Raw genomic sequence first — 115,343 nt, 5'->3', positions numbered from 1 at the left:
GCGAGCGCCAGCTCACGAACTACTGCCTGACCGCCCAGCCCGAGCCGAACATGGCCGGCGCCGCATACGGCTTCGCCGACATGGGCCCGTACGCCGGCGGACAGGCCGAGCTGCTGCGCGTGCCCTGGGGTGACTTCAACTGCCTGCGGCTGGGGGAGGACGCCGAGCAGCGCCAGGCCGACTACGTGATGCTCGCAGACATCTTCCCGACCGGCTACCACGCCACCGAGATGGCCGGCGTGCAACCTGGCGACCAGACAGTCATCTACGGCGCCGGACCGGTCGGGCTGATGGCCGCCCTCTCGGCGACCATCCGAGGGGCCGGCAAGGTGATGGTCGTCGACCGGCACCCCGACCGGCTGCGGCTGGCCGAGTCGATCGGCGCGATCGCCATCGACGACTCGAAGGTCGATCCAGTGCAGGCCGTTCTCGACGAGACGATGGGGCTGGGCGCGGACAACGGCTGCGAATGCGTCGGCTACCAGGCGCACGAGCCCGACGGGCAGGAGCAGGCCAACCTGACGATGAACCGGCTGGTCGCCTCGGTGCGCTTCACCGGGAAGATCGGCAACGTCGGCGTCTTCGTGCCCCAGGATCCCGGGGCCAGCGACGAACTGGCGAAGCAGGGCAAGCTCGCCTTCGACTACGGCATGTTCTGGTTCAAGGGCCAGCACATCGGCAGCGGCCAGGCGCCGGTCAAACGGTACAACCGGCAGCTGCGCGACCTGATCGCCGCGGGCAAGGCCGAGCCGTCGTTCATCGTGAGCCACGAGCTGCCCCTCGACCGCGCGCCGGAGGCCTACGAGCACTTCGACAAGCGGGACGACGGCTGGACGAAGGTCGTCCTGCACCCGGGGATGGCGGGGACGGGTGCCTGACATGGCAGGAGTGCTGGACGGACGCCGGATCGCCATCCTCGCGGCCGACGGGGTGGAGCGGGTCGAGCTGGAGCGGCCGCGGCAGGCGTTGGAGGAGGCCGGCGCTCGCACCGTCGTCGTCTCCATCTCCGATGGGGAGATCCAGGCGCGCGATCACGACCTCGAGGACGCCGGCACCTTCGCGGTCGACCAGTTGGTCGGCGAGGTGTCGGTCGACGACTACGAGGCGCTGCTCCTGCCGGGTGGGACGGTGAACCCGGACAAGCTGCGGATGGAACCCGCCGCGGTGCGATTCGTCCGGGACTTCGTCCGGTCGGGCAAGCCCGTCGCCTCGATCTGCCACGGCCCGTGGAACTTCGTCGAGGCCGACGTCGCGCGCGGCCGCCGGTTGACCTCGTGGCCGAGCGTGCGCACCGACCTGCGCAACGCCGGGGCGGAGGTGGTCGACGAGCAGGTCGTCACCGACGGCAACATCACGACGAGCCGATCGCCCGACGATCTGCCGGCCTTCTGCGAGCGCATCGTGCAGGAATTCGCCGGCGCCCCGCAGTCCGCAGGTGCGGGAGGTCGTACATGATCTCCTCCCTCGGAAACGTGGCGTCCTTCGCCGCCCGCGCCGGTGGAAGCGTCGTCCGCCAGGTGCGGTCGGTCATCGACCCGTCCGCTGCCCGGCCGGCCGGCGCGACTCAGCCGGCGTCCGGGTGGCTCGTGGTGACCGTGTTCCGGGAGCCGTCCGAGATCGACACCGCCAAGCCGCCCGCACCCCTGGCGGAGTTCGGCGAACAGCTCGAGGTCCGTGTCCACCCGGCCGCCAACGGCAAGGGCACCGAGCTCGGCGCCCGGCTGCGCACCCAGCCCTCCGGCAGCACTCCCGGTCGGCTGAGCGGCAGCGACCCGCAGGCCGACCTGCGCTCCGCGCTCCGTCGGGCCAAGCAGCTCATCGAGGTGGGTGAGGTGCTGGCGGTGGACCCCGCACCGCACGGCAAGCGGACGCCGACCCCCGGCGGAGCGCTCCTCGAGGTGTGGACCAAGGTGGCGCCCAAGGCAGGTGTGCGGTGAAGGCGGTGACCTGGCGGGGGGTCAACGAGATCGGCGTCGAGGACGTCCCCGAGCCCACGATCCTCAACCACCACGACATCATCGTCGAGGTGGGGCTGAGCGCGACCTGCGGCTCGGACCTGCACCTGGTAGGGGGCTACATCCCTGCCATGCGGGCGGGGGACGTGCTCGGGCACGAGTTCATGGGCACGGTCGCCGAGGTCGGGCCCGGGGTCACGAAGCATCGGGTGGGCGGCCGCGTGGTGGTGGTCTCCTTCATCGGCTGCGGGCAGTGCTGGTACTGCCGGCGGGGGCTGTGGTCGCTGTGCGACAACGGCAACCCCAACCCGGGGATCACCGAGGCGCTGTGGGGCCAGTCGATCGGGGGCTGCTACGGGTACTCCCACGCGATGGGTGGCTGGGCGGGCAGCCACGCGCGCTACATCCGGGTGCCCTATGCCGACCAGGGGGCCTTCGCCATCCCTGACGGCGTGTCCGACGAGCGGGCGCTGTTCGCCTCCGATGCGGCGCCGACAGGCTGGACGGGGGCGCACCAGGCCGAGGTGCGGCCCGGTGACGTCGTCGCGGTGTGGGGGGCCGGCGGCGTGGGCCAGATGGCCGCTCGCGCGGCCATGATCATGGGCGCCGAGCGGGTCGTCGTCGTCGACCGGTACGACAACCGGCTCGAGCAGGTCCGCACCCACATCGGGGCGGAGACCCTCGACTACGAGGAGGTGAACGTCCCTGCCGAACTCCGCGAGATGACCGGTGGCCGGGGACCGGACGTCTGCATCGAAGCGGTGGGCATGGAGGCGCACACCCCGGGCCCGCAGTACCTCTACGACCAGGTCAAGCAGCAGATGCGGCTGCAGACCGACCGGCCCACGGCGGTGCGCGAGGCCATCTACGCCTGCCGCAAGGGCGGGACGGTGTTCACCCTGGGCGTCTTCGCGGGTCTCGTGGACAAGTTCCCCCTCGGTGCGGTCATGAACAAGGCGCTGACCCTGCGCGGCGCGCAGCAGCACGGGCACCGCTACATCCCGGAGATCCTCGACCTCATGAGCAGGGACGAGGTGAGGACAGAGCACCTCGCCACCCACATGATGCCGCTCGACGACGGGCCCAAGGGCTACCGGATGTTCAAGGACAAGGAGGACGGGTGCGTCCGTGCCGTGTTCCGTCCGGGCGGGTGAGGCTTCTGAGCCGGCGGACGCCGTCTCGCCTCGAATGCGACCGGCGGCAGCGCGCTGCGCGGGTATGCGGCGGGTCGGTCCGAGTTGCCTCGCCGGTACAGGTGTGCAAGGGCGTGTGGGTGGTACTTGCTGCGTTTGTTGCAGGGCTTTTCGTGCGCAACGGCCGTGTCGACCGGACTCGGACGTCCAAGGAGGCTCGATGGATCTGACAGCGACGACGACGGTGCGCAGACCTGTATCGGAGGTGTACACGTTCTGGCGTCGTCTGGAGAACCTGCCGACGTTCATGGAGCACCTCGACGAGGTGCGGACGACGGGCGAGAAGACCAGCACATGGGTGGCGAGCGCCCCGTTCGACCGCAAGGTCGAGTGGGAAGCCGTGCTGACCGAGGACGTGGCGAACGAGCGGATCGGATGGCGCTCGGCCGAGGAGGCCGACGTTCCGAACCAGGGCACGGTGTCCTTCGTCCTCGCGCCCGACGGGGTGAGCACCGAGGTACACGTGCACCTGGTCTACGACATCGGGGCGGGGAAGCTGGGCAAGGCGGTCGCGAAGTACTTCGGGGAGGAGCCTCACCAGCAGCTCGACGACGACCTGCGCCGGCTCAAGCAGGTCCTGGAGGCCGGTGAGGTCGTGCGCTCGGACGGCGCGCCGTGGGGCAAGCGGGCGCGCAAGGAGTTCCCGCAGCGCCCGGCCCAGCCGCTGACGGCCGAGGAACGGCGGGAGGTGCTGGGGGTATGAGGGCGAACTGCTGGGCCGGCCGCAACGAGGTCGAGGTCCGGGACGTGCCGGATCCGGCCATCCTGAACAACCGCGACGCGATCGTGCGGATCACCTCGACGGCGATCTGCGGTTCGGATCTGCACCTGCTCGACGGGTACGTGCCGACGATGCAGGACGGCGACATCATGGGCCACGAGTTCATGGGCGAGGTCGTCGAGGTCGGCACCGGTGTCGATCCGGCGCGAGTGCGGGTCGGTGACCGCGTGGTGGTGCCCTTCCCGATCGCCTGCGGTGCGTGCGGGGCCTGCGCGGCGCAGCTGTACTCCTGCTGCGAGAACAGCAACCCGAACGCCGGGATCGCGGAGAAGATGTTCGGCCACCCCCTGGCAGGGATGTTCGGCTACGCGCATCTGACCGGCGGGTTCGCCGGCGGACAGGCGCAGTACGCCCGCGTCCCGTTCGCGGACGTGGGACCGCTGAAGATCGAGTCCGAGCTCACCGACGAGCAGGTGCTCTTCCTGTCCGACATCCTGCCCACCGGCTACATGGGGGCCGAGATGTGCGACATCCAGCCCGGCGACGTGGTCGCCGTGTGGGGCGCGGGTCCGGTCGGCCAGTTCGCCATGGACAGCGCCCGGGTGCTCGGCGCCGCTTCGGTGATCGCGATCGACAAGGAGCCGTACCGGTTGCGGATGGCCGAGGAGGCCGGGCACATCCCGGTGAACTTCGAGGAGGTCGACGTCCGGTCCCGGTTGCTGGAGCTCTCCGGCGGCCGTGGCCCGGACAAGTGCATCGACGCCGTCGGGTTGGAGGCCACCCACGGCAGCGCACACATTCACGCCTTCGACCGCGTCAAGCAGGCCGTCCGGTCGGAGACCGACCGCCCCCACGCGTTGCGTCAGGCGATCGTGTCCTGTCGTAGCGGCGGGATCGTGTCGGTCATCGGGGTGTACGGCGGGATGGTGGACAAGTTCCCGGCCGGGGCCTGGATGAACCGGTCGCTGACCCTACGGACCGGACAGTGCCATGTGCAGCGGTACATGACCCCGCTGCTGCGGCGGATCGAGCGCGGCGAGCTCGACCCGACGCGAATCATCACCCACCGGCTGTCCCTGGAGGAGGCACCGCGCGGCTACGACATCTTCAAGAACAAGCAGGAGGACTGCGAGAAGGTCGTGCTCACACCGTGACGGGCCTGCTGCCCGGTGAGGGCGCCGGCACGTCGACGACCGAGGAGCGCCATGGACGACCGAACACGTGAGCATTCGCCCGGCCGGGCGGAAGGGGGGTCCGCCCGGCCGGGGAGGCACCGCGGTCGCCGGATCCGGGTCGGGCTGTTGGCCGATCCCGGTGCTCCCACCGATCTCGCGGCCGCGCTGCAGCCCGATCTGTCCGAGGTGCTCGCCGGAGAGGTCGACGACGCGACCGAGTGGGTCGTGAGCACCGAGACCCGCGAGATTCCGCTCGACGACGAGGGCTTGGTCCCGCTGGAGTCGCTCGCGCGGGAGCACCGCGAGCGCCAGGAGTGGGACGTCATGATCGTGGTGACCGACCTGCCCCGCCGGGTCGGGACTCGCCCCATCGCCACTGTCCTGAGCGGACGCGCGTGCAGCGGGATGGTCTCGCTGCCCGGGCTCGGGGCCCTGGGCGTGCGCCGACGGGCGCGCCGGGCGGTCGTGCACCTCGTGCGGGCCCTCACCGGGCACGAACACCGCTCCGACGGAGAACGCCCCCCGGACATCCCGCGGTGGAGCCCGCTGCGCCACGTCAGCGCCGAGGAGGACACCGACGCACATCTCGCCCTGGTCGGGCTGCGCGGCAGGCTGCGGCTGCTCGCCGGGATGGTGCGCGACAACCGCCCGTGGCGGCTGGTCCCCCACCTGTCCAGCGCCACCGCAGCGGCCGCCGCGACCGGCGCCTACGCCATCGTGACCACGAGCTTCTGGACGATGGCGACCTCGCTGTCGTCGCTGCGGCTGCTGCTCATCTCCGTGGTCGCGATCCTGGCCATGGCGACCTGGCTGATCGCCTACAACCACCTCTGGGACCGCCCGGACGACCGGGACGCCCGGGCCAAGGCGGTGCTCTACAACGCCGCCACCGCGATCACGATGATCTTCGGGGTCACCTGCATGTACGTGCTCCTCTACCTCGCCGGGCTGCTCGCGGCGCTCGCGTTGATCGATCCCGGCTACTTCTCCTCCCAGCTGCACCAACCACCCTCGTCCGGCGCCTACCTCAAGCTGGTGTGGCTGGCGAGCTCGGTCGGTATCGTGGCCGGGGCGCTCGGCTCCAGCCTCGAGAGCGAAGAGGCCGTCCGGAAGGCGACCTACGGCAGACGGGAGCTCGAGCGGCAGCGTGGCCGCACTGCGAGTTCGAAGTAGCTGCAGCGATCGCGCCGATTGCCGGTCGGAGCGGCGACGGCGATGTGTCGTTCCGGGCGGGACCTACAGGGGTGCACCACGTCAGCGGAGGGTGCTCACGCTGCCAACCCGGACGCGCCGCTACGAGATCTGCCGATCGGCGCGGGCCGGAGTTGGTCAGCTCCCTGGTTCTCGGACATGAGCAAGAAGTCCACATCGTGCCGCTGGTCGGGGGCGGCTGACCACAGCTCACGCGGACGAGCGCGACCGCGCGGCCTCCTTCGTGGCCTCCGACTGGGTCCCGCCATGCTCCTGAGGCCTCATCGCGGGCGGCCGAGCTGCGCTGATGCGGCTGGTGCCTATCATGGCCCCCGCAGAGGAGAATTCTCGTACTCCAGACACGTCGTGGCGGCAACCTCATGCTATCGCGACGAATCTCGGTGGGCACTTCGCCATGGCATGACGCCTCGGCCCGAGGCCAGACGGATGCGCGTCCACATGCCCTTCTGTGCGGACGTAGGACGTTCCGCAAGCCCTGTCGCTCCAGGCCGGGACGCCATTCGTGCACCACGCACCCTCATCGAATCATTCGGATGGTGCACCGAGGCTGAACGAAGGTTGATGGCGCAGAAGCGTCTCCACCAACTCGTCGCATCTGGCTGATATGTCTTGCCGAGTTCCGACGATCCCGATCGCCGCCCTGGTCCGGCCGTTTTCCTTGACGGCCATCGACACTCCTTCGCCGACGTCAGAGACGCGCGGGGAGGCGCAGATCCCGGTTTCCTGCAGCTCTTGAAGATGGTCGAGGAAGAGGTCGACGTACTGCTCCTCGTCCCGAGGAAGATTCCGGAGGTAGGTCCAGAGAGTGCGCTGTTCCATGCCTGCAAGCAGGACCCAGCCGGACGAGGCCCGTATGAGAGACCGCCGCACTCGGTTCTCCGCCAGGTATGCGTACTTCGGATCGTTCGACACGTGGTCCACGTAGAACAGGTCGTTGGCGACCGCAATTGAGAGAACCGTCGTCAGGCCGGTCTCGCCGTGTATCGCTTCCAGGTGCTCGTGGGTCACCTTCCCGGGCATGTACCGGCCGGCCATCAAGTTCAGCAGGTAGGGCGCGGCTCCCAGCGTGTAGCGCCGCGCTCGCTCATCGAGATATCCGGCGACGACGAGCCCGTTCACCAGGGTCTGCACCGTGCTCAGCGGTGCCTCGGACCTCGCGGCCATCTCGGTGAGGGTCAGACCGTCCGGAGACCGTGCCGCCTCCTGGAGCAGGGCCGCCATCAGATCGATCATGCGATGCCGAGGTCGTCCGCGTCCCCGCATCGCGCCGTGTCTCGTCATGCCCGCCTCCCCGCTCATCCTAACCGCAACGTATATACGTAGTATTTCACGTACTTGCGGTCTCAGCAGCTGGGTGGCACAGTACGGCCTGTGCAAGACATCACAGATGATCCAGGCCGCCCGGATGGCGCGACGTGGCCCAGCGCGGTCGGGCCGTTGCAAGGCGTTCGCGTCATCGATCTCACGACCGTCGTGATGGGTCCGTACGCCACGGCCGTGCTCGGCGACCTCGGTGCCGACGTGGTGAAGGTCGAGCCGTTGGACGGAGACATGACCCGCGGCATCGGCGCCCGCCGCCACGCCGGGATGACCGCGATGACGCTGAACCTGCAGCGCAACAAGCGCAGCATCGCGCTGAACCTGCGTGAGCCGGACGGGCTTGCGGCGCTGCGGCGGTTGGTCGAGGACGCCGACGTGATCGTCACGAACCTGCGGCCGCGGTCCCGGGAGCGCCTGGGCATCACCTACGAGGCGTTGTCCGAGTGCAACCCGCGGCTGGTGATGTGCACCGCGCAGGCCTACAGCTCCCGGACAGAGCTGGCGGACAGCCCGGCCTATGACGACATCGTGCAGGCGGCGTCGGGTGCGGCCTTGCTCACCGACCGGGTCTACGGGCAGCCGAGCTACGCCCCATACGTCATCGCGGACAAGGTGGTCGCGCTGCACATCGCGGTCGCGGCCCTGGCGGCGGTGCTGCGGGCCCGCACGACGGGCCGGGGACAGAGCGTGGATGTGCCGATGGTCGATGCGATGATTGCGTTCAACCTGGTCGAGCACCTGGGTGGTCACACCTTTGATCCGCCCGAGGGGGACTTCGGCTGGTCCAGGATCCTCGTGGCGGAGCGCCGGCCGCATCGGACGGCCGACGGGTGGATCTGCATCATGCCGTACTCCGACCAGAACTGGCGTGACTTCTTCGCTCTCGCCGGCCAGCCCGAACTCGCCGACGACCCGCGGTTCCGGGAGGTCAACGTCCGCCACCGAAACATGAACGAGCTGCTCGCCACCGTCGGTCAGATGGCCCGGCACCGGACGACCGACGAGTGGCTGGAGCTCTGTGCGAAGCACGAAATCCCGGCAAGCGAACTGCTCGACCTCGCGGCGGTGGGGGAAGACGACTACGTCCGCGAGCGGAACCTTCTGCGCAGTGTCGAGCACCCTTCCGAGGGCCGGTACTTCGTGACCCCGACCCCGATGGACTTCTCGGAGACCCCGGTCGGGCTCACTCGCCACGCCCCGCGTCTTGGGGAGAACTCCGCCGAGATCCTCGCCCAGGCCGGCTACTCGCCGGGCGAGGTCGCGGACCTGTTCGCCCGCAACGTCGTGGCGGGCGACCACCCGGCCCCCGTGAACGAGGAGTGCGCGTGATGACCTCGACGATCACGGACCGGCCGAGACCGGAACTGCGTGAGCTGCGAGCCGAGGTGCGCCGCTTCCTGGCGGGAGCCGTCGAGGCGGGCGTGTTCACTCCCCGGGTCAACAGCTGGCTCACCGGCTGGGACGAGTCGTTCAGCCGCACGCTCGCCGAGCGGGGCTGGGTCGGGATGACCATTCCGGCCGAGTTCGGCGGCCACGACCGGGGGTATCTTGAGCGGTTCGCCGTGACCGAGGAGCTGCTCGCCGCCGGCGCCCCGATCGCCGCCCACTGGATCGCCGACCGGCAGATCGCGCCCTCGATCCTCAAGTACGGGACCGAGGAGCAGAAGCGGCGTTACCTGCCTCGGATCGCCTCCGGCGCGTACTACTTCGGGTTGGGCATGAGCGAGCCCGACTCCGGCTCGGACCTGGCGAGCGTCCGCACGCGTGCCACCGAGGTCGACGGCGGGTGGGAGCTCACCGGCACGAAGGTGTGGACTTCCGGGGCGCACCGGGCACACGCGTTGGTCGTGCTGGCCCGCACCGCGACCGACCCCGACGACCGGCACGCCGGGCTCAGCCAGTTCGTGGTCGAGCTCGACAACCCCCGGGTACAGGTCAGGCCGATCACTTCGATGAACGGGGAACACCACTTCAACGAAGTGGTGCTCGACGAGGCATTCGTCCCGGACGGCGGCGTGCTCGGCACCATCGGGGACGGGTGGAAGCAGGTCACCTCGGAGCTCGCCTTCGAGCGCAGCGGCCCGGAGCGGCTGCTGTCGACCTATCCCCTGCTGCAGGAGCTGGTAGCCGCCACCGGGCGCGGCTCGGTGCCCGCGGACGCTCGTGTCGGCCGGCTCGTCGCCCGCACCGCGGCCCTGCACCGCATGTCGGCGGACGTGGCGGAGACCCTCGCGCAGGGCGACTCGGCGTCCAGTGAAGCCGCGGTCGTCAAGCTGCTGGGGACCCGGCACGAGGGCGACATCGCCGACGTCGCGGACGCGCTCGCGGGCGGCCTCCCGCCGGACCGTGAACCCTGGCTGCAAGAGCACGTGCGGGCGAGCCTGCTCGAGATGCCCGGCTTCACCCTGCGCGGCGGCTCGAACGAGGTCCTGCGGGGGATCGTCGCGCGCCAGATCGGAGTCCGCCGATGAGCGCCCGACACGTCGACCCCCTGCTGGCCGAGACGATCGACTCCGTGCTGGGCGACCGGCGCGGCCGGCCCGCGAACGACCGCGGCGCCACCTCCTTCGACCGGGACCTGTGGGCCTCGCTGACCGACCTGGGGTTCGCCCGGCTGACCTCGCCGGAGGCCTCGGGAGGCAGCGGGGCGGAGTGGCCGGACGGGGCGTACCTCATTCGGAGGCTGGCCTTCCACGCGCTCGACGTCCCGCAGGTCGAGCACGACCTGCTGGCCGGGTGGCTGCTGGACCGGACCGGACTACCGGCCGCCGAGGACGGGGGTGTGGACACCGTCTGCGTCCTCGGCGTCGACGGGCGCGGGGCCGCGCCGTACGCCGCCGTCGCCGACCGGGTCATCCTGGTCCGGCCCGACGGCGACGGGTGGCGCGTCGCCGTGGTCGCACCCGCCGACCTCGTCCTGGAGCACGGGACAAACCTGGCGGGCGAGCCTCGGAGCACCGTCGTGGATGCAGGCCCCATGCGTGGCGTGTCAGTGGAGCGGCGCCTGGTCGAGGACCTGCTGCTGCGCGGCGCGCTGGCCCGCGCCGCGCAGATCTGCGGGGCCCTCGAGCGGGCCGTCGAGCTGAGCATCGAGCACGCCGGGACCCGCGTGCAGTTCGGCCGCCGACTGGCGGACTTCCAGGCCGTCCAAGCGCTGATCACCGACGCCGCCGCGGAGGCCACCCTCGCTCGGGCGGCCGTCGACGGGGCCGTCGACCTGGCCGCGGCCGGGGACCCTGGCCTGCCGTTCGCGGTCGCGGCCGCGCGGTCCTGCGCCGGCCACGCGGCCTCCGTCGTGACCCGCAACGCCCACCAGGTCCACGGGGCGATCGGCACGACGGCAGAGCACGACCTGCACAAATCGACCACCCGGGCGCTCGCGTGGCGCAACGAGTACGGACATCTCCACGGATGGGACGACGCCGTGACGACAATGGCTGTGACGGCAGGCGGCCAGGCCCTATGGCCACTGCTGCTGTTTCACCTTCGCAGCCCTGTGCGGGGCTGGGCGCCGGGCCTCGTTCCCGGCCCGAAGGCCGGACCCTTCGCCAGCCCCGACGACCCTCGCGAACCCGCGGGTACCGCGTCCCGCCCGTCATCCGAGGCGGGGGACCGATGACCACCGTTGCACCCGCGCCGGCGGGGGAATCGCTGTTCATCGACGGCCGGTGGCGGTCCGCGGCGGCGGCGTTCCGCGCCACCGACCCCGCGGATCCGCGGCGGGAGACCGGCGCCTACTCGGCCGCGACCGCCGCGGACGTGGCCGACGCGTACGCCGCGGCCGCGAAGGCGCAACCCGAATGTCGGACGCGTCGCCGTCGTCGCGGCGCAGGTTTCACCACCGTCAAGACCGCCTACATCCGATCCGCATAGACCGCCGCCAGGGCTTTCGCATCGTCATTCCGTTCGAGACTCAACGAGGAGAGGGAGTTCCACCATGACTACTACCAGCGTCGAGGAGCTCGACGTCCTGATCGTCGGGGCCGGCTTCGCCGGTCTCTACCAGCTCGAGAACCTCCGCAAGCGCGGATTCAAGGCGAAGGTGCTCGAGGCCGGCGGCGGCATGGGTGGCATCTGGTACTGGAACTGCTACCCGGGCGCCCGCGTGGACAGCGAAGGCCCGATCTACCAGTTCACCCGCGAGGACCTGTGGAAGGACTTCGGGTTCTCCGAGCTGTACCCGGGCTGGCAGGAGCTGCGCCGCTACTTCGCGCACGTCGACGAGAAGCTCGACCTGAGCAAGGACATCCGCTTCAACGCCAGGGTCGAATCGGCGACCTTCGATGAGGAGACCAACCGCTGGACGGTCGAGGCGGGCGACGGCTCGACGACCATCTGCCGGTACCTCGTGCTCTGCACAGGGTTCGGGTCAAAGCCGATCTTCCCGGACATCCCCGGCCTCGACGACTTCGAGGGCGTCAGCCACCACACGGGGCTGTGGCCGCAGGAGGGTGTCGACCTGCGCGACAAGCGGATCGCCATCATCGGCACCGGTGCGAGCGGGGTGCAGGTCGCCCAGGAGGCCGCGAAGTCCGCCTCGCAGCTGACGATCTTCCAGCGCACCCCGGTCCAGGCGCTCCCGATGCGCCAGTTCGACCTCAGCGACGAGGACAACGAGCGAATCAAGCTCGACCTCGAGGAGCGTTTCAGCCGTCGCGGGACCACCTTCGCCGGCTTCGAGTGGGACTTCATCCCCAAGTCCGCACTCGAGGTGAGCGAGGAGGAGCGCACTGCCACCTACGAGGAGCTGTGGGAGGGCGGATTCAAGTTCTGGCTCGGCACCTACCAGGACGTCCTGTTCGAGGAGGAGGCGAATGACACTGCCTACCGCTTCTGGCGGGACCGCACGCGCGCCCGCATCAAGGACCCGATCCTGCGGGAGAAGCTCGCGCCGCTGAAGAAGGCCTACCCCTTCGGCGTCAAGCGCCCCTCCCTGGAGCGCACCTACTACGACATCTTCAACCAGGACAACGTCGAACTGGTCGACCTGCACGAGGACCCGATCGAGCGAATCCTTCCGCACGGGATCCGAACCGCCTCCGGCGATCGCGAGTTCGACATCATCGTGCTCGCCACCGGGTTCGACGCTGTGACCGGCGGGCTGACCGCGATCGATATCGTGGGCACCGACGGCCACTCGCTCAAGGACAAGTGGTCCAACGGTGTCGAGGCCTACCTCGGAGTCGCTACGGCCAAGTTCCCGAACATGTTCTTCCTCTACGGCCCGCAGAGCCCATCCGGCTTCTGCAACGGCCCGACCTGCGCAGAGCTGCAGGGCGACCTGATCCTCGACACTCTCGACTACCTGCGCGACAACGGCTACAGCCGGATCGAGTCCGAGCCGGACTCGGACCGGAACTGGACCTCGCACGTCGCCGAGCTGACCGAAGCCGGCCTCTACGAGAAGGCCAACTCCTGGTACATGGGCGCCAACGTCCCCGGCAAGCCGCGCCAGCTGCTCAACTACCCCGGCGGCCTGCCGACCTACTTCCAGAAGTGGTCCGAAATGGCGGACGCCGGCTACAAGGGCTTCGCCGTGACCTGATCGTACGATCTCGAGGAGATCCGATCTGATGAGCACGGACAGCGTGGCCTGCTCCACCGGTCGGGCGATGCCCAGCACGGCCGGGGTCAGCACGCTGGGCCGCACCGACCCGGGCGGCGGCGAGCCCAACGCGGGTGTCCTCCGAGCTCCGGGTCCCTGACGAACGGCGATCATCGCCAGCACGTTGAACAGCAGCGGCACCGGGTGGAAGCACTTCTGGGGGCCACCACGTCCTCCACGAGGTGTTCCGCGAGGCCGGTGGGACCGGCGAGGTGCCGCGCACGATCAAGCGGATGGCGCAGGGGCGCGTCGTGACGACCGGCCCGCCGCCTTCACCGCGATGCTCGCGTACGCGGGCGACAAGGGCCGGCTGACCGACGACGGGGCCGGCATCCAGGCGCACTGTGAATGGCAGTGAGCCCGACATCCGAAGGAGACATCGCATGGCGTTCTTCACCGTGGTCTGGAAGTACACCGAGGACAAGGAGCTGATCGACAAGGTGCGCGGCCCGCACGGTGCGTACCTCAAGGAGCAGGTCGCGGCGGGCACGATCCGCATCGCAGGCCCGTTCGAGGACGGCACCGGCGGCATCCTCGTCGCCGAGGTCGCTGACGCGGCCGAGCTGAAGTCGGTGCTCGACGGCGACCCGTATGTTGCCGACGGCGTCGTCGTCGACACCCAGATCTTCCCCTTCAAGCCGGTGTTGGGAGCGCTGGCATGACCGCTCCCGCCCGTCCCGCTCCGGTGGAGTCCGTCGACGTCGGCGACATCCGGATCACATATCTGCCCGATGGCGACGCCGTGGTGTCGGCGGAGGCGGTGTTCCCGACCGGCAGCGCCGAGCTGTGGGAGGCCCACCGCGAGCTGTTCGACGCCGACGGCCTGCTGCTGCTGACCCTCGGCGGCTTCCTCATCGAGACCGGCGACGAGAAGATCGTTGTCGACCTCGGCTTCGGGGACATGACCGTACCCTTCGAGTCCGTCGGCGGGGAGTTCCGCGGCGGGCGGCTGCTGTCCAGCCTCCGCCAGGCCGGCGTGCAGCCCGCCGACGTCGATACGGTGTTCTACACACACCTGCACCTCGACCACGTCGGGTGGACCGCACGGGACGGCAAGCTGACCTTCCCCAACGCCCGCCACCTGGTCGGCGACGGCGAGTTCGAGTTCTGGCAGGACGTCACCGACGAGGGGCTGGCGGCGGTCGGGCCGCACCCCGAGGCGGTGCAGGCGCCCCTGCAGGGCCGCGTGGAGTCGGTCGTCGACGGTCAGGTTCTGGCGCGCGGGGTGAACGTGCTCGCCAGTCCGGGTCACACCCCCGGCCACTGCTCGCTGGTGGTCTCTTCCGGCACTGAGCGCGCGATCATCCTCGGCGACGTCGTGCACTGCCCCATCCAGCTCGGCGACGGCGACCTCCGGATCATCTTCGACGTCGACCCGGACACCGCGGCCCGGACCCGCGACAAGATCGCTGCCGAGCTCGAGGGCACACCGTCAGCGATCGGAGCCGAGGGGCACTTCAGCGGGTCGGCGTTCGGCCGCGTCGTCCAGGCCAACGGGCGACGCTGGGTGGGGCTGTCGTCCTGATCCGGCCACGGGGAGGAGCCATGACGATCGATGTCAGCGGGGTCGTCATCGACGGCGCTGCGGACGGCCGTTCGATGTTCGTCCAGGAGTACTGACCCCGGCCGTTGTCGACAGCCTGGTCGATGCGTCGCCTTGATCAAGGCGAGGACCTCCAGGCGGAGTGGGTGTGCCTGACGCACCTCCTCCGACTGGAGGTCCTCTGCCAGAATCAAAGATCGAAGACCTCGCCGTCGACGGCGAAGCCCTCGGCCGGTCCCGAGGCGGGCTGACCAGCAAGATCCACCTCGCCGTCGACCGCCGGGGCCTGCCGATGTCGGTCCTGCTCACCCCGGGCCAGGCCGGGGACAACCCACAACTGCTACCGCTGCTCGACGAGATTTCCGTGCGCCGCGACGCTCCCGGCGGCCCGCGCAAGCGCCCGGACCGGGTCGTGGCGGACAAGGCCTACTCCCACCCCTCAATCAGGGCGGCGATGCGCCGCCGCGGTATCGCATTCACCAGCCCCGAGCGCGACGACCAGATCGCCCGCCGCCACGCCAAAGGCTCCCGCGGCGGACGCCCACCCGCGTTCGACCCGGTCGTCTACGCCGGCCGCAACGTCCTCGAGCGCTGCTTCAACCGACTCGAACAGTTCCGCGACCTGGCCACCCGCTACGCCAAACGCGCCGCCTACTTCCGCGCCGAGATCACCATCGCCGCCACGATCCTCTGGCTCCGCCAGGACTTGCAGGACACGCCCTAGCCTAGTCGCGACGGTCCTGACGGCGGTTGACTCGGCGAGCGGTGCGGCGGGCCGTGCGGCGAGCAACCCTGCGCGATCCGAACATCTCTACCTCCGTGTGTGATGAGCCTGCCATTCACGAGGCGCCGGTCGACGCCTTCTCGAGTTCGTGCATCTCCCTAGCCTCCGCCTCGGAGACCAGTCCGATCTTGATCAGGTCCAGCGGGCTGATGAACCCATCCGCGACGCGGAACCCGCCTGCCTTCGCGATGGCATCGCGGAGTGGCACCGCCCAGTGGTGTTCGATCAGAAGCAGCGCGGCCGCCGAGTTGTCGGGGATCTCCGCCAGCACGTCCCAGGCGTCCTCGTCGGAGAACATGTGAATCCCGTCGGCCATGGCCTCGGCGCCGGCTATCGCGCCCTCGTCGAACCCCTCCTCACCCTCGATGCCCAGTCCGATCAACGCGCCCACCTTGCTGCCGAGCTCGACGGCCTCCTGTTCGGTCAGGTTGCTGAGATGCTCGACCTCGACCTCTCCCTGGGCGTCCTTGTACACCGCTAGCGAGTCAATGACACGCACGGTGTCGCTTTCTCGCAGTCGCTCCAGCTCGCCGATGATCTCGCCGTGGAAGTCGGGGTTCTGAAAACCCAGCACGATCAACTGGACCGGTCCGATCGCCATCTCTGTCTCCCTCTCGGATGTCGGTGACCGGGCCGTGGCGGCCCGGGGGACTGGGCTGAGCGCTTACCGTCGTCGCCGGTCTCCCGCACCGCCTCCTCCGCTCGGGGTGACACGGGACACCGGCTGCGGTCAACTCGTCGGGGTGTGGCGCGTCCCATGCTTCGAATCGGCTCATGCTCTTGTTCCTCCTCTTGCAGGGTTGTGCACCATCGCGAGGACCCGCCCATCTCCTCGTACGTGTCGGTGTCCTTCTGGCGATGTCAGTGCTCGTCACTGGACTCGACGCGGAAGAGATGTCAGGCCCCCGGCCCCAGGCCGACGTAGAGCCCGTCGGTGAGGTCGTCTCCGGAGCGGTCGAACACGGCGTTCGTGGTGGGGTCAGTGAGGATGAAGGTGTCGCCCCGCAGGTCGGTCCACGGTGCTCGGACGTGGCCGGTGGCCTCGCGGTCGCTGAGGTCGACCACGACGAGCCATCGGCTCTCACCGCTCCAGCACCAGGCGAGGAGATCAGCCGCGGTGTCGGCAGTGTCGGGGCCGGGCCATCCCGTGCAGTCGCAGAGCTCCCAGGTCCCGGTGCGGAAGGTGGGATCCGACAGGGCGCTGACCAGGGCGTCGTAGAAACCGGCCAGATCGGGGTCGCCCACCTCGTCCGGGTACCGGCCGAGGAACACCGGCAGCCGCACCCTCCGGCCGTCGAACTGGCCGTCGTGGACCAGGCGGGCGCCGGTCTGGGTCAGCGTCGCGACCGCGGCGGCGCGCTGCCGCCGCTCGTCGAAGACCGCCGCAGCCCGCGGCTCGTCGTGGTTCTCGATGAACCGCACCAGCCGCTGCTGGTACTGCCGGTCCGCGGACAGGTGGGCCCGGATCCCCCGCGCATCGCCCGCCACGAGCCGGTCGTAGAGACGCTTGTCGTAGCAGAAGTCGAAGCCCTGTTGCTGCAGCGCCCATTCGAGGTCCCAGTGGGCCTCCGCGAGGAAACGGAAACCGGGGTGCGCCTTGCGGACCGCGGGGATGACCGCGACCAGTAGTCCTGCTCAGGTGGGGCCCCGACCCGAGCCCCCCAGGTCCTTTCGAAGACGCTGTTCATCATCAGCATCGCCATATCGCAGCGCACCCCGTCGCACTGCTCGGCGATGTCGCAAAGCGTGTCGACAACGGCGGTCCGGAGGGCGGGGGCAAACGCGTTGAGCTGGACGACATCCGGCCACGCCGGGAAGTACGGATCCTTGCCCCGGGCCAGGACGGCGCCCTCGACCGCGACGACGGCTCCCGGATCGTCCTCAAGCTCCTGGCTGCCGCCCCGGACGAAGAGCTCCGGAGCGGTGCGCGTCCACGCCGTATCAGGCCATGCGGGAGCTCCGTGGCTCAACGAACGAAGCCGGCCGCCCGCATGGTCTGCGTGTCCTCGTGGCCGTTCGCTCGGCTGACCAGTTCGAGCACCGCGGCGCGAGAAACCGTCGTCCACTCGGTCGGGAAGCCACTGCCGAGGTCGTCGCGGCGGACGGTCAGCTTCTCGTCGTCGAACTCCGTCAGGGTGCCGCCGGTGGTGTCCGTGACGGGGTCTGATCCGACGCGCGGAGCTGGGTGTAGACCAGCACGACCTCCCGGCCGAGGAGATCGGCCAAGACGTCGGCGAGGGAGCGCGTTGGCATGTTCGTCAGCGTTCATGAGAACGGGGACGGTGTCGATCGGCTTACCTACTCACTCCGTCACCCCGGCGCGAGACCTCGCCGATGACCTGGCCACGCAGGCTTGCGTCATCAGCCACTAAGGTCGACGAACCCGGGAATCATCGCCTCGTCGACAAGCCGGTGCAGCGCGCGCCGCCCGGCGATCCGGCTCGGCGTGGAGCTAGAAGTCCATCGCGGGAAGACACACCACGAGCAGTAGCGCAAGCACCATGCTGATCATGACTGCCGCCGCCAGCCAGGCTCGGGAGCGGCGCTCGCACGGTGCGGCGGTCGGGTGCGCAACGAGCGGAGACCAACCCGGCTGCGTATGAAGCGCCTGGCCTCGGGACCGATGACGGGGAGCCACCGAGACGCATCGGCGATCCGTCGGCGCGCGTTACGGTTCCGGCACATCCGTCACGCCGCCCGCAGCGGGTCCGAGCGCGGTTGTCCGGGGGGAGCCGTCCAGCCTGCAGGGTCCGCCTTCCCCGCCGTCACCACCAGGCAAGCGACGCCGTCCAGCCCACCGGTGGAGCCCCTGGTCTGCCTCGAAGGATCGACGCCAGACGGTCGGCGAACTCCGGGGCGTGCGCGGGCCGCGGAACTGGTCCTCGGCCAGAACGCGGTTGGTACGCGCCTGGAAGCCGCGTCGCCGCGTCGATCCAATGGCGCTTTCATGCATCTACCGGGCGAGCGCGTTCCGCGCGGGCTGCGATTTCGTCCCTCCGAGCTTTCTCTCCACGGACCATGGCCGCAAGGAGGGCGTACAATCCCCGCTCCTCGTCCGGAATGTCGAGCACCTTGTGCACTCGATAGTCCAGGCTCAGGTGAAGGCGGTCGAGGGCCGGCCTGTCTAAGGTTGCGAGGTAGTCGCCAACCAGATTTGCGTCGGCCTTTGCGAAGCGCGCAGCAGATTGCGTCACGTTATCGAGTCGTTGACGGGCGAGGCGCTGTTACCGACTACAGTTCATCGACGTCGGCTGCCTCGGGTTCCAGCCTGGCCCATGACGTCGCCGGACAGCTGCCCGTCAATGGAGACGGTGCCGGACCGCCTCTGCAACCCGAACGAGCGGTTCCACCTGCAGCGGAGTCTGGAGCGGGCCGTCAGCGGCGCGGCGGCAGGCTGAGCGACGGGTTCGACGCCCGGCCCCGTGCCACGAGCCGCAGCGGTTCACACGGGGACGGTCGGTTGGAACAGGTGGACCTGCTGCTCGCCGCGCCGGATGAGCGCCCATGAGGCCTCGGGGACCTCGGTCCATGCTCCGGGCAGGTCACGCAGTGGTTCCGAGACGATGAACCGGGTGTCGGTGCCCAGCCGCTCGAGGGACTGGAGATCCGGGTAGAGGCGGCGGACCTGCACCACGTCGTTGGAGAAGTAGAGCGAGCTCGTCGCCTTCTCGCTGGAGTAGCGGAATACCCAGACCGACTCGCCGTCGGTGGCGGCTGCGGTCATGTGCACCGGGTAGTCGATTCCGTGGCGCGACCCGACCTGTTCGACGAAGCCGACCGCACGGGCGACGGCAGCGGGCGGATCGTCCGTCAGACCAAAGGTGAGCGCCAGGAAGAAGAGGGTCTCGGTGTCCGTGTTGCCCTCGATCAGCGGGTACAGCGACGGGTCCACCGCCATCTGCAGGTCGTGTCTGACCCGCGGAAACTCGGCGAGCGAGCCGTTGTGCATCCACAACCACCGGCCGAACCGGAAGGGATGGCAGTTGCTGCGCTGGACCGGGGTCCCGCTCGACGCACGGACGTGTGCGAACAGCAGGGGCGTGCGGATCCGGGGAGCGACCTCGCGCAGGTTCTCGTCGTTCCAGGCCGGGTGGGTGCTCTTGAACACCGCAGGGGAGGTGTCGTCGGGGGAGTACCAGCCGATGCCGAAGCCGTCGCCGTTGGTCGTGATCCCTCCGCCGAGCCGGGCGTTCAGGCTCTGGTCGATGATCGAGTGCTCCGGCCGGAAAAGCAGGTCGTCGGCGAGGATCGGGTCGCCGAGATACGCCATCCAACGGCACATCGTGGTCACGTCCTTTCAGTGGAACGACAGGAATCACCGAACCGCCCGCGAGCGGCCGCGGTGTCCCCCGAGGAGGGCGATTCCGGGTGGCGGTAGCGCAGGCGGAGGTCGGCGAGGACCTCGAGGTCGAGCAGCTCGCCGCCGTTGATTCGGTTGTCGTAGTTCTCGCTCCCGAGGAAGAGTTCGAACCGTCGCCGAGCGGCGGCCTCCCAGCTGTCGTCGAGTACGCCGGTGTAGAAGCCCCGTCCCGCCATCAGGGTCTTCAGCTCGACAGCGAGCTCGGGACCGATCGGGACGAGCTTGTCCGGGTCGCTCGGGAAGTACGAGAGCCTGTGCAGCGCGTAGCACCGGACCAACTCGTCGATCGGCCGGGCGTGGTCGTAGATCGAGATGATGACGTGTCGGTCATCCAGTGATCCGTAGCCGCCGTCGCGCCTGACGACCAGAAGCGCGGCGGACTGTTGCCCGCGGATGTCGCCGCCCGCCCGCTCGCCCGACTCCAGGGCCGCGATGAGTCGTTCGGCCAGACAGCCGTGCGAGGCGTCGAACGTCGCAACCATCCGGTCGACGACGTCACCGCCGGCGAGGCCGTTGCCGAGGGCGACGCAGTGGCGACCGCTGGTGCTGCCTGCCCAGCCGTCCCAGGTGTGCAGCTCGGCGCCGGTGTGGCAGGCGACGGTGCCGTGCCTGTCGATCAGCGCGAACTGTCTCCTGCGTTCGTCGGGGTCGCCGCCGAGCAGGACGTCGAGGGCCTGGGCGGGAGTGGCGCCGCATCTGAGGAGGGTCAGTCCCACGGTGCCGTGCCGGGGATTCCCGAAAGCCTGGGTCGCGACCGCGCCGACGTCTGCTTCGCCGTACGGGACGAGGCCCCCGACGCCGGGGAACTTGGACTGGACGGCGACACCCAGATCGCCGTTGGCGGGGTCGAGACCGAGGATCGAGTAGGTCATCGTCGTTGCTTCGCGTCCGGGTAGTCCAGCAGGAACGACGCCTCCGCGAGTGCCATGTTGGCGATCTCCTCAGGGGCGACGCTCTCGTTGGGAGCGTGGATCCGGCAGGACGGCTCCTCGACCCCGATGAGCAGGATCTCCGCCTCGGGGTAGGTGGTCGCCAGGACGGCGCAGAGCGGGATCGAGCCGCCCTGGCCCAGCTGCGAGACGGGTACGCCGTAGACGGTGTGCAGGGCCTCGGCCATGGCTCGGTGGGCGGGCCCGTTCGTGGCCGCGCGGAAGGGGCGGCCGGTCGCCTCGATCTCCACCCTGACCTTGACCTGCCACGGTGCCACCTCGAGCAGGTGGCCGACGATGGCATGGCCGGCCTCCTCGGGTGCCACGCCGGGTGGCACGCGCAGGCTCAGGCGGGCCCGCGCCCGCGGCACGAGCGCGGCGGCGGAGCCGACGACCGGCGGGCAGTCGATCCCGAGTAGGGAGAGCGAGGGGCGGGCCCACAGCATGTCGGCGATGCTGCCGTCGCCGAGGACCGGCGTCCGTCTGCGCAGGCCGCCGTCGGCGCGGAACTGCGTCTCCGGGTAGGGCGCCCCCGACCAGACCTGGGTGTTGGGCAGGCCCCGCACGGTCGTGTTCCCCTGCTGGTCGTGCAGGGTCGCCAGCATCGCGACGAGGGCGGTGAGGGCGTCGGGGACCGCCCCGCCGAACACGCCGGCGTGCAACTCCGAGTCCAGCGCGTCCACGGTCACGACGAGGTCGACCACACCCCGCAGGCTCACCGTGACTGCGGGCGAGCCCACCGCCGCGTTCCCGGTGTCGGCCAGAATGATCGCGTCGGCGCGCAGCTGGTCCGCATGCTCGCGGACGAACGCCTCGAGCCCGCCGGTGCCCTGCTCCTCGGAGCCCTCGACGACCAGCTTCAGGTCGACGGGAACCTCGTCGCCGAGGGCCCGCAGCGCGGTGAGGTGCATGAGGATGTTTCCCTTGCAGTCGGCTGCTCCCCTCCCGTACCAGCGGCCGTCGACGTTCGTGAGCCGGAACGGCGGGGTGTGCCAGGATCCTTCGTCCAGTGGGGGCTGGACGTCGTAGTGCGCGTACAACAGCACCGTCGGTGCGCCCGTGACACCGCACGGCCGCGAGCCGACGACCGCGGCGCTGCCGTCCGATGTGTCCGCGAGTCGTAGATCGTCGAAGCCCACGCCCCGGAACGCGTCGGCCACCCAGTTCGCCGCCCGGGCGCACTCCTCCGGCGGGAACTGGCGCGGATCGGCGACCGACGGGATCGCCACGAGCTCGGCCAGCTCCGTAAGCGCCCGAGGCATCAGACCGGAGACACGGGCCCGCAGGGCCGTCTCCTCACGGTCTTGAGCAGCGCGGCCACCAGCTGCGCCATCACGGTCCGACCGGTCGGTCGAGGCGCGCGGTTGGCCCGCGGCGATGCCTCCGGTCATGTCGGTCCTCCTCCGGAAGCCGCCGGTGCGCCGAGCGGCGGCTCGAGGACACAGCGCCGCGTTCCGCCGGATCCCTCACCAGGTGCCTCGGCCGCCTCGGCCCAGGGTGGTCGCACCGCGAATGGGCCACCTCACCTGGCATGGGTGATCACCGTCCCGGCCGCAGGTGCCATCACCGGTCGTTCTCACACGGGCCCTCACGTCCACGTGTGCTGACCGGACCCGGTCGCGAGGGCCGCCTGGTCCCACGCCGGTGATCGCACAGGGCACGACTGCGAGTGCCGAGGCCACGCGAACGCAGGAGGACGGTGGTCACCGTCATCGGGCCGAGCGAGCAGCGCGATGAGCACCGCGCCGGCAATCAGGTCCGTCGGCAGCCACCCCGCCTGGAACGTCCGCAGCGTCGTGCGCTCGGGCATCAGCGACCTGACGCGGCCAGGACGCTCTGGCGGTCTGTTCCCGCGCCGACGGCTCGAAAGGCACGCCACTGCTCGGACCCCGGCCTGGGAGCCCGGTCCGAGCGATCACCGCACAGGCAGTCGCCGCCCGAGCAGCTACGGCCCGAGCAGGACGATCCCTGCCAGGGAGATGCCCGTAACGACCAACGTGGAGAGCGTCGCCACGACGAGGACGGGCCCGCTGCGGCGGAACAGCGCGGAGATCCGCACCCCGGCACCCATGCCGAAGAGCGCCGCACCCAGCGCCACTACCTGAACTTGTGAGATCACTTCGAGCGCGCCGGCGGGCACGACGCCGGTGCTGCGGAAGGCGACGCATGCGAGGAACCCGAGGACGAACAGCGGGACGAGCGGTGGCCGCTTGCCTGCGACCGACTGGTCGGGGTCGGCCATCCGGCGTCGGACGTTCACCGCTGCGACGACCGGTGCCAGGAGCAGCACCCGCGTCAGCTTGACGACGACGGCGACGGCGACGACGGCGGCACCCCCGGCACCGGCTGCGGCGACCACTTGGCCGACCTCCTGGATGCTGGCACCGGCCCAGATGCCGAACTGGGCATCGCTCAGCCCGAGCGGGTGCGCCAGCAGCGGCAGGAGCACCATGGCGACGGTGCCGAAGAGGGTCACCATCGCGACGCCGACGGCGACGTCCTCCTCGTCGGCTCCCGCGGCGTCCTGCATGGCCGCGATCGCCGAGGCGCCACAGATCGCGAAGCCCGTACCGAGCAGCAGGCTGCGCGCGGTACTGAGCCGCGCCCGCTGGCCCAGCCACAGTGTGACCAGCAGTGTGACCAGCAGCGTGACCAGGACGAGACCGATGGTCCCGAGCCCGAGACCCGCGATCGCTCCGAAGGAGACCGAGAACCCGAGGAGCACGACCCCATCCGCAGCAGGCGTTTCGTCAGCGGGCCGAGCGCTTCCCGGGCCGGTGCGGGCAGCAGCCCCGTGTTGCCGGCGACCATCCCCAGCCCGACGGCCCAGGTGAGGACGCCGACCGCGGGGACGACGTGGTGCGCGAGCACCGCTGCGGCGAGGCCCAGGGCGGCGGCAATCAGCCCGGCCCACAGCGTCGGGCGAGCCTTCTCGGCCATGAGCTCGGGATCGGCGCCGCCCGCCTCGCTGTGGTGGACGGGCTCGACGGCGGTCATGCGGGCCTCACCTGCGGCGCCTCCGCTCGCACGGTCCCGTTCGCCACCTCGACACGGCTGCGGTGGCCCGGGACCAGGACGACACCCGGTGCGGTCATCGGGTCTGCACCGAAGCCCTCGCCCGGGCGAGGCTGGCAGGGTAGGCCCTGCGCCCGATCAGCAGGGCGACCAGCGAGGCGAGCGCCACCAGCGGCATGATCCTCATGGCGTCGACCAGCCCGACGCGGTCGGCGAGGATGCCGACCACCAGCGGTCCGGCGGCGAGGCCGAGCAGGTTGTTCGCGAGGGTGAGGGTGCCGAGCGCGGTCGCCCGGATCGACTCGGCGGTCAGGTTGGAGACCATCGCGCCGGCCGGGCCGCTCGCGCCGGCCGCGAAGAAGACACCGACCGCCAGTAGCAGGAGCTGGACGCCGCCGGCGGGCAGGGAGAACCCGATGCCGAGCGAGACGAGCGACACGAGCGAGTACACGATCGCCGTCGTCCACTTGCGGACGGCGACCTGCCGGCTCAGCCGATCGGTGATCGTCCCGCAGACGATCATGCCGACGCCCATGAACAAGATGGCGATCGCCGCGACACCGGCCGCCTTGTCCGCGGGCAGGTCGTAGGCGCGGTTGAGGTAGCTCGGCAGCCAGGCGAACAGCGAGCCGGCGATGAACAGCTGGAATCCGCTGCCGAGGTAGGCGCAGATGACCGAGGGCGTGGCGAACAGGGTGCTCAGCCGGGCTCGCTGCGCCGTCGCCGGCCGGGGCTCGTCGGTGTCGGCATCATCGATCCGGTGCCGGTCCAGCTTCGCGTCGGTGACGAGCAGTCGGAAGAGCACCACCAGGGCGAGGCCGAGGATGGCCATCGCGGCGAACGCCCAGCGCCATCCGAGGTGGACGGCGAGGACGCCGCCGAGGGCCACCCCGATCACGGAGCCGAACGAGCCCCCGGCCATGAAGGCGCCGGTGAACGAGGCCCGCCGGTAGGCGGGGAACACGGCGAGGACGACGGCCAGACCGACGCTGCCGTAGGCGGCTTCACCGACTCCGATGAAGATGCGGGACAGCATGAGCTCGCCGTAGTTGGCCGACAGCGCCGACCCGAGGGTGGCCAGGCTCCAGATCCCCGCCATCAGGACGATGGACCGGGCCCGGCCCCACCGGTCGCCGAGCAGGGACAGCGGAACGGCCAGCACACCCACGGTCAGGGCCACCACGCTGGTGAGCGCCCCGAGCTGCGTGTCGGTGAGCGCCCACGCAGCCTTGAGGACGGGGAAGACGGCCGAGAGGACCTGCCGGGACATGTAGTCCGACAGGAGAAGTGCGAAGGTGAGGGCGAAGACCACCCAGGGGAAGACCCGGGCCCGGGTGGTGCGGTCCCGATCGTGGATCGGTCCCTCGGCGACCAGTGATGCCATGGCGACGCTCCTGTGCGACGGTGCGGCTGTCGATGTCCGGTGCCGTCCTGCACAGGAGGACCGGGAGGGGTCGACCTCGAACCGTCGTTCGCGGGTCGACACGGTAGCGCGGGAGGGCGGGAGGGCGGGCCGGGAGCCGGCCCGCATTCTGGGCGTACGGTCGTCGCTTCAGGCGTGATGGACGAAGCCGACCTGGCCCGGCCGGCGGTTCGGCGGGTAGCCGAGCTTCGCCAGGGCCTCGTCGGCGCTGTCGTAGTACTCGTCGAGCTTGTAGATCTCGCGCGCTTCCTTGCCGGTCGCCACGCCGCGGCCGAGCTCGGTCGCGATCCGGACCAGCTGCTCCACGCCGGCGGCCGAGGTGATCTTCTCGCCGAGCCGGCCCCAGAGGGTGTCCTCATTGCCGCAGCGGGTGTGCAGGCCGAGGGCGATCGCCATTGTGTTGATCGGCAGGACGTTGCGCATGATGCTCTCGAGGGTCAGCGAGGCGCCGTCCGGTACCCGGCGGATGAAGTCCATCATCGTGTACGGGTTCGGGCCGTCGAAGCCGCCGCCGATGGCCACCCAGGTGATGTTGAGCGGACCGGTGTACACGCCCCGCCGGACCAGCCGCTCGACCGTCTCCAGCTGCGCCGAGTGGGCCAGCTGGAAGTGCGGCTGGATCCCCCGGGCAACCAGGCGATCGAGGTGCTCCTCGACCCACGCAGGGTTCGCAGGTACATCCATGTTGCGGTAGGCCTCCCACAGCTCCGGGCGCTCGAACGAGGTGCCTCGGATGTCGTCGGCGGTCATCAGCTCCACGATGTTCATCTGCGACGTGTTGATCGCGATGGTCACCTGGTCGGGCTTCGGGTCCAGCTCGGCGAGCATGTGGCGGGTGTCGTCGGAGAGCCACTTGGCGTCGTCGCCGTCGCCCTCCGGGGCGAAGGAGATCGAGCCGCCGACCTGCAGGATCATCTCGGGTACGGCCTCACGCAGCCGGCGGAGCAGCTCGTTGAACTGCGACATCCGCTTGGAGCCCTTGCCGTCGAGCTCGCGCACGTGCACGTGCAGCACCGTGGCGCCGGCGTTCCAGCAGTCCACCGCCTGCTGGACGTGCTGGTCCATGGTCAGCGGGATGTCCTCGGGGAAGTCGGCGGGCTCCCACTCCGGCCCGTACGGGGCCGCGGTGATGACCAGCTTCTCCTGGTTCTCCGGGAACAGCGAGTCGTCGAGGAAGTACACGGCATTCTCCTATCGGTCGAGAGGGATCAGAAGGTGGGGGTTCCGACGATTCCCGCGCGCTCCATCTTGCGGACGGCGGGCCAGTAGTCCTGAACGGCGTAGTGCTGTGTGGAGCGGTTGTCCCAGAGCGCGAAACTGTTCTTCGTCCACCGCCAGCGGACCTGGTACTCGGGAACGGAGGCCTGTCGGACCAGATAGTTCAGCAGCTCGCTCGCACCCGGCGCGTAATCGTGTCCGAACCGTACGTTCTCGGGCGTGTGGAAATTGACGAAGTGCGTGGTGAAGGCGTTGACGAAGAGCACCTGCTCCCCGGTCTCGGGGTGCGTCCGCACCACGGGGTGCTCGGCGTCGGGGAAGCGCTCGTGCAAGGCGCGCCGCTGCTCGGCGGGCATCGCCGCACCGAAGCTCGCCTCGATGCTGTGCCGCGCCCGAAGGCCGGCGATCCGCTGCTTCACGTGCTCGGGCAACCGCCGGTATGCCTCGGCCATGTTCACCCAGATCGTGTCGCCGCCGACCGGGGGCGTCTCGACGCAGCGGAGCAGCGAGCCCATCGGCGGGGCCGTGCGCCACGTCGCGTCGCAGTGGAACGCGTTCTCGTAGTGCTCGGGCTTGCTGGCGAGGTCCTTGTAGATCCGGACCAGACCGGGGTGTTCCGGGTCGCTGCCGGCGACCGGGTGGTCTTCGAGGGGCCCGAACCGCTCGGCGAGCGCGACATGCTCGGCCCGAGAGATGTCCTGATCCCGGAAGAAGAGGACCTTGTACTGCAACAGCAGGTCCTTGATCTGGCTGAAGAGCGCGCGGTCCCGGGACACCCGGGCCAGGCTGACGCGGCGCAGTTCCGCGCCGATGGTCGCCGTCAGCGGGACGACCTCGATGGAGTCGGGGCCGACTCGGAACGACGGGACGCCTTCTCGCTCGGACGTGGAGGGCGCGACTGTGGGCATGGGTTTCTCCGGTTGGGGGTGGTGGTCACGGACGAGCAGTAGAGGTGGCGGCCGCTCAGGCGGCGGCCGAGTCCAGGCAGAAGACCGAGGAACCGACGCTGCAACCGGACTCGAGGTCCCGGTGCGCGGTCACCGCGTCCTCGAGGGCGTAGCGCTGATTGATCTCGACGGTGATGCGTCCGGACCCGACGTGGTCGAAGAGCTCACCCGCGAGCGCCGCGCGCTCCGCCGGATCGGCGATGTAGTCGGCCAGCGCCGGGCGGGTGACGAAGAGGGAGCCCTTGACCGCCAGCTGCATCGCGTCGATCGGCGGGATCGGGCCGGACGACGTGCCGAAGCAGACGAGCAGCCCGCGCCGGCTCAGCGAGTCCAGGGACGAGGGCACCGTGGTGCGGCCGATGCTGTCGAACACGACCGGTACACCCGCCCCGTCGGTGAGCTCGCGGACGCGCGCGGCGACGTCCTCGCGGCGGTAGACGATGGTGTGGGTGCATCCGTGCGCACGGGCGATCTCCGCCTTCTCGTCGGTGGAAACGGTGCCGATGACGGTGATCCCGAGCAGCGCGGCCCACTGGATGAAGAGCAGGCCGACCCCGCCAGCGGCGGCGTGCAGCAGGACGGTATCGCCCGTCCTCAGGTCCGCGACGCGGCGGAGCAGGTAGGCCGTCGTCAGTCCGCGCATGGTCATGGCAGCGGCGGTCTCGAACGGGATGGCGTCGGGCAGCCTGATCAGCGGCGCCGCGTCCATGACCCGCTCGGTGCTGTAGGCGCCCAGCGGGCTGCCGGTGTACGTGACGCGGTCACCCTCGGCGAAGCCGGTCACGCCGGGCCCGAGCGCCTCGATCACCCCGGCCGCCTCGACCCCCATGCCGGCGGGGAGGGCCGCGGGATACAGGCCGGTCCGGAAATAGGTGTCGGCGAAATTGAGACCGACGGCCACGTGCCGGATCCGGACCTCACCGGGACCGGGCTCTCCCACGTCGACGGATTCCCACCGCAGCACCTCGGGGGCGCCGACCTCGTGGAAGCGGACACCTTTCGCCATCGGGTCGTTCTCCATTCCTGATCGAGAGCTGTAATCGACTGCAACGCTGCATGGAAGAAGATGTGGAGGATGCTCTTGCAGCGGAATTCCTAGCGGCGCGTCGGGGTCTTTTCCGGCGTGGCGGCCCCGGGACTCCTCCTGGTTTCGCGCCCTGCGTGATGTGATAAATCGTGGCAGCGGCCGGCCCGGAACGCTGTACCGTCTCGGACACGTCCCTTGACTTGTTCGGACACGTCCAGGGGGTGATGCCATGCGTCCCTGCGTTCGCTCTGCCACGCTCGACGGATATCTGCAGCTCGCCCGCTCGCTCGGGCTCGACCCGGTCCGGCTCGCCGAGAGTGTGGGGCTGAACATCGCGGACCTGGCCGCCCCGGAGAAGTGGATCCCGGCGGCGGATGTCGCGCAGTTGCTGGAGCTCTCGGCCGCCCAGTCCGCCCACGAGGACTTCGGCGTCCTGCTCGCCGGCCTGCGTCGCCTGTCCACCCTGGGGCCGCTGAGCGTGGTGCTCCGCCAGGAACCCGACCTGCGCAGCGCGCTCCAGCTGTTGATCGGATACGAACGCAGCTACAACGAGGCTCTGCACCTACGCCTCGACGAGGCGAACAGCCTCGCCACCATGCGGCTGTGGCTCGAGTTCGCCGAGCCCGCGCCCACCCGGCAGTCCCTGGAACTGGCCACCGCGGCGCTGCTCGGCATCATCCGGGACCTGCTGGGCACGGAGTGGGCGCCGTTGTCCGTCTGCTTCTCGCACCCGAAGCCGGCCGCGCTCGACACCTATCGGAGCACGTTCGGAGCACGCCTTCAGTTCGACCACGCCTTCACCGGCCTGGTCTTCTTCGCCGAGCAGCTCGACGCCCCGAACGCGACGTCCGATCCTCTCCTGCAGCCGTACGCGCACCGGTTCCTGGAGTCGCTGCCCTCACCGCGGGGCGCGGTGGCGTCGGGGGTGTCGGACCAGGTCAGGCAGCTGGTGGAGATGCTGCTGCCGCTGGGCCGCTGCTCGACCCTCCAGGTGGCCCGCAGCCTCGGCGTGACCCAGCGGACCCTGCACCGGCACCTGGCGGCGGAGCAGGAGACCTTCTCCTCAATCGTCAACGCCACCCGCGCCGCGCTGGCCGAGCGTCATCTGGCGAACGACCGCAACTCGCTGACCGCCGTCTCCGAGCTGCTCGGGTTCACCGCACCGAGCGCCTTCTCCCGCTGGTTCCGTTCCCGATTCGGGGCAAGTCCCTCACAGTGGCGAGACGCTGCGCGTCGTCCGTCCGCGGTCACCACTGCGTCGGAGGGCAAGCGAGAGCTGCCCCGGTAACGGTTTGACGGCCAGGTTGACGGACCGCTCTACAGCAACCTACGGACCCGGGTCCCGGACTCACAGTCAGACGAGGCGACGGGTGCGAACGATCATAAGGCCGGGAGAACCCGCGACGAGCGCGATACTGGGCCGCTACGCCGTGGACCGGGAGCAGCAGTCGGCGTTTGCTGCGGGTGTGGCGGCCTGTCTGGGTTGGGTCCGTGGTGGCAGGGTTGCTCCTGTCAGGGAGCGGGATGAGTCGCCGGTGACGCGTGAGCTGGCGACGGCGGAGATGTGGGCGTGCGCGGCGGCGGCGACTCCCGGGATCCCTCCGCCTCCATTGGAGGAGATCTGTGCCGAGCTCGGTGTGCGGAACTGGCCGGTGTTGCCGGCCGGGGTGGGCTGGGCCGAGGGCGGTGAGGTGTGCTTGCGGTGGCTGCTCGGGCGCAGGACCGGCCGCCGTTGCCGATCCCGGAGCGCTTTGCTGACGGGTCCCTGCCGTCGCTGGGGGAGCTGATGGAGCGGGAGATCGAGCCAGGCCGTGGGCGTTCGAGGAGCCCGAGCGCCGACTGGAGCTGCGCCGGCGGGTTGAGGGCGAGGCTCGGCGCGGCCGGCAACCCGTGGACCTGATCGCCCGAACGAAGGCCTCGCTCGCCTCTGCTCAGCGCTCGTAAGCGGCTGCCTGCTCCGCGGCCATCTCCTGGGCCCGGTCCTGCTCGGCCCAGAGGGCGAGCTGTTGGGCGCGTGCCTGTTCGGAGGACTCGTCGGTTCCGTGGGCGAGGTCGAGCTGTTCGCGCCTGTGAATCTCGGCGAGGGCGTTCTGCGCGCGCCGGATCGCCTCGACGGTGCTGTCGCCGGTCCTGCTGCGCGAGGCCCGTGCGATCTGGGTGTCGACTGCAGGCTGTCACCAGTCGGGGAGGACGTCGAGTTCGGTGATCTCTCGGTGGCGGTCCTCGAGGAGTTGTTCGGCATGGTGGGCGTCGAGCCACTCCTGGGCGGTGACCTGGTCGGCCGGGCTGTCGAGGTCGACGCCGCGGGCGGCGAGTTCGCAGCGGGCACGGTCGGCGTTGACCCGGGTGACGGCGGTGGGGGCTTACCAGCTGGCGCGCGCGTCGTCGACGATCTCCAGCTCGGCGGCGCGCTCGGCCGCGTCACGGGCTTCGGCGGCCGCGGCCAGGAGCTGCTCGCGTTCGGTGGGGTCGCCAAGGGTTGCTGCCCGTGCGCTCCACAGTTCGGCGTCGGTGTGGTGGCGTTGGGCCTGTTCGTGGGCGGCGGCGAGGTCGTCGGCGACCCAGTCGGGGGCCCAGGTCTTCTCGCGGTCGTAGGCGGCCACGCGGACGCGGAGTTGGCCGTCGGTCATCTGTTGTTCGTCGGCGCCGCGGTCGGGGAGGTCGAGGGCGGTGTGCGGGGCGTGCCAGGCGGCGTGGTGTTCGGCGACGCCGGCCTGGGGCGACGGGCCGAGCGGGTCCTGGTCGTCGGTGTGGTCGGCGAGTTCGCAGCTGCAAGCAGCCGGCCCGCCCGTCCGCGAGGGCGCGCTTCGCGCGTACCGCCTCGAGCTGAGGCCGGCGGGGATGTGGTCGAGCCGGTTACGACGGTCGTCCGACGCCATGGGGTGCCATCGGGCTAACGAATCCGTCGTGGATCTCGACCCTGTCGTCGAGCCGGCATGTGGCCGCCTCGCCGAGGAGCTCGAAGATGATGATCGATGAGGCGAACCGCAGAGGCCCGTACCCCGGCACGCCCGGCAGACGGCGTGCCGCCCGAGTTCCGGCGCTGGTCGTCGGGGCCGTCCTGGCGGTCGTGGGGTGTTCGAGCCCGAGCCAGGGCGCGTCCACCGCCACGTCCGTGGCTCCGGTGCCGACTGCCGCGGCGAGCGACGGCGGGTCGGCTGCGGCCGGCGGCTCGGGGGCGTTGCGTCCGCTCGACCCGCGCGCGTTGGACGAGGTGGTGGCCAGGGTGGCGACGGAGCTGCGCCAGCCCGGAATGGTCGTGCTGATCAGGACACCGCAGGGCGAGTACGTCAACGCGCACGGAGTCACGGAGCGCAACGGCACCACACCGGTCGCCCTGGACACGCGGCTGCGGATCGGCTCCAACACCAAGACCTGGACGGGCACGGCCGTCCTGCAGATGGTGCAGGCGGGCAAGATCGCGCTCACTGATCCGGTGAGCAAGTACCTACCGGATGTCCCGGGTGGCGACACGATCACCATCGCACAGCTCGGGGACATGCGCAGTGGCCTCCACAACTACACGGAGACCCTGGAGCTCAACCGCGCCCTCGACGACGAGCCGCAGAAGGTGTGGACGACCGAGGAGCTGCTCGGGCTCGCCTTCGCACAGCCGCCGTACTTCCCGCCCGGGCAGGGCTGGCACTACTCCAACACCAACACCGTGTTGCTCGGCGAGATCGCCGAGCAGATCGACGGCAAGCCGCTGGGCCAGATCTTCCAGGACCGCTTCTTCACCCCGCTGGGCATGACCGGCACGTCCTACCCGGCCGCGACCGACACGGCGATCCCGGCGCCGTCGGCGCGCGGCTACCTCTACGGCACGAACGTCGAGACGATGGAGGACCCGTCGATCCCGGCGGACCAGCTGGCGCAGGTCGAGGCAGGCACACTCGCCCCGAGAGACGTGACGAACGACAACCCGTCCTGGACGGGGGCCGCTGGCCAGGGCATCTCCACCGCGACGGACCTGGCCATGTGGGTCGAGGCGATGGTCGACGGGAAGCTGCTCGACGCCGCGACCCAGCAGGCCCGGATGGACGGTGTGCTGCCCACCGGCAGAGGCACGAGCTACGGTTTCACGCTCGCGCAGATGGGGCCGCTGTACGGCCACACCGGCGAGCTGCCCGGGTTCAACTCGTTCATGGGTTACGACCCGGTGAACAAGGCGACCATCGTGGCCTGGGGGAACTCCGCGCCGTACGCCGACGGCCGCCCGCCCGCGGTCACGCTGGTGCAGGAGCTGGTCCCGCTCCTCTACAGTGCGGCGCCGCCCGCCGACGTTCCGGAAGGGGGACTGCCGGACTAGCCGGCGCCAGTCCGTCTCGTTCGTCCTCTCGCGACGGACTGCCGTCGCGCCCGAGCCGGCCGAACTCCGACTCCGACCCGGAGACGCCGGGGTTCTGCGCCACCCGAGCCGGGGCCGCGGAGGGCGATGGTCTCCGCGGCCCCGGCCGGCCATTCACCGTGCGGGTCTCGGGTGCGTCGGGCGGTCCGGTGCCGGATCACCCGTCCCGGCTCAGCGGGTGTTCTTGGCGGCCCTTCGAGCGCGAATCGGGCCCAGCGGCGGTCGGTCCGTTCGCCGCCGGGCCGGACGACGGGGTCGGGTTCAGAGCGCGCCGGCGGCGGCGTGCAGGTTCTTGGCGGCAATGGCGAGGCCCTCGGTCTGGGAGTAGGCGGCGTCCTCGTGCTCGATGTTGACGGCCATGTCCGGGGCGATCTCGGCGAGCGCGCGCAGGAGCTCGGTCCAGTAGGCGACGTCGTGGCCCTCGCCGACGGCGACGAACTTCCAGGCGGGGTTCTCCGGCCAGGCGTTGCACCAGAAGCCGTAGCCGGTGGGGACCTTGTTCTCCGCGTCGGCGGGGATGCGGGTGAAGGAGGTGTCGAGCACGCCGCGGATGTCGACGCCGGGCTGGATCGCGGCGTCCTTGGCGGCGGTGTGGAACGCCAGCGGACCGAGCCAGCGGGTGCAGGCGACGACGTCCATGCCCTGCCACATCAGGTGCGAGGGGTCCATCTCGGCGCCGACGTTCGTCGCGCCGATGTCGTCGACCAGCTTGCGCAGGGTGACGGGGGAGAAGACCAGGTTGTGCGGGTGCATCTCGATGGCGACCCGGACGCCGTTCTCCCGGGCCAGTGCGTCGATCTCGCTCCAGAACTCGCGGGCGACGCCCCACTGGTGGTCCAGGACGTCCATGTAGACGCCGTCCCACGGGTTGACGACCCAGGACGGGTACTTGGCGTCGGGGTCCGAGCCGGGCGTGCCGGACATGGTGACCACGTGCTTCACGCCGAGCGGGCCGGCGAGGCGGATGGTGCGGCGTAGGTCGTCGGCGTGCTTGGGGCCCACGCCCGGCAGCGGGTTGAGCGGGTTGCCGTGTGCCGCGCTGGTGCTGGTCAGCCCCGAGATGGGCAACCACGACCTCGCCGCGATCAGTCGGAGGGTCCCGACGGTGCTGGTGGGATCGGAGCTGCACGCCGAGTCCGTCGACTCCGTGCGCGCCGACGACCGCCGCGGCATCGCGCTCGCCGTCGAGCACCTCGTCGCGGCGGGGCACCGCGACATCCACTACGTCGACGGCGGCCGCGCGATCATGAGCGACACCCGCCGGGAGGGCTACCTCGAGGCGATGGCGGCCACGGGCTCACCGCGCATGCCCGGGTCCTGCAGGGGCACGCCGACGAGGAGTCCGGTGTCGCCACGGCCACCGACCTGCTGGCCGCCGCCGAACGGCCGACGGCGGTCCTGGCGCACAACGACATGACCGCCTTCGGCCTCCTGCTGACCCTGCGGATGCGCGGCGTCGACGTCCCGGGCGAGCTCTCGGTCGTCGGCTAAGACGACACCCGGCTCGCCTCGCTGCGCAACGTCGAGCTCACCTCGGTCAGCCAGGACCCGGCCGCCCTTGCCGCGGTGGCCGTCCGCTGCGCGATCGCCCGGGCCGAGGGGCGGGAGGCGCCGGCGGGGGACTACGTGACCCCGCCGAGGCTCGTCACGCGCGGGAGTTCGGGAGCTGCGCCCGTGCCGTGCCACTGACGCCGGACGAGCGAAGGTTGGGTCCCGGATGGTGCCCGGCTTCGTGAGCGCCGGCGTTCGTGTCGGTGGCCGGACGCAGCCGCACAGGCCGTGACCCATGTGTTCGGGGAGTTCGTCTTGGGCTGATGCGTCTCGCACTCCCTACTGTCGTCGCCATGCCGGACGAGGAGGTTCGCTGATGCATCCGCTGCTGGGCGACAACTCCCTCGAACTGGGGTCGTTCTGCACGACCGGGCGTGGTGCCTCCCAGCAGTACGGGGTGATCACCAGCGCGGCGTCCGCACCTGCGTCCCGCGTCCGAACCGCACGCGGGAGAAGGCGGCCGCGGTGCGCAATGCACCCGCCACAGCGCAGCGAATGCCCGCTTTCGGCCGGGGTACCTCGCACGGGCACACCCGTTGACAAGGAGGAGGCCGTCGATGCCTGTTCGCGAGATGATCGAGTCCTACCCGGCCGAGATCAACAACGACCGCGGCGTCATCGCCGCCGCCGTGGAAGCGCTGATCGACTGTGCGCAGGCGTGCACCGCCTGCGCTGATGCCTGCTTGTCCGAGGAGAGCGTCGACCAGCTGCGCAAGTGCATCCGTACCGACCTGGACTGCGCCGACATCTGTGAGACGACCGCCCGCGTGCTGTCCCGGCACACGGGCTACGACGCCAACATCACCCGAGCCCAGGTCCAGGCATGCGTTCAGGCATGCACCGCCTGCGGCGACGAGTGTGAGCGGCACGCCGAGATGCACGAACACTGCAAGATCTGCGCTCAGGCTTGTCGGCGCTGCTCCGAGGCGTGCCAAGCTCTGCTCGACAAGATCGGCTGACGGATCGGGTCCGATCGGCGGCCCCGAGCGAGCCGTGCCATCGCCCCGGTGGGGCATGCGCGGAGCAGGAGACCGTCGATCAGTCGGCGACCGGCTGCAGTGCGACGATCACGACGTCCAGCAGCCGGTCGAGCGCGGCCGGGTCGGTGAGGCGGCGGGCCGCGCTCATGGCGGACAGGCAGTAGACGGCCAGCTCGTCGGGCGGTACGTCGGTGCGCACCGCGCCGAGGGTCCGGCAGTGGTGCAGGTGCTCCGCGAGCAGCTCGATGAGCCGCTGCTCGGCAACTCGCACGTGGTCGCTCCGGTGCAGGCGGGAGACCAACTCCTCGCCGAGCCCGGGGTCGCCGTGCGCGATCTGGTGCGCGTAGGCCCGCAGGGCCGAGCGCAGCGACGCGATCCCGCCGGCGTCGGCCGGAGCATCGGTCACGGCACCCGGCCGAGCAGCGTCGACGGTCGGTCGCAGTGCCTGTTCGACGTGGTCGACGTGAGCGCCGACGATCCGTTCGTGCCAGGCGAGCAGCAGTGCCTCGCTGTCGGGGAAGTACTTGTAGAGCGTTGCGCGGCCGATCCCACTGCGGGCGGCCACCGCGGACATCGTCACCGCGGCCGGCCCGCTCTCGGCGACGAGCTCCGCCACGGCCGTGAAGATCGCCTCACGCACCGCCTTCTTGTGCGCGTCCAGCGTGTCGGTCCACAACCGCGGCACCCAGCCAACTTACAGAACGACGACAGGTGGACACAGTGTCCTGAGCAAGACACACTGTCTCTCTCGATGAGGAGGGCTGATGGCGCGCTTGGTGGGGGTGCCTCGGTGGATCAGGGTGCTGGTCCTCGTCGCGGCGGTGCTGGTGCTCCTCGCCGTGCTGGCGATGGTGACCGGCGTCGGTGGTGAGCACGGCCCGGGCCGACACGTCGGGCAGCCGATCGGGGCGTCCGCGATCGGGACGGTGTTCCTTGCCGACCTGGCGGTATCGAGTGCTGCCTCGAGGAGCGAAGTGCTGACCGCACCGGGGTGGGGTGTGAGGTGACGCGCGCAGCTCGAGCGGGTAAGGGCCGGCACGTACGCCGCTTCGCCTTGACCGTCCACCTGGTGTGCTCGCTCGGTTGGGTCGGGGCGGTCGCGGCGTTCCTGGCCCTCGCAGGGGGCGCGGCGGTGAGCGAGGGCGGGTTGCGCTCGGCGATGCTTGTCGCGGCCATGGTGGTCACGCAGACCGTGATCCTTCCCCTGGCGTTGGCGTCGTTGGTCTCCGGAGTGGTGTCGTCGCTGGTCGGCCCATGGGGATTGTGGCGGCACTACTGGGTGGTCACGAAGCTGGTGCTGACCGTCGTGGCGACCGGGGTGCTGCTGTTGCAGGTCCGACCCATCACGGCACTCGGCACCGCACACGCACACGCACTGTCGTCCCCGGCAGGGCAGACACTCGCGGCCGGGGGGCACGCGGGGCTGGCATCGCTGCTGCTCCACGGCGGTGGAGGCGTGCTGGTACTGATCGGGATCACGATCCTGGGAATCTGGAAGCCACGGGGCGAGATTCGCCGTCGGCCTGCGACGGGGTGAGTCCCACGTCCGCGGGGATGCTCGGGGGCCGGCCGTCCTGGCACCGCGCCGAAGGCCGGCTCGTCCCGGGGTCCGGGACGAGCCGGCCGGCGAGGCCCGGAAAGGCGGTCTACCTCGCCGTCGGGGTGAACCTGCGCAGCCTCAGGCTGTTGCCCACCACGAACACCGAGCTGAACGCCATGGCGGCGCCGGCCAGCATCGGGTTGAGCAGGCCGAGGGCGGCCAGCGGCAGGGCGGCCACGTTGTAGGCGAAGGCCCAGAACAGGTTGCCCTTGATGGTGCCCAGGGTGCGCCGCGACAGCCGGATCGCGTCGGCCACCGTGCGCAGGTCGCCGCGTACCAGGGTGATGTCGGCGGCCTCGATGGCGACGTCGGTGCCGGTGCCCATGGCCAGGCCGAGGTCGGCCCGGGCGAGGGCGGCGGCGTCGTTGACCCCGTCCCCGACCATGGCGACGACCCGGCCGCGGGCCTGCAGGTCCTCGATCACGGCGAGCTTGTCGGCCGGGAGCACCTCGGCGATCACCGTGTCCGGGCCGGGGTCGATGCCGACCTCGCGGGCGACGGCCTCGGCGGCGGCCCGGTTGTCCCCCGTGAGCAGGACCGGGGTGAGCCCGAGCCCGCGCAGCCGGGCGATCGCCTCCGCGGAGGTCGGCTTCACCGCGTCGGCCACCACCAGCACCGCCCGCGGCGTGCCGTCCCAGGCGACCGCGATCGCGGTCCGGCCCCGGGCGGCCTCGGTCCGGACGGTCTCGGCGAGGTCGCCGGTCAGGGGCTGGCTCCAGTCCTGCAGCAGCCGCGGGCGCCCGACGAGCACGGCGTGCCCGTCGACCACGCCCTGCACGCCCAGGCCCTCGTGGTTGGCGAACCCGGTCACCGCCGGCAGGGTGCCGAGCCGCTCCCGGGCGGCCCGGGCGACGGCCGCGGCGACGGGGTGCTCGGAGGCGTCCTCCAGCGCCCCGGCCAGCCGCAGCACCTCCCGCTCGTCGACGCCCTCGGCGGTGTGCACGCCGACGAGGCTCATCCGGCCGGTGGTGACGGTGCCGGTCTTGTCCAGGACCACGGTGTCGACCCGGCGGGTGGACTCGAGGACCTCCGGGCCCTTGATCAGGATGCCGAGCTGGGCGCCGCGGCCGGTGCCGACCAGCAGCGCGGTCGGGGTGGCCAGCCCGAGCGCGCACGGGCAGGCGATGATCAGGACCGCGACCGCGGCGGTGAACGCGGCCGCCGCACCGGACCCCGTGCCCAGCCAGAACGCGAGCGTGACGGCGGCCAGGGCGATCACGACCGGCACGAACACCCCGGAGATCCGGTCGGCCAGCCGCTGGACGGCGGCCTTGCCGGTCTGGGCGTCCTCGACCAGCCTGGCCATCTGCGCGAGCTGGGTGTCCGAGCCGATCCGGCGAGCCCGGACGACGAGCCGGCCGCCGGCGTTGACGGTGGCCCCGACGACCTCGTCGCCGACGCCGACCTCGACCGGTACGGACTCGCCGGTGAGCATCGACGCGTCGATCGCGGAGCCGCCCTCGACCACGGTGCCGTCGGTGGCGATCTTCTCGCCGGGGCGGACCACGAACCGGTCCCCGACGGCGAGATCGGTGATCGGGATCCGCACCTCGGTCGTGCCGCCGGGGCTCGCCCGCAGCACCGCCACGTCCTTCGCGCCGAGCTCGAGCAGGGCGCGCAGGGCCGCACCGGCGCGGCGCTTGGAACGGGCCTCGAAGTAGCGCCCGGCCAGGATGAACGTGGTCACCCCGGCGGCGACCTCGAGATAGAGGTTGCCGGCACCGTCGGACGGGCTGATCGTCAGCTCGAACGGGTGCGTCATGCCCGGGACGCCGGCGGTGCCGAACAGCAACGCGTAGAGCGACCACGCGAAGGCGGCGAGCGTGCCCAGCGAGATCAGCGTGTCCATCGTCGCGGCGCCGTGGCGCAGGTTCGCCCACGTCGCCCGGTGGAACGGCCACGCCGCCCACACGACCACCGGGGCGGCCAGCGTCAGGGAGATCCACTGCCAGTAGGTGAACTGCCACGCGGGGACCATCGCCAGGGCGACGACCGGCACCGACAGGACGATCGAGGTCAGCAGTCGCTGCCGGGCGTCGCGCAGCTCGTGCGGCTCCGGCTCGGCGTCGTCGCGGCGCTCGTCCGGTCCCGGCGGGGTGCCGGGGCGGACCGTGGGCGGCTCGGGCAGGCGGGCGTGATAACCCGCGGCCTCGACGGTCGCGACGAGCTCGTCGGTGTGGATTCCGCCGGGGGCACTGACCTTGGCCTTCTCCGTGGCGTAGTTGACCGTGGCGCTGACGCCGTCGAGCTTGTTGAGCTTGCGCTCGATGCGGTTGGCGCACGACGCGCAGGTCATCCCGCTGATCGCGAGCTCGACCTCGGTCACCGTGGCGGGGCCGGCGGGGTCCGTGGCGTTGCCGGTTGGTGCTGAGGTGTGGCTGGTGGTGGACATCAATGCCCCCCTCCTGCGCCCGCGGAGTGGGCGTCGTCGTGCGGGGTGGTACCCGCCGCGCCGGCGGGCTGCGCCGCCGGGGCCGGCTCGGATGTCGCGCCCGATGATCCCGCGGGCAGGGTGAACTCGGCGGTGCGCACGGTCCCGGCATGCTGGAAGTCGAGGAACAGCCGGTAGGTCCCGGCCGTGGGCACCTCGGCGAAGAACCGGATCTGCGGGCCGGGTGGGGTGCGGCCGTCGCCGGGGCTGCCGTCGGGGTGCACGTGCAGATACGCGAGATCGGTCGACCGCAGCGCGACGAGGTGCCCGTAGGCGCCCAGGTAGGGCTGGAGGTCGCCGACCGGCACGCCGTCGCGGGTGACCGTGAGCGTCAGCGGTGAGGACCGGCCCGGGGTCAGCTCGCCGTCGAGGCGGACCTGGTAGCCGTCGACCTCGGCGATCCTGCTGGTGGGGTGCTCGACCGGGGCGTAGGTGCCGCCCACGGACAGGTCGACGCCGAGGGTGGTCGCCGGCCCGCCGGTCGGCGTGAAGTCGGCGAAGGCGCGGTAGACACCGCCCTCGGGCAGTTGCAGCCGTGTCCGCCAGGTGCCGTCGGGATCCATGGTCGGGTGCAGGTGCTGGAAGGCCGTGGTGTCGCGGCGCACGACGATCAGGTGCAGTCGCTTGGTGTGCTCCTCGTCGAACGCGGTGACCGGCGCCCCGTCGGGGCCGGTGACGCGGAAGGCGAGGTCGGTGGTCCCGGCGGTGAGCGTCGAGGCGGTGGGCGTGAGGGTGTAGCCGCCCCTGCTCGACGCCAGCCCGGCGGGCTGGTCTGCGGTCTCCGGGACGGCGCCGCCGTGGGTGTCCCCGTGCCCGGCGTTCCCGCCGCCGGACGGGCCCGCATGCCCGGCCGTCTGCGCGGCGGGGGCGGGGCTGGTGAGGGGACCGACAGCGGATCCGGTCGCGTACGCCCCGACGGTGAGCAGGGCGACCGCCGCGCCGTAGGCGGAGAGCTTCGCAAGAGTGTTCATGATCGGGTTCCCTTGCCTAGTGGCCCGCCGCGCGGCGCTCGCGCGACGGGCCGGGATCAGGCGGCGACGAGCTGGTAGCCGGCCTCTTCGACAGCGGTGCGGATGTCCGCGTCGTCGACCGGGGTCTCGCTGGTGACGGTGACCGCGCCGGTGGGCAGGTCGACGGCGACCTCGCGGACGCCGCGGATCTCACCGATCTCCTCGCGCACCGAGCTGACGCAGTGCTCGCAGGTCATCCCGGTGACGGTGTAGGTGCTGCTGGTCATCACACGTGCCTTTCTTCTCCTGCTGGTCCGCCCCGGGTGGTGCGGACACGACGAACCGAGCAGCCGGCGAGGTGCCGGTGCTGGGCCTGTACGGGTGAGCCGTAGGGGCGCCGGGGAGGGTGGGAGCGACATGGCCGGCGCTCCCACCCCGGTCAGGACTTGACCAGGCGAGCGATCGCGGCGCTGGCCTCGGCGACCTTCTGGTCGGCGACCTGTCCGCCCTCGGCGACCGCGTCGGTGACGCAGTGCTTGAGGTGCTCGTCGAGGAGGTTCAGCGCGACGGCCTCCAGGGCCTTGTTGACCGCGGCCACCTGGGTGAGCACGTCGATGCAGTACTTGTCCGACTCGATCATCCTCGTGATGCCGCGGACCTGGCCCTCGATCCGGCGCATCCGCTTGAGGTGGCTGTCCTTGGTGTCCGCGTACCCGTTCACGGCGACTCCTTCCGGTCCGACTACGGAGGACTATACCCTAGGGGGGTACCCTATGTCAGCGGGTGTAGGGGAGTTCGTCATCGGCGGGTCTTCGCGGTCAGGCGGCGCGGGTCCGCCTGGCGCCCTGGCCCTCGCTGTCGCCCCCGTCGTGACGAACCGCCTCGACGGTGGGGTCGGAGCCGGCGTGGGCCGCAGTGCGGCGCGGGAGGTGCAGGGTCGCCGCGGCGAGGACCGCTCCGAGCACGGCGATGACGGCTGCTCCCAGGAACGCTGCGCTGAAGCCGCTGGTCAGTGCGATCGGGTCGGCGAGCTGCGTGGCCCCGTAGCCGGCCGCCAGAGCGGTCATCGTGGCCAGCCCGAGGGCGGACCCGACCTGGTAGGAGGTGTTCACGATGCCGGACGCCAGGCCGCCCTCCTCGGGGCGGGCCGCCGAGAGCGCGGTGCCCAGCGAGGGGATGAACGCCAACGCCATGCCGATCGCCGCGAGCAGCGACGGCCCGAGCACGTCGGCTGCGAAGGACCCCTCCGGGCGGGCGAAGGACAGCCACACAAGGCCTCCGGCGAGGATTCCCAGGCCCGCGACGACCAGCGGCTTGGCGCCGAAGCGGGCCATCAGTCGGGGCGCCACGGCCACCATCAGCACCATGATCGCCACCGTCATCGGCAGCAGCGCCGCCCCGGAGGCGAACGCCTGGAATCCCAGCACCTGCTGCAGGTAGAGGTTCAGGAAGAACCACATCGGGATCCACGCCGCGCCCAGCAGCAGCTGCGCGAGGTTGGCCGCCCCGAGGTTCGGTGACCGGAAGATGCCCAGCCGCATCAGCGGGGTCCGGCTACGCGCCTGTACCAGCACGAACACCGCCAGCAGGACCGCGGCACCGATCAGTGAGCCGATCGTCACCGCGCTGGACCAGCCGATCTCCGGAGCGCGCACGACCCCGAACACGCCCAGGCCCAGCCCGGCGGTGACCGTCAGCGCGCCGGCCACGTCTACCCGTCCCCGCCGGGCGGGTGGGGTCGGCAGCAGTGCCGGAACCGCCACCAGCACCGCGACGGCGATGGGCACATAGAGCCAGAACACGAACGGCCACGACAGCCACTGCGTGATCACCCCGCCCAGGAACACCCCGGCGGTGCCGCCGGCCGGCGCGGCCGCGCCGTAGAGCGCCAGCGCCTTCGGCAGCTCCCGCGGCGAGGACCCGAACAGCACCATCAGCAGCGTCAACGCCGCCGGCGCGATCAGTGCGGCCCCGACGCCCTGCACCGCGCGTCCGGCCAGCTCCACCCACACCTGCCCGGCCACCGCGGACACCACCGAGCCGGCCAGCAGCACCGCCCAGCCCGCGGCGAACACCCGGCGCGCACCCAGCAGGTCCGACAGCCGCCCGCCCAGCAACAACAGCCCGCCGAACGCGACGACGTAGGCGTTGAACACCCACGACAGCTCAGCGTGAGAGAACCCCAGATCCGTCTGCATCCGTGGCAACGCCACGCCGATGATCGACGTATCCATGATCACCATGAACTGCGCCAGGGCGATGAGCGCCAGAGCCCACCACCTGCGCGAACCTTCTGCCATCACGACCTCCTGAACAGCCTGAGGGCTACATACCCCCAGGGGGTAACGGTGAGGCGTAGGTCTACACCCCCCGGGGGTATGAGGGCAAGGGGTGAATCGAGTTGCGCGGATCCCTGTCACCGCGGTGCTCGGCTACTGGGGTCACTGCTCGGTCGCCCGGTCAGGCGCAGCCGCGACTCACCCGCTGCACCGCAGCGGGGCCTGCACGCGCGGGAGGGCGTGCGTCGCTATCGTCGGGATCGTGCACGTGGTCCGCCGGCGCGGCTTGCAGCAGGTGCTGCTGATGCTGTCGCTGATCGTGGGCGTCGTGACGATGCACTCCACCGTCGCCTGCCACGACGACACCGGGCACGCCCGGAACGCGGCTGCCCACCTCGGCGGCTCCGCGCCCACCGCGCCCATCGCGCCGCCGCTCCTTGCGGTCCCTGCGGCTCACACGTCGACGGCTGCCGGCGACGCCCACGTCGCCGCCACCACTGGTGTCGCAGCGGCCGAGAGTGTCGCCGGAGAACTCGACGACTCCCCTGGCCACCTCACGGCAGGGAGCGAGACCGTTCTCGCTACCGCAGCGCCAGTCCTCACGCCGGTCATCGCGCCGGTGCTGGCGCTGGTCGCGCCGGCGGCCGACCTGGTCGTCGGCACGGACCTGCCCGGGCAGCACTCGGCGCTGAACGATGTTCTCCACCTGTGCCTGGCGGTGCTGACCGCCCTGCTCGCGGTGGCGGCCGCGGCGCTGCTCGACCTTCTCGTCGGGAGAGCGACTCGACGCAACGCGTCACCGGCGGGTGGGCGGCCGGTCGCCGGGCCCCGGGCGCCGCCCTCGACCTCGGTCCGGCTCGCGCAACTCTGCGTGCTGCGGAACTGATCGGCCTCCAGCGCGGGAGAGCGCTGGTCCGATCACATTCCCCTGCACACAGGAGCTTCTTCGATCATGAACAGCAAGTCCGTCCTCGGCGTGCTCGGCACCGCCGCCGCCACCGTCGTCCTCGTCGCCGCCTGTAGCGGCTCGAGCGGCACCGTCACCGGGGCCTCCGCCACGCCTGGCGCCACCGCCACCACCTCTGCGACCGCCGCCGCGCACAACGCCGCGGACGTCGCGTTCGTGCGGGGCATGATCCCGCACCACGCCCAGGCCGTCCAGATGTCGGAGATGGCCGCGCAGCAGGCCAGTGACGAGCAGGTCAAGCAGCTCGCCACCCGCATCCAGCAGGCCCAGGGCCCGGAGATCGAGCAGATGCGCGGCCTCCTCGCCGCGTGGGGCGAGCCGGACACCGGTGCTGCCGGAACCAGCGGGTCGATGGGCGGCATGGACCACGGCAACATGGGCCATGGCGGCAGCGCCACCAGCATGCCCATGGCCCAGGGCATGAGCGGGATGATGACCGAGCAGCAGATGCAGCAGATGCAGCAGGCCTCCGGCACTCAGTTCGACCGGATGTTCCTGGAGATGATGACCGAGCACCACAACGGAGCCGTCCAGATGGCCCGGACCGAGCTCGCCCAGGGGCAGAACCCGGAGGCCGAGGCCCTGGCCCAGAAGATCATCGACGACCAGCAGGCCGAGATCACCGAGATGCAGCAGCTGCTCTCGACCCTCTGATCCCGCCGCGCGGGCAGAGGTGGGCCAGCACGGCCCACCTCTGCCCGACGCACCCGCCAGGTGTCGCCCGACCGGCCTGCCGCATCGCTGCGTCGGCCGATGTCGGCGCGCCTGCCCACCTCGAGCACCTGGGCCGCCGGCCGGTCATCCGACACTCGCCCCGGCCGTGCTGCCCCAACGGCCCCTACCCGTCGTGACGTGGCGACACAATCATCCCCCACATCTGCGAGATCTCGGAGGGCCGATGATCGCGCCCGCTCTACCGTCCACGCTCCTGCCGTCCGCCCTGCGTACACCGGTGCTGGTGGGCGCGGTCCTGGCCCGGCGACATGCCCTGCGCCGGCGGGACCGCTGGTCCCGCGACCAGCTGCACGCCCACCAGGCCCGCGAGCTGGATCGGCTGCGGCGCTATGCCTACGCGCACTCGCCGTTCTACCGGCGCCTGCACGCCGGACGGTCGGGCGCGGCGTTGACCGAGCTGCCGGTGCTGACCAAGGCGGCGCTGATGGAGCATTTCGACGAGGTGTCCACCCGCCCGGACGTGCGCCTGGCCGCGACCGAGGCCTACCTGGCCCGGGCGAGCGGAGAGGCGCTGTTCCGCGGCCGCTACTACGTCGCCGGCACTGCCGGCACGACCGGGCGGCGCGGGGTGTTCGTGTGGGACTTCGCCGAGTGGGTGCACGTCGTCAGCTCCTACAACCGGGCCTTCGACTGGGCCGGCTCGGTGGCCGGCCTGACCCGGCAGGTCAAGACCGCGATCGTCAGCTCCACCGACCCCAGCCACCAGTCCGCGCGGGTCGGCGCCTCGATCCACAGCCGCTGGGTGCCCACGCTGCGGCTCGACGCCGGCGAGGACCTGGACGGCATCGTCGAGCGGCTGAACACCTGGCGGCCGCAGATGCTCATCGCCTACGCCTCGATGCTCCGCCTGCTGGCCGCCCGCCAGCTCGCCGGCGACCTGGCCATCGCGCCGCGGTTCGTGTTCAGCGCCTCGGAGGTCCTGACCGACTCCACCCGCCAGCTCGCCACCCGGGCCTGGGGCACGGTCCCGCACGACGTGTACGCCGCCACCGAGACCGCCGGGATCGCCGCCGAGTGCGGCCTGCACCGGGGCATGCACCTGTTCGAGGACCTCGTGGTGACGGAAATCGTCGACGAGCACGACCGGCCCGTCCCCGTGGGCACCTACGGGGCGAAGGTCCTGGTCACCGTGCTGTTCTCCCGGACGCTGCCGCTGATCCGCTACGAGATGAGCGACAGCGTCAGCCCGGCCGGGCGGCACGACTGCCCGTGCGGGCGGCCCTACGCGCTGATCGCCGGGATCCAGGGCCGGGAGCAGGAGGCGCTGACCTTCCCGACCGCCCAGGGCGGATCCCGCGCCGTGCAGCCGATCGTCTTCCACCACGTGATGGACGCCGTACACACCGCCGGCTGGCAGATCACCCAACTCCCCGGGGGCGAGCTCGAGGTCCTGCTGCTCCCGGTCGGCCCGGTCGGCCCGGTCGAGGAAACTCTGGTCGCTCGCGACGTCGCCGAGGCGTTGACCGAGCAGGGCGTGCTCCCGCCCCCGGTCCGGGTACGGACGGTGACCGCCATCCCCCGCACCTCGCTCGGCAAGGCCCCGCTGATCCGGGCCGAACGACCCTGTACGGCTACCCCCTAGGGGTATATGGCCGCGACCGTCGACGAAGGAGGCAGCGATGACGGCGCAGCGCACCACGACCGGGCCGGTCGAGACCGCGGTGCTGGAGGTGCGCGGGGTGCGGTGGGCGAGCGAGAAGGCCGTCGTCGAGACGGTGCTCGGCCGACGGCCCGGCGTGCACGCGGTGGAGGCCAACCCGGTCGCACAGACCGCGACCGTCCGTTACGACCCCACCCGCACCACGGTCGCCGAGCTGGCGGGCTGGATCCGCGACTGCGGCTACGCCTGCCGGGGGCGCTCGGTGCCCGAGCACGTCTGTGATCCGCTCGCCGAGGCCACCTCCCACGACACGAGCGTCGAGCAGGTCGTTCCCGTCGGCCACGAGGCCGCGCACGCCGTTGCCGCACCGGAGGCGGGGGTGTCCCCGCACGAGATGATGGGGCACGGCGGCCACGGCGAGATGTCGATGGCGGCGATGGTCGCCGACATGCGCAACCGGTTCCTGGTCGCGGCCCTGCTGTCGGTGCCGGTGCTGCTGTGGTCCCCGATCGGGCGCGAGGTGTTCGGCTTCACCGCACCGGCCCCGTTCGGCCTGCGCGACGACGTGTTCTCGTTGATCCTCAGCCTGCCGGTGATCTTCTACTCGGCGTGGATCTTCTTCGACGGTGCGGTCCGGGCGTTGCGGGCCCGCACGCTGGACATGATGGTCCTCGTCGCCGTGGCCGTCGGCGCCGGCTGGGGCTACTCGCTGGTGGTCACGCTGACCGGCGGCGGCGAGGTGTTCTACGAGGCCGCAACGGTGCTGACCGCGTTCGTGCTGCTCGGGCACTGGTTCGAGATGCGGGCCCGCGGCGGCGCCAACGACGCCGTCCGCGCCCTGCTCGACCTGGCCCCGCCCCGCGCAGTGGTACTGCGCGACGGGCGGGAGATCGAGGTCCCCACCTCCGAGGTCGTGGTCGGCGACCTGCTGCTCGTGCGGCCCGGAGCCAAGATCCCGGTCGACGGCACCGTCACCGACGGCGAATCCGACGTCGACGAGTCCATGGTCACCGGCGAGAGCCTGCCCGTGCACAAACAGCCCGGCAGCGAGGTGGTCGGGGCGACCCTCAACGCCGACGGCACCCTGCGGATCCGCGCGACCAAGGTCGGCGCCGACAGCGCCCTGGCCCAGATCGTCGCGCTGGTCCAGCAGGCACAGAACTCCAAGGCGCCCGGGCAACGGCTCGCCGACCGGGCCGCCTTCTGGCTGGTGTTCGTCGCCCTGCTCGGCGGCGCGGCCACCTTCGCGGCCTGGGCGCTGTTCTCCGGCGAGCCGCTCACCACCGCCCTGCTGTTCGCCATCACCGTCGTCGTCGTCACCTGCCCCGACGCCCTCGGCCTCGCCACCCCCACCGCGATCATGGTCGGGACCGGGCTGGGCGCCCGCCGCGGCGTGCTGTTCAAGAACGCCACCGCGCTGGAGTCCTCGGCCCGCATCGACACCGTGGTGATGGACAAGACCGGCACCCTGACCAAGGGTGAGCCGGAGGTCACCGACCTGGTCACCGACGGGATCGACGAGCACGAGCTGCTCGCCCTGACCGCGGCCGTGGAGCGCAACTCCGAACACCCGCTGGCCCGGGCCGTGGTCGCGCACGCGGAGGTTCGCGACGCCCGCGCCCCGTCCGTCGAGCAGTTCACCAACGTGCCCGGACACGGCGCGATCGCCACCGTCGACGGCCACCGGGTCGCGGTGGGCAACCGGCGCCTGCTCGAACGCGAAGCCGTCACCGTCGGCGACCTCGAGCACCGCCGCGACGAGCTCGCCGGAGCCGGACGCACCACGGTGCTCGTCGCCGTCGACGGTCGTGCCGCGGGGCTGATCGCCCTCGCCGACGCGCCTCGCCCGACCGCCGCCGCGGCCGTCTCGGCCCTGCACGAGCTCGGCGTGCAGGTCGTCATGCTCACCGGCGACAACGAGGCCACCGCCCGCCGGATCGCCGACCGGCTCGGCATCGACACCGTCATCGCCGAGGTCCTGCCCGGCGACAAGGCCGCGCAGATCACCCGCCTGCAACAGCAGGGCCGCCGCGTCGCGATGGTCGGCGACGGCGTGAACGACGCCCCCGCGCTGGCCCAATCCGACCTGGGCATCGCGATCGGCGCGGGCACCGACGTCGCCATCGAGACCGCCGACGTCGTCCTCATGCGCTCCGACCCGCTCGACGTGCCCATCGCCCTGCACATCGGCCGCGGCACCCTGCGCACGATGCGGCAGAACCTCGCCTGGGCCGTCGGCTACAACGCCATCGCCCTGCCGATCGCCGCCGGCGTCTTCGCCCCCGCCTTCGGCCTGGTCCTGCGACCCGAGATCGCGGCCCTGTCCATGTCCGGATCCAGCTTCCTCGTCGCCGTCAACGCGCTGCTGCTCAAGCGGCTGCGCCTCCCCCAGCCCCCACCGGCCGACCAGATCCCGGCGCCCGCGGAAAGCGCTCCTGTCCAGCCGGTGACCCGCTGAACCACCGAACCCGGCCATCGCCACCACTCTCGGAATTCGCCACCGGTCGGGCCCTTGGCTGATGCCGATTCGTGGCCAGGCGCCCCGGCCGAATCGTGCCGCCGACAGCGCGTCCGCCCGGCGTGCGCGGGCTGTTTCTGCTCGGTGACAGCAGTATCCTGCTATGACTGCGACGGCTGGGGAGGGCGGCGACCCCGACGGGCCGGCACGTCCCGCTTTCACCCGCTGTCAGCCGGCTTGACAAGGCGAAAGGGTCGGAGCGGCGAAAGGATCGCGGCGATGAGCGTTGGTCAGCATGAAGAGCCTCGCGCGAGCGGAATGTCGGCAGACCGCGGTGTCCTGGCCCTGAGCGGTGCACTACTGCTCGGAGGCTTCGTCGTGAACGCGATCCAGAGGATGCTCCTGCATCCGACCGGCGCAGAAGACGACCACCAGGCGATGTTCACCGCGTACTCGGTGAGTGGCGCCTGGGTCGCTACTCACCTTGCCGAATTCGTCCTCGTGCTCGTGGCCCTCGCAGGATTGCTCGTGCTCTGCCTCGCTCTGCGCCGAGAGGCGCCGTACCTCGCGCTGCTGGCCTTCGGTGCGATCATCGCGAGCGGTGCGACATGGACCGTTCTTCAGGCGGTGGACGGCGTCACGCTCAAGCAGACCGTGGACGCCTGGGCCGCCGCGGCGGAGCCTGAGAAGGCGACTCGCTTCGCCGATGCCGAAACCACTCGGTGGATCGAGTGGGGGGTCCAGAGCTACTTCCGGGTCCTGCTCGGTGTGGCGTTCCTGCTTGTGGGCGCGGCGGCTGTGGTGAGCCGCCTCGTGCCGAGCTGGCTCGGCGGGCTCCTGGTGGTCGGTGGGCTGCTCTCCGTCGCCATAGGAGTCTCCATCGGTTACGAGGGTCTGGAGAGCGGCTTCCAGGACGCCGTCGGCATCGCCCTCCAGATCGTCATCCTCCTCCTCGGCATCGGACTGCTCGTCGTCAGTCGCCGGGCCGGGGCGCCGCGCACCAGCACCCCGGCGGCCAGCACCTAGAGCTCGGGGCAGGGAGGCCTGCTCGGCAGCCGCGCTGCCTATGTGGCGGAGGCGTACGGGGGCTCTGCCGAGTCGGTCCCGGTGGGTTCGTGCTCCTCTGCGGCGACCCATCGCTTCGCCGCCTCGAGCTCCGCGACCGGGAAGCCGCGCAGCCGACCGGGCACGAGGAGGGAGAGCACCCGCAGCGCGGGCCGCAGCCACGTCTCGTCGCTGACGACCGCCACCCGTTCGTAGGAGGTGGGATGGCGCACGGCGAAGGCGATCTCCTCCTGGAACTCGTCGGACTCGTAGTCACGGAGCTGGGGTCCGAAGAGGTACAGGAGCCGGAGCTTCGCCCCCCGCGCGATCTCCTGGCGCAGGACCGGCGCCACGACCTCCTCGAAGTCGTCGTCGTCGACCTTGCCGGCCGCCTCGAACCCGATCGTCCCCGCCGGCATGTGGGACATCCGCTTCAGCACGCTGACCTCCTCGCGATCGCCACGGCCGGAAGGCGCCACGGCCACCGTGCCGTCCCCCGTCGGGCGGTGTGTCATCCCCGCGGGGTGAACGCCGAGGTGCCGACGGGACCGGCTCACGGAACGCGCACCGGGGACTGCGGCGCACACGTGGTCCTCCTCCGAGGCTGAGGCCGGCTCATCCCGGATCGGGGCACCCTCGACACCCTTGCGTGCCGCCCCCACGAGCACCGGACGGCGGAGGATGCGGCCGACCTGGAGGTGACGGCGTGACGAGCGTTCCCGAGCCGAAGGTCTCCGTGCCACGGCTGCCGGCCGACACCGTCCGACGCCCGCTGCTGCGCCGTGAACTCGACAAGATCTGCGACGTCGGGCTCGTGTGCGCGCCCGCCGGGTACGGGAAGACCCTGCTGCTCGCGGAGTGGGCCGCGGCCGCACGCCCGGGGTGGGACACCGCATGGGTGCACCTCGACAGCGACGACGACGACCCGCGCCTGTTCTGGAGTGCCGTGCTCGCCGCCCTCGCCCGCTGCCCCACGATCCCCGCGACCAGTGTCGTCCGGACCGGCCCCGGCGGTCGGGGCTGGGACCTGACGGCGGCCGGACGGCCCGAGTTCGGGGCCGAGGTCGCCGTCGCACTCGCCGAGCTCGACCGTCCCGTCCGCCTGGTGCTCGACGACCTGCAGGAGCTGCACTCCCCCGAGGTCCTGCGCGACGTCGCGAGGCTCCTGCGGCACCGTCCGCGCACGATCCCCGTTGCCCTGGGGTCCAGATCGGACCCGGCGATCGGCCTCCAGCGCCTCCGGCCCGAGGGCCGGCTGGTCGAGCTGCGGACCGATCGGCTGCGCCTGGACCGCGACGAGGCCGAGGCGCTCCTGCGCGCGGCCGGGGTGCGGCTGCTGCCGGACCAGCTCGACCGGGTGTACCGCCGGACGGACGGATGGCCCGTCGGACTGCGGTTCGCCGCCACCGCACTGGCTGCAGCGCCCGACGTCGAGGGCTTCCTGTCCAGGTTCTCGGGCGAGGACCGCGCCGTCGCCGACTACCTGATCGGTGAGGTCCTCACCGGCCTGCCGCCGTCCTCGGTCGAACTGCTGCGACGGACCAGTGTCTGCGACGAGATCCCGATGGCACTCGCCGTCGAGCTGTCCGGCCGGGAGGACGCCGGCCACGTCCTCGGCGATCTCGAGTCCCGGACCGCCCTGGTCCGCCCGCACAGCCGACGGCCGGGCACGTACCGGCTGCAGCCGCTGGTCCGCGGCCTTCTCCTGGCCGACCTGCACCGGCGCAGCGCGCACCGCCCGGCCGCCCTGCACGCCGCTGCGGCCCGATGGTGGCTGCAGCGGGATCGACCGGTGACGGCGCTGCAGCACGCATCGCAGGCCGACGACGCGGCGCTCCTCGTCGACGCGATCGCACGCGTCGCCGTGCCCCTGCTGGTCCGGGGGCAGCACGGACAGGTGCGCCGCGCACTACGGACGGCCGGCGGCAGCGCCGTCGATCCCTGGTCGTCCGTCGTGGAGGCGCTGGCCGCCGACCAGTCCGGGGACCACCCGGCCGCTGTCGCCGCGGCGCGGCAGGCCCACCGCTGCTGGCCGTCGGATCCGCCGGCGGGGCTGACCGTCCTGGGCGCGATCGCGGACGAGCTCGGCGGCCTCCCGCAGGTCGGGCACGGCGCCGGGCCGGACGAGGAGTTCTCGGCCGCCTCCGGGTGCCCGCTCGGCACCGAGGCCGAGGCGCTCCTCCAGGTCGCCCGCTGTGCGGCTCGGATTCGTGGCCGACGGGTCGAGGACGACGTGCGACCCGTCCGACGCGTGCTGGACGACGTGCTGGTCCCTGCCCGGCACGCAGGCTGGGACCACCTGCTGGTGCAGAGCCGCACGACCGCGGCCGCCGCGGCCGTGGCGGACGGCGACGTGTCCGCCATGCGCGAGCACGCGGCTCACGCCCATGCGCTCGCGACGGCCCGGCGATGGACCTCGTCGCCCGCCGCGCTCGGCGCCGTCGTGCTGCTCGCCCACGCCGCGCTCCTCGCCGCGGAGCCGGACCAGGCCCTCCGGCTCGTCCGCGAGGCGCTACCGCGGGCGGGAACCGCGGAGCCCCGGCTGCGGTTCTCCCTGCTCGCGGTGCGCGGTGCCGCCACCACGGACCTCGGCGACCACCGACTCGCCCTGACCACACTCCAGCAGGCGCGGGTCGTCCTCGCCGACCACGAGGCCGACCCGGTCGACCTCGCGCTCGCGGCGACGGCGGAGTTCGACGCCGCCATCCGCCTCGGTCACCACGCCGCGGCGCGGTCCGTGCTGAGCTGGCTCGCCGGGCGGTGCGGCGCGACCGGCGAGATCCTGCTCCTGCGGGCGCGGTCGGACGTCCTCGGCGGCCGTGGGGAGCCGGCCCGGGTGACCCTTCAGCGGCTCGTCGACGGCGGGGCGCCGACCGCGCTGCCCTCGACGGTCGTGGAGGCCCAGCTGCTGCGCTGCGACCTCGCGGTCCGGGCGGGGGACGGGTTCGCCGCGCGCCAGGCCCTGCGGGCCGCGGTCGAGATGGCCGAAGCGCACGACCTGGTGCGGCCCTTCGTGCACGTCGGCCCGGCGGTACGGCAGCTGTTGGCCCACCAGTACGGCAGCCTGGAGGTGGCGCACACGGTGCCGGGACGTGCCCTCGCACTCGCGGCCGGGGATCCCGAGGGGCTCGACGCCGTGCTCAGCAACCGTGAGCACGATGTGCTGGAACTGTTGCCCTCCCTGAGGTCCCTCGAGGAGATCGCCGCCGACCTCAGCGTGTCGGTCAACACGGTGAAGACCCACGTCCGGTCGATCTACGCCAAGCTGGGCGTCGGCAACCGGCGCGACGCCGTCGTCGTCGGCTACGAGCACGGCCTGATGCACCGCACCGCGTCGTCCGCGCTGCCCACCGCCGGTCACACGGCCGCGCCCGGTCACGCACGGACGCGCTTCCAGCACGATCACCACGGGGCTGTCGGCTGATCCACACCCGGTCAGCGGCGACGGACCAGGCGGCGCGCGGTCCGGCGGGCGGCGCGCCGTCCGCTGCGGCGCGCGAGCCTGCGGTCTCGGCCCAACATCGACGTCCTCCCACTCCTCGATCCGGCGCTGAGACGGTGCCTCGGACGGCGTCCTCAGACGGTGTCCTCGGACATGGCCACGATCGCCTCGGCCTCCTGCGCCGCGACCAGACCGACGCCCACCAGGTCCAGGGGGCTCACGAACTCGGAGGCGAGCCTGATGCCGCCGGCCTGCGCGACGGCGTCGCGGAGCGGGATGGCCCAGCGGTGTTCGAGCAGGACGAGCGCGGCGGCCGTTCCCTCGGGGATGTCGGCCAGGGCGTCCCAGGCCTCCTCGTCGAGGAGCTCCTCCTCGTGGGACATCGCCTCGGCGCCGAGCGCGGCACCCTCCTCCGGCGTGAGGCCGGCGCCGACCCCGACCAGCGCGCCCACGACGGCGCCGAACTCGGCCCGCTCGGCCTCGTCCAGCTGGGTCTCCTTCAGCACGGTGACCTCGCCGCCCACCGCCTTCTGCACCGCAAGGAAGTCGATCACCCGGACCATGTCGTCGTCACGGAGCCGCTCGAGCTCCGCGCGGATGCGGCCCTGGAAGTTCGGGTGGTCGAACCCGAGCACGAGCATCTGCACCGGACCGATCGTCATCGTCGTCCTCCTCCGTCGTGCGGGCCGCACCACACGGCTGGTCCTGTTGCGTCGCAATAAGCAGCTCGTGCGGGGCGAGGCTTCCGGCAGTGTCCGTCGGCGACGCTGCGGGCCGGTCATCCGTCGCGGGTGGCTTCGGCCCCGGCAGCGTGAGGCCGATGGAGTACGTCTTCCGGACCAGGCGGAGAAGTGCCGGATGAGGCCTTTCGCCACTTCGCACCGTCGGGCGAGGCTGGCACCATCGGACGGTCGGCCGGGTCGATCGTCGGTGTCTCGGGCTGAGGACGGCGACCGCGAGGAGTCGCGGAGACCACGACCCACGGGCAGGGGCGATGGCGCGACATCGAGCGGTCAGGATGAGGAGGGCGAGCGGGCGCTCCCCTGAGCCCGCCCGCGCGACGGTGCGGGTTCCCAGTGCCGGCGGCCTCGTGCGACGGCCCCGGCTGCACGACCTGCTCGACGCCGACCTGACCGCTCCGGTGATCCTGGTGGCCGCGGCTGCTGGGTGGGGCAAGACGGTTCTGCTGAGCTCGTGGGTGGACACCGGATCGCACGCCCGCACCGTCGCCTGGCTGAATCTCGAGGCCATCCACGACGCTCCCCAGCCCTTCTGGCGGGCCGTCGCAGCGGCGCTGCGCGACGCGCCGGGCGAGGCGACGGTCCAGGCCCTGCAGGACGTCGTCGTGGGCTCCGTGACGACGGAGTACCTGCCGAGCGCCGTCGCCGACGCGGTGCGGAGCGTGCGGACCCCGGTCGTCCTCGTCCTGGACAACCTGCACGAGATCACCTCGTCGGAGGTGCACCGCGGGATCCTGCGCCTCGTGGAGCGCCCCGTGGCGGGCCTGTCGATCGTCGTCGCCACACGCAGGGACCCGCCGTGGCCCCTGCAACGGTTGCGGGTGGCCGGGTCGGTTCGCGATGTCCGGGCCGCCGACCTCGCGTTCCGGCACGGCGAGGCCGCAGAGCTGTTCGGGCTCCTCGGGTTGGAGCTCACGCCCGTCCAGGTGGACCGGCTGCTGGACCGGACCGAGGGATGGGCGGCAGGACTCCGCCTGGCCGCGCTGCACCTGCAGGGCCGCGCGGACCTCGACGCCGCGGTCGCCGCGTTCTCGGGCGACGACCACACCGTCGCGGGATACCTGCTCACCGAGGTGCTCGACCAGCAGGCCCCGGAGCTGATGACCTTCCTGATCGAGGTCAGCGTGGTCGATCTGGTCTGTGCCGATCTCGCCCAGGCGCTCACGGGTCGCCCCGACGCCGGCCAGGTGCTCGCCGACCTCGCCGGTGCCCACCTCTTCGTCCGCGAGGTGGACCGGCCCGGCCGCTGGTTCCGGCTGCACCGCCTGGTCCTCGACATCCTCAGGGCGCGGAGCCTGCCCTCCCGGGAGCGCCGCGACCTGCACCGTCGGGCGGCCGAATGGTTTCGCGGGAACGACATGCCCCTCGAGGCCATCCACTCCTCGGTGACCGCGGGCCTGTGGCGGCTGGCCGCCGACCTGACGGGCACCCATGCGCTGGCGCTCGTGATGGGCGGCGACGGCCGACGGCTTGAGCGCGTGTTGGCCCAGGTTCCCGCCACCGTGGCGGCCGTTCACCCGGAGCTCGCCGCAGGGCTCGCCGGAGCCCGGGTCGCGCAGGGGATCGGGCTCGACGTGCCCCGCCTCCTGGAGGCCGCCCGGACGGTCCACGTGGACGGCCTCCCGAGCCGGCGCAGGGGTCGAGCCGAGGTGCTGCGGCTGATGAGCGCCGGCGGTTTCGGCAGGCTTGTCGGCGACTGGGGCGCGGTGCGCGACGCCTACCGGCAGGTCCCGCTCGAGCCGGGCGCTCTCGCGGCGCTGGGGATGGCCGGCGGGGAGCTCGTGCCGGTGGTCGCGCACAACAATCTCGGGACCGCCGCCTTCTGGACCGGCGATCTCGACGCCGCCGAACGTCATCTCACGGCTGCCGTCGAGGCCGCGGTGCCCGGCGTCGTCCTGGCGCAGCTGAACGCCCTGTCCTATCGCGCACTGCTCCGGGCCGAGCGTGGCGAGCTCGACGCCGCCGAGAGCGAGGCACGCAAGGTCCTCGCCACGGCGGCCGCCGCCGGGATGGAGGACACGGCACAGGTGGCGGCGGCTCACCTGGTGCTGGTCGAGGTGGCTCTGGACCGTGGGGATCCCGAGGCCGCCGACGAGCGGTCGGAACGCCTGGCGGCGTTCGAGACCGTCACCGCCGAGCCGCACGTGCGGTTCCTGGCCGCGCTGCTGGCGGCCGAGCGGCTGGCGACCGCCGACGAGCACGAGTCCGCCCTCGCGAACCTGCGGGCACAGCTCGACGCGGACGCCGATCGGGTGCCGCCCCTGCTGCTCGAACGTGCCCGGCTCCTGGAGGCTTCGCTCCTGGCGAAGACGGGCGAACCCGAGCGCACCCTCGTCGTCCTCGACGACATGGGGACCCCGACCACGCCGGCCGCTCTGCTGAGCGCGGCGCGTCTCCGGCTGCGCCTGGGGGACCAGCCGACCGCGGAACAGCTCCGTCGTCGCGTCGCCGATCCACCGACGGTGCGGCTCCACGTGCAGGTCCGGATCCTCGACGCGCTACTGGCCGACGCGGTCGGCGAGGAGGCCCGCGCCCGGGACCGGCTCGAGGACGCCCTCGTCGCCGCCCTGCCGTGCGGGCTCCGGGGTCCGTTCCTCGCCGAGGGCGCGGAGCTCCGGCCGCTCCTGCAGGCGTGTCTCGAACGGGGCACCGCGACGCCGGAGTTCGCCCTCGACCTGCTCGCGCGCATCCTCGCGGGCCCGCAGGAGGCCGGCGGGGTCCATGCGCTCGTCGACCCACCGACCGAGCGGGAACGGACGGTCCTGCAGTACCTCTCCAGCAGTCTCAGTAATGCCGAGATCGCCGCCGAGCTGTACGTCTCGGTCAGCACGGTGAAGACTCACCAGCGAGCCCTCTACCGGAAGCTCGGAGCGTCCGGCAGGCGCGACGCGGTGCGCCGGGCGCGTCTCCTGGGGCTGCTCTGACCACGGAACCGGATCGGATCCGCACTCATCCGGAGCGGATGGTGCGCGGTCGGGCCGGGGCCGGGGACCGTCGACGTCCTCGTCGACCGACCGCCACTGAGGAGGTCAGGGTGAGCTGCGAGTACTCGGTTCGGGTTCGGGGACGTCTCAGCCCGGCGCTCCTGGCGGCGCTCGATCCCCTCCGCCCGGCCCACCCCACGGAGACGGAGCTGCGTGCGCGGGTCGACGACCAGGCGGAGCTGCAACAGCTGCTGGCCCGACTGCAGGACCTCGGGATCGAGCTCGTCGGACTCCAGCGCATCCCGACCGGGCCGCAACGGGTGCCGCGTCCCTGACCTGCGTCCACCTGCCGGACCCGTCCGAGGACGCCATGACCACCCGTCCGGGATGACCCTCCGTCGTTCCTGGTGGCTCGACACTCGACCGCACGGTTGCGGCGACGTCGCCGTGCCGCGGGTCGAGGAGGCGCTGAATGGCACAACCCGTCGGCGAGCCCGGCCCTCCGTTCCTGCGGCCCGTGATGCCGGTGGGAGACCGCCGGGAATCCGCGCGATCGGCGCCCACGCAGGTCGGCGACCGGGCCGGAGTGCTGGTCGCCGTGTTGCGGGCGGAGGTCGAGGCCGCCGTCGACCGCGGTGTGGTCACGCGGGGCGAGGCGGAGGAGGTGCTCGCCCGCCTGGCGATCGTCGTGGACCAGGCGGTCCACGGGCGCTGAGCGCCGCGGCCGCGGCGCGGCCCACGGAACATTCCGGGCGACGGCCGGTCCGCCGCCCCCGAACGCCGGAGGCATCGTGGACACCGTCGACAGCTCCACACGGAGCACCCGCGGAGCGCGCGCGTTCCGCACCGCCGCGGCGGGCCTGCTCGGGCTCGCCGCACTCGCGGGATGCTCCTCGCCCGCCGCCGCTCCGCCGTCCGCCCCTCCCGCACCACCGGCCACGACGTCGGCGCCCGCGCCCGCCACCTACTCACCCGAACTGTGCACAGCTGCGACGGAGTTCCAGACGGCCGCCAACGCACTGCTGCAGCTCGACGCGACGAAGGTCGGCACCGAAGGCGTCAAGGCCGCGCTCCAGGACCTGGCGAATGCCGGACAGAACCTGGCCACCGCGGCAACCGCCCAGTTCGGTCCCCAGGTCGACGCACTCGAGCAGGCGCTCGGCTCCCTCCGGACCACGGTCACGAGCATTCAGGACCAGGCGACGCTGTCGGCGAAGCTGGGCGCGATCGCGGGGTCCGTCGCGCAGGTCGAGGCCGCCGCGAAGCCGATCGTCGACAGCGTCCGGACGGGGTGCCCGGGGGTACCTCCCGTCGCGACCCCGCCGCCCTCCTGACCCGCGCCGCCGGCCCAGCGCGTGCTCCGGCGCCCCACGGACCGGTTCATTCCCCGGGGATGAGGGAGCCGGCCGCGCCGGGAGGAAGCCTGGCAACCGGCGGACGAGACGGCGAGGAGAACCGGAGTCGAAGGCCCATGCATTACGAGTTCCGTGTCGACGGGGTTCTGTCCGACGAGGCGCGCGCGGCCCTGAGCGGTATGAGGATCACCGTGCTCCCACCCCAGACCGTGATCGACGGCGAGGTGCTGGACGACTCGCACCTGCACGGGATCATCGCCCAGCTCGACGCACTCGGTCTCACCCTCGTGTCGGTCCTGCCGAACCCGGGCGTGGGGTGAGGTCCGCGCCGCCCAGGAGCCTCACGGAACCGGCTCGACCGCCGGCGCTCGCCCGGACGAGGTGATGCCGAGCGGTGGCGCGTGGCAGAGGGTGCGCTCGCCAGCCTCGCATCCGAGGAGGACCGCGATGTCCGTCGTCGACCGACCCGACAAGCCCGGCCCTGCCGTGGCGACCGAGGCGCCGAGCGCACCCACCATCCCGCGGACGTCCGCGCCCGCGCCGGATGCAGCGGGGCCGCTCACCTCTGCCGAGCGGGCGGAGCTGCAGCGCCTGCGCGCCGAGCTCGCCGCGCTTCGGGCCGCGCCTCCGCCGCCGCCCCCGCCGTCCCGGCGACCGCGCGGCCCGGTCCGGTGGGCCTCGATCGCTTCGGCGGTCCTGCTGGTCCTGGGGCTGCTGCTGGTCCCCGTGTCCGTGCTCGCGATCTGGACGAACAACCAGATCTCCGACACCGACCGGTTCGTGGCGACCATGGGCCCGGTCCTCGAGGACCCCGCGGTGCAGACCGCGGTGGCCGGCCGGGTGACCCAGGAGATCTTCGCCCAGGTCGACGTCCAGCAGCTCGCGAACCAGGCGGTGGACGCGCTCGCCGCGCAGGGCCTCCCGGCCCCGATCGCCGACCGGCTGCACGGGCTCACCGGGCCGCTCGCCGACGGGACCCGGAGCTTCGTCCAGGAGAAGGTCCAGGAGCTGGTGAGCAGCCCGACCTTCGTCGCCGCCGGGCAGCAGGCGCTGACGGTGACCCACGAGCAGCTCGCGGCGGTGCTCGCCGGTCAGTCCTCGGCGATCAGCGTCCAGGGCACTCACGCCGTCCTCGACCTCTATCCCTTCATCGAGGCGGCGAAACAGCGGCTCGTGGCCGACGGCTTCGAGCTCGCCGCGAGGATCCCCGCCATCCACCCGACGGTCCCGCTGTTCCCGGCCAGTACCCTGATCCGCGCCCAGACGCTCTACCAGCTGCTCGACGTGTCGGCCACCTGGCTGCCCTGGGTCACCCTCGCGTTCCTGATCGGCGGGGCCCTGCTGGCCCGGAACCGACGGCGGGCGACGTTGGTGATCGGCCTCGCCGTGATGGGCACCATGCTCGCCCTGGCCGCGGCCCTGCTCGTCGTCCGGGGCGTCGTGGTCGGCGCCGTGGCCGAGCAGTCCTCCGCCGCGGCGGCGTCGGCGTACGACATCCTCGTGCGATTCGTCCGCGCCGCGCTGCGGACGCTGTTCGTCGTCGGGCTCGTCGTGGCGCTCGCGGCCTGGGTGACCGGCCCGTCGTCCGCGGCGGTACGGATCCGCCGCGCGCTGGCCCGCGGGGTGGCGTCGCTGCGCAGGGGCGCGGTCGCCCGCCGGCTCGCCGAGGGCCCGGTGGGTCCGTGGGTCCACGACCACCTCGGTCTGCTCCGCACCGCACTGGTGGTCCTGGCCGCACTCGTGGTCGTGCTGCTCGACCGGCCCTCGGGCGTGACCGTCCTGGTGGTCGTCCTGGTGCTCCTGGTCCTGCTCGGGGTCGTGCAGTTCCTCGATCAGCCACGCCCCACGAACCGCCCGTCGGCGCCGGCACCGCCCGTCCCGGACCCGCAATCACCCGTCCCGGATGGCACGGGGGCGGCCGTCACGGGCGATCGTCACGACTGACATCGGGAACGTGCGAAAGGGGTCGTGATGAGCACGCACGCCACGCCGCATCGGGCCGAACCCGCTGCGACCACGGTGGGTACCGGATGGACCACGACCTTCGCCCTGTTCGCGGCGGTCCTGATGATGCTCGCCGGCGCGTGCGGTGTGCTCATCGGCATCGCGGCGATCCTGCGCGACGAGGTCTACGTCCGGACGCCGCAGTACCTCTACACCCTGGACCTGACGACGTGGGGATGGATCCACCTGGCCCTCGCCGTGCTGCTCGGCGCCGCGGGTGCGGGGGTGTTGTGGGGTGCCACGTGGGCGCGCACCGTCGGCATCCTGGCGGCCGGCATCAACCTCGTGGCGCATTTCGCGTTCCTGCCGTACTTCCCGGTCTGGGCCCTCGTGGTCATCGCGCTCGACGCGCTGGTGATCTGGGCGCTCGCCGTGTACCAGGGCGAGCCCGTCTGAGGCGACCGACCGCCGGCCGGAGCGACTCCGGTCCCTGACCCACCCGTTCGCGACGGGTGAGCCTGCACACCTGGAGAGAAGGGGTTGGACATGCTGCTCGCACAGAGCCAGTACCCGTTGCTGGACCTGTTCTGGACGATGCTCGTGTTCTTCGGGTTCGTCCTGTGGTTCTGGTTGATGTTCGTGATCTTCGGCGACATCTTCCGGCGTGACGACATCGGCGGCTGGGGCAAGGCCGGCTGGACCGTCCTGATCATCATCCTGCCGATCGTCGGGTCGCTCGTGTACCTGATCGCGGAGGGCCGGAAGATGGGCGAGCGGCGCGAGGCCGACGTGGCCGCCGCCCGTAACGCCTACGAGCGCGACGTCCGCAGGATCGCCGGGGCGAACGGGACCACCGGCGGCCCGACCGAGCAGATCGCCGAGGCGAAGCGCCTGCTCGACCAGGGCGCGATCACCCCGGACGAGTACGAGGCGCTGAAGGCAACGGCGCTCGGCCGGTCTCTCGGCGAGCCCGCTCGCTGACCGCTACCGGGACCGGGGAGGCGTGATGTCCGCAGGCCCGACCGCACCCGCGCCGAACCGGCTCCGGCACCCTGCCGAGATCTCGTTCCGGGGAGCCCTGTCGGCGCACAACGGCGCATCGGCGTGAGCACCGGCGGGGGCGTCGACCGCCAACAGGCACGCGGGGGTCAGCGGACCCTCGGGCTCCTGCTCGCCATGGCGATGTTCGTGCTGGTGGTCGACACGTCCCTGATGAACGTGTCGATCTCGGCGGTGGTCCACGACCTGGGCACCACGGTCAGCGGCGTGCAGTCCGCGATCGCGCTCGAGGCGCTCGTGTCCGCCGCGTTCATCCTGATCGGCGGCAAGGTCGGCGACCTCGTCGGGCGCAAGCGCGCCTACCTGCTCGGGCTGCTCGGCTACGCCGTGGGCGCGGCCGCCATGACGGTGGCGCAGGGCCTGACCGCGGTGATCGTGTTCTGGGCCGTGATCGGCGGGCTCGGCGCATCGCTGCTGCTGCCCGCGATGCAGTCGCTCATCCACGGCAACTTCGACGGGCCGGCCCGCAGGAAGGTGTACGCCCTGGTCGGAGCAGCGGCGGCGATCGCGGCCGCCGTGGGCCCGCTGCTCGGCGGCTTCATCACGACCTATCTGTCCTGGCGGGTCGGGTTCGCGCTCGAGGTCGTCGTGATCGTGGTGGTGCTGTGCGGGGCGAAGCTCGTGCGCGACGTCCCGTACACCGGCCCGCGGGGCATCGACGTCGTCGGCGCGGGCCTCTCGGTCGTCGGGATGGGCGGCCTGGTCCTCGGGATCCTGGTCTGGCAGGAGGGCGGCGAGCGCGTCGGGCTCGTCCTGGCCGTCGGCATCGCCGGGCTGGTCGGTCTGGTGTTCTGGCTGCGACGACGAGCGCGCCACGCGCAGCCGGCGCTGCTGGACCCGGGGCTGTTCTCGGCGGCCCACTTCCGGGTCGGCGTCTCGCAGCAGATGCTGCAGCAGATCGCCCTGGGCGGCACCATGATCGTCCTGCCGATCTTCCTGCAGATGGTGCTCGAGTACGACGCCCTGCAGGCCGGCCTGACGATCGCGCCGCTGTCGCTGAGCATGTTCGCGCTCGCGCTGGTGGCCGGGAAGCGGAGCGGCCGCCGGCGGCCGAGCACCGTCGTGGGCGCAGGCTTCGGGCTCCTCGTGCTGGGCATCGTCGTCCTGCTGCCGCTCGTGCCCCGCGCCGACACCGGGTGGGTGCTCGTGGGCCCGCTCGTGATCGCCGGTGCCGGGCTGGGGCTGCTGGTGTCGCAGCTGAACAACTACACGTTGTCCCCGGTGCCGGAGGAACGCGTCAGTGAGGCGGCCGGGGTCAACTCGGCGGCCGGGTCGTTCGGGCTCTCCTTCGGCCTCGCGTTCGCCGGCGCGATCATGTTGGCCGCCCTGGCGTGGACGTTCACGGCGAGGACCGACGCCAGCACCGTCCTGCCGCCGGCCGAGAAGCAGCAGGTCGCGCAGGTGCTGGAGGAGGACGCCGAGCTGATGAGCAACACCCGGCTCGCCGAGCTGCTCGCCACCCAGCCCGAGGCGATCCGTCAGGAGATCATCCGGATCAACACCGAGGCCCGCCCGTTCGCGCTGCAGGTCGGGCTGCTCGTACCGCTGCTCGCCGCCGCCGCAGGTCTCGCCAACTGCCTGCGCATGCGGCGGCTCCCGAACCCGGCACCGTCGGGCGCGGCGGAGACGACTCTCGGGTGAGCGGACTGCGGCCACCGGCCCTCAGACGTCGGACCGGCGATCGGTCGGAGTCGGCGAGCCTGCTCGGGCCCCCGTTTCTCGCGTCGGATCCTGAAGGGCACGCATGGGTGGCACGTCGGCGCCGTCCTCGGCGGGATCGGCGCCGACGAGCCCGGGTGCTACGCAGTCCGAGGACGCGGCGGCCGGACGGGTGAGGGGCTCGCCGTCACGGTCGAGCTCGTCCGGTGGGTCGACCCGGCCGCCGGACAGGAACGCCGACATCCAGCGCGTCCGCGGGTCGACGTCGAGCAGCAGCGCCTTCGCGAGCAGCGTCAGGGGGATGGCGAGCACCGCGCCGAGCGGGCCGATCACGAAGGTCCAGAACACCAGCGACAGGAAGGTGAGGGTCAGCGAGAGGTTCACCGCGTCACTGACGAACCTGGGCTGGATCAGGGACTGGATCACGAAGTTGATCAGGCAGTAGGCGACGATCACGGTGAGCATCAGCCGGGGCCCGCCCTCGAGGAGCCCGAGCAGCGCGGGCGGTACCAGTCCGATGACGAAGCCGATGTTGGGGATGTAGTTCGTGACGAAGGCGAGCAGGCCCCACAACACGGCCAGCGGCACCCCGACGATCCAGAGGAACACGGCGTCGACGACCGCGACGATCAGGCCGAAGACCGTGGAGACGAGCAGGTAGCTGCGGCAGCCGCGGACGAACCCGTCGAGGGCCGCCACGACCGCGGTCCGCGTACCCCCGACCTGCGCGAGGCGGTGGGAGAACGCCAGTGCGTCGATGCCCATGAACAGGACCACGAGGACGAGGAACAGCAGGTTCGTGAAGGTGCCGGCCAGCCCGCCCAGCAGGTCGGTCACCAGGCTTGCGACACGGCCGAACGAGATCTGCCCGAGGGCCTGCTGGAGCTGGTCGGGCCCCACTCCGATCGAGGCCAGCCAGGCGCGGAGCTCGGCGACGAGCGCGGTGAAGCGGTCCTGGTAGAGCGGGAGGAGCGACCCGAGCCGGGCCACCGCGAGGGCCAGGGAGGCCGCCAGGCCCAGGATGATCGCCTGCAGCACGACGAGGGTGACCGTCGCGGCGAGCCAGCGGGGAACGCCCCGCCTGCGCAGGATGCCCGTCAGCGGGTGGACGCCGATCACCAGGACCAGCGCCAGGAGCACGGGGGCCAGGATCGAGCGGAACTGCTGGAGGGCCAGCGTGCTGACGAGAAGGCCGGTCACGGCCAGCACGACCACCAGGCCCCGCGGGATCCCGCCCGGCCCCGCCGCGCTGGTGTCCGGCGCGGTCTGCGTCATCGCCCTCTCCTCGAAGAGGCCCGAAGGTCGTCCACCATCCTCGCCGGGCCGCCGGTTCCCGGCCTCACCCACGCCGGATGGGACGGCCCCGCATCGCACGGGCCTCGCCGATCGTGACCAGCAACAGACGCGGGCGGTCACCCCGGAGTGGTCCGGGTGAGCTGGCGTCGGTGGAAGGCGAAGTGTTTCGCCGGGTAGGCGTAGACGTCGGCCAGGGTCATGTAGTCGACGAAGAACGGGTCCCAGCGGGTCGGGCAGCCGCCCGAAGACGCGGACCAGGAACCTCCCGGATCCGCATGGCCGCGAGTCAGTCGGACAGCCGGCTTCGATCCACCCAGGCGCTGACGTCGATGCCGTGCCGGCCGGCCATCTCGATGAGGTCCTCCAGGCGCGCGCGGTGCCGCGCCGCCTCGTACGGCTGATCGGCCTCGACAGCGGCGACGAGGCGTTCCTGGGCCGCCGTGATCTGTATGCGCAGCTCCTCGATCACGATCGTCTCCTTCCCTGGCAGTTGTCGCGGAGTGCGGCGGTGACGGGCGAAGCGGTCGGCGGACTGCCGGGCCGGCACGGAGGACTCGGACCGGGGAGCGGTCGTTCCGGCTCGCGCCGCGGCGTCGGCGCTCCAGGGACCGGGGGCGCCGGAGATGCGGTGCAGGAGTTCGTCCTGGACGAAGGCCGGCCCGGCGTCGATCCGCGTCGGCTCGAGCTGCGCACGGGTCATCCGCACCGCCGCACCCGGGACCCGCGTACATCGAGAGCCTCCTCAGCGTCCCACCACGATGTGGGACGACGTCACTGTGGCGCTCCGTGCGCGCCCTCGACAGGAGGCGACAGACCCTGAAGATGTGCCGTGCGCCACAGGCACCCGGGACGCCGGGCGGCAGTGGGGGCGACGGGCGGGCCCCGGCGGGCTCGTCCCCCGGGCAGAGTGGGCCGGCACGACCCACCCCTGCCCACGTGAGCCTGGTCAGAGGGTCGAGAGCAGCTGCTGCTCGGGCGGGATCACGAGCCGCCCGCCTCGTCGCCGGCGTCGCCCGGCTCGGTGTCGGGGACGGGTGTGGGGTGCCGCGCGAGGTCCCAGACCGCGCACCCGTTCTGCTCGATGGTGCGCAGCTGCCTGCTGGTGTCGGACAGCCAGGTGGCCAGCGGCCCACCGGGCGGGACGAGCTGCGGATCGCCGACGACGAGGAACCGGGCGCCGGCGTCGCGCAGGCGGGCGACCTCCTCGGGGGTGTGCCGGTCGGCGGGCAGGCTCCAGCCCCTGCGGTCGGCCAGGAAGAACACGATCGGCTCCTGGTAGTTGTTCGTGACGCCGTCCTCAGTCGTGGCGCTGGTCGTGCTGATCAGCGCCAGGTCGGTGGGCGTGGAGACGGCGTCGAGCTCGATCGCGCACGTGCCGAACACCCCGGCCCGATCACGCAGCGACTGGGTGAGCACGTTCACCGCCTGCGCCCCCAGCAGCACGGCGAGCGCCGCCCCGGCCGCCACCACGACCCGGCGGTTCCACCGTGCCCGCACCCGGGCCAGGGCCGCGGCGGTTCCGGCGCCGATCGCGATCGCGGCGTAGGGCAGCGAGTAGACGTGGTACTGGATGCCCAGGTCGGTGCTGGTGTAGCGGCCGGCCGCGAAGTAGTAGAGCGTCAGCGCGACCGCACCGGCGCCGAGCAAGGGCAGCGGCGACAGCCCCAGGGGCTGCGTTGCCGTCGGTGTCGTTCCGGGCCCGCTGCGCGACCGGTTCCGCCACAGCCACACCACGCCCAGCACCGCGAGAGGCAGGCCCACGAACCCGTAGACGAAGATCGTCTCGGTGCGCAGGTTGCCCAGGTAGAAGCCGGGGCTGAGCCACAACGACACGCTGCCCCACTTGCTGTCGCCGCCCGAGATCACGCCGAAGGTGTTGCCGTAGGTGGCGTGCAACGACGCGGCATGGCGCAGCCACAGCGCCGGCGCCACCAGGGCCGCCAGCCCGGCCACGTACAGCGACGGGCGCCGCAGCCGATCGCGGGCGGCGAACACCACCCACAACGCGACGACCAGGCCGACGTGCAGCGACGTCGGCTTGACGAGAGCCGCCGTCGAGGTCGCGGCCGCGGCCCCGGCGAGGAGGACCGGCCGGTCCTCCTGCAGCCAGCGACAGAACCCGAGCAGGGCGAGCAGGTAGAACGCGAGCACGGTCGCCTCGGGCATGAAGGCCGTGCCCCATCGCATGAAGGCGGGGGAGAGGAAGAACGCCGCGAGCGCCCACCGGGCCGCGGCGCCGGGCAGCACCCGCCGGGCCAGGCCCCAGAAGGCCCCCGCCGCGATCAGCATGAACGCCAGCGAGACCAGCCGCCCCAGCACGATGTGCTCGCCGAGGGCGAGGTAGGTCGCGGCGGTCAACCACGGCATCAGCGGGAACTCGGTCTCGACGTAGCCGGGTCCTGCTCCGCCCCAGTTGATCTGCGGGAAGAAGATGTTCATCCCGTTCGCGGCGAAGTTGCGCGCGATCGTCGCGGTGTCGCTCTGTCGCCAGATGTCGCCGGGGTAGGCCGTCATCGGCGCGAACGCGCGCACCACGGAGAGCGCGACCACGACGGCGGCGATCGCCAGGACCCACCAGCGGAGCTGGGCCAGGTGCGTCGACCGCTGGCCGGTCTCCGGTGGCGGCGCCTCGCCGGCGTCGGAGGGGCCGGGGGCCAGACGTTCGGTGGGCAGATCGAGGTCCGGGTGCGGCGCACCCGACCGTCGCCGGGAGAACACAGCTCAGTCACCTTGCCGAGGCTCAAGGAGACGCCGGGCGTCTCGAGGGGGCGCGCACCCGCCGCGGACTCCCGACGGAGTCGGGCGGACAGGGGAGCGCGTGTCGGAGGACGTGCAGTACCGACGAGCCGGTCGGCCTAGGTCCGCATCACGCAGAGCAGGTACGGCGATGGTCGGAGCCCGGGCGGGGGAAGGTCCTCGGAGTCCGCGCCCGCCCGGTGCACCGTCGGCAGCACCTGCGTCGCAGCCGCGACGGGCGCCGTGGGTGCATGCAGGAACGTGATCGCCGTCGGCGCCACGGAGGCCTGAGCCAGGACTGCAGGTGACCCGCAGGTGTCCGTCGTTCCTGCCCGGCGGGCATCTCCGCCGCGGCCCGGGACCGGGGCGGTCATGTCCGCGGCCGCTCCGGTCACGGCCTCGGTGGGGGCGGCGCCGCTGCGGGACGGGGACGGCGCGAGGTGATCCGGCGCGAGCCGACTCCCGGCCCCGTGGGCCGCTGCGCTGGTGCCGACCTCGCCGACGTGGTGGCCTGCGAGGGCGACGTCCGACCCCGGAGCGTGCGACACCGTGTCCGTCGGGCCGTCGGTGCAGCAACACAAGGCCAGGACTCCGCCGAGCATCACCATGACCGCGACCAGGGAGACCCGGCGCAGCACGCGACCGGCGCGCACCGCTGCTCGAGAGGGCACCGCTCTGCTACCGAGCGTGCCCCCGTGCAGCCGCCCCGGCGCCCGAGTCACGAACGGGAAGCCTAAACGGGTGAGTTGAAGGGACGCTGAGGCCGCCCTTCGGCACCCTCCGCGCCGGCGCGTCCACGAGTCGGAGCGCCGGGATCCCGGCCGCGTCAGGCGCCGCGACCCGCCCCTGCGGCACACCTGCCTGCTCTCGGGGGTGTGGGACCAAGGCCCTGGACGAGTACCCCTTCTGCTCGAGCCGGCCGGAGGGGACCTTCGCTACGGGGCTGAGGGCGTTGTCCTCTGCGCGTCCCGTCGCCGTCCGGCGCACGCTGCAGTCGTCGGCAGCCCGCCGACCTCGCGGAAGGAACGGCCGATGATGTACTGGTGGGACGACCACATGAGCGGGTGGGGATACGCCCTGATGGCCTTCAGCTCGATCGTGTTCTGGGCGCTGCTGATCGTTGCTCTCGTCATGGGAGTCCGCGCGGTCCGGCACACCCGCAGCGGTCCCTCACCCGCGGACCGGCCGACGCCCGAGCAGCTGCTGGCCGAGCGGTACGCCCGCGGCGAGATCGACGACGACGAGTACCGCCACCGCCTCGGCACGCTCACCGGCGGGACCCGAGCAGACTCGCACCGATAGCCACTCCACTCCCGCCCTCGCCGGCGGACTCACGCTGAACGGCGATCGGTGATCTGTGACCCGGTGAGCCCGCGCCCGTGGGCCGGGCCGACGGCGGACCGAAGGAGGGTCGAGCAGATGATGGGTGCCGGAGGGATGGGCCTGTTCTGGGTCTGGCCGCTGCTGATCGTGGTCGGTCTCGGCCTGCTCGCGTACCTCGGTTATCAGCGAGCCCAAGGCGGGACGCGCGGTGACGAGCAGAGCGGGAACGGCGCCGGCGGCGAGGCGCGCCGGATCCTCGACGAGCGTTTCGCACGCGGCGAGATCGACGAGGAGGAGTACCGGCGTCGCCGGACCATGCTGGGTTGACTCCTCGGCCGCTCGGCCGTCGGCGGGTACTCGTGATCTCCGAGGATGCTTGCGCACCCCTCGTCCTCGGCATCGGGCTGCTCCGTGGTGAGCCGCCGCGCCGGAGTGCCTCACGCCCGCGCGGCCAGCACCTGGGGCTCGGGCACGGAGGCCTGTCCCGCTCAGCTGTGACCCGTGCGCCCCGCGGCGCGCACAGCCGCTTGGAGCACAGGGGTTTGCCCTGGTCGTCGGCTTCACATCGCAGCCGTGAAGAGCCTCGTCAGCGGCCGGAAGGTCCCGCTTCCCGGATCGGGGGCCGGGTATCTCGCCGGCTAGAACGCCGACGAAGGGACACCGAGATGGCCAACTCCACCCCGGACACGCCGGACGTCAGCGAGACGAAGCTGGCCGCGATGAAGATGGACGAGCTACGCGCCCACGCCCGCACGCTGGGCCTCGACGGGGCCGACGAGCTGCACAAGCCCGAGCTGCTGGCGAAGGTCAAGGCCCACCACTACGCGCAGGCGCACGGCGGCGAGCACCGCGACGGATCCGGCGGCGGGGCGTCGGCCGGCCGGCGCCCGACCCGGAGCGAGTTGTCGGGCATGAAGCTGGACGAGCTGCGCGCCCATGCCCGCAGGCTGCGGATCGACGGGGCCGACGAGCTGCACAAGCCCGAGCTGCTGGCGAGGGTCAAGGAGCACCACCTCGCGAGCGAGCTGTCGAGCATGAAGCTGGGCGAGCTGCGCGCGCACGCCCGCACGCTGGGCCTCGACGGGGCCGACGAGCTGCACAAGCCCGAGCTGCTGGCGAAGGTCAAGGACCACCACGGCCTGGGAGGCGGCGGCGCGTCCGGCGGCCGGCGCCCGACCCGGAGCGAGCTGTCGGGCATGAAGCTGGACGAGCTGCGCGCCCATGCCCGCAGGCTGCGGATCGACGGGGCCGACGAGCTGCACAAGCCCGAGCTGCTGGCGAGGGTCAAGGAGCACCACCTCGCGAGCGAGCTGTCGAGCATGAAGCTGGGCGAGCTGCGCGCGCACGCCCGCAAGCTGGGCCTCGACGGGGCCGACGAGCTGCACAAGCCCGAGCTGCTGGCGACGGTCAAGGACCACCACTTCGCGGAGACCCACGACGGTGGGCACCGGCCCGACGCCGACGGCGGGTCCACCGGCGAAAGCCGGCCGGCGCCCTCGGCGGAGCAGGACCACGGCGACAACGCCACCCCGGACACGCCGGACGCCGGCGAGACCACGCCGGCCGCGAAGCAGAGGGACGAGCTGCCCGCGCACCCGCCCGAGCCGGGCAGCGACGGAGACGAGGAGTTGCACTCGCCCGAGCTGCTGGCGACGGTCGAGGACGCTCCGAGTACGGCGGAGGACGGCCAGGGCTCCCCGCGGGAGGAGACGCCGCTCCACGCGATCACCGGCTCGGAGGAGCGGCTCGACGTGGGAACCGAGCCCCGCGAGACCGACCGGGCCGGCTTGGGCGCGCACATCGTGCCCGGGCACCAGCAGGTGAGCGTGCCGGCGCCGCGCGAGGAGCTCATCACCGTCGAGCCCGAGCCGATCGCCGAGGTGAACCGGGACGCCCCCGACGACGGCCCGGCGACGTCCGAGGAGCCGCCCGAGGTGGTGCTGCCCGAGGAGGCGCAGCTCTTCGCGAGGGCGGCCGTCCCGGCCGGTGTCGTCCGGCGGTTCGGCACGGAGACCCGCACTGGGCAGGAGACCGTCGGCACCGAGATCGGTCAGGAGGAGCTCGACGTCGACCCGGACGGTCCGAGCGTGCCCGGCCGGTAGCGCCGGCGTCCGGCTGCGGCCCCGTTCCGGCACCGGACGGGGCCGCAATGCCCGCTTTCGTCGTCACTCCTCCCCTCCGCGGCGGGTCAGCAACCGGCCACCGACCAGGCCCGCCACCGCCGCGGCCCCGAGCAGGCCGGCGCTCGCGACCGTTCCGAGGCCTCGATGAACGCACACCTCCGGCCGGATCACCGCGGGCTCCGGCGGGGGCGGAGGGTGCTCGGGCTGGGTCTCACGGGCGGTGGCCGCCCAGGCGGCGATGAAGATCAGAAAGCGGGTCACCGTGTAGATGAAGATCAGGAGCCCGAGGATCGGGCCGAACGCGATGCCGGTCGGGGAGCGCGTCACGATCGCCAGGTAGACCACCATCCCCTGCTTGATGAGCTCGATGCCGACCGCGGCACCGACCGCCGCCCGCCCCGCACTGCGCCAGCTCAACCGCCCGCGGGGCAGGCGCGCGTAGACCCAGAGGAACAGCAGCCAGTCGGCGAGCAGGCTCAGGACGACGCCGAGCGCGGTGAGGAGCCAGCGAACCCATCCGAGGTCGGCCAGCCCGAGGAACTCCAGGACCCGCCCGGCGAAGACCCCCGCCGCGGTGGTGATGCCGAACGACACGGCCACCGCCAGGCCCAGCCCGAGCAGCGCGACCAGGTCGACGAGCAGGCGGCGCAGGAACGGCGGCGGCTGCGGCGGTTGTCCCCACTGCTCGGACAGCGCGGCGCGCAGGTTGCTCATCCACCCCAGGCCCGTGTACATCGCGATGAGCAGGCCGACCACCCCGACCGTCGAGGCGGAGGCCACGGCCTGGTCGATGATCGAGTTCACCGTGTCGTCCAGTCCGGCCGGGAGGGCCTCGTCGACGTGTGCCCGCAGCCGCGCGAGGGGCTCCGGGTCTGTGAACAGCACCAGCGTCACCACGGCGAACGCGACCATGGTGAGGGGGACCAGCGCCAGCAGACTGAAGTACGTGATCCCGGCCGCGTAGTGGTTCCCGTGCCGTTCGGCGTAGCGCACCCCGGCGCGCACCAGGTGGTCGAGCCACGCGTGGCGCAGGCGGAGCCGGTCGAGACCGGACAGGGCGGTCGGCTGGTCGGTCACACGAGCTCCCCACGACGGTCTGCGGTGCGGCGATCCACGGTCGCGAACGCGTCGCCGGCTCCGCTCACCCGCACGGGGTGACGTGCACGGACCGGCGCCGTGCGGGGCCCACCCCGGAGTGCCGACGGGACCGGTTTCGGGGCCGCACGGCGCTGCTCGTCGACGCGGTGGGGCGGGACCGGGCACGATGCCGGGGTGGACAGGCACGCGGGCCCGAGCCTGCGCGCGAGCGGCCGCGACGTGCGTGACGGCCTGATCGGGCTCGTCGCCACAGGCTCGGCCCTGCTCGTCGCGGCGTGGGTCCTCGACGGGCTGTCCCTCTCCCCGTGGTGGACGGCGTTCGTGGTCGCCGCCGTGATGGCCGTGGTGGATGCGCTGGTGCGGCCGGTGCTGCGGGTCCTCGCCAGGCGGGCGGGCGCCGTGACCGCGCTCCTGCTGGGGGTGCTCGTGCAGGTCGTCGTGGTCGAGGTCGCGCTCCTCGCGGTGCCGTCGGCGTCGCTGGACTCCCTCGGCGACGCGCTGGCGACCCTGGTGATCGTCGCCGTGGTCTCGGTCGTGACCCGCTGGCTGCTCGGCGTCACCGACAGCTCCTACCTCGTCGCGGACCTGGTCCGCCGCGGCGAGCGACGACGTCGGCGGACACCGGCACCGGGCCCGGACGCCGAGGGCCCCGCGGTGGGCATGGTCGTGGTCCAGGTGGACGGTCTGCCGTTCCGGTTACTGCAGCACGGCATCGTCTCAGGGGTCCTGCCGACCCTGGCCCGCTGGGTGCGCTCCGGCGGCCACGACGCGGTCCGCTGGTGGGCGCGGGTCCCGTCGACCACGCCGGCGAGCCAGGCGGCCCTGCTGCACGGCACCAACGAGGGCATCCCGGCCTTCCGCTGGTACGAGAAGGACTCGGGTCGGCTGCTGGTCGCCAACCGCCCCGCGGACGCGGCCGACGTCGAGAAGCGGCTGTCGGACGGGCGCGGGCTGCTGGCCGAGGGCGGCGTGAGCGTGTCGAACATCTTCAGCGGGGACGCACCGACCGCCTTCATGACGATGAGCCGCATCACCGGCCGGGGCGGCCTCGGCCCCGGCCGCGGCTACGTCAGGTTCTTCGCCAGCCCGTTCGTGTTCCCCCAGGCCCTGGTGCGGACGCTCGGCGAGATGGTGAAGGAGCTCCACCAGAGCAGACGGCAGCGCCTGCGTGGGATCGAGCCGCGTGTCCGCCGGCGCGGCGCCTACGTGGCCCTGCGGGGGCTGACGAACGTCCTGTTGCGCGATCTCAACGTCGCCCTGGTCGCCGAGCACATGATCGCCGGAGCCCCGGTGATCTTCGTCGATCTCGTCGACTACGACGAGATCGCGCACCACGCCGGGGTCGCGCGGCCGGAGTCGCTCGCCGCGCTGGCGGGCGTGGACGGGGTCCTGGGCACCCTCGAGAGAGTGGCGGCGGCCGCGCCACGGGAGTACCGCTTCGTGGTGCTGTCCGACCACGGGCAGAGCCAGGGGCCGACGTTCCGCCAGCTGACCGGCCGCGGCCTGGAGGCCGCGGTCCGGGGACACACCGAGACGAGCAGCACCGCGACGCTGGCCGACACCGGCGACGTCGAGGTGTGGGGGCCGCTCAACGCGATGCTCGCCGAGGTCCTGTCGGCCGTCCGCCCGGCGGCGCGCCGGTCCGACGGGCGAGGCACCGACGGCACGGGCATGGTCGTCGGACCGCAGCGGGACACGCGGGCGGCGACGGCCGGGCCCTCCGGCGGCGAGCGGCCGGAGCTCGTCGTCGTGGGTTCGGGCAACGTCGGGCTGATCTGGTTCCCGGAACTGCCGGGCCGGGTGCCGATCGAGGAGCTGGGCCGCCGGTTCCCGGCGCTGGTCCGCGGCCTGCTCTCCGAGCCCGGGGTGGCCTTCGTCGTGGTGGACAGCGCACGCGGGCCGCTGGCGGTCGGCCCGGACGGCGTGCGGGTGCTGCTCGAGGACGTCGTCGAGGGCCGGGACCCGCTGGCCGCGTTCGGCCCCCGGGCCGCGGCCGACCTGGCACGCGTCGCCGCCATGGAGTCCTGCCCCGATCTCTACGTGCACTCCACGGTCGATCCGCGGACGGACGAGGTGCACGCGTTCGAGGAGCTCGTCGGCTGCCACGGCGGCCTCGGCGGCTGGCAGAACGACGCCGTGCTCGTGCACCCGGCGGACTGGCCGTTGGAGACCGGCCTGCTCGACCGCAGCGTCGACGGCGAAGCGCTGCTGTACGGGGCGGAGGCCGTCCACCGCCAGCTCGTGCTCTGGCTGGAGCGCTGCGGCGCGCGGAGCCGCCCGGTCCCGGAGGCCACGGGTGCGGCCTGCCCTCGTGATGCGTAGTCAGACGAAGAGTCAGACGAAGAGCCGGGGCAGCAGGTCCCGGCTGTTGCGTCGGAGGTCGTCGAGGGCCGTGTCCGACCCCGCGAGGTGGCGCTGCAGCGCCTGCTGGAACAGCCCGTCGAACATCGCGTAGGCCGCCGAGGGCGAGCAGGTCGGCTCGGTCCCGGTGAGGTCCGCGTAGGCGCGCACGAGGCGCCAGACCATGTCCTGCAGGCGACCGTCGATCTCGGCGACGTCGTCCCGGAAGGCCCCCTCGAACAGGGACTGCGAGCGCAGGTCGTACCAGAGCCGGTGCACGAGCGGGGCGTCGACGAGCGTGGCGGCCAGCCCGTCCCCGCACGCCGCGGCGAGCTCGTCCGGTGTGGACGCCGCGGCGACGAGGCCCTCGTACCGCTGCACGCAGGCGTCCTTGTAGCGCCGCACGCAGTAGGTGATCAGATCGATCTTGTCGGCGAAGTAGTAGTGCAGGAGCCCGTGGGAGAAGGCCGTGTTGTCCGCGATCGTGCGCAGGCTGGTGCGCGCGTAACCGAGTTCTGCCAGGGTCAGCAACGCCGCGTCGGCGAGCTCGCGGCGGCGGTCCTCGAACTTGTCCACACGGGACCGCGACCGCACGGCGGCTGAGCTGGGCATGACGCGACGATACCCATCGAGCTGAATTCCTGACCACTCGTCCAGGAAAATCTTGACAACCGTCCAAGATCGGGCCACGGTCGTCCCTGTCGGCAACGGTGCCGGCACGACCGAGAGGCGACGATGTCGCTGACCTTCTATCTGGACAAGGGCGCCTCCCTGGACCCCGGGGCGCCCTGCCTGACCCTCGACGGGGCGTCGCTGTCGTACGGCGAGGTCGTCGAGCTCTCCCACGCGGTCGCCAGGGCACTGCGGCGCTCGGGTGCCCGGCCCGGGGACAAGGTCGGCATCCTCTCGGCCAACGACCCGACCGCGTTCTCCTGCGTCTTCGGCATCGCCCGGGCGGGTGCGGTGTGGTGCCCGATCAACCCGCGCAACCCGGCGGGGGAGAACGCGGAGCTCCTCGACCTGTTCGACTGCTCGACGCTGATCTTCCAGCCGGCGTTCGACGGGCTGGTGGCCGAGATCGCCCCGAAGCTCCCCAAGCTGACCACGCTCGTCCGACTGGGCGACGGCGACGACCTGGCCGAGGCCTTCGACCCCTGGCTCGACGCCGCGCGCGAGGACCCGGAAGCGGAGGCCGCGCAGCCCGAGGACGTGGTGGCACTGGTCGGCACCGGTGGCACCACGGGGCGGCCCAAGGGGGTCATGCTCACCGATCGCAACCTCGAGGCGATGTCGGCGATCACCCTGATGAGCTACCCGTTCGAGGGGCGCCCGGTGTACCTGGCCCAGGCGCCGCTGACCCACGCGGCCGGCGTGCTCTGCTTCCCGATCCTCGCCCTCGGCGGCGAGGTCGTGATCATGGCGAAGCCGGACGTCGGCCGGTTCCTGGAGCTGATCGAGCGGCACCGGGTCACCCACACGTTCCTGCCGCCGACGCTGATCTACATGGTGCTCGGCCACCCGGCGCTCGACGGCACGGACCTCTCGTCGCTGCAGTGCTTCTGGTACGGCGCGGCGCCGATGTCGGTGGCCAGGCTGGCCGAGGCGCTCGACCGCATCGGTCCGATGGCGCAGCTCTTCGGGCAGTCCGAGGCCCCGATGATGATCTCGACCATGTCCCCGGCCGAGCACCGGCTGCCGGACGGGACGATCGCCACCGACCGGCTGTCGTCCGCCGGCCGACCCTCGCCGCTGGTCACGGTGGCGATCCTCGACCAGGAGGGCCGGCCCGTCCCGCGCGGGGAGCGGGGGGAGATCTGCGTCCGGGGCTCGCTGGTGATGGCCGGCTACTACCGCAACCCCGAGGCCACGGCGGAGGCGTCCGCCCACGGCTGGCACCACACCGGCGACATCGGCTACCTCGACGCGGACGGCTTCCTCTTCATCGTCGACCGCGCGAAGGACATGGTGATCACCGGCGGGTTCAACGTCTACTCCGCCGAGGTCGAGCAGGCGCTGATGGCCCACGACGCCGTCCGGGACTGCGCGGTCGTCGGGCTGCCCGACGAGAAGTGGGGCGAACGCGTCGCCGCCGTGGTCCAGCTCCAGCCGGACACCGAGATCGACGTCGACGAGCTGATCGCGTTCGTCAAGCAGCGCATCGGGAGCGTCAAGGCGCCGAAGCAGATCGAGATCTGGCCCGATCTCCCCCGCTCGACCATCGGCAAGGTCCTGAAGACAGAGATCCGCACGACACTCACCGCAGTACCGCAAGGAGGCGGCACCTCATGAAACTCGCTCTCTACCTGCCGAACTTCCGCGACAAGGTCACCGTCAAGGAGCTGGAGGACCTCACCGCGCTCGCCGAGGAGCTGGACTTCGACTCGGTGTGGACGCTGGACCGGATCGTCGTCCCGGAGGCGTCGGACCGGCAGGAGCTGCAGTACCCCTTCGGGATGATGGACGGTCTGCCCAAGGCGCTGCCGGTGTCCTCGCGCGGCCAGTGGTTCCAGGGCTACCCGCTGATCCCGTGGCTCGCGGCCAAGACCTCGAAGGTCCGGATCGGCATGAGCATCATCGACACGCCGTTCCGCGCCCCCGGCGTCCTGGCCGCGGAGATGGCCACGATCGACCACCTCTCGAACGGTCGGCTCAACGTCGGCGTCGGATCCGGGTGGATGCCGGAGGAGTTCGCGGCCGCGAGCGCCGCGCACATCTTCCCGAAGCGGCACAAGCACGTGCGCGAGACGATCGAGGTCATGCAGGGCGTCTGGAACAACGAGCTGTTCGAGTACCACGGCGAGTTCGCGGACTTCGACAGCTGCGGGTTCGGGGTCAAGCCGTTGCAGGACCCGCTGCCGATCTTCTTCTCCGGGCTCAAGGACCCGGCGCGGGCGGCCAAGCGCGTCAGCAAGTACGACCTCAAGGGCTGGATCGGGATCCAGGACTCGCCCGAGGACATCGCCACCTGGCGCGGGGGCATCGAGCGCGAGCTCGAGGCGATCGGCAGCCAGCGCAAGATCGGTGACCTCGAGATCAGCAGCATGATCTGGACGGTCATCACGGACGTCGACCTGGACGACTCCCCGGCGGGCAAGGTCACGAACCTGCTGGCGGGCAGCGAGCGGCAGATCACCGACAAGCTCAAGGCGTACAAGGAGGCCGGGATGACGATGCCGATGTTCTGGCCGCCGTTCGCGGACGTCCCCGTGTCCAAGACCCTCGACGACCTCAAGCGGATCAAGAACGACATCATGCCGAAGGTCGAGGCCTCCTGACCTCCGGTTCCGCACTCCCCACACCGAAGTGAGAGGAAAGAGATGCCCGAACTCGACGGTAAGCGGGTCTTCGTCACCGGGTCCGCTGCCGGGATCGGCAAGGCGATCGCGACGCTGTTCACGCAGCGCGGCGCCCGGGTCGTCGTCAGCGACATCAACGCCGACGCGGCCAAGCAGACGGCGGACGAGATCGGTGCGGCGGGCGTCGCGAACTGCGACGTGACGGACGAGGCCCAGGTCCAGAGCGCGGTGCAGCAGGCGGTGGATCTGCTGGGCGGCCTCGACGTCCTGGTCAACAACGCCGGGATCGAGGTCTCCTCGCCGCTGCTGCAGCAGTCCACGGAGAGCTTCGACAAGATCTACGCGGTGAACGTGCGCGGCCCGTTCGTCGCGATGAAGGCGGCGATCGGCCACCTGATCGAGTCGAAGGGCAACGTCGTCAACATCGCCTCGATCGCCGGCATCGGCGGCAGCCCGCTGCTCGGCTCGTACTGCGCGTCGAAGGCGGCGCTGATCCAGCTCACCCGGGTCGCCGCGGTGGAGATGCGGCCGACGGGCGTGCGGGTCAACGCGGTCTGCCCGGGCTTCGCCGACACCGCCATGGTCGAACGGCTCGTTCCGGACTTCGAGGCGGCGACCCAGGTCCCGTTCGGCGACCTCGTCGCGATGAAGCAGGGCAGGCTCGGCACCCCGGAGGACATCGCCGAGGTGGCGGCCTTCCTCGCGTCCGACCGGGCGTCGTGGGTCACCGGCAGCCACTACGTCCTCGACGGTGGGCTGACCGCGTCCCTCGTGTGAGCATGTGCGGCGGGCCCGGCGCGACGGGCCCGTCGCACAGTGAGGCGGTGGGGATGACCGACACGATCTGGAGCCCGACGGCGGCCCGCATCGAGGGATCCGCGCTGCGCGAGTACCTGGACTGGCTGGCGGAGCGCGAGGGGCGGCCGTTCGCGGACCACGACGCGCTCTGGGCCTGGTCGGTCGAGGACCTGGACCGGTTCTGGCTGTCCCTCGTCGACTACTACGAGGTCGAGTTCTCCGCGCCGTGGACGCAGGTGCGCACCGCCGACCCGATGCCGCACACCCGCTGGTTCACCGGGGCGCGGCTGAACTGGGCGCAGCACGCGTTGCGTCGCGGGGAGGACTCCTCGGTGGCGGTGGTGTGCGTCCGGGAGGGCGGCGCACCCGCGCGGGAGATCACGTGGGGCGCGTTGCGCCGGTCGGTCGCGGCGGCGGCCGGCTGGCTGCGGCGGGCGGGCGTGCGCCCCGGCGACCGGGTCTGCGCCTACTTGCCGAACACCGAGCACGCGGTGATCGGCGTCCTCGCCGCCGCCGCGGTCGGCGCGGTGTGGTCGTGCTGCTCCCCGGACTTCGGCGCCGAGGGCACCATCGGTCGTCTCGCACAGCTGGAGCCCACCGTGCTCATCGCCACGGACGGCTACCACTGGAACGGCAAGGAGATCGACCGCGCCGACGTCGTCGCGACGCTGCGCGAGAAGCTGCCCACGGTGCGGCACTTCGTCCACGTTCCGTACGTTTTCGACCGGCCTGCTCCTCCGGGTGCGGTCCCGTGGGACTCGGTTCTCGCCGAGGACGCGCCGCTCGAGTTCGAGCAGGTCGAGTTCTCCCACCCGCTCTGGGTGCTGTTCACCTCGGGCACCACCGGGCTGCCCAAGGGCCTGGTCCACGGCCACGGCGGGATGACGCTGCAGGGTCTGATGTGGTCCGGGTTGTACTGCGGGCTGCGCCCCGCTCCGCGCGAGACGAGCGCCGCCGAGCGGATGTTCGCCTTCACCTCGACCGGCTGGGCGCTGTGGAACATGCAGCTGGGCGTGCTCACCCAGGGCGCGAGCATCGTGCTGTACGAGGGCAGCCCCGGCCACCCGGCGGGCGCGGTCTTCGAGGTCGCGGCCCGCACCGGGGCGGACGTCATGCTGCTCGGCGCCGCCGTCGTCACCGCGACGGCGAACACGGGGGTGTCGCCCCGGCAGGAGCACGACCTGAGCCGGCTGCGGCACGTGATGGTCAGCGGCTCGGCGCTGCCCTCGGCCGGCTACCACTGGATCATGGAGCACATCGGCCCGGACGTCCGGATCGACTCGACCAGCGGCGGCACCGACATCTCCGGCGCGTTCGTCGGCGCCAACGAGTACGCCCCGGTCCGGGTGGGGCGCATCGGCGGCCGGCTCGCCGGCGTCGACTGCGCGGCCTGGGACGAGGAGGGCCATCCGGTCGTCGACGAGGTGGGCGACCTCGTCGTCACGCAGCCGATGCCGTCGATGCCGGTGCACCTGTGGAACGACCCGGACGCGGAGCGCTACACGGAGTCGTACTTCGAGACCTGGCCCGGCGTCTGGCGGCACGGGGACTGGGTCACGTTCTACGCCGACGGCAGCCTCGCCATCCACGGCCGCTCGGACTCGACCTTGAACAGGCAGGGTGTCCGGCTGGGCAGCAGCGACTTCTACGACGTGCTCGAGACCATGCCGGAGATCAGCGAGACCCTGGTGGTCGGGGTCGACCGACCCGACGACGGCTACTGGCTGGGCCTGTTCGTCGTTCCTGCTGCGGGGCACGTGCTGGACGACGCTTTGCGGCGGCGGATCGTCGACACGCTGCGGACCCGGCTCACGCCCCGCCACGTCCCGGACGAGATCCTCGAGGCGCCCGCCGTGCCGCACACGTTGAGCGGCAAGAAGATGGAAGTCCCGATCAAGAAACTGATGACCGGACGTCCGCTGGAGAAGGCCGCCAACGTCGCCTCGGTCGACGACCCCGACGCGCTGCGCTGGTACGCGCGGTTCGCGGCCTCCCGTTCGTGAAGCTCGGCGCCTATCTGGCCCACCTGGGCTCGGCTCCGCCCTACGACGTCGCCTCCTGGGCCCGGTGTCTGGTGGACGCCGGCTTCGAGAGCCTGTGGATGCCGCAGATCATCGGGCGTTCCGGCTTCGTCCCGGACCCCTTCGTCGCCTTGGCGGCGGCCGCCGTCGCTGCTCCCGGGGTCGAGATCGGCACGGCCACGATCCAGGTGCCGCTCCACCACCCCGCCGACCTCGCCCACAGGATCCGGTCCCTGCAGTTGGTGTGCGGTGACCGCCTGACCTTGGGGGTGAGCCCCGGCTCGACCGAGACGGACTACGCGCTCCTGGACCGGGACTTCCGCAGCCGTTTCCGCACCTTCGACGAGAACGTGGCACGCCTGCGGGACCTGCTCGGCAATGACGCTTCGCCGCTCCTGCTGGGCTCGTGGGGCGCCAACGTCGAGAAGGCCGCCCGGCACTTCGACGGCTGGCTGGCCTCCGCCCACCGCCGCACCCCCGACCAGATCCTCGAGGCCCACTCCCGTTACCGAGCGGCCGGCGGCGGACGAGCCATCGTCTGCGCCATCCCGCTCTCGAGCCCGGCCGACCTCGGCCCGCTCGGGGACCAACTCCACCGCTACGCCGAGGCGGCCTTCGACGACGCCGTCGTGCTGATCGAACCAGGAGGCCCGGACCTCGAGAAGGTCAGGGCCCTCCTCCCCTGAGCCGCCAACGGCGGGCGATGTAGGGCATCCAGCGTCAAGTGGCACGTCTGGCTGAGTTTCAACTCGATCTTTCTTGTTGCGTCAGTCGTCGTCGCCAGGCGGCCGTTCATCGGATCGCTGCAGCTCAACTGCCGTAATTCGATCATATGTTCGATACCATCGGCGCATGGCCGGCTGGAGTGACGTGGCGGACGAGGATCTCCTCGCCGCGGTCGCTGACGTCCAGCGGGCCCGCAATGCCGTCGAGGCCCGGATGGTCGCCGTGATCGGGGAGGTGGAGGCCCGGGGGATCGCCGCCGAGCGTGGGTTCAAGGACACCGCGGACCTGTTGCGCACGGTCCAGAAGGTCGGGGCGGGCGCGGCGAAGGCGCGGGTGCGGGCGGCGCGGGCCGCCGCCCCGCGGCGCTCCCTGCGGGGGCAGGAGCTTCGCGCGGCCATGCCGGAGACCGCGCTGGCGATGGCGTCCGCGGAGATCTCGCTGGACCACGTGGTGGTGATCGAGCGGACACTCGCCGCGCTTCCGCCGCACCTGGTCGCCGAGCACCAGGAACCCCTCGAACAGGATCTGGCCGAGCACGCCCGACTCCTCGACCCCGACGCGCTACGCAGGGTGGGCAAGCACGCGCTGGCGATGCTCGATCCGGACGGGCCGCGGCCCCGACACCACGACCCCACGCGGACGCGGCTGCGGTTCCTGCCCCGCGGCGAGGGGTTCGAGGCGCGGGGCCGGTTCGACCGGGAGTCGGCGGCGATCATCCGGACCGCGTTGTCCCCGTTGGCCGCGCCGACCGGTGAGCACGAGGTCGGGGAGTGCACGGAGTCCGGCTGCGAGCACGGCCCGGGTGAGTCACGACCCGATCCCCGGTCGACGGCGGAGCGGGACGGTGATGCGCTGGTCGAGCTCTGTCGGCGGATTGCTGAACTTCAGGGCGTTGCCCGTCGAGGGTGGGACCCGGCCGCAGGGCACCGTCACGATCTCCCTACACGACCTCCGCCACGCGGGGGCGGGGCTGCTGGAGTTCGGGGACGGGCCCGCGCGTGGGGTGATCCGCGCCGAGGACGCGCGGCGCCTGGCGTGCGACGCCGGGGTGATCCCCGTGCTGCTGGGGTCGGGCGGGCAGCCGTTCGACGTCGGGCGCAAGCATCGGGTCGTGCCGCACGCACTGCGGCGGGCGCTGGCGGCCCGCGACGGTGGATGCGCGTTCCCCGGCTGTGGGATGCCGGCGCAGTGGTGCGAGGGCCACCACCTGCGGCCCTGGGTCGACGGCGGGGAGACCTCGCTGGGCAACACGGTGCTGCTGTGTGCGCGTCACCACCGGCTGATCCACCGTGGCGAGTGGACGGTCACGGTGGACGGTGGCATCCCGTCGTTCCCTCCGCCGTGGTGGTCGGGCGGTCCACCGGGCAGGAACGTCGTGCATCGTCCGGACCTGCTCGGTCGGCCCCCCGCGCCCTGCCGACCCGTCGAGCAGGTGAGCCTGGACGACCTCGTGGCGCTGCCGCAGCCTTCGTGAGGCCCTGGCCCCCCTCCGGCCAGGGCCACGCGCTCACCCCCGTGGCTGCGGCGGCGGGCCCAGCATCTCCACGCCGTACTCCGTCATCGCCCGGACGAGTGCCTCGACGTCCGGGGGGCCCTCCGGCGGCGGGGGCAGGGTCGCCGACGGCGCGGGCTCGCCGGTCGCGAAGAAGAAGTGGTCCATCCGGCCGCCGGTGGAGAAGGCGAGGAAGCGGGCCTCGTCGGACTCCACACAGAAGGCGTGGGCGAGGTCCCGCGGGGCCCACACGAAACTGCCGGTCTCGGCAGTGATCACCTCGTCGCCGACGGACACGGCGAGGCGGCCGTCGAGCACGTAGAAGGCCTCGTCCTCGCGGGTGTGGCGGTGCAGCGGGCTGGCGTAGCCGCGGGCTCCGTAGGCCTCCTGCACCCAGAGGCGCTCGTTCGTGTTGTCGCTGGTCGCCTTGAAGGTCAGCAGGGCGCCGAGGTGCCACAGGGCGGGGCCCTCGCCGGCGGCGAGGTGGTACGGGCGGGTGGTGGGGATCGTCATGACCTCGACCCTGGCGCGCCCCGCGCCCACCGACATCGGGGTGCGTACGTATCCGGCGCAAACGCTGCACGTACGTCCGTGCGGTCGCCTACTGTCCGGTAGGTGCCCGCGCCGCGCTGCCCCGTCGTCGTCGGGCGGGCGGGGGAGCTGGCCGCGGTGCGGTCCGCGCTCGCCGCCACCCGGTTCGGACGGGGCTCGACGACGGCGCTCCTCGGCCCCGCCGGGATCGGCAAGTCGCGTCTCGCACGGGAGGCGGCCGTGGCGGCGGAGGCGTGGGGCATCCCCGTGCTGACCGGGCGGGCGGTGCCGAACGGAGACGCGACCGCCTTCCGGCCGATCGCGGAGGCCCTGCTCGCCGGGCTGCGTCGGCACCCCGGGATCGACGCCCGGCCCGAGCTCGGTCGGCTCGTCCCCCGCTGGCGTGCCGACGACCAGCCGGACGGCTCCGTGCTCGTCCTCGCCGAAGCCGTCCTCCGGCTCCTCCAGGACCTCGCGCCCGACGGGCTGCTGCTCGTCCTCGAAGACCTGCACTGGGCCGACCCCGAGACCCTCGCCGTGGTCGAGTTCCTCGCCGACAACACGGAGCACGTCGCCCTGCTCCTCACCGCCCGCGACGAGCCGGACGCCGTCGCCCGGCTGGCCGACACCCTGGCCCGGCGCGACGCCTGCACCGTCCGGATGCTCACACCGCTCACCGCCGCCGAGATCGACGCGATGATCGACGCGTGCGGGATCGACACGACGATCGACGCAGGGGACCGGCAGGCGCTGCACCGTCGTAGCGCCGGTCTCCCGCTCCTGGTCGAGGAGCTGCTCGGCGCCGAGCCGGGAACCGTCCCCCGCTCCGTGGCCGAGTCCGTCCGGACGCGGCTCGCCGCGCTCCCCGACGACGGCCGCGCGGCCCTCCAGGCGGCCGCCGTGCTCGGCGAGCGGTTCGACTGGCGCGTCCTGACCGACACCGTCGGCCTCGACGAGACCGCGGCGCTCGCCGTCCTCCGCGAGACGATCCGGTCCGGAGTGATCGACCCCGGGGAGCAGGACGAGTTCCGGTTCCGCCACGCCCTCGTCCGCGACGCGGTCCTCGCCGACCTCCTCCCGCCCGAGCGCGCGACCTGGGCCGCCAAGGCACTCGCCGCCGTCCGGCACCGGCAGCCCGAGCTCGACGGCCCGTGGTGCGACGTCGCCGCCGACCTCGCCCTGACCGCGGGAGACCGGGCCGCGGCGGCCGAGGTGCTGCTCGAGGCGGGCCGTCGCAACCTCGCCCGCGGCGCCCTGCAGTCCGCCGAGACGACGCTCCGCCGGGCCCGCGAGGTGTCCGACGACCCCACCGCCGTCGACGAGCTCCTCGCCGAGGTCCTGACGTCCGCGGGCAAGACCGAGGAGGCCGCCGCGATCAGCCGGCGCCTGCTCGACGCCGCGCCGCACGCGGCCGCAGCCCGTGTCCGGCTGGCCCGCGTCCACGTCCGCGCCGGCCGCTGGGCCGCAGCCGAGGCCGAGCTCCGGCAGGTTCCCGCCCACGGCGCCGACGGGCTGCGGGCGATGGTGGTGCGCGCGACCGTTGCGCTGGAGGACGCCCGCCCGGACGACGCCGCTCACCTGGCGGCGGCGGCCCACGAGCGCGGCCCGGTCGACGTGCGGGTCGACGCCCTCCTGCTGCTGAGCCGCCTCGCCCGCCGCTCCGACCTCGGCGAGGCCGAGGCGCTGGCGTTGCGCGCCCAGACCCTCGCCGAGCAGCACGGGTTGGCGCACGCCGCGGCGCGTGCCGCCTACGAGCGGGCCATCGCCGGGGTGCAGGAGACCCTCCGCGTCAACCTGCTCGCCGAGGCCCGGGCACGGGTGGCCGCGCTCGGCGACCTCGCCGGGGTCGCGGTGGTCGATCTCCAGGAGGCCGCAATCCGCAACACCCGGTGGGAGACGGAGGAGGCGATCGCGGCGGCGACTCGCTCCATCACGGCCTCCCGCCGGTTGCACCTCGCGACGCTGCCCAAGGCCCTCGTCCTCGACGCCGCGGCCCGCGCCTACCTCGGTGAGCAGGCCGAGGCGCAGCTCGCCGAGGCGCAGACCCTCGCCCCGGACGACACCCACCTGCGCGGGGAGGTCGCGCAGGTGCGGGCGATGTGGGCCCTCGACCGGGGCGACGACACCGCCGCCCACGCGCACCTCGACGAGGCGATGACGCAGTTCGCGCGACGGCCGGACGAGGTCACGGGCTCACCCGGTGTCGGACTCTGGCTCATGACCACCGTGGCCTGCGATCCGGGGCGGACCGCCGCTCCCGAGCCGCCCGATCCGCTCACCAACCGCTGGAACCGGGGCATGGCGCGGTTCGCGGAGGCCATCGCCCGGGGTCGCCGCGGCGACCGGGCCGGCGCGCTCACCGCGTTCGACGAGGCCGAGGACACCTTGCGCCGGCCCGTGGACATCGGCTGGCATCGCCTGCAGGCCCGGCGGCTGGTGGCCACCGCGGCGCTCGCCGACGGCTGGGGCGAGCCCGCGCGCTGGCTCGCCGCGGATCTCCCGCAGGTCGAGGCGCGGGGCCGTGAGCGCTGGGCCGCGGTCCTGCGCGGGCAGCTGCGGAGCGCCGGGGTGGCCGTGCCGCGGCGGACCACCACCGCCGTCCCCACGGTCCTGCGGGAGAAGGGCGTGACCTCCAGGGAGAGCGAGGTCCTCGCGCTGGTCGCCGAAGGCCTGGACAACCGGGAGATCGCGGCGCGGCTCGTGCTGTCCGTGCGGACCGTGGAGAAGCACGTCGAACGGCTCCTCACGAAGACGGGCACCGCCCGGCGCCCAGCCCTGGTCGCCGAAGCCGTTCGGCTGCTCGGCGGACGCCGAGATCCGTAGGCCCGCGTGTCACTGCCGGTGCTGCGGGCAGGTGCCTGCCGACAGCACGGCGTTCGGTCGCCGACGGCGTGCGGGACACGGTCCTGTGGGCACGTCCGTTCAGCGCAAATTGCCTGGTCGTCGACCCGCGCGTGGGTAGCGGCAGCGGGAAGGTGGTAGTCGGGCGCACGGACGAGGAGAGGCGGACCGATGACGGAATCCGACCGGCCCCAGGAAGAGCGCGGCGACACCGGCCGCAACGGCGGTCAGGACGCGTCCGACGCCTTGCGGAAGAAGGTCCGGCGTCGCGCGGCGGGCATGTCCGCGCCCGACGGAGGCACGAAGCCACCCACCGAAGGCACGAAGCCCCCGGCGAAGGGGGTCGCGGGAGGTGTCCGCCGCGCGACGTCGGTGACCGGCCGGGTCGCGGGCAAGGCCGGCCGCGCCGCGGCCGCGCAGGCGGGACGGACCGTCGGCCAGGCCGGTCGGACCGTCGGCCAGGCGGGCCGCGTCGCAGGTCGGGCCGGACAGGCGGCGGCACCCGGTGCGGAACGGACCGCGCGGACCGTCACCCAGACCGGGAAGACCGCGGCCTCCGGGGCTGCGCAGGCCGTCGGCACGGCGGGTCGCACCGCTGCCGACGCGGGCAAGACCGCGGGATCGGGCGTGGCCAAGACGGGTGAGGCCGTCGCCTCGGGCGTCGCGAAGACCGGTCAGACCGCAGTGGGTGGGCTGGCGTCGACGGCGGCCGGCACGGTGAAGGGTGTCGTCGGCACGGTGGGCTCGGTGGTCAAGCCCGTCCTGGGGGCGAGCTTCAGCTTCCTCGTGGCCAAGGCCGCGATCCTCCTGCAGCTGATCAAGCGGCTCGCGATGCTGGCCCTCCAGGGCCTCCAGCGGCTCGCCGAGCGGCTGGAGCAGTTCGCGGCCTCGAAGCGGGCCGGGTCGAAGGCCGAGACCGAGGAGGACTCCGGGGAGGAGGCCGACGAGGACGCCGGGGACCTCGAGGACTCCGACCCCAACGCGATCGAGATCGACGCCGAGGACGTCGACGCCGCGTACGCCGACGGCGAGGACACCGACGGGGAGCAGGAGAGCCCCCGGCCGCGTGCAGCCCGTCCTCGCGCCGAGCGTCCGGCGGGGAGGTCGGAGACCCCGACGGGCCAGCGGCCCTCGCTCCGCTAGACCGCGCGGGCCGGCGACCGCCGTCTCCGGGTGCCGACCCGGCGACGGCGGTTCAGCCCTGCCCGGATCCGCCCTGCCCGGATCCGCCCTGCCCGGTTCCGCCCTGCTCGTTGAGTGGTTCAAGGAACGGGACGAGACTTGTCCGGGTGTCGCCGACGGCACGGTTCGAGCGCATGCTGCGCGGGGTCGACCTGCGGGTGACCCGGCCGCGCGCGGCGGTGCTGGCCGCGGTGCACGACCACCCCCACGCCGACACGGACACGATCCTCGCCGCCGTCCGCGCGGACGTCGGCCAGGTGTCGCACCAGGCGGTCTACGACGTCCTGCGCGCGCTGACGGCGGCGGGCCTCGTCCGGCGGATCCAGCCGATGGGCCTGGTGGCGCGCTACGAGGCGCGCGTCGGGGACAACCACCACCACCTCGTGTGCCGCGCCTGCGGCGCCATCGCCGACGTCGACTGCGCCGTCGGCACCGCCGCCTGTCTGACGGCCGACGACGAGCAGGGCTACGCGGTCGAGGAGGCCGAGGTCATCTTCTGGGGCCTCTGCCCGGACTGCGGTGCGGCCGCGCGCGACGACACCTCCCGAGCCACCCGCGAGCAGAAGGATCCGGCCAGACAGGAAGAAGGACCGACGTGACCGAGAGCGTCAGCGAGAGCGAGAACCCGAGGATCCCGTCCCCGACCCCGACGGCGCACCGACCGATGACGAACCGGGACTGGTGGCCCAACCAGCCGGACCTCTCGGTCCTGCGCAAGCACGCGCCGCAGGCCGACCCGATGGGCGGCACGTTCGACTACGCGAAGGAGTTCGCGACGCTCGACGTCGACGCGCTGAAGCGGGACGTCATGGAGCTGATGACGAACTCGCAGGACTGGTGGCCGGCCGACTACGGCCACTACGGCGGCCTCTTCATCCGGATGAGCTGGCACGCCGCGGGCACGTACCGCATCGCCGACGGCCGCGGCGGTGGCGGCAGCGGCGCCCAGCGGTTCGCGCCGCTCAACAGCTGGCCGGACAACGTGAGCCTCGACAAGGCGCGCCGGCTGCTCCTGCCGGTCAAGCAGAAGTACGGCCGCAAGATCTCCTGGGCCGATCTGATCATCTTCGCCGGCAACTGCGCCTACGAGTCGTTCGGGCTCCCGACCTTCGGCTTCGGCTTCGGGCGGGAGGACATCTGGGAGCCCGAGGAGATCTTCTGGGGGCCGGAGGACACCTGGCTGGGCGACGAGCGCTACAGCGGCGAGCGGGAGCTCGCCGGCCCGTTCGCCGCGGTGCAGATGGGCCTGATCTACGTGAACCCGGAGGGTCCCAACGGCAACCCGGACCCGCTGGCCTCCGCACACGACATCCGCGAGACCTTCAGCCGGATGGCGATGAACGACGAGGAGACGGTCGCGCTCATCGTCGGCGGCCACACCGTCGGCAAGTGCCACGGCGCGGTCAGCCCCGACTGTCTCGGCCCGGAGCCCGAGGGCGCCCCGCTCGAGCAGCAGGGCCTGGGCTGGCGGAACACCTGCGGCAGCGGCAAGGGCGCCGACACCCTGACCAGCGGGCTGGAGGGCGCCTGGACGAACGAGCCGACGCGCTGGGACAACGGCTACCTGGAGAACCTGTACCGCTACGACTGGGAGCTCACCGAGAGCCCCGCCGGCGCGAAGCAGTGGACCCCGAAGAACGCCGAGGCCCAGGACACCGTGCCCGACGCCCACGACCCGTCGAGGCGGCACGCGCCGATGATGCTGACCTCGGACCTCGCGTTGCGGTTCGACCCGATCTACGGGCCGATCACGAAGCGCTTCAGGGAGAACCCCGACGAGCTCGCGGACGCGTTCGCCAAGGCCTGGTACAAGCTGCTGCACCGCGACATGGGCCCGATCTCGCGCTACCTCGGCCCCTGGGTGCCCGAGCCGCAGCTGTGGCAGGACCCCGTCCCGGTAGTCGACCACGAGCTGGTCGGCGACGACGACGTGACCGCCCTCAAGCGGACGCTCCTCGACTCGGGTCTGTCCGTCCAACAGCTGGTGTCGACGGCGTGGGCGTCGGCGGCCTCCTTCCGCGGCACGGACAAGCGCGGCGGGGCCAACGGGGCGCGGATCCGGCTGGAGCCGCAGCGGAACTGGGAGATCAACGAGCCGGCCGCCCTGGCGCCGGTCCTGGAGACCCTCGAGCGGATCCAGCAGGAGTTCAACGACACGCAGTCCGGCGGGAAGCGGATCTCGCTCGCCGACCTGATCGTGCTGGGCGGCTGCGCGGCCGTCGAGAAGGCGGCGCGTGACGGCGGGCACGAGGTCACGGTGCCGTTCACGCCGGGTCGCACGGACGCCTCGCAGGAGCAGACCGACGTGGAGTCCTTCGCCGTGCTCGAACCGAGCGCGGACGGGTTCCGCAACTTCATGCGGTCCGGCGACAAGGTGCCGCCGGAGCAGCGGCTGGTCGACCGGGCGTACATGCTGAACCTGACGGCACCCGAGATGACGGTGCTCGTCGGCGGCATGCGCGCTCTCGACGCCAACGCCGGGCACGCCCCGCACGGCGTCCTCACCGACCGACCCGGGGCGCTGACCACGGACTTCTTCGTCAACCTGCTCGACATGGGCACCGAGTGGCGGACGTCCGAGTCGACGGAGAACGTGTACGAGGGCCGGGACCGCGCCACGGGTGAGGCCAGGTGGACCGCCACCGCGGTCGACCTGATCTTCGGCGCGAACTCCCAGCTCCGCGCCGTGGCCGAGTTCTACTCCTGCCAGGACGCGTCGGAGCAGTTCGTGCACGACTTCGTGGCCGCGTGGGACAAGGTCATGAACCTCGACCGGTTCGAGCTCGCGTGAGCCCGACGTCCGGGCCGGCCGCACGCCGGCCGGCCCGGACGTGCCCGGGGTCGGCCACGGCCGGCTGATCACCAGGCGTGCGCCGGGGGCCGTTCGGCCGCGACCCCCGCCAGCTCCCGCAGGGCGGCGACGCCGCGGGCAGTCGCCTCGGTCAGCAGGTCCAGGTCGGTGAGGCTGTCGGAGGCGTTGATCGTCAGCACCACCTCGCCCGCGTAGGACAGCGCCGCGACGGTGAGCGGCACCCCGGCGCTCAGGGGCGCGATCGGTGCCGCTGCCCGCAGCCTGGCGCCGGCCAGCCACAGCGGTGCCGAGGGCCCGGTCACGTCGGTCACGCTGAGGGTGAGCCGGCGGCTGCCGAACCGCCGGGCCCAGCACAGCAGCGGGCGCGCGACCGGGACGGGCAGGCGGAGATCCGTGACGTCCGCGTCGGCGGCACGCAGCCGGGCCTTGCCCTGCGTCGTGGCGTGGTGGATCACGGCCAGCCGTCGCGCCGTGTCCGGCTCGCCCACGGGCAGGCCGACGACGAGCATCCTGCCCACCTGGCGGTCCGCGTGTCCCGTCGTCGCCGGCACGCTCGCGCGCAGCACCGGACCCGGGACGCCCTCGTCCCGGGCGGTCAGGTACTCCCGCAGACCCGCGGCGACGGCGGCGAGGACCAGGTCGTTCACCGTGACCCCGAGCGCGTGCCCGGTGCGCAGCAGCTCCGGCAGCGGGACGTGGACGACCCCCAGCCTGCGCCCGGGCCCGACCTGCCGGGGGAGCGAGGTGACCGGCTCCGGCCCGGCGAACTCCGCGAGTGCGGCCCGGATCTCCGTCAACCCGTGGACGCCAGCGCGTGGGCCTCCGGCACCTCGCCGATCCCGCCGACCCCGCCGACCCCGCCGTCGCGCCGCGTCGGCGATCTCGTGCAGCCGCTCGCGCAGCAGCTGCCGGTGCGACGGCAGCGGTGCCGCGGGTGCCGGCGGAACCACCGGAGCCGCCGCCGCGGGATCCTGATCGAGCAGCGAGCCGAGCAGCGCGATGCCGCCGGCGCCGTCGGCCAGGACGTGCGACACCACCAGGAGCACCGCGACCCGGTCCCCCGGGAGCCCGCCGACGACGTCGGCGCGCCACAGGGGACGGTCCGGCGGCAGCGGCGTCGCGGCCCGCGAGGCCGCCCAGCTGGGCAGGTCCGTCCCGGGCGGCAGGGTCGTCACCTCGACGAGGTCCGGCGGAGCGAAGGCCGGGTCCTCGGCCCAGAACGGCCGGCCCTCGCCGGGCCGGGTCCACACCACGCGTCGGTGCAGCCCCGGGACCCGGGAGGCCCGCAGCGCGAGTGCGGCGCGGACCCCGGCGAGGTCGACGAGGCCGTCGGCCCGGCGGAACGGCTCGGCGTCGAACACGCACAGCAGGCCGATCTGCATCGGGGAGTCGCGGCCACCGACCCACGCGGACATCAGCTCGTCGAGCCGCAACCTCGTGACCACGGCCGCAGCCTGCGCCAGCCGCCGCACCGGGGGAAGGGACCAAGGCCACGGCGCGGGGCCGCGTCAGTCCCGGCCCGCCCGGGTGAGCTTGCGCCACACCCACCCCGCCGGCACCCGCTGCCCCGTCCGCACGTACTCCCGGGCCGCGTCGACCAGCAGCGTGATGTCGAGGCCGCGGCGGGCGGCGGTGCCGCCGACCAGCAGGAGCTCGTCGTCCGGGGCGAGGACGACGTCGTCCGCCGGCCCCATGAGGGTCTCCTCGGTCCCGTCCGGGCCCCGCCGCAGCACCATCAGCACCACGATGGCGAGCCGGCTGTCGCGGTTCTCGGGGTCGCGGAGGACGTCGCCGAGCCGCGCCTCGCCCGAGGCGAGCCAGCCCGGCAGGGTCGGGGCCTCGCTCCGGTTGAGCCGGATCTTCCACAGGATGGGCAGTCGGCGCCCGCACTCCCCGCTCATGCGACGGATCAGGTCCGCCGCCCACCGGTCGCCCTGTTGGGGCACCTGCTGCAGGAAGCGCCAGAGGAGCGGGGTGCTGAGCTGCGCGAACACCTCGTGCGCCACCACCTCGGCGGGCACGAGCAGCGAGTCGATCCGCATTGCGGCGAACAGCGCCGCGTCCGCGGCCCGGTTCTGCCGGGCGGCCACGAAGATCGAGGAGTTCAGGCGGCGGGCGTCGGAGACCATCGAGAGGTTGGTGGTGTCGTTGTCCGTCGCGGCGACGAACCCCACCGCGTTCGCGACACCGGCACGCCGTAGGACGGCGGGATCGACGCCGGAGCCCTCGACGGTCGTCACGCCGTCGTGCGGCTCGGGAGCGGTGCTGCGCGGCTCGACCACGGTCACGTCGAGCCCCTCGGCGCGCAGGTCGGCGGTGACCTCGCGGCCGAAGCGGCCGTAGCCGCACACGACCCAGTGCCCCTCGCCGGGCGGCCGGCCCCGGGCGGGCAGCTCGGCGCCCGGCCCGCTCTCCAGCCAGGTCATGAGCTGGTAGGACGCCGGCGAGCGCATGGCGATCCGGAGGTGGTCGCCGAAGCGGTTGAACGGGTTGACGACGGTCGGGCTGCCGAAGGCGCGCATGCGCTCGGCGATCGCAGGCGAGATGGTGCGGGCGACCACCGGCACGTCCGGGCGCAGCAGCGCCGCCGTCATCGCGACGGCGAGGTTGGCCTCGTCGTCGTTGGTGAGGGCGACCACGGCCTCGCAGCGCAGGCTGCGCAGTCCGGCGACGCCGAGGTGCCCCGGGTCGCGGGCGTCGGCGACGAGCCCGGGGACGTCCCCGTGGTACGAGCCGAGCTCCAGGGCGTCGATGCGGTCCTCGGCGATGTCGATCACCACGACCCGGCGGCCGAGCGCGTCGAACGCCCGGCACAGCAGCTCCCCGGTGCGCCCGTGGCCGATGATCAGCAGGAACGGCTCGCGCAGCCGCTTGACCTTGCGGGTGAAGTGCTGCAGGGCGATCGCCCGGCGGAAGGCGCGGTCCTGCAGGAGCGCCAGCAGCGTGCCGATCGCGTAGGCCCAGCCGATGACGGTGAGGTAGATCGTCGCGGTGACCCACAGCCGTTGGGCCGGGGTGAAGGCGTGGGGGATCTCGCCGAAGCCGATCGTCGACGCCGTGTAGCTCATGAAGTAGAAGGCGTCGAAGACGCTCATCCGGTACGGCGCGCCGGTGGCGTCCTCGCCCGGGACCAGCGTCAGGCCGAACACGCTCACCGCGAAGATCGTGATCAGGACGATCAGCGGGGCGCGCATGCGGCGCAGGATGAGGAAGATCGTGGCCTCGGCCTCGATCGCGGAGGCCATCGGGATGCGCTGGCGCAGGCGCCGGGACCGGCCGCGGTGACCCGGGTCCTCGTCCTGACCCAGCAGTCGCATCCAGAAGGAGAGCAGCGGGTTGCCCACGGTCCCTACCGGCGGTGGTAGGAGACGGTCTCGACCACGAGCAGCACCACCGAGACCACGTTGGCGAACAGGGCGCCGCCGGACAGCGAGACGACGGCCGCGGTCGCCGACGGCGTGAGGGCGTTGTCGGCGATGTGCGCCGACCAGGTCCAGGCGATCGCAGCGGCCACGAGCTGCAGGTCGGCGACCAGGCTGGTGGCGAGGTGGACCGCGCCGATCTGCGTGCGGTCGCCGAACTTGAGCACCGTCGCGATGAGGCTGACGACGATGGCGGCGAACAGCTCGTAGATGTTGTGCAGCGCGGGGTCGGAGATGTCGCCGATGAAGAACCCGAAGTTGAGGGTGGCGGCGAGCAGCACGAAGAAGCCGAACACGACCTTCTCGAGGTTCATGCGTGCTCCCGGCTCCGGTCGCCCTGCCGGGCCCACCGGCCCGGGCGACAGAATGGCACGACGACGGGGTGCGCGCCGGGTCGGAGCCCGCGGCCCGGTGTGCGCGTTCGGCCGGGAGGCCCGCGGGTATCCCCGGACTCCCGATGATCAAGGAGCCAGTCGTGCAGCCGTTGGCCCGGCGCGCCGTCCTGCGCGGGGCCCTCGTCGCCCTGGCGGCGGCGGGGACCGGCGGATGCACGCCGACGCCCGGAGGTCTCGACGTGAACCGCTGGATGGGGAGGGACGACGCCCGGCTGAGCGCCCGTCCCGCCCCGGTCGCCGCCCCGGTCCCCGGTCCCGGGCTGCGCGAGCTGGACCTGTCACCCGGACCGCAGGCGGTGCTGTACGTCCCGGACGGCCCCGACGACGTCCCCCTGCGGCTGGTGCTCGCCCTGCACGGCGCCGGCGGTGAGGGCCGGGGCGGGATCGCACCGCTGCAGCCGTTCGCCGACACCCACCGGCTGCTCCTGCTCGGACCGCGGTCGTCCGGCAGCACCTGGGACGTCGTCCTGGGTGGCTGGGGCCCCGACGTGCGGCGCATCGACGAGACCCTGCGGCAGGTCTTCGCCACCTACCCGGTGGATCCCGGCCGGCTCGCGATCAGCGGGTTCTCGGACGGCGCCTCGTACGCGCTGTCCCTGGGACTGGCGAACGCCGACCTGTTCACCCACGTCATCGCCTTCTCGCCGGGCTTCCTCGCCCCCGTGCCGAGGGTGGGAGCCCCGCGCGTCTACCTCGCCCACGGACGGGCGGACACCGTGCTGCCCATCGACGTGACCAGCCGCCGCATCGCGCGCCGCCTGGAGGTCGAGGACGTCCCGACCCTCGTGCGGGAGTTCGACGGGCCGCACGTCGTGCCGGCCGGGATCGCCGAGGACGCGGTGCGCTGGTTCCTCGGGTAGGGCGGGCGTTCCCCGGCTGCTACCCGGTCCCCTCCAGGTGCTCGATCGAGATGTTGCTGTTGGCGCCCGGGTCCCAGGAGGGCCACGTCGGGAAGACCTGCGCGCCGGCGCTGACGAGCAGGAACGCTCCCGCGAGTGCACCCGCGTACCGCCGTCGGGGCGGGCCCGGTCGGGTCGCGACCTCGGACGGCCGGCCCGTCGAGAGCACCATCAGGCTCGCCAGCACGGCGACGAAGGCGAGGCCCCACCACCGGCGGAAGTCGTTGCCGATCACGCAAAGGGCCAGGGCGACGAGGCCGTGGCCCGGTCCGGGGATCGTGACAGGTGCAACCATCCTCAGCGGCGGACCGCGGCCCGGTGCCGGCGGAGCACGAAGCCGACCCAGGACAGCGCGACCAGGGCGGCGACGGCGAGCTGGATGGTCAGCAGGTGCTCGCGGGGATAGACGACGCCGGTCAGGTAGGTGTCGATGAAGCCCCGGGCGAGGCCCTGCTCCCCGGCGAGCCGGCGGAACCGGTCCTCCCACGCCGTGAGCGGGCACTCCACGCCGACCAGCACGCTGACCAGGCCCCAGCCGACCGCGGCCGCGTGCAGCGCGATCACCCGGCGGTAGCGCCAGGCGAGGAACCCGCCGAGCGCGACGAAGGCCAGGAACGCGAAGTGGACCAGCATCACCGCGTCGGCGAGGAAGCGGTAGGCCACGCGACCAGCATGACCGGCGAACGGCCGGGCCACCAGCGGGTCCGGCGCCCCACGAAGTCCGGAGTGTCGTCCGGAACCGTGCCGGGTACTGGCGGGAATGACCGCTTACGGCTGGCACGCGTCGCACGAGCAGATCGCCCCGACCGCACTCCTGGCCGCCGCCACCCGCGCGGAGCAGGTCGGCTTCGACGCCGCGATGTCGTCCGACCACTTCTCCCCGTGGAGCGAGCGCCAGGGCCAGTCCGCCTTCGCCTGGACCTGGCTGGGGGCGGCGATGCAGGCGACGTCGCTGCCGTTCGGCGTGGTGAACGCCCCCGGGCAGCGCTACCACCCCGCGATCATCGCGCAGGCCATCGGCACGCTCGGGGCGATGTTCCCGGGCCGGTTCTGGGCCGCCCTGGGCACGGGCGAGGCGAGCAACGAGCACATCACCGGCGACGACTGGCCCCGCAAGGAGGTCCGCAACGCCCGGCTGCGGGAGTGCGTCGACGTCATCCGCGCACTGCTGCGCGGCGAGGAGGTCAGCCACGACGGGCTCGTCCGCGTCGACCGGGCGCGGGTGTGGACCCGCCCGCCCGAGCCGCCCCCGCTCGTCGGGGCCGCGGTGAGCGTGGCGACCGCGCGCTGGTGCGCGGAGTGGGCGGACGGCCTGATCACGGTGAACGCCCCGCTCCCGCACCTGCGCGAGATGGTCGGCGCCTACCGGGACGCCGGCGGGCGCGGCACGCTGCACCTGCAGGTGCACGTCAGCTGGGCCCCGGACGAGGAGACGGCCGAGGCGATCGCGCTCGACCAGTGGCGCAGCAACGTCTTCCCGCCGCCGGCCTGCTGGGACATCGACACCGCCGAGACCTTCGACGCCGTGTCCACACACGTGCCGATCGAGCAGGTCAGGCAGACCGTGCAGGTGTCCAGCGACCTCGCCCGGCACGCCGCGCTGCTCGCGGAGTTCGCCGAGCTGGGCTTCGACGAGATCGCGATCCACCACGTCGGGCAGGAGCAGGACGCGTTCCTCGACGCGTTCGGCGACAAGGTCCTGCCCCAGCTGAGGGGTGCGGCGTGAAGCTGACCCGCACCTCGGACCTGTGGTGGAAGAACGCGGTCGTCTACTGCCTGGACGTCGAGACGTTCGCCGACGGGAACGGCGACGGCTGCGGCGACCTCCGCGGGCTCATCCAGAACATCGACCATCTCGACCGGCTCGGCGTCACGTGCCTGTGGCTGATGCCCTTCTACCCGACCCCGGACCGCGACGACGGCTACGACATCGTCGACTTCTACGGCGTCGACCCCCGGCTCGGCACGCACGGCGACCTCGTGGAGCTGATCCGCACGGCGAACGACCGCGGCATGCGGGTGATCGCCGACCTCGTCGTCAACCACACCTCCGCCCGGCACCCCTGGTTCCAGGACGCGCGGAGCTCGCCGGACTCCCCGTACCGCGACTGGTACGTCTGGCAGGACGAGCCGCCGGCCGACGGCCCGCAGGGGGTGGTGTTCCCGGACCAGGAGACCTCCCTGTGGCAGTACGACGAGGAGGCGGGGAAGTACTACCTGCACCGCTTCTACAAGCACCAGCCGGACCTCGACGTCGCGAACCCGGAGGTCCGCGACGAGATCGCCCGCATCATGGGCTTCTGGATGCAGCTGGGGCTGTCCGGGTTCCGCGTCGACGCGGTGCCGTTCCTGCTGGAGACCGACGGCCAGGACGACGCCGCCGCCCTGCCCGACCCGCACGACTACCTCGCCGACCTCGCCGCGTTCCTGCGCCGGCGCAACGGCGAGGCGGTGCTGCTGGGCGAGGTGAACCTGCCGTACCCGGACACGATGCCCTTCTTCGGTGCGCGGGACGGCGGGGGCTCCACGGACGAGCTGACGATGTGCTTCGACTTCGTCGGCATGCAGCAGATGTACCTGTCGCTGGCCCGCGCCGACGCCGAGCCGCTGGCGAACACGCTGCGGCAGCGGCCGGACCCGCCCGAGGACGGGCACTGGGCGACGTTCGTGCGCAACCACGACGAGCTCACCCTGGACAAGCTCACGGACGCCCAGCGCGCGGAGGTCTTCGCCGCGTTCGGCCCGGACGAGGACATGCAGCTCTACGGCCGCGGTCTGCGCCGGCGGCTGCCCTCGATGCTCGGCGGCAACGAGCGCCGGATCCGGATGGTCTACAGCCTGCTGTTCTCCCTGCCCGGCACCCCGGTGCTGTACTACGGCGAGGAGATCGGCATGGTCGAGGACCTGAGCCTGCCCGGCCGGTTCGCCGTCCGCTCCGACATGGACTGGGCCGCGGCGCGGGAACAGACGCGGGACCCGGGGTCGCTGCTGTCCTGGATGCGGCTGCTCGTCGACAGCTACCGCGCCTGCCCGGAGCTGGCGTGGGGGAGCTACACCGTGCTCGATCCCGGGCCGGAGGCGCGGCCGGTGTTCGCGCACCGCTGCGACGTCGACGGCATCACGGTCCTGGCCCTGCACAACTTCGCGGACGCGGAGGTCCGGGCCGAACCGGTGCTGACCGGCCTGCCCGGTGCCGAGCTGGCGAACGTGTTGGACCCGGCGGCGAAGCCGCTCCGGCTCGACGAGGAGGGGCGGGCGTCCGTCGACCTCGAGCCGTACGCCTGCCGCTGGTACCGGACGGGCTGACGGCGGCCTGACGACCCGCCGGCCCGTCGTCGTCGACGGCGGGCGGCTGGTCTGACATGGCGTTCCGACGTCACCTCGAGATCGGAGTCCCCATGTCAGTCCGCGTGTCCGGTGACCGGACGGTGCCCGTGGTCACGATCGACCGCCCGGACAAGCTCAACGCCCTCGACTACCCGACGATCGACGCGCTGCGCGCGCACCTCGACGAGCTGCCGCGCACGGACGGGGGCGGGCGATCATCCTCACCGGCGCCGGGGACCGCGCCTTCAGCGCCGGCGCCGACATCCCCGACCTCGCCGGCAGCATCGCGCGGGGTCCGGCCGTGGCGCTCCGGGAGATCGTGGCCCGCGGGCACGCGCTGACCCGGGCGGTCGAGACCTGTCCCGTGCCGGTGATCGTGGCCGTCAACGGGCTCGCGTACGGCGGCGGCTGCGAGATCACCGAGGCGGCGCCGCTGGCCCTCGCCGCCGAGCACGCGACCTTCGCCAAACCCGAGATCACGCTCGGCTTCCCGCCGCCGTTCGGCGGGTCGCAACGGCTCCCGCGGCACGTCGGGCGCAAGCGCGTGTCTCGCCGCCGTGACCCGCGGGATCAACGTGCCCATCGACGAGGGCCTCGGGATCGAGGCGGCCTGGTTCGCCTCCGTCGTCGGGGCCCCGGGGTGCGGGCCGGGCTCGACCGGTTCCTCGAGCGCCGGCGCGCGGCGTCGTGATCCGCGGACCGACGACGATCGCACCCCGATGACCACGAGGGAGGCGAGGATCCGCAGGAGGCACGCGGGCCTGGTCGGCGCGTTGACCGGCCGCGGACGATCACGTCTGGAGCTGGCGGTCGAGGCCGGCGCCTTCGCCGTGCTCCTCGCCCTGCTCGCCGGGTACGTCGGCGCCACGGGCGGCTGGGGCACCGGTGCGCTCGGGACGGTCGTCCTCGCCGTCGTCGCGGTCGACCTCGTCGGCGGCACCGTGACCACCCTGTCGACAGCGGCGAAGCGGGAGCGGCACGGGCGCGCGTTCCGGCTCGGCTTCGTCGCCTGCCACACCGTGCACTTCGCCGTGGTCGGCGCCGTGTTCGCCACGGGCTGGGCGTGGCCTGTCGTCAACGCGGCCTGGCTGGTGATGGCGGCCCTGCTGATCGAGTGGACGCGGCTGCAGGTCAGGCGGGTCGTCGCCGTCACCGCGTCCGTGAGCGGGGTGCTGGCCGGCCTCCTCTGGCTGCCCGTGCCGCCCTACCTCGCCTGGATCCCCGGGCTCCTGTTCCTCAAGCTGCTGGTCGGCTTCCTGGTGCCCGAGGCACCGCCGGGGAGCGAGGAGGGGGTGGGCTCAATGGGCACTTCTGCCCATTGAGGGCGCACTCGGCCTCCGGTTCGCTGACGGACCACCACCACGGGAAGGCGGTTCGGATGCGGGACAGGCAGCTCGAGGTTTACGGCCTCGTCGAACGGCGGGCGACGGAGCGGACGCTGTCGCTGCTCAGCGACGAGGTGATCGCCGAGCACGAGGCGAACCCCGCCGGGCCGCACAGCGACACGCTCCAGCGGGTGCTGCGGCACATGCGGCGGGCCCGATCCCCGGCAAGCTCGTGATCGTCGCCGTGCGGCCCTGGGAGGAGTACCGGCTGGCCGCGCTGACCGGGGTACACGGGGAGGCGCCGGAGGTGCTCGATGACCGGCCGTACGCCACCGAGGAGGAGGCGATGCACGCCGTGTTCCTGCGGCGCGTCGCCGACCTGGTCGCGGCACACTCAAGCCCGAAGGCGCTCGAGCCACCCCACTTGATCGAGTTCGCAAGGACACCTTGCGTGTGTAACGCAACACTGCCTGCTCACGAGGACGGCGTCGACAGCAGCGCACTGGCTCGCAGGTGAGGCTTATGTCCGAGGGCTCGAGGAAGAAGTATGGCGCGTTCATGTCGTACAGTCACAGCACGGACGCGGAACTGGCGCCTATACTCCAGAAACTGATCCGCCGAGTAGGTCGACCATGGTTTCGGCGGAGCGAGCTGGAGATTTTCCGGGACAGTACAAGTCTCACTATGACGGCTGACCTGTGGAACTCGATCCGGTTCGCCCTGGAGTCCTCTGAGTATTTCATCCTGATGGCGTCGCCAAAGGCGGCCCAATCACCTTGGGTGCACAGGGAGATCGCCTACTGGCGAGAATTCCGAGAATCGTCAAAGTGCTTTATCGTCCTGACTGAAGGTTGCATTGCCTGGGACTCGGGTCGAAATGACTTCGACTGGTCTCGAACGACCGCTTTACCGCGGAATGTGATGAGTGGATGGTACTCACGGGAGCCCCTATGGGAAGACGTCTCCTCGGCCCGTGGAACGACCCATCCGTCGCAGCGGAACGTACGGCTTCGGGATGCAGCGAGGACGTTGGCCGCCCCTCTGCGGGGAGTTACGAAGGAGGCCCTCGACGGTGAAGATGAGCGTGAGTCTCGGCGAGCTCGCCGCACCCTGCAAGGCGGCGTAGCGAGCCTCAGCGTGCTGCTCGTTGTGGCTGTCGTTGCAGCCTTGCTGGCCGTCTCGCAGCGGAATAGCGCCCTCGAGCAGCTGCGTGCGTCTACTGCACGCGCCATCGCGGCGGAATCGGTGAACTTGTCGGTCCGCGAGCCCGGTCGGGCTGCCCGGCTCGCCCTGCTGGCGTATCAGACCGAGCCGTCTGCGCAGGCCACTGCTGCACTGATGGCGGCCTACGACAACGCTCGCCACGTCACTGGTTACCTTGCGGAGCACGGTGCAGCGCCTGCGGACCCGGATGGTCTCGTCACGAAGGTGGCACTCAGTTCCGACGGCCGTACTGTGGCTGGGGTCAGCAGGTACGACGGCAGCGTTCGACTCTGGGATGCGGCGAGTAGAGCAGAAATTGGCCGGCTTCGACCACCGCATCGGGGCGAGGGCAACGTGTCACCTTCGTTGACCTTCACTGACAACGGTCGACTCGCAGTCATGTTCTCCGGCATCGTTGATGTCTGGGACATCCAATCGAGGACTTTGATCTACAGCCGGTCACTGGCTGCTGCCGGGAGATTCGAGGCTGTCGCACGGGACGGCGAGTCGGCTGTGGTTTCTGTGGGAGATGGCGGCAGCGAGTCGACTTACGTCCTTCCCCTACGTCCAGGGACTTCGGCGGTACTCGTCGGCACCGGTCCCGCCGCACTTGCTGCCGCTACTTTTCGGGCAACGGGTCGATACACGACCCCAGTACTGTTTCCGAAGGAGCCACGCGACTTCGTGGATGTCTCCGAGGATGGGGCTACTGCCGTCCGCATCCGCAACTTCCGCAATCTCGAGGTGTGGGACGTGCGGTCGGGATCCCTCGTCGCGTCTGTCGAACTTCCTGGCGAGCCGGGGTGGCTCGCGGTGGCGATCTCCGACGACGGCACGTCGGTGCTAGTCGGCAACGACGTGGGGGAGGTGGTCAGATTCGTCCGCTCGACAGGCGTATTCGTCGAAGTCGCACGACTGCCGACGGCGGTGTATGGACTTGACCTCGTGAGGGGTGGTCGGACTGGCGCTGGGGTTGACGCGCTAGGAGCAGTGACCCTGTTGTCTCCCGCCGACGACCACCGGTACGAAGAGATCCCGACGAACCTGTACGGGGAGGTCTTCCGGCTGCAGACAAGTCCGGACGGCCGATACATGACCACGGAGCGGAACGAGGCGACCGACCTCTGGGAGGTGGCGACCGCCCGCCGCATCGCGTCGTTCCCCGGCCCGGCCACGTGGAACGCGGAGATCACCCCCGCCGAGTTCGCTGCTGACGGAAGCAAGTTCCTCACGCCGGAGGACGGGCGGATCGTTGTACGACGATTGCCTGATGGCATTCAAGTAGGTGCGGCTCCCGCCGCGGTCGGACCGGTCGAGGTGGCTCGCACACTTCACACGACTCTCGGTGGGCCGAGGGCTGTTGTGGACTACACGGTGCAGCCGCGGCGAGTAGTCGTCGTGGGAGACAGTGGCGAGCACGTTCTGGCGGATGCGCCGGCAGGCCTCGAGTCGAGCGTTGATGTGGTCGCGAACGCTGCCTTCGCTGTCGTTCAGATCTCGGGTCCCGGCGGCAGCACAGTGCGGGCTTACGACCTCAGAGATGGAAATCCACGACCGATCGGAACGGAAGCACCAGAGACACGAGACCTGGCAGGTGCGTTCCGTGCGGTCGTCGACGACGAGGGGCATCGTGTCCTGCTGGCTGACGCGATTCTCGACATCAGCAGCGGTTCTCGCGTCCCTTTGAGCGGCGGCGACGGATTGATCAGTGGGAGCAGCAGCGTCTTCGTGGCAGACGGGAGCCAGGCTGTTCGTCAAGTCGAGCCGACTCGTGACGCGACCGCTGAAATCCGGTCCCGGCTGCTCGTGTGGGACACGCGTGAAGGCAGGCTCTTGGGAGAATGGCGGGATCCGGAGAACGCCGCTACTCCGAATGATGTGGAGGCGGGGCTCGTCCGAATCGGAGACGATAGGGTGGCCGCTCAGCGGGCCGATGGCTTGACGAGGGTGTGGAACGTTGCACCGAATCTTTGGGCCGCACGGCTGTGCACCCTGGTCGGCGATCTGCCACCTCAGGAGAGGGCCGGTTACCTTGGAGAGGTCGATGACCCGCGGGGCTGTTTTGGCTGAAGTTGAACGGGTGTAGAACACATAGCTCAAGCCTTGATCGGGGCAGCGCTCAGGCTGAGCGTGACATTTCGGGATCCTTACATCCAGGCGGCATGGACCGCAGGACGCAGAACCGCTCTCAGATCATGGTGAGGAAGGTCGTCGCCATGGCCCCGCTCATCACGAGGTGGGCGACGGGTTCCAGGCGGGCCCGCGGGCTCCGCAGCGCGAGGGCGGAGAGCCACCGCCCGCCCCGCACGGCGAAGTAGCCCGTGAGCGCCAGGCAGACGGCGGCGAGGCCGAGGCCGGTGTGCGCCCCGCCGACCAGCGGCATCGCCACCATCGCGCACGCGGCCAGGCAGCTGTGCACCACCGCGCCGTGCTCGCCGGCCTCCCCCCGCCGTCGTCCGGCCAGGGTGGACAGGCAGGAGGCGGTGGCGAGGACGGCCGACAGGACCAGCCCGCCGGCCGCCATCGCGCACATCGCCAGCGCCATGCCGCCGTGCCCCAGCGCGGTCCACCGCTGCGCCGGGACGCCGAGCCGGTCACCGCGCAGGGCGCGGGCCAGGAAGACCGCCGCGGCGAGCAGGCACGCCACGCCGACGACGGCCTCCCACCAGCCCGCGCCGTGCATCACTCGGCCTCGCGGTCCTTGCCCGGGCCGTGGACGACACCCTCGGAGTGGCAGTGGCCGTTGCTCGAGGCCGGGATGTCGAGCGCGGGGTTGCGGTCGAAGAAGCCGGACGGCTTGAGCACGAAGCCGGTGTAGTCGACCGGCATGATCGGCCAGTCCTCCGGGCGCGGGAAGTGCGTGAGCCCGAAGGTGTGCCACACGACGATGTCCTCGCCGTCGACCGGCCGGTCGGCCTGCACCCAGGCCGGCAGCCCGGCGCCGCCCGGGTTCTGGTTCACGAAGTCACCGGCGGGGTAGCGCTCGTCCGCGTCGTACCGGGTGACCCACAGCGCCTTGCTGGCGAAGGCCGCGCGGGACCGGATGACGGACGCGTCGTCGGCCAGCAGGGTGGGCTGGCCCTCCGGGTGCAGGGTGTACCCGACGGGCTGGCCCAGGGCGTTCGTCTTCTCGGTGTTGATGATGTGCCAGACCCGGCCGGTGGCGGCGTTGGCGTCGCGCTGGGCGTCCGACTCGCGGGTCAGGCGGGTGACCTGGCGGCGGAACGCGTTGCCGTAGGGGTTGCCCTCGCCCATCGGGACCCGGGCGGCCTCGATCTCCTCGACGGCGTTGCGTGCGCCGTCGACGGTCATGTCCAGCCGGGCGGAGAACAGGTGCTGGTGGAACGGGGCGCCCAGCCCGGGGGCGATCTCGGTGGCGTACTCGCCGGGCGTGCCGGAGGTGAACACGATGCCGGTGGCCTTGGCCTCGAGCTCGATGGTGCCGTCGAGGTAGAGGTACCAGTAGAAGCCGTAGTCGTAGTTGCCGATCGGCGTGAAGAAGCTGATCACCAGGCGGCGCTGGCGGCGGGTCTCGCGGGACCCGGTGAACATGTCCGAGTGCTTCCAGAGGACGCCGTAGTCCTCCTCGTGCATGCAGATCGCGTTCTGGATGGTGCGTGGGTTGCCGAGGTCGTCGGCGATCACGGCGTCCGTGTAGAGGATGTCGCCGAGGCAGTCGCAGCCCAGCTGCAGGGAGTCGGCGTAGCGGGCGAACATGTACTCGCCGCAGTCGAAGTAGTTCTGCCAGAAGCGGACCGGCGAGGGGTCGGCGTAGGGGACGACCATCTCGGCGACCGAGGCGCGGTAGCAGATCGGGCGGCCGTCGAAGGCGATCTGGTGCAGGGTCAGGCCCTCGCGCTCGTTGAACCCGATGCGCAGGTCCCACTTGCCCCAGCGGACGTGCCCGTCCTCCACGGTGAACGAGCGGCCCTCCGGCTGCGTGATCTCGATCGGCTTGAGGTCCAGCGGCGGGCCCTGGACCTCGGGGTCGTCGAAGTTGCCGGTGGTCTCCGGCACGGGGTGGATCGCCTCGTCGACGACGCGGTCCACGCGGCGGGCGGTGAGGTCGACGTAGGCGACGAGCCCGTCGATCGGGTGCGCCCACGGGTGGTCCTTCTCGTGGTCCTGGCGGAAGCCGAAGGCCCGCACCACGCGCCGGCCGGGGGTCTCGGGGTAGTCGTCGAACGCGCCGGCGGACAGCGGGACCGCGCGCACGGTGGCCGGGTCGATGCCGCGTCGGCCCAGGGCCTCGCGCCACTGGTCCGAGCCGTTGAGGACGTCCTCGATCATCTCGAACTCGGTGTCGATGATCGGGGGCTGGCCGTCGCGCGGCGGGTCGAGCTCGCGGTTCGAGACCACCGAGCGGGAGTCGACCGACACCACGACGTCCCACGAACGTCCGGTGGCGATGTCGAGCAGGATCACGCGGAAACGGCGGTCGGTGGTGCCGCCGGCGAGCACCTCGGACTTCGGCGGCTCCTCCGGCGTGAAGAAGGTGTAGCGCACGGTCTCACCGAGCAGGCCGGCCTCGAGCAGCACCTCGCGGACGGTGCTCACCTCGGCCTCGCTGGTCATCGCGAGGGCGTGCCGGTTCGCGGTGCCGGTCTCGGGACGGTTGTCCAGGGTGGTCATCCGAGGATCTCCTTTCAGGCCGCGTCGGCGGCGGGGGTGGGGGTGGCCGGGAGGGAGCCGGTCACCGTGCGCAGGCGGGACCAGACGACGCCGAAGACGAAGGCGAGGACGAGGACGAGGCCGATGCCGAAGGCCAGCGCGCCCGAGCCGCCGATCAGCGTCGGGAAGTTCGACACGGTCAGGACGAGGCAGGCCAGCAGGCCGATCAGCCCGAGGGCGGGGGCGACGAGGGTGTTCCAGGCCCGGGTGTCCACCCGGTTGCGGCGGAAGAACACGAGCACGGCGGCGCAGGTCAGCGTCATGAGGGCGAGCACGCCCAGGGTGGCGGTGCCGGCCATCCAGGCGAAGACCTGGGTCACCGGGTCCATGCCGGCGATCGCGAAGATCACGATGAAGGCCGCCGCGACGATGGTCTGGGTCAGCGACGCGACGTGCGGCGAGGAGTGCCGCGGGTGGCTGCGCCCGACCGCGGCGTGCAGGGCGCCGGAGTTGCCGAGCGAGAAGTAGTAGCGGGCGAGCACGTTGTGGAAGGACAGCGCGGCGGCGAACAGGCTGGTCATCAGCAGGACCTGGGCGACGTCGCCGCCGACGGGCCCGAGGATGTTCGTGATCGTCGTGACGATCATGTTGCCGGGGTCGGCGCCGGCCGCCTCGATCGCCGCGGCATCGCCCCACGCGGACACGACGGCCCAGGCGGAGAGCGTGTAGAACACGCCGATCAGCAGCAGCGCGGTGTAGGTCGCGCGGGGGATGGTGCGCTGCGGGTCGCGGGCCTCGTCGCGGAACACCGCGGTGGCCTCGAAACCGATGAACGACGCGATCGCGAACATGATTGCGATGCCGAGCGAGCCGGACACGAACTGGGAGGGCTGCAGGAACGCGGTCGAGAGCTGCTCGCCCCGGCCGACGACCACGGCGTCGAACACCAGGACGATCGCGACCTCCGCGATCAGCAGGGCGCCGAGCACCTTCCCGGACAGCTCGATGTGCCGGTACCCCAGCACCCCGACGACGGCGACCACGACCAGCGTCCACACCCACCACGGCAGCGCGGGGCCGCCCCAGTGCTGTACCAGGGCGTCGATCACCGCGCCGATGTAGCCGAACACCGCCAGCTGCACGGCCGCGTAGGTGACCAGGGCGAGGAAGGCGGAGCCGAGCCCGAGCGGGCGGCCGAGCCCCCGCTGCACGTAGGAGTAGAAGGCGCCGGCGTTCGGCACGTGCCGGCTCATCGCGCAGAACCCGACGGCGAAGAGCAGCAGGATGCCCATGCACAGGGCGAAGGTGGTGGGGAAGGCGGCGCCGTTGCCCGCGGCCAGGCCGAGCGGGACGGTGCCGGCGATGACGGTCAGCGGCGCGGCGGCGGCCACGACCATGAACACGATCGACCCCACACCGAGTCTGCCGGTGAGGGTGTGTGGTCGATCCGAACCCGTGACGCTCATGAGCGGCTCTCCAGGTGGCTCGGCAGAGTGATGGCGACCACCGTGAGCGGCAGCGGCGCGTGAGTCAAAGCACGTTCTCATTCGGCCCCCGGGTGCGCCGCGCGGTTCTCATTCGAGCCGTCATCGCTGGTCATCGCGGTGCCCGCCCTGGCAACATCTCCGGCCTACGCTCCGGGCGGTGCAAGGGAAGGGGCAGTGGATGCGCGACGACGCGCCCGTGCGGTTGCGCAGCCGGTCGCCGGTCGAGGGGCTCGAGCGGCGGCGGCTGCGGCCGCTGGAGGTGGTGGCCCAGTCGGTCTCCGGGGCCGCGCCGTCGGCCGCGATGGCGGCCACCCCGGCGATCGTCGCGGTGTCGGCCGGGCACGGGACGGTCTGGTCGTTCGTGATCGCGACCGTGCTGGCCCTGCTGATCGCGGGCTGCATCGCGCGGTTCACCCGGCGCATGGCCGCCTCCGGCGGGTTGTACAGCCTCACCGCGAAGGGGCTCACCCCCGCCGCGGCCTACGCCAGCGCGCTGGCCTCGCTGCTCGGGTACGGGCTGCTCGCCGCCGCCGCGCTGGTCGGGGCCATCGTGTACCTCGACGCGTTGATCGGCGAGGTCGTCGGGGCGACGCCGGGGCGCGCGGGGGCCGCGGTGATCATGGCGGTGATCGGGCTCGGGACCGCGGTGCTGGTGCTGCGCGGGGCGCGGCTCTCGGCGCGGGTGGTGCTCGCGGTCGAGAGCGTCTCGATCACGTTGATGCTGATCGTGTTCTCGCTGCTGCTCGCCGGCGGCCCCGCGGCGGGGGCGCCCGCCGAGCCGACGGCGATGCCGCCGCCCGGCGCCGGCGGGATCCTCGCCGGCGTGCTGCCCGCCCTGGCCGCGTTCATCGGGTTCGAGATCGCGACCGCGCTCGGCACCGAGGTGCGCAAGCCCTTCCGCAGCGTCCCGCGGGCCGTCGGGCTGACCGCGGCGGTGACGGGGGTGCTCTACGTCTTCGCCGCCCAGGTCCAGGTCTTCGGCTTCTCGGCCACCCCGGGCGGGCTGGCCGGCCAAACCGAGCCGGTGGTCGCCCTCGCCGCGGCCAACGGCTGGGGCTGGCTGCCGGTGCTGCTCGACCTCGGGCTGGTCATGTCCTTCTTCGCCTGCTGCCTCGCGGCGTCGACGGCGCTGGCCCGGGTGCTGTTCTCGCTCTCCCGCGACCGGGTGGCCCCGCGCGTCATGGGCCGCACGCACCGCCGGTTCCGAACCCCGCACGTCGCGATCGCCGCGTCCGTCCCGGTGACGACCGGGCTGCCGGTCGTGCTGCTCGCCGCCGGGGTCCCGCTGATGTCCGTGCTGGTCACGATGCTGACCCTCGCGGCCTGCGGGTTCCTGCTGGCGTACCTGCTGGTGTGCGCGGCGGCGCCGGTGTTCCTGCACCGGATCGGCGAGCTGACCTGGCCCGCGGTCGCCGTCAGCGCGGTGATCGTGCCGATCCTGCTGGTCGTGCTCGTGGCGTTCGTGGTCACGAGGCCACTGTCGGGCGTCCTTCTCGGCGGGCTCGCTGTCCTGGGCGCCGTCGGCTACCTGCTGCTGCGCCTGCGCCGCCCGGCCGCGCTCGCGGCCATCGGGGTGTACGACGAGACCACGACCGGCGACGTCCTCTTCCCCCACCGCGGGGCGGCATGACCGGGCCCATCCCGCTGTCCGGACGGCAGCCGAAGGCCGTCCGCAGCGCGTTGCACGTGCTCGAGGAGGTCGTGTCCGCGGGCCCCGGCGTCACGGCCAAGGAGATCTCCGAGTCGCTGGCGATGCCGCAGGCCACGACCTACCGGATCCTCAACCTGCTGGTGGCCGAGGAGTACCTGGTCCGGCTGCCCGACCTGTCCGGCTTCGCGCTCGGCCGCCGGGCGGGCCGGCTCGCCCTGCCCGCGACGACGGCCCTGAACACCGCCGCCCGCGCCGTCGTCGACCACATGCGCGGGCAGACCCGATGGGCGGTGCACCTCGCCTCGTACGCCGGCGAGCAGATCGCGCTGATCGACCCCGACCCGGACCACCCCGCGCCGGACGCCGGCCAGCTCGCGCGCTTCCCGTACGCGTTCGCCCTCGGTCGCCTGCTGCTGGCCGAGCAGGCGGACTGGCGGGCGCTGGTGCGGGAGCTCCGCCCGTTCACGGCGCGCACCGTGACGTCGGAGTCGGACCTGGACCGGACGTTGAAGGCGGTCGCGCGGGACGGCGTGGCGCGGCAGTGCGGGGAGGTCCGGGAGGACCGGGGCTGCATCGCCGTGCCGATCCGCGGGCCGCGGGACGGCCGGCTCGTCGCGGGCCTCGCCCTCGCCGGCCCGACCGCCCGGATCGCCGAGCCCAACGAGGAGATCATCAGGCTCCTGCGCGACCACGCCGCCCGCCTGGCGCCCCTCCTCGCCTGACCCGGACATGAACGAACGGCGCTCTCGCTCACTAGGTATGAGCGAGAGTGCCGTTCGCCGGGTTGGTTCGGGGTCAGTCGAAGGGGCCGTCGAGCAGGCCGCCGCCGGGGCCGGCGAAGTAGTTGAAGCTCGGGTCGGGGAACTCGGTCTCGACGCCGTCGGCGCCGGTGGGGCCGTTGCCGTTCGCGGCGTCGAGGAAGGACTCGGCGGCGGTCTGCGCCGTCGCCTGCGTGGCGCTCGCGCCCTGGGCGAGGTCACCGGCCGGGGCCTCGGCGGCGGCCGCGGTGCCGACGGGCAGCAGCGCCCCGCCGAGGGCGAGGGTGCAGATGATGCGCTTCTTCATTCCCGGCCTCACATCTCGTCCGCGCCGGCCTTGATGGCCTCGCGGATGCGGTTGTAGGTGCCGCAACGGCAGATGTTGCGGATCTCCTCGATGGCCTCGTCGTCGACGTCGCGGCCCTCGCGCTGGCACTGCCGGACCTTGGCGACGGCGGCCATGATCTGGCCCGGCTGGCAGAACCCGCACTGCGGCACGTCCTGCTCGATCCAGGCCTTCTGCATCGGGTGCAGCTCGTCGCCGTCGGCCAGGCCCTCGATCGTGGTGATCTCGTCCGACTCGGAGACGGCGCCGACCGGGACCGAGCACGGGTTGAAGGCCTTGCCGTTGATGTGGCAGGTGCAGGCCTTGCAGACGTTGATGCCGCAGCCGTACTTGGGGCCGGTGACGCCGAGCATGTCCCGGATGACCCAGAGCAGGCGCACGTCGTCCTCGACGTCCACGGTGACCCGCTCGCCGTTGAGCGTGAAGGTGTGGGTGGGCATGTCGGTGCTCTCCTGATCAGTAGGTGTAGCGCAGGCCGTCGGTGGGCGACTCGGGGATCGGCGGCACCAGCGGCTTGGGCTCGAACGGGAACGGGTCCTTGTGGTTGATCGGGAAGTACTCCGGCACCTTCCCGGTCGCCCGCGCGTAGGCGCAGGCCACCGCGCCGCAGGTGGCGGCGAGGCCGAACTCCCCGGCGCCGCCCGGCTCGTCGCCCGGCGCGTCGAGGACGATGATGTTGATCTCCGGCGGGGTGTTCCACTGCCGGGTGTAGAAGTAGTTGTCCCAGCTGGCCTCGACGAAGTGCCCGTCGGTCAGGTGCAGGCTGGAGGACAGGATCAGCGCGAGGGCGTCGTTGATCCCGCCCATCATCTGCGCCTCGACCCCGCGCGGGTTGATCACCAGGCCGATCTCCACCGCGAAGGTCACCTTCGTGACGCGCGGCCCGGTCACGCCCTCGCGGATCCTGCGGTTCACCGTCTCGGGCCGGCAGTCGATCTCGACCAGCGCCGCGGACACACCCTTGTACTCGGTGTGGAAGCCGATGCCCTGCGCGGTGCCCTTCTTCATCGACCGGCCCCAGCGGCCCTCCTTGGCGACCGCGTCGAGCACGGCGCGCATCCGGTCGTTGCGCAGGAACTGGCGGCGGAACTCGTAGGGGTCCTGGCCGACCTTGGCGGCGAGCTGGTCCGTGACGAGCTCGCGGGCGGTGGCCACGTCGGGCGAGTACACGTTGCGCATCGACGAGGTGTTGAAGCCCATCTCGACCTCGTTGAGCAGCCGGGTGGACACCCCGAAGTCGTACGGCGTCACCTGGGTCAGCTCGAAGATCGACTCGGCGAAGGTGAGGTTGCCGAGCGGGGCCCGCGCGCCGGTGGCGGTGATCGCGTCGCCCAGGCCGTGGGTGAAGTCGGTGGAGACGCTGGTGTGCCGCTGCTCGAAGCTGAGTACCGAGTCCTTGGTGACCGAGGCGCGGATCCGCGAGGTCGCCATCGGGTGCACCCGGCCCTGGCGGGAGTCGTCGGCGCGGGTCCACATCAGCTTGACGGGCTTGCCCATCGTCTGCGAGACCTCGGCGGCCTCCAGCGCGGCGTCCCAGAACAGCTTGCGTCCGAAGGAGCCGCCGCCCTCGGTGACGTGCACGGTCACCGCGTTCTGCGGCAGCCCGAGCTTCTTCGCGATCGCGGCCTGCGCCGTCACGGGGTTCTTCATCGCGCCCCAGATCTCCGCCCGGTCCGACCGGACGTCGGCGATCGCGGAGTTCGTCTCCAGGGCGCTGCTGGACTTGAAGTAGAAGGTGAACGACGCGTCGACGGTCTCGCCGCCCACCGGCGGGACGGCCATCGGCAGCTCCGCGGCCCGGAGCTTGGCGAGGATTGTCTCGTCGCTCTCGCCGTGGACCGTGCCGTCGTTCCAGTTCACCCGCAGGGCCCGGACGCCGTCGATGGCCTGCCCGAAGGTCCGCGCACGCACGGCGACACCGGTCGACACGATCTCGACGTCCGTGATCCCCGGCATGTCCCGGACCTCGTCGATGTTCTCGACGCTGTCCGGGGTGCCGTTGAGGTCCGGCGCCCGGCAGATGACCGTCGGCAGGGCGTCGGGGATCTGCAGGTCGGTGGCGAAGCACTTGCGGCCGGTGACGATGTCCCGGGCGTCCGTCTTGTTGTGCGGCTTGCCGATGATCCGGAAGTCCTCGCGGGGCTTCAGGACCACCTCGACCTGCTCGTCGACCCGGCTGGCCGCGGCCTCGGTCAGGTCGCCGTAGGACAGCACGCGCCCGGCCGCGCCGGTGATCAGGCCGCTGCGCGCGGTCAGCGTGCGGACGTCCTGCTGGAGCAGCTGCGCGGCGGCGTCGAGCAGCCGCATCTGCGCCAGCGCCGCGGCCACCCGGATGGGCGTGTAGGTGGTGAAGGTGGTGCTCGAGCCGCCGGTGATCTGGTTGAACAGCAGCTCGGGACGGGCGTCGGCGAGGGTGACCTTGACCTGCTCGACCTCGAGGTTCATCTCCTCGGCGATGATCATCTGGGTCGAGGTGATGATGCCCTGGCCGTTGTCCGAGCGGGGCAGCGCGAAGGAGACGGTGCCGTCGCGGTTGACCTCGATGCGGATGAGGTTCGCGGTCGGCCGGGCGGCGTCGCGGAGCAGGTCGAGGAGGTCGTAGGCCTCCGGGGTCTGGGGCACCGACGGGATCGGCGCGGCCGAGGCCGACGGCCCGTCGAACACGGTCTGGCGGGTGAACTCGGCGGCGACCACCAGGGTCGGTGCAGCGACGAGGTAGCCCAGGAACTTGCGGCGTCCGACCGGGGCGCGCAGTCCCGTTCCTGGTTCCTTGGCCTTCGTCGGGGGAGCGAAGCGGTGGTTGGCCATGGTGGTCCTCTTCGTTGGGGGCCGAACCGGCCGGCGCGGGAAGGTCGCCGTCCGGGGGACTTGCCGCAGCAACGACGAACCGCGGATTCGGTGTCATCCACCCCGTTCCGGACGGGCGGTTTCGGACACGGTGCGTGACTGCGGGACGGTAGGACGGCCGAGCGCGCCACCCGCTCGGCCTCCCGGATTTCGGGAAGTCCTCCACGTTTCGTGACGATCACGCGTGGTGACAGGGGTGTTGCCTCGCCGCCGCCACTCGATCCGGTCAACCCCGCCGACCGGCGCGTCGGCTACCGCCGAAAGTGGGTAGGGGACCGGTCGCCGCCGCTCAGGGCGGTGGGTCGTGCGACGCGGAGTTGACGTACCGGAGGCGTTCTGTAGACACTTCGCCGCCGTCCCCCGTCGTGCTCGGGGAGTGACCGCCACCCGGCGGGGCTCCGCCGCCCGACCCGATCCGAGAGGACCCGGCCGTGGTCAGCGTCGACACCGCCCACCGCACCGCCGAGCGCGCCGTGCGCACGCGCCTCACCGAGCTGCAGCGCCTCACGGGCCTCCCGGTCGTCTTCGGCGGGGCGGTCCCGGGCGGGTCCCGCGAGGGGCGCTTCGCCATCACCGCCCAGGTCGGCACGATCAGCGACGCGCTGTCCGGGCTGGTCATCCGGCGCGGGCGGGGGCTCGGCGGCACCGCGCTCGAGCGGGGCGTGCCCTGCCGGGTCGACGACTACGCCGCGGCCCGCGCGATCACCCACGACTACGACACGATGGTCGCCGAGGAGAAGCTGACCTCGATCTTCGCCTTCCCCGTCCGGGTCGAGGGCGAGGTCCGCAGCGTCCTCTACGGCGCGGTCCGCTCCGGCGACCCGATCGGGGACCGCACGCTGCGCCAGGCGAGCCTCGTCGCGTCCCAGCTGCAGGCGGACCTCCGGCGGCCGGCCGACCTCCCGCCGGACGGGCCCGTCGGTCCGGCCGGTCCCGCCGACGACGGCGCCCGCCGCGCGCTGGTCGAGCTGGCCGACATCATCGCCGCCACCTCGGACGACCGGCTCCGCGAACGTCTGGCCCGCATCCACCGCGAGTTCAGTGGCGCGTCCGCGGCCCTCGAGGCGCCGGGCGACACGGCGGCCGCCGAGAAGCTCACCCGCCGGGAGACGGACGTCCTCCGGCTCGTCGCCGTCGGGGCCAGCAACGTCGAGATCGCCGACCAGCTCACCCTGAGCGTGCAGACGGTCAAGGCCTATCTGCGCTCGGCGATGCGCAAGCTGAAGGTGCGCAACCGGACCGCGGCCGTCCACGTGGGACGGGCGGCGGGGTTGTTCTGAGCCGTCCCCGGGTCGTCCTCCGGGCCGTCGCCGACCTTCGCACTACCCCCTTTCGTGCGTAGCCGGGGACGAACCGGGCGGACACCCTGTGCGGAACCTCAACCGGAACCGCAGGAGGACGACGATGTCCACGTCCGCGCCGCACCACCGCCGGCCGACCCCGATGTGGCGGGTCGCGACGGCGAGCTGTGTCGGAACGACCATCGAGTTCTACGACTTCTTCATCTACGGCACGGCCGCGGCCCTGGTCTTCCCGAAGGTGTTCTTCCCGGCGCTCGGGGCGACGGCCGGCACGGTCGCGTCCTTCGCCACCTTCGCGGTCGCGTTCATCGCCCGTCCGCTCGGCGCCGTCCTCTTCGGGCACTTCGGCGACCGCATCGGACGGAAGCGCACGCTGATCAGCACGCTGCTGCTGATGGGCGTCTCCACGGTGCTCATCGGGCTGCTGCCGGACGCGTCGACCATCGGGATCGTCGCGCCGATCCTGCTCGTGGTGCTGCGGTTCGCGCAGGGGCTGGCGGTCGGCGGCGAGTGGGCGGGCGCCGCGCTGCTCACGGCGGAGTACGCCCCGGCGCACAAGCGCGGGCTCTACGGGGTGTTCCCGCAGCTCGGCCCGGCCTTCGCCTTCGCCCTGTCCAGCGCGACCTTCCTGGTGACCGGCCTGGTGCTGGGCGACGGCGACGAGGCCTTCCTGAGCTACGGCTGGCGGGTGCCGTTCGTGCTCAGCGCGGTCCTGGTGATCGTCGGCTTCTACATCCGGACGACGATCGAGGAGACCCCGGCCTTCCGCGCCGTGCAGGAGGCCCCGGCGCAGAGCGCGCGGGTGCCCTTCCTCGAGGTGCTGCGCGCCCAGCCGCGCGAGGTGTTCCTGGCGGCCGGGTCGCTGACCATGCTGTTCGCGTTCTTCTACATGGGCACGGCCTACCTGACCAGCTACGGCACCAACCCCGAGGGCGCCGGGCTGAGCCGGCCCGTCGTCCTCGGCATCGGGATCGGGGCGTCGGCGGTCTTCGCCGTGGCCATCGCGGTGTCCGGGGTGGTGTCGGACCGCTTCGGGCGGCGCCGGGTGATCATGACGTCGTGCGCCGCGGGCGTGGTCTGGGCGCTGGTGCTGTTCCCGTTGCTGGACACCGGGACGGCCGTGGCGTTCGCGATCGGGCTGACGGTCACGCTGGTCGTCTTCGCGGTGTCGTACGGGCCGGCGGGGTCGTTCATGCCCGAGCTGTTCGTGACCCGGCACCGCTACACCGGCGCCGGGCTGGGCTACAACCTGGCCGGCGTGCTGGGCGGTGCAGTGCCCCCGCTGCTGGCGCCGGGCCTCGCGGCCTCCTTCGGCAGCATCGCGATCGGCGTGATGCTCGCGGTGACCGCCGTGCTGAGCCTCGCGTGCACCTACGCCCTGCACGAGACCAGCCGCAGTGACCTCGGCCGCGAGGACGAGGTCGGCGGGACCCAGGCCGCGGCGACAGCCTGACCGCGCCGGGCCCGTGCCGCGCCACCGGGGAGCGCTACGGCGCGGTCGGCACGGGCTCGGCCGGGTTCCCGCCCTCGGGAGCGCCGGCGGCACTGCGGCCGGGGGCCTTCCGGACGGTCTCGATCGCCTCGGTGATCAGCACGTCCAGCTCCCGGTCGTCCCCGGACGGGGTGACGAGCCCGGCGAGGACGTTGTGCGCGAAGAGCCGGGCGATGTCCTCGACGGACTGCGGGCCGTCCGGCCGGTACCAGGTCCAGGCGTAGTTGCACATGCCGAAGACCTGGAGCGCGGTCATCTGCGGGTCCGGGGTGCGGAGCAGCCCCCGTCCCACCCCGGCCCGCAGGATGTCCACGACGATCTCGGTGTAGCGCACCCGCTGCTTGCGGACGTAGTCGGTCAGGTCGCCGTCGAAGTAGCGGACGAGCTCGCGCAGGCAGGCCAGGCTGGCGGCGCGGTCGTCCCGGTGCGCCGCGAGCAGCGCGTAGACCATCGCGACGAGCCGGCTCACCGGGTCCGCCAGGTGGGCGTGGACGAAGTCCGCCTCGGCGAAGCGCCGCGCGAAGTAGGCGACGTGCACCTCGCGCAGCAGCGCCTCCTTGGTGCCGAAGTGGTGGACGATCGTGCCCTTGCTCAGGTTCAGCTCGGCGGCGACGTCGCCGAGGCTGGTGTCCGCGTACCCGCGATCGGCGACGTGCTCGGCGAAGACGCGCAGGATCGCGTCCCGGGAGCTCGCCCGCGGGCTCCGTCCTGGCATCCGCCCACTATAGGGACAGGTCGGCCGCGGAACCTGTTGCTGACCGTACGAGCGGTCAGTTAAGTTGCGTCATCGCCCTGGCGCCGATGCCACGAGGAGTCCCCATGAGTGCTGCTGTTCCCGCGTTGCCGTCGTACGCCTCCGGGACCTCGGACGTCCCGCTGCTGGGCGACACGATCGGCGACAACCTGGACCGGACCGTCGCGGCCGATCCCGACCGCGAGGCGCTGGTCGACGTGCCCGGCGGCCGCCGGTGGACCTACCGGGAGTTCCGGGCCGACGTCGACGCCCTGGCGCTCGGGCTGCTCGACGCGGGGGTCGTCAAGGGCGATCGGGTGGGGATCTGGGCGCCGAACATGGCGGAGTGGACGCTGTTGCAGTACGCGACGGCGAAGATCGGCGCGATCCTGGTCAACATCAACCCGTCCTATCGCACGCACGAGCTGGAGTACGTGC

At 72.1% G+C, this 115,343-nt stretch carries 103 protein-coding genes and 4 pseudogenes (1 of these 107 running past the window's edge); 67 read left to right on the top strand and 40 right to left on the bottom strand.

Annotated features, from left to right (window positions below):
• From ABD990_RS19880 to ABD990_RS19850, 7 genes are all read left to right on the top strand, one after another.
• Positions 1–878, top strand: partial view of a glutathione-independent formaldehyde dehydrogenase gene (locus ABD990_RS19880; RefSeq protein ID WP_345382111.1) — the 3' portion only. The gene continues 283 nt to the left of window position 1, outside the view; only the last 878 of its 1,161 coding nucleotides appear in the window; the start codon falls outside the window, past its left edge; it ends in the stop codon at positions 876–878.
• 1 nt (position 879) lies between these two features.
• On the top strand, positions 880–1,455 hold the full coding sequence (locus tag ABD990_RS19875) for a type 1 glutamine amidotransferase domain-containing protein (RefSeq protein ID WP_345382110.1): 576 nt from the start codon (positions 880–882) through the stop codon (positions 1,453–1,455).
• A complete protein-coding gene (locus tag ABD990_RS19870; protein WP_345382109.1) occupies positions 1,452–1,937 on the top strand; it encodes a hypothetical protein in 486 nt (161 codons plus the stop codon). Before ABD990_RS19875 ends, ABD990_RS19870 begins: the two co-directional genes overlap by 4 nt.
• A gap of 5 nt (positions 1,938–1,942) precedes the next feature.
• Entirely contained in the window at positions 1,943–3,109 is a 1,167-nt protein-coding gene (locus ABD990_RS19865) for a zinc-dependent alcohol dehydrogenase (protein WP_345382108.1), read from the top strand.
• Between the two features lie 199 nt (positions 3,110–3,308).
• Complete coding sequence (locus ABD990_RS19860) at positions 3,309–3,851, top strand: SRPBCC family protein (RefSeq protein WP_345382107.1); 543 nt, start codon at positions 3,309–3,311, stop codon at positions 3,849–3,851.
• Positions 3,848–5,023 (top strand): zinc-dependent alcohol dehydrogenase, encoded by a 1,176-nt coding sequence (locus ABD990_RS19855; protein ID WP_345382105.1) that lies wholly within the window; start codon positions 3,848–3,850, stop codon positions 5,021–5,023. The genes ABD990_RS19860 and ABD990_RS19855 overlap by 4 nt, the downstream gene beginning before the upstream one ends.
• Before the next feature lie 147 nt (positions 5,024–5,170).
• A complete protein-coding gene (locus ABD990_RS19850) occupies positions 5,171–6,217 on the top strand; it encodes a hypothetical protein (RefSeq protein WP_345382104.1) in 1,047 nt (348 codons plus the stop codon).
• 564 nt (positions 6,218–6,781) lie between these two features.
• Here ABD990_RS19850 and ABD990_RS19845 read toward each other — a convergent pair.
• Complete coding sequence (locus ABD990_RS19845; RefSeq protein ID WP_345382103.1) at positions 6,782–7,489, bottom strand: helix-turn-helix domain-containing protein; 708 nt, start codon at positions 7,487–7,489, stop codon at positions 6,782–6,784.
• 138 nt (positions 7,490–7,627) lie between these two features.
• On the opposite strand from ABD990_RS19845, the gene ABD990_RS19840 reads away from it, so the two are divergent.
• The 9 genes from ABD990_RS19840 (at position 7,628) to ABD990_RS19800 (ending at position 15,448) form a co-directional block, all read left to right on the top strand.
• Entirely contained in the window at positions 7,628–8,905 is a 1,278-nt protein-coding gene (locus ABD990_RS19840; protein ID WP_425569628.1) for a CaiB/BaiF CoA transferase family protein, read from the top strand.
• Complete coding sequence (locus ABD990_RS19835) at positions 8,905–10,047, top strand: acyl-CoA dehydrogenase family protein (RefSeq protein ID WP_345382100.1); 1,143 nt, start codon at positions 8,905–8,907, stop codon at positions 10,045–10,047. Before ABD990_RS19840 ends, ABD990_RS19835 begins: the two co-directional genes overlap by 1 nt.
• On the top strand, positions 10,044–11,195 hold the full coding sequence (locus ABD990_RS19830) for an acyl-CoA dehydrogenase family protein (protein ID WP_345382099.1): 1,152 nt from the start codon (positions 10,044–10,046) through the stop codon (positions 11,193–11,195). The genes ABD990_RS19835 and ABD990_RS19830 overlap by 4 nt, the downstream gene beginning before the upstream one ends.
• Positions 11,192–11,449: a hypothetical protein gene (locus ABD990_RS19825; RefSeq protein ID WP_345382098.1), complete on the top strand. Its 258-nt coding sequence runs from the start codon at positions 11,192–11,194 to the stop codon at positions 11,447–11,449. Before ABD990_RS19830 ends, ABD990_RS19825 begins: the two co-directional genes overlap by 4 nt.
• 64 nt (positions 11,450–11,513) lie before the next feature.
• Entirely contained in the window at positions 11,514–13,121 is a 1,608-nt protein-coding gene (locus ABD990_RS19820; RefSeq protein WP_345382097.1) for a flavin-containing monooxygenase, read from the top strand.
• A gap of 28 nt (positions 13,122–13,149) precedes the next feature.
• Entirely contained in the window at positions 13,150–13,281 is a 132-nt protein-coding gene (locus ABD990_RS19815) for a hypothetical protein (RefSeq protein WP_345382096.1), read from the top strand.
• Between the two features lie 283 nt (positions 13,282–13,564).
• Positions 13,565–13,843 (top strand): YciI family protein, encoded by a 279-nt coding sequence (locus ABD990_RS19810; protein WP_345382095.1) that lies wholly within the window; start codon positions 13,565–13,567, stop codon positions 13,841–13,843.
• Complete coding sequence (locus tag ABD990_RS19805; RefSeq protein ID WP_345382094.1) at positions 13,840–14,706, top strand: MBL fold metallo-hydrolase; 867 nt, start codon at positions 13,840–13,842, stop codon at positions 14,704–14,706. The genes ABD990_RS19810 and ABD990_RS19805 overlap by 4 nt, the downstream gene beginning before the upstream one ends.
• A gap of 166 nt (positions 14,707–14,872) precedes the next feature.
• Complete coding sequence (locus ABD990_RS19800) at positions 14,873–15,448, top strand: IS5 family transposase (protein ID WP_425569627.1); 576 nt, start codon at positions 14,873–14,875, stop codon at positions 15,446–15,448.
• A 115-nt stretch (positions 15,449–15,563) separates the two neighbouring features.
• Here ABD990_RS19800 and ABD990_RS19795 read toward each other — a convergent pair whose 3' ends face one another.
• The 11 genes from ABD990_RS19795 to ABD990_RS19745 form a co-directional block, all read right to left on the bottom strand.
• Entirely contained in the window at positions 15,564–16,109 is a 546-nt protein-coding gene (locus ABD990_RS19795) for a hypothetical protein (protein WP_345382093.1), read from the bottom strand.
• Between the two features lie 296 nt (positions 16,110–16,405).
• Positions 16,406–16,996 carry an alpha-amylase family protein gene (locus tag ABD990_RS19790; protein WP_345382092.1) on the bottom strand — a complete coding sequence of 197 codons (591 nt, stop codon included), beginning with the start codon at positions 16,994–16,996 and terminating at the stop codon, positions 16,406–16,408.
• Positions 16,997–17,474: 478 nt separating this feature from the next.
• Positions 17,475–17,777 carry a hypothetical protein gene (locus ABD990_RS19785; RefSeq protein WP_345382091.1) on the bottom strand — a complete coding sequence of 101 codons (303 nt, stop codon included), beginning with the start codon at positions 17,775–17,777 and terminating at the stop codon, positions 17,475–17,477.
• 1,173 nt (positions 17,778–18,950) lie between these two features.
• Positions 18,951–19,778 carry a class II glutamine amidotransferase gene (locus ABD990_RS19780; RefSeq protein WP_345382090.1) on the bottom strand — a complete coding sequence of 276 codons (828 nt, stop codon included), beginning with the start codon at positions 19,776–19,778 and terminating at the stop codon, positions 18,951–18,953.
• A 17-nt stretch (positions 19,779–19,795) separates the two neighbouring features.
• On the bottom strand, positions 19,796–20,740 hold the full coding sequence (locus ABD990_RS19775) for a DUF1028 domain-containing protein (protein ID WP_345382089.1): 945 nt from the start codon (positions 20,738–20,740) through the stop codon (positions 19,796–19,798).
• Positions 20,737–22,083 (bottom strand): dipeptidase, encoded by a 1,347-nt coding sequence (locus tag ABD990_RS19770; RefSeq protein WP_345382208.1) that lies wholly within the window; start codon positions 22,081–22,083, stop codon positions 20,737–20,739. Before ABD990_RS19770 ends, ABD990_RS19775 begins: the two co-directional genes overlap by 4 nt.
• A gap of 659 nt (positions 22,084–22,742) precedes the next feature.
• Entirely contained in the window at positions 22,743–23,522 is a 780-nt protein-coding gene (locus ABD990_RS19765) for a YeiH family protein (RefSeq protein ID WP_345382088.1), read from the bottom strand.
• 366 nt (positions 23,523–23,888) lie between these two features.
• On the bottom strand, positions 23,889–25,196 hold the full coding sequence (locus ABD990_RS19760; protein ID WP_345382087.1) for an MFS transporter: 1,308 nt from the start codon (positions 25,194–25,196) through the stop codon (positions 23,889–23,891).
• A gap of 168 nt (positions 25,197–25,364) precedes the next feature.
• Positions 25,365–26,417: a beta-keto acid cleavage family enzyme gene (locus tag ABD990_RS19755; protein WP_345382085.1), complete on the bottom strand. Its 1,053-nt coding sequence runs from the start codon at positions 26,415–26,417 to the stop codon at positions 25,365–25,367.
• Positions 26,418–26,443: 26 nt separating this feature from the next.
• A complete protein-coding gene (locus ABD990_RS19750; RefSeq protein WP_345382084.1) occupies positions 26,444–27,361 on the bottom strand; it encodes a TauD/TfdA dioxygenase family protein in 918 nt (305 codons plus the stop codon).
• A gap of 55 nt (positions 27,362–27,416) precedes the next feature.
• Positions 27,417–28,406 (bottom strand): quinone oxidoreductase family protein, encoded by a 990-nt coding sequence (locus ABD990_RS19745; RefSeq protein ID WP_345382083.1) that lies wholly within the window; start codon positions 28,404–28,406, stop codon positions 27,417–27,419.
• Positions 28,407–28,656: 250 nt separating this feature from the next.
• Between ABD990_RS19745 and ABD990_RS19740 the strand changes: the two genes are divergently transcribed.
• The 3 genes from ABD990_RS19740 (at position 28,657) to ABD990_RS19730 (ending at position 32,736) form a co-directional block, all read left to right on the top strand.
• Complete coding sequence (locus tag ABD990_RS19740) at positions 28,657–29,715, top strand: AraC family transcriptional regulator (protein ID WP_345382082.1); 1,059 nt, start codon at positions 28,657–28,659, stop codon at positions 29,713–29,715.
• A gap of 754 nt (positions 29,716–30,469) precedes the next feature.
• On the top strand, positions 30,470–31,324 hold the full coding sequence (locus tag ABD990_RS19735) for a hypothetical protein (RefSeq protein ID WP_345382080.1): 855 nt from the start codon (positions 30,470–30,472) through the stop codon (positions 31,322–31,324).
• A gap of 227 nt (positions 31,325–31,551) precedes the next feature.
• Positions 31,552–32,736: a serine hydrolase domain-containing protein gene (locus ABD990_RS19730; RefSeq protein ID WP_345382079.1), complete on the top strand. Its 1,185-nt coding sequence runs from the start codon at positions 31,552–31,554 to the stop codon at positions 32,734–32,736.
• A gap of 300 nt (positions 32,737–33,036) precedes the next feature.
• Here the strand turns inward: ABD990_RS19730 and ABD990_RS19725 are convergent, their stop codons facing one another.
• A complete protein-coding gene (locus tag ABD990_RS19725; RefSeq protein WP_345382078.1) occupies positions 33,037–33,843 on the bottom strand; it encodes a sugar phosphate isomerase/epimerase family protein in 807 nt (268 codons plus the stop codon).
• Between ABD990_RS19725 and ABD990_RS19720 the strand changes: the two genes are divergently transcribed.
• The 3 genes and pseudogenes from ABD990_RS19720 (at position 33,818) to ABD990_RS19715 (ending at position 35,285) form a co-directional block, all read left to right on the top strand.
• On the top strand, positions 33,818–34,192 hold the full coding sequence (locus ABD990_RS19720) for a type 1 periplasmic-binding domain-containing protein (RefSeq protein ID WP_345382077.1): 375 nt from the start codon (positions 33,818–33,820) through the stop codon (positions 34,190–34,192). The genes ABD990_RS19725 and ABD990_RS19720 overlap by 26 nt on opposite strands.
• Positions 34,093–34,464: pseudogene (locus ABD990_RS34450) on the top strand (substrate-binding domain-containing protein). The gene ABD990_RS19720 and the pseudogene ABD990_RS34450 overlap by 100 nt, the downstream one beginning before the upstream one ends.
• 419 nt (positions 34,465–34,883) lie before the next feature.
• Positions 34,884–35,285: a four-helix bundle copper-binding protein gene (locus ABD990_RS19715; protein ID WP_345382076.1), complete on the top strand. Its 402-nt coding sequence runs from the start codon at positions 34,884–34,886 to the stop codon at positions 35,283–35,285.
• Positions 35,286–35,364: 79 nt separating this feature from the next.
• On the opposite strand, the gene ABD990_RS19710 is transcribed toward ABD990_RS19715, so the two are convergent.
• Positions 35,365–35,991 carry a TetR/AcrR family transcriptional regulator gene (locus ABD990_RS19710; protein ID WP_345382075.1) on the bottom strand — a complete coding sequence of 209 codons (627 nt, stop codon included), beginning with the start codon at positions 35,989–35,991 and terminating at the stop codon, positions 35,365–35,367.
• A gap of 79 nt (positions 35,992–36,070) precedes the next feature.
• Here ABD990_RS19710 and ABD990_RS19705 point away from each other — a divergent pair, with 79 nt between their 5' ends.
• Both ABD990_RS19705 and ABD990_RS19700 read left to right on the top strand, forming a co-directional pair.
• Complete coding sequence (locus ABD990_RS19705) at positions 36,071–36,313, top strand: hypothetical protein (RefSeq protein WP_345382074.1); 243 nt, start codon at positions 36,071–36,073, stop codon at positions 36,311–36,313.
• Between the two features lie 47 nt (positions 36,314–36,360).
• Complete coding sequence (locus ABD990_RS19700; RefSeq protein ID WP_345382073.1) at positions 36,361–36,843, top strand: hypothetical protein; 483 nt, start codon at positions 36,361–36,363, stop codon at positions 36,841–36,843.
• A gap of 109 nt (positions 36,844–36,952) precedes the next feature.
• Here ABD990_RS19700 and ABD990_RS19695 read toward each other — a convergent pair whose 3' ends face one another.
• The 5 genes from ABD990_RS19695 to ABD990_RS19675 form a co-directional block, all read right to left on the bottom strand.
• Positions 36,953–39,298, bottom strand: coding sequence for a heavy metal translocating P-type ATPase (locus ABD990_RS19695; RefSeq protein ID WP_345382072.1), 2,346 nt, complete (start codon positions 39,296–39,298; stop codon positions 36,953–36,955).
• A complete protein-coding gene (locus tag ABD990_RS19690; RefSeq protein ID WP_345382071.1) occupies positions 39,298–40,308 on the bottom strand; it encodes a hypothetical protein in 1,011 nt (336 codons plus the stop codon). Before ABD990_RS19690 ends, ABD990_RS19695 begins: the two co-directional genes overlap by 1 nt.
• 56 nt (positions 40,309–40,364) lie before the next feature.
• A complete protein-coding gene (locus ABD990_RS19685; RefSeq protein ID WP_345382070.1) occupies positions 40,365–40,574 on the bottom strand; it encodes a heavy-metal-associated domain-containing protein in 210 nt (69 codons plus the stop codon).
• Positions 40,575–40,726: 152 nt separating this feature from the next.
• Entirely contained in the window at positions 40,727–41,008 is a 282-nt protein-coding gene (locus tag ABD990_RS19680; protein WP_345382069.1) for a metal-sensitive transcriptional regulator, read from the bottom strand.
• Positions 41,009–41,105: 97 nt separating this feature from the next.
• Positions 41,106–42,587, bottom strand: a complete 1,482-nt coding sequence (locus ABD990_RS19675; protein WP_345382068.1) for an MFS transporter — start codon at positions 42,585–42,587, stop codon at positions 41,106–41,108.
• Between the two features lie 241 nt (positions 42,588–42,828).
• Between ABD990_RS19675 and ABD990_RS19670 the strand changes: the two genes are divergently transcribed.
• The 5 genes from ABD990_RS19670 to ABD990_RS19650 all read left to right on the top strand — a co-directional run bounded on the left by ABD990_RS19670 (position 42,829) and on the right by ABD990_RS19650 (position 49,352).
• Positions 42,829–43,452 carry a hypothetical protein gene (locus ABD990_RS19670; RefSeq protein ID WP_345382067.1) on the top strand — a complete coding sequence of 208 codons (624 nt, stop codon included), beginning with the start codon at positions 42,829–42,831 and terminating at the stop codon, positions 43,450–43,452.
• A gap of 66 nt (positions 43,453–43,518) precedes the next feature.
• Entirely contained in the window at positions 43,519–44,187 is a 669-nt protein-coding gene (locus tag ABD990_RS19665; RefSeq protein ID WP_345382066.1) for a DUF305 domain-containing protein, read from the top strand.
• Positions 44,188–44,431: 244 nt separating this feature from the next.
• Complete coding sequence (locus tag ABD990_RS19660; protein ID WP_345382065.1) at positions 44,432–45,850, top strand: phenylacetate--CoA ligase family protein; 1,419 nt, start codon at positions 44,432–44,434, stop codon at positions 45,848–45,850.
• Positions 45,851–45,887: 37 nt separating this feature from the next.
• Complete coding sequence (locus ABD990_RS19655; RefSeq protein ID WP_345382064.1) at positions 45,888–48,326, top strand: heavy metal translocating P-type ATPase; 2,439 nt, start codon at positions 45,888–45,890, stop codon at positions 48,324–48,326.
• A 279-nt stretch (positions 48,327–48,605) separates the two neighbouring features.
• Positions 48,606–49,352, top strand: coding sequence for a DUF4386 family protein (locus ABD990_RS19650; protein ID WP_345382063.1), 747 nt, complete (start codon positions 48,606–48,608; stop codon positions 49,350–49,352).
• 38 nt (positions 49,353–49,390) lie between these two features.
• On the opposite strand, the gene ABD990_RS19645 is transcribed toward ABD990_RS19650, so the two are convergent.
• Positions 49,391–49,810: a SpoIIAA family protein gene (locus tag ABD990_RS19645; RefSeq protein WP_345382062.1), complete on the bottom strand. Its 420-nt coding sequence runs from the start codon at positions 49,808–49,810 to the stop codon at positions 49,391–49,393.
• 266 nt (positions 49,811–50,076) lie between these two features.
• Between ABD990_RS19645 and ABD990_RS19640 the strand changes: the two genes are divergently transcribed.
• Positions 50,077–52,794 (top strand): helix-turn-helix transcriptional regulator, encoded by a 2,718-nt coding sequence (locus ABD990_RS19640; RefSeq protein ID WP_345382060.1) that lies wholly within the window; start codon positions 50,077–50,079, stop codon positions 52,792–52,794.
• A 152-nt stretch (positions 52,795–52,946) separates the two neighbouring features.
• Here ABD990_RS19640 and ABD990_RS19635 read toward each other — a convergent pair whose 3' ends face one another.
• Positions 52,947–53,474, bottom strand: a complete 528-nt coding sequence (locus ABD990_RS19635) for a hypothetical protein (protein WP_345382059.1) — start codon at positions 53,472–53,474, stop codon at positions 52,947–52,949.
• A 428-nt stretch (positions 53,475–53,902) separates the two neighbouring features.
• Here ABD990_RS19635 and ABD990_RS19630 point away from each other — a divergent pair, with 428 nt between their 5' ends.
• The 9 genes from ABD990_RS19630 to ABD990_RS19590 all read left to right on the top strand — a co-directional run bounded on the left by ABD990_RS19630 (position 53,903) and on the right by ABD990_RS19590 (position 62,475).
• Positions 53,903–56,476 (top strand): winged helix-turn-helix domain-containing protein, encoded by a 2,574-nt coding sequence (locus ABD990_RS19630; protein WP_345382058.1) that lies wholly within the window; start codon positions 53,903–53,905, stop codon positions 56,474–56,476.
• 110 nt (positions 56,477–56,586) lie between these two features.
• Positions 56,587–56,811, top strand: coding sequence for a hypothetical protein (locus tag ABD990_RS19625; RefSeq protein ID WP_345382057.1), 225 nt, complete (start codon positions 56,587–56,589; stop codon positions 56,809–56,811).
• A 137-nt stretch (positions 56,812–56,948) separates the two neighbouring features.
• Positions 56,949–57,191 (top strand): hypothetical protein, encoded by a 243-nt coding sequence (locus tag ABD990_RS19620; RefSeq protein ID WP_345382056.1) that lies wholly within the window; start codon positions 56,949–56,951, stop codon positions 57,189–57,191.
• 76 nt (positions 57,192–57,267) lie between these two features.
• Complete coding sequence (locus ABD990_RS19615; RefSeq protein WP_345382055.1) at positions 57,268–57,810, top strand: hypothetical protein; 543 nt, start codon at positions 57,268–57,270, stop codon at positions 57,808–57,810.
• A gap of 137 nt (positions 57,811–57,947) precedes the next feature.
• Positions 57,948–58,151, top strand: a complete 204-nt coding sequence (locus tag ABD990_RS19610) for a 3-isopropylmalate dehydratase small subunit (protein WP_345382054.1) — start codon at positions 57,948–57,950, stop codon at positions 58,149–58,151.
• Between the two features lie 127 nt (positions 58,152–58,278).
• Positions 58,279–59,775, top strand: coding sequence for a hypothetical protein (locus ABD990_RS19605; protein ID WP_345382053.1), 1,497 nt, complete (start codon positions 58,279–58,281; stop codon positions 59,773–59,775).
• A 27-nt stretch (positions 59,776–59,802) separates the two neighbouring features.
• Positions 59,803–60,231: a DUF7144 family membrane protein gene (locus ABD990_RS19600; protein WP_345382051.1), complete on the top strand. Its 429-nt coding sequence runs from the start codon at positions 59,803–59,805 to the stop codon at positions 60,229–60,231.
• A 90-nt stretch (positions 60,232–60,321) separates the two neighbouring features.
• On the top strand, positions 60,322–60,756 hold the full coding sequence (locus ABD990_RS19595; RefSeq protein WP_345382050.1) for an SHOCT domain-containing protein: 435 nt from the start codon (positions 60,322–60,324) through the stop codon (positions 60,754–60,756).
• 123 nt (positions 60,757–60,879) lie between these two features.
• Positions 60,880–62,475 (top strand): MFS transporter, encoded by a 1,596-nt coding sequence (locus ABD990_RS19590; RefSeq protein ID WP_345382049.1) that lies wholly within the window; start codon positions 60,880–60,882, stop codon positions 62,473–62,475.
• 21 nt (positions 62,476–62,496) lie between these two features.
• Here ABD990_RS19590 and ABD990_RS19585 read toward each other — a convergent pair whose 3' ends face one another.
• The 4 genes from ABD990_RS19585 to ABD990_RS19565 all read right to left on the bottom strand — a co-directional run bounded on the left by ABD990_RS19585 (position 62,497) and on the right by ABD990_RS19565 (position 67,178).
• Entirely contained in the window at positions 62,497–63,768 is a 1,272-nt protein-coding gene (locus ABD990_RS19585; protein ID WP_345382048.1) for an AI-2E family transporter, read from the bottom strand.
• Between the two features lie 307 nt (positions 63,769–64,075).
• Positions 64,076–64,258: a hypothetical protein gene (locus ABD990_RS19575; protein WP_345382211.1), complete on the bottom strand. Its 183-nt coding sequence runs from the start codon at positions 64,256–64,258 to the stop codon at positions 64,076–64,078.
• Positions 64,259–64,770: 512 nt separating this feature from the next.
• A complete protein-coding gene (locus tag ABD990_RS19570) occupies positions 64,771–66,507 on the bottom strand; it encodes an ArnT family glycosyltransferase (protein ID WP_345382047.1) in 1,737 nt (578 codons plus the stop codon).
• A gap of 137 nt (positions 66,508–66,644) precedes the next feature.
• Complete coding sequence (locus ABD990_RS19565) at positions 66,645–67,178, bottom strand: hypothetical protein (protein ID WP_345382045.1); 534 nt, start codon at positions 67,176–67,178, stop codon at positions 66,645–66,647.
• Between the two features lie 379 nt (positions 67,179–67,557).
• Here ABD990_RS19565 and ABD990_RS19560 point away from each other — a divergent pair, with 379 nt between their 5' ends.
• From ABD990_RS19560 to ABD990_RS19550, 3 genes are all read left to right on the top strand, one after another.
• Positions 67,558–67,827, top strand: coding sequence for an SHOCT domain-containing protein (locus tag ABD990_RS19560; protein ID WP_345382044.1), 270 nt, complete (start codon positions 67,558–67,560; stop codon positions 67,825–67,827).
• 135 nt (positions 67,828–67,962) lie between these two features.
• Positions 67,963–68,175 carry an SHOCT domain-containing protein gene (locus ABD990_RS19555; RefSeq protein WP_345382043.1) on the top strand — a complete coding sequence of 71 codons (213 nt, stop codon included), beginning with the start codon at positions 67,963–67,965 and terminating at the stop codon, positions 68,173–68,175.
• 338 nt (positions 68,176–68,513) lie between these two features.
• Entirely contained in the window at positions 68,514–69,950 is a 1,437-nt protein-coding gene (locus tag ABD990_RS19550; protein WP_345382042.1) for a DUF2382 domain-containing protein, read from the top strand.
• Positions 69,951–70,013: 63 nt separating this feature from the next.
• Here ABD990_RS19550 and ABD990_RS19545 read toward each other — a convergent pair whose 3' ends face one another.
• The gene (locus tag ABD990_RS19545) at positions 70,014–71,048 is read right to left on the bottom strand and encodes a YhjD/YihY/BrkB family envelope integrity protein (RefSeq protein ID WP_345382041.1); all 1,035 of its coding nucleotides are present in this window, start codon (positions 71,046–71,048) and stop codon (positions 70,014–70,016) included.
• 195 nt (positions 71,049–71,243) lie between these two features.
• On the opposite strand from ABD990_RS19545, the gene ABD990_RS19540 reads away from it, so the two are divergent.
• A complete protein-coding gene (locus ABD990_RS19540; RefSeq protein WP_345382040.1) occupies positions 71,244–73,391 on the top strand; it encodes an alkaline phosphatase family protein in 2,148 nt (715 codons plus the stop codon).
• 12 nt (positions 73,392–73,403) lie between these two features.
• Here ABD990_RS19540 and ABD990_RS19535 read toward each other — a convergent pair whose 3' ends face one another.
• On the bottom strand, positions 73,404–74,021 hold the full coding sequence (locus ABD990_RS19535; RefSeq protein WP_345382039.1) for a TetR family transcriptional regulator: 618 nt from the start codon (positions 74,019–74,021) through the stop codon (positions 73,404–73,406).
• Between the two features lie 123 nt (positions 74,022–74,144).
• On the opposite strand from ABD990_RS19535, the gene ABD990_RS19530 reads away from it, so the two are divergent.
• The 7 genes and pseudogenes from ABD990_RS19530 to ABD990_RS19500 all read left to right on the top strand — a co-directional run bounded on the left by ABD990_RS19530 (position 74,145) and on the right by ABD990_RS19500 (position 81,724).
• Positions 74,145–75,698, top strand: coding sequence for an acyl-CoA synthetase (locus ABD990_RS19530; protein WP_345382038.1), 1,554 nt, complete (start codon positions 74,145–74,147; stop codon positions 75,696–75,698).
• Positions 75,695–76,684: an LLM class flavin-dependent oxidoreductase gene (locus tag ABD990_RS19525; protein ID WP_345382037.1), complete on the top strand. Its 990-nt coding sequence runs from the start codon at positions 75,695–75,697 to the stop codon at positions 76,682–76,684. Before ABD990_RS19530 ends, ABD990_RS19525 begins: the two co-directional genes overlap by 4 nt.
• Positions 76,685–76,726: 42 nt before the next feature.
• Complete coding sequence (locus tag ABD990_RS19520; protein ID WP_345382036.1) at positions 76,727–77,482, top strand: SDR family NAD(P)-dependent oxidoreductase; 756 nt, start codon at positions 76,727–76,729, stop codon at positions 77,480–77,482.
• A 53-nt stretch (positions 77,483–77,535) separates the two neighbouring features.
• Positions 77,536–79,506 carry an acetoacetate--CoA ligase gene (locus ABD990_RS19515; RefSeq protein ID WP_345382035.1) on the top strand — a complete coding sequence of 657 codons (1,971 nt, stop codon included), beginning with the start codon at positions 77,536–77,538 and terminating at the stop codon, positions 79,504–79,506.
• Positions 79,503–80,210 carry an LLM class flavin-dependent oxidoreductase gene (locus ABD990_RS19510; protein ID WP_345382034.1) on the top strand — a complete coding sequence of 236 codons (708 nt, stop codon included), beginning with the start codon at positions 79,503–79,505 and terminating at the stop codon, positions 80,208–80,210. The genes ABD990_RS19515 and ABD990_RS19510 overlap by 4 nt, the downstream gene beginning before the upstream one ends.
• A gap of 166 nt (positions 80,211–80,376) precedes the next feature.
• A pseudogene (locus ABD990_RS34445) lies at positions 80,377–81,063 on the top strand (DUF222 domain-containing protein); the annotation flags it as partial.
• Positions 81,064–81,124: 61 nt separating this feature from the next.
• On the top strand, positions 81,125–81,724 hold the full coding sequence (locus tag ABD990_RS19500; protein ID WP_345382032.1) for an HNH endonuclease signature motif containing protein: 600 nt from the start codon (positions 81,125–81,127) through the stop codon (positions 81,722–81,724).
• 33 nt (positions 81,725–81,757) lie between these two features.
• Here the strand turns inward: ABD990_RS19500 and ABD990_RS19495 are convergent, their stop codons facing one another.
• Positions 81,758–82,255: a quercetin 2,3-dioxygenase gene (locus ABD990_RS19495; protein WP_345382031.1), complete on the bottom strand. Its 498-nt coding sequence runs from the start codon at positions 82,253–82,255 to the stop codon at positions 81,758–81,760.
• 102 nt (positions 82,256–82,357) lie between these two features.
• Between ABD990_RS19495 and ABD990_RS19490 the strand changes: the two genes are divergently transcribed.
• The 4 genes from ABD990_RS19490 (at position 82,358) to katG (ending at position 89,087) form a co-directional block, all read left to right on the top strand.
• Positions 82,358–85,096, top strand: coding sequence for an ATP-binding protein (locus ABD990_RS19490; RefSeq protein WP_345382030.1), 2,739 nt, complete (start codon positions 82,358–82,360; stop codon positions 85,094–85,096).
• A 189-nt stretch (positions 85,097–85,285) separates the two neighbouring features.
• The gene (locus ABD990_RS19485) at positions 85,286–86,257 is read left to right on the top strand and encodes a TrbL/VirB6 family protein (RefSeq protein ID WP_345382029.1); all 972 of its coding nucleotides are present in this window, start codon (positions 85,286–85,288) and stop codon (positions 86,255–86,257) included.
• A gap of 173 nt (positions 86,258–86,430) precedes the next feature.
• A complete protein-coding gene (locus ABD990_RS19480; RefSeq protein ID WP_345382028.1) occupies positions 86,431–86,895 on the top strand; it encodes a Fur family transcriptional regulator in 465 nt (154 codons plus the stop codon).
• Complete coding sequence (katG, locus tag ABD990_RS19475; protein ID WP_345382027.1) at positions 86,892–89,087, top strand: catalase/peroxidase HPI; 2,196 nt, start codon at positions 86,892–86,894, stop codon at positions 89,085–89,087. The genes ABD990_RS19480 and katG overlap by 4 nt, the downstream gene beginning before the upstream one ends.
• Before the next feature lie 68 nt (positions 89,088–89,155).
• On the opposite strand, the gene ABD990_RS19470 is transcribed toward katG, so the two are convergent.
• From ABD990_RS19470 to ABD990_RS19460, 3 genes are all read right to left on the bottom strand, one after another.
• Positions 89,156–90,553, bottom strand: a complete 1,398-nt coding sequence (locus tag ABD990_RS19470; protein WP_345382026.1) for a wax ester/triacylglycerol synthase domain-containing protein — start codon at positions 90,551–90,553, stop codon at positions 89,156–89,158.
• A gap of 63 nt (positions 90,554–90,616) precedes the next feature.
• Entirely contained in the window at positions 90,617–92,452 is a 1,836-nt protein-coding gene (locus ABD990_RS19465) for a potassium channel family protein (protein ID WP_345382025.1), read from the bottom strand.
• A gap of 5 nt (positions 92,453–92,457) precedes the next feature.
• Positions 92,458–92,844 carry a DUF6394 family protein gene (locus ABD990_RS19460; RefSeq protein ID WP_345382024.1) on the bottom strand — a complete coding sequence of 129 codons (387 nt, stop codon included), beginning with the start codon at positions 92,842–92,844 and terminating at the stop codon, positions 92,458–92,460.
• 161 nt (positions 92,845–93,005) lie between these two features.
• Between ABD990_RS19460 and ABD990_RS19455 the strand changes: the two genes are divergently transcribed.
• Positions 93,006–93,785 carry an alpha/beta hydrolase gene (locus ABD990_RS19455; protein ID WP_345382023.1) on the top strand — a complete coding sequence of 260 codons (780 nt, stop codon included), beginning with the start codon at positions 93,006–93,008 and terminating at the stop codon, positions 93,783–93,785.
• 19 nt (positions 93,786–93,804) lie between these two features.
• Here the strand turns inward: ABD990_RS19455 and ABD990_RS19450 are convergent, their stop codons facing one another.
• Both ABD990_RS19450 and ABD990_RS19445 read right to left on the bottom strand, forming a co-directional pair.
• The gene (locus ABD990_RS19450) at positions 93,805–94,119 is read right to left on the bottom strand and encodes a hypothetical protein (RefSeq protein WP_345382022.1); all 315 of its coding nucleotides are present in this window, start codon (positions 94,117–94,119) and stop codon (positions 93,805–93,807) included.
• 2 nt (positions 94,120–94,121) lie between these two features.
• A complete protein-coding gene (locus ABD990_RS19445) occupies positions 94,122–94,487 on the bottom strand; it encodes a DUF2784 domain-containing protein (protein ID WP_345382021.1) in 366 nt (121 codons plus the stop codon).
• A gap of 97 nt (positions 94,488–94,584) precedes the next feature.
• Here ABD990_RS19445 and ABD990_RS19440 point away from each other — a divergent pair, with 97 nt between their 5' ends.
• The 7 genes and pseudogenes from ABD990_RS19440 to ABD990_RS19410 all read left to right on the top strand — a co-directional run bounded on the left by ABD990_RS19440 (position 94,585) and on the right by ABD990_RS19410 (position 101,749).
• Positions 94,585–95,550: a TIGR03885 family FMN-dependent LLM class oxidoreductase gene (locus ABD990_RS19440; RefSeq protein WP_345382020.1), complete on the top strand. Its 966-nt coding sequence runs from the start codon at positions 94,585–94,587 to the stop codon at positions 95,548–95,550.
• Positions 95,547–97,130: an alpha-amylase family protein gene (locus ABD990_RS19435; RefSeq protein WP_345382019.1), complete on the top strand. Its 1,584-nt coding sequence runs from the start codon at positions 95,547–95,549 to the stop codon at positions 97,128–97,130. The genes ABD990_RS19440 and ABD990_RS19435 overlap by 4 nt, the downstream gene beginning before the upstream one ends.
• A gap of 235 nt (positions 97,131–97,365) precedes the next feature.
• Positions 97,366–97,842, top strand: a complete 477-nt coding sequence (locus ABD990_RS19430) for an enoyl-CoA hydratase-related protein (protein ID WP_345382207.1) — start codon at positions 97,366–97,368, stop codon at positions 97,840–97,842.
• 28 nt (positions 97,843–97,870) lie between these two features.
• A complete protein-coding gene (locus ABD990_RS19425) occupies positions 97,871–98,473 on the top strand; it encodes a hypothetical protein (RefSeq protein ID WP_345382018.1) in 603 nt (200 codons plus the stop codon).
• A gap of 56 nt (positions 98,474–98,529) precedes the next feature.
• A pseudogene (locus tag ABD990_RS34620) lies at positions 98,530–98,993 on the top strand (N,N-dimethylformamidase alpha subunit family protein).
• A gap of 5 nt (positions 98,994–98,998) precedes the next feature.
• Positions 98,999–99,307, top strand: a pseudogene (locus ABD990_RS34440) (toll/interleukin-1 receptor domain-containing protein); the annotation flags it as partial.
• A gap of 306 nt (positions 99,308–99,613) precedes the next feature.
• A complete protein-coding gene (locus ABD990_RS19410; protein WP_345382015.1) occupies positions 99,614–101,749 on the top strand; it encodes a WD40 repeat domain-containing protein in 2,136 nt (711 codons plus the stop codon).
• 118 nt (positions 101,750–101,867) lie between these two features.
• Here the strand turns inward: ABD990_RS19410 and ABD990_RS19405 are convergent, their stop codons facing one another.
• From ABD990_RS19405 to ABD990_RS19395, 3 genes are read right to left on the bottom strand one after another with little or no spacing between them, the layout of a single operon-like run.
• The gene (locus ABD990_RS19405) at positions 101,868–102,365 is read right to left on the bottom strand and encodes a DUF5134 domain-containing protein (protein ID WP_345382013.1); all 498 of its coding nucleotides are present in this window, start codon (positions 102,363–102,365) and stop codon (positions 101,868–101,870) included.
• Entirely contained in the window at positions 102,362–104,311 is a 1,950-nt protein-coding gene (locus ABD990_RS19400) for a primary-amine oxidase (protein ID WP_345382012.1), read from the bottom strand. Before ABD990_RS19400 ends, ABD990_RS19405 begins: the two co-directional genes overlap by 4 nt.
• A 14-nt stretch (positions 104,312–104,325) precedes the next feature.
• Entirely contained in the window at positions 104,326–105,705 is a 1,380-nt protein-coding gene (locus ABD990_RS19395; protein ID WP_345382011.1) for an APC family permease, read from the bottom strand.
• Positions 105,706–105,934: 229 nt separating this feature from the next.
• Between ABD990_RS19395 and ABD990_RS19390 the strand changes: the two genes are divergently transcribed.
• Both ABD990_RS19390 and ABD990_RS19385 read left to right on the top strand, forming a co-directional pair.
• Entirely contained in the window at positions 105,935–107,407 is a 1,473-nt protein-coding gene (locus tag ABD990_RS19390) for an APC family permease (protein WP_345382009.1), read from the top strand.
• A complete protein-coding gene (locus ABD990_RS19385) occupies positions 107,404–108,150 on the top strand; it encodes an IclR family transcriptional regulator (RefSeq protein ID WP_345382008.1) in 747 nt (248 codons plus the stop codon). The genes ABD990_RS19390 and ABD990_RS19385 overlap by 4 nt, the downstream gene beginning before the upstream one ends.
• 73 nt (positions 108,151–108,223) lie before the next feature.
• On the opposite strand, the gene ABD990_RS19380 is transcribed toward ABD990_RS19385, so the two are convergent.
• The 3 genes from ABD990_RS19380 to ABD990_RS19370 are packed head-to-tail and all read right to left on the bottom strand — an operon-like array spanning position 108,224 to position 111,340.
• Positions 108,224–108,493: a hypothetical protein gene (locus ABD990_RS19380; protein WP_345382007.1), complete on the bottom strand. Its 270-nt coding sequence runs from the start codon at positions 108,491–108,493 to the stop codon at positions 108,224–108,226.
• An 8-nt stretch (positions 108,494–108,501) separates the two neighbouring features.
• Positions 108,502–108,972, bottom strand: a complete 471-nt coding sequence (locus ABD990_RS19375) for a (2Fe-2S)-binding protein (RefSeq protein ID WP_345382006.1) — start codon at positions 108,970–108,972, stop codon at positions 108,502–108,504.
• Between the two features lie 16 nt (positions 108,973–108,988).
• Positions 108,989–111,340 (bottom strand): molybdopterin cofactor-binding domain-containing protein, encoded by a 2,352-nt coding sequence (locus ABD990_RS19370; RefSeq protein ID WP_345382005.1) that lies wholly within the window; start codon positions 111,338–111,340, stop codon positions 108,989–108,991.
• 470 nt (positions 111,341–111,810) lie between these two features.
• Between ABD990_RS19370 and ABD990_RS19365 the strand changes: the two genes are divergently transcribed.
• Both ABD990_RS19365 and ABD990_RS19360 read left to right on the top strand, forming a co-directional pair.
• The gene (locus tag ABD990_RS19365; protein WP_345382004.1) at positions 111,811–112,659 is read left to right on the top strand and encodes a helix-turn-helix transcriptional regulator; all 849 of its coding nucleotides are present in this window, start codon (positions 111,811–111,813) and stop codon (positions 112,657–112,659) included.
• Positions 112,660–112,783: 124 nt separating this feature from the next.
• Positions 112,784–114,133, top strand: coding sequence for an MFS transporter (locus tag ABD990_RS19360; RefSeq protein WP_345382003.1), 1,350 nt, complete (start codon positions 112,784–112,786; stop codon positions 114,131–114,133).
• A gap of 34 nt (positions 114,134–114,167) precedes the next feature.
• Here the strand turns inward: ABD990_RS19360 and ABD990_RS19355 are convergent, their stop codons facing one another.
• The gene (locus tag ABD990_RS19355) at positions 114,168–114,887 is read right to left on the bottom strand and encodes a TetR/AcrR family transcriptional regulator (RefSeq protein WP_345382002.1); all 720 of its coding nucleotides are present in this window, start codon (positions 114,885–114,887) and stop codon (positions 114,168–114,170) included.
• Between the two features lie 104 nt (positions 114,888–114,991).
• Here ABD990_RS19355 and ABD990_RS19350 point away from each other — a divergent pair.
• A partial coding sequence (locus tag ABD990_RS19350) for an AMP-binding protein (protein ID WP_345382001.1) occupies positions 114,992–115,343 on the top strand: 352 nt, incomplete at its 3' end.

Source organism: Pseudonocardia yuanmonensis, assembly GCF_039542425.1.
GTDB lineage: Bacteria > Actinomycetota > Actinomycetes > Mycobacteriales > Pseudonocardiaceae > Pseudonocardia > Pseudonocardia yuanmonensis.
This window is presented reverse-complemented; position numbering and strand designations above follow the sequence as displayed.

Excerpts from the sequence above, each read along its gene's own strand:
- ABD990_RS19875 (WP_345382110.1), top strand. The coding sequence starts at position 880 with ATGGCAGGAGTGCTGGACGGACGCCGGATCGCCATCCTCGCGGCCGAC.
- ABD990_RS19870 (WP_345382109.1), top strand. The coding sequence starts at position 1,452 with ATGATCTCCTCCCTCGGAAACGTGGCGTCCTTCGCCGCCCGCGCCGGT.
- ABD990_RS19860 (WP_345382107.1), top strand. The coding sequence starts at position 3,309 with ATGGATCTGACAGCGACGACGACGGTGCGCAGACCTGTATCGGAGGTG.
- ABD990_RS19855 (WP_345382105.1), top strand. The coding sequence starts at position 3,848 with ATGAGGGCGAACTGCTGGGCCGGCCGCAACGAGGTCGAGGTCCGGGAC.
- ABD990_RS19845 (WP_345382103.1), bottom strand. The coding sequence starts at position 7,489 with ATGATCGATCTGATGGCGGCCCTGCTCCAGGAGGCGGCACGGTCTCCG.
- ABD990_RS19835 (WP_345382100.1), top strand. The coding sequence starts at position 8,905 with ATGACCTCGACGATCACGGACCGGCCGAGACCGGAACTGCGTGAGCTG.
- ABD990_RS19830 (WP_345382099.1), top strand. The coding sequence starts at position 10,044 with ATGAGCGCCCGACACGTCGACCCCCTGCTGGCCGAGACGATCGACTCC.
- ABD990_RS19825 (WP_345382098.1), top strand. The coding sequence starts at position 11,192 with ATGACCACCGTTGCACCCGCGCCGGCGGGGGAATCGCTGTTCATCGAC.
- ABD990_RS19820 (WP_345382097.1), top strand. The coding sequence starts at position 11,514 with ATGACTACTACCAGCGTCGAGGAGCTCGACGTCCTGATCGTCGGGGCC.
- ABD990_RS19815 (WP_345382096.1), top strand. The coding sequence starts at position 13,150 with ATGAGCACGGACAGCGTGGCCTGCTCCACCGGTCGGGCGATGCCCAGC.
- ABD990_RS19810 (WP_345382095.1), top strand. The coding sequence starts at position 13,565 with ATGGCGTTCTTCACCGTGGTCTGGAAGTACACCGAGGACAAGGAGCTG.
- ABD990_RS19805 (WP_345382094.1), top strand. The coding sequence starts at position 13,840 with ATGACCGCTCCCGCCCGTCCCGCTCCGGTGGAGTCCGTCGACGTCGGC.
- ABD990_RS19795 (WP_345382093.1), bottom strand. The coding sequence starts at position 16,109 with ATGGCGATCGGACCGGTCCAGTTGATCGTGCTGGGTTTTCAGAACCCC.
- ABD990_RS19785 (WP_345382091.1), bottom strand. The coding sequence starts at position 17,777 with ATGAACGCTGACGAACATGCCAACGCGCTCCCTCGCCGACGTCTTGGC.
- ABD990_RS19780 (WP_345382090.1), bottom strand. The coding sequence starts at position 19,778 with ATGGCGTATCTCGGCGACCCGATCCTCGCCGACGACCTGCTTTTCCGG.
- ABD990_RS19775 (WP_345382089.1), bottom strand. The coding sequence starts at position 20,740 with ATGACCTACTCGATCCTCGGTCTCGACCCCGCCAACGGCGATCTGGGT.
- ABD990_RS19760 (WP_345382087.1), bottom strand. The coding sequence starts at position 25,196 with ATGGCATCACTGGTCGCCGAGGGACCGATCCACGATCGGGACCGCACC.
- ABD990_RS19750 (WP_345382084.1), bottom strand. The coding sequence starts at position 27,361 with ATGCCCACAGTCGCGCCCTCCACGTCCGAGCGAGAAGGCGTCCCGTCG.
- ABD990_RS19745 (WP_345382083.1), bottom strand. The coding sequence starts at position 28,406 with ATGGCGAAAGGTGTCCGCTTCCACGAGGTCGGCGCCCCCGAGGTGCTG.
- ABD990_RS19740 (WP_345382082.1), top strand. The coding sequence starts at position 28,657 with ATGCGTCCCTGCGTTCGCTCTGCCACGCTCGACGGATATCTGCAGCTC.
- ABD990_RS19715 (WP_345382076.1), top strand. The coding sequence starts at position 34,884 with ATGCCTGTTCGCGAGATGATCGAGTCCTACCCGGCCGAGATCAACAAC.
- ABD990_RS19705 (WP_345382074.1), top strand. The coding sequence starts at position 36,071 with ATGGCGCGCTTGGTGGGGGTGCCTCGGTGGATCAGGGTGCTGGTCCTC.
- ABD990_RS19695 (WP_345382072.1), bottom strand. The coding sequence starts at position 39,298 with ATGTCCACCACCAGCCACACCTCAGCACCAACCGGCAACGCCACGGAC.
- ABD990_RS19690 (WP_345382071.1), bottom strand. The coding sequence starts at position 40,308 with ATGAACACTCTTGCGAAGCTCTCCGCCTACGGCGCGGCGGTCGCCCTG.
- ABD990_RS19685 (WP_345382070.1), bottom strand. The coding sequence starts at position 40,574 with ATGACCAGCAGCACCTACACCGTCACCGGGATGACCTGCGAGCACTGC.
- ABD990_RS19675 (WP_345382068.1), bottom strand. The coding sequence starts at position 42,587 with ATGGCAGAAGGTTCGCGCAGGTGGTGGGCTCTGGCGCTCATCGCCCTG.
- ABD990_RS19665 (WP_345382066.1), top strand. The coding sequence starts at position 43,519 with ATGAACAGCAAGTCCGTCCTCGGCGTGCTCGGCACCGCCGCCGCCACC.
- ABD990_RS19660 (WP_345382065.1), top strand. The coding sequence starts at position 44,432 with ATGATCGCGCCCGCTCTACCGTCCACGCTCCTGCCGTCCGCCCTGCGT.
- ABD990_RS19655 (WP_345382064.1), top strand. The coding sequence starts at position 45,888 with ATGACGGCGCAGCGCACCACGACCGGGCCGGTCGAGACCGCGGTGCTG.
- ABD990_RS19650 (WP_345382063.1), top strand. The coding sequence starts at position 48,606 with ATGAGCGTTGGTCAGCATGAAGAGCCTCGCGCGAGCGGAATGTCGGCA.
- ABD990_RS19635 (WP_345382059.1), bottom strand. The coding sequence starts at position 53,474 with ATGACGATCGGTCCGGTGCAGATGCTCGTGCTCGGGTTCGACCACCCG.
- ABD990_RS19620 (WP_345382056.1), top strand. The coding sequence starts at position 56,949 with ATGGCACAACCCGTCGGCGAGCCCGGCCCTCCGTTCCTGCGGCCCGTG.
- ABD990_RS19610 (WP_345382054.1), top strand. The coding sequence starts at position 57,948 with ATGCATTACGAGTTCCGTGTCGACGGGGTTCTGTCCGACGAGGCGCGC.
- ABD990_RS19605 (WP_345382053.1), top strand. The coding sequence starts at position 58,279 with ATGTCCGTCGTCGACCGACCCGACAAGCCCGGCCCTGCCGTGGCGACC.
- ABD990_RS19600 (WP_345382051.1), top strand. The coding sequence starts at position 59,803 with ATGAGCACGCACGCCACGCCGCATCGGGCCGAACCCGCTGCGACCACG.
- ABD990_RS19595 (WP_345382050.1), top strand. The coding sequence starts at position 60,322 with ATGCTGCTCGCACAGAGCCAGTACCCGTTGCTGGACCTGTTCTGGACG.
- ABD990_RS19585 (WP_345382048.1), bottom strand. The coding sequence starts at position 63,768 with ATGACGCAGACCGCGCCGGACACCAGCGCGGCGGGGCCGGGCGGGATC.
- ABD990_RS19560 (WP_345382044.1), top strand. The coding sequence starts at position 67,558 with ATGATGTACTGGTGGGACGACCACATGAGCGGGTGGGGATACGCCCTG.
- ABD990_RS19555 (WP_345382043.1), top strand. The coding sequence starts at position 67,963 with ATGGGCCTGTTCTGGGTCTGGCCGCTGCTGATCGTGGTCGGTCTCGGC.
- ABD990_RS19550 (WP_345382042.1), top strand. The coding sequence starts at position 68,514 with ATGGCCAACTCCACCCCGGACACGCCGGACGTCAGCGAGACGAAGCTG.
- ABD990_RS19535 (WP_345382039.1), bottom strand. The coding sequence starts at position 74,021 with ATGCCCAGCTCAGCCGCCGTGCGGTCGCGGTCCCGTGTGGACAAGTTC.
- ABD990_RS19530 (WP_345382038.1), top strand. The coding sequence starts at position 74,145 with ATGTCGCTGACCTTCTATCTGGACAAGGGCGCCTCCCTGGACCCCGGG.
- ABD990_RS19525 (WP_345382037.1), top strand. The coding sequence starts at position 75,695 with ATGAAACTCGCTCTCTACCTGCCGAACTTCCGCGACAAGGTCACCGTC.
- ABD990_RS19520 (WP_345382036.1), top strand. The coding sequence starts at position 76,727 with ATGCCCGAACTCGACGGTAAGCGGGTCTTCGTCACCGGGTCCGCTGCC.
- ABD990_RS19515 (WP_345382035.1), top strand. The coding sequence starts at position 77,536 with ATGACCGACACGATCTGGAGCCCGACGGCGGCCCGCATCGAGGGATCC.
- ABD990_RS19495 (WP_345382031.1), bottom strand. The coding sequence starts at position 82,255 with ATGACGATCCCCACCACCCGCCCGTACCACCTCGCCGCCGGCGAGGGC.
- ABD990_RS19485 (WP_345382029.1), top strand. The coding sequence starts at position 85,286 with ATGACGGAATCCGACCGGCCCCAGGAAGAGCGCGGCGACACCGGCCGC.
- ABD990_RS19480 (WP_345382028.1), top strand. The coding sequence starts at position 86,431 with ATGCTGCGCGGGGTCGACCTGCGGGTGACCCGGCCGCGCGCGGCGGTG.
- ABD990_RS19460 (WP_345382024.1), bottom strand. The coding sequence starts at position 92,844 with ATGAACCTCGAGAAGGTCGTGTTCGGCTTCTTCGTGCTGCTCGCCGCC.
- ABD990_RS19450 (WP_345382022.1), bottom strand. The coding sequence starts at position 94,119 with ATGGTTGCACCTGTCACGATCCCCGGACCGGGCCACGGCCTCGTCGCC.
- ABD990_RS19440 (WP_345382020.1), top strand. The coding sequence starts at position 94,585 with ATGACCGCTTACGGCTGGCACGCGTCGCACGAGCAGATCGCCCCGACC.
- ABD990_RS19425 (WP_345382018.1), top strand. The coding sequence starts at position 97,871 with ATGACCACGAGGGAGGCGAGGATCCGCAGGAGGCACGCGGGCCTGGTC.
- ABD990_RS19400 (WP_345382012.1), bottom strand. The coding sequence starts at position 104,311 with ATGACCACCCTGGACAACCGTCCCGAGACCGGCACCGCGAACCGGCAC.
- ABD990_RS19385 (WP_345382008.1), top strand. The coding sequence starts at position 107,404 with ATGACCGGGCCCATCCCGCTGTCCGGACGGCAGCCGAAGGCCGTCCGC.
- ABD990_RS19380 (WP_345382007.1), bottom strand. The coding sequence starts at position 108,493 with ATGAAGAAGCGCATCATCTGCACCCTCGCCCTCGGCGGGGCGCTGCTG.
- ABD990_RS19375 (WP_345382006.1), bottom strand. The coding sequence starts at position 108,972 with ATGCCCACCCACACCTTCACGCTCAACGGCGAGCGGGTCACCGTGGAC.
- ABD990_RS19370 (WP_345382005.1), bottom strand. The coding sequence starts at position 111,340 with ATGGCCAACCACCGCTTCGCTCCCCCGACGAAGGCCAAGGAACCAGGA.
- ABD990_RS19360 (WP_345382003.1), top strand. The coding sequence starts at position 112,784 with ATGTCCACGTCCGCGCCGCACCACCGCCGGCCGACCCCGATGTGGCGG.
- ABD990_RS19355 (WP_345382002.1), bottom strand. The coding sequence starts at position 114,887 with ATGCCAGGACGGAGCCCGCGGGCGAGCTCCCGGGACGCGATCCTGCGC.